Source organism: Wohlfahrtiimonas chitiniclastica (assembly GCF_002252325.1).
Classification (GTDB): domain Bacteria; phylum Pseudomonadota; class Gammaproteobacteria; order Cardiobacteriales; family Wohlfahrtiimonadaceae; genus Wohlfahrtiimonas; species Wohlfahrtiimonas chitiniclastica.
This window is the reverse complement of the sequence record NZ_NEFL01000001.1, coordinates 634,385-749,727: the sequence shown is the minus strand read 5'-3', so window position 1 is coordinate 749,727 and position 115,343 is coordinate 634,385. Positions and strand designations below refer to the sequence as shown.

Annotated in this window: 102 protein-coding genes, 2 tRNA genes, 1 other RNA gene and 2 riboswitches (1 of these 107 cut by a window edge); of the genes, 58 read left to right on the top strand and 47 right to left on the bottom strand. The window is 43.9% G+C overall.

Going from position 1 to position 115,343, the window contains the following annotated elements:
* Positions 1–129 precede the first annotated feature (129 nt).
* The 8 genes from B9T10_RS03475 to B9T10_RS03440 all read left to right on the top strand — a co-directional run bounded on the left by B9T10_RS03475 (position 130) and on the right by B9T10_RS03440 (position 10,607).
* Entirely contained in the window at positions 130–3,213 is a 3,084-nt protein-coding gene (locus B9T10_RS03475) for a type I restriction endonuclease subunit R (protein WP_425528738.1), read from the top strand.
* Position 3,214: 1 nt separating this feature from the next.
* Positions 3,215–5,266: a nuclease-related domain-containing DEAD/DEAH box helicase gene (locus B9T10_RS03470; protein ID WP_094537805.1), complete on the top strand. Its 2,052-nt coding sequence runs from the start codon at positions 3,215–3,217 to the stop codon at positions 5,264–5,266.
* 156 nt (positions 5,267–5,422) lie between these two features.
* Positions 5,423–6,796: a cryptochrome/photolyase family protein gene (locus B9T10_RS03465; RefSeq protein WP_094537803.1), complete on the top strand. Its 1,374-nt coding sequence runs from the start codon at positions 5,423–5,425 to the stop codon at positions 6,794–6,796.
* A 79-nt stretch (positions 6,797–6,875) separates the two neighbouring features.
* Positions 6,876–7,586: a hypothetical protein gene (locus B9T10_RS03460; protein WP_094488420.1), complete on the top strand. Its 711-nt coding sequence runs from the start codon at positions 6,876–6,878 to the stop codon at positions 7,584–7,586.
* A gap of 48 nt (positions 7,587–7,634) precedes the next feature.
* Entirely contained in the window at positions 7,635–8,318 is a 684-nt protein-coding gene (locus B9T10_RS03455; protein ID WP_094537801.1) for a ribonuclease H1 domain-containing protein, read from the top strand.
* Positions 8,319–8,355: 37 nt separating this feature from the next.
* A complete protein-coding gene (locus tag B9T10_RS03450; protein WP_094488421.1) occupies positions 8,356–9,204 on the top strand; it encodes a DUF3553 domain-containing protein in 849 nt (282 codons plus the stop codon).
* Between the two features lie 178 nt (positions 9,205–9,382).
* The gene (locus B9T10_RS03445) at positions 9,383–9,742 is read left to right on the top strand and encodes a hypothetical protein (RefSeq protein WP_008315114.1); all 360 of its coding nucleotides are present in this window, start codon (positions 9,383–9,385) and stop codon (positions 9,740–9,742) included.
* A gap of 106 nt (positions 9,743–9,848) precedes the next feature.
* Positions 9,849–10,607, top strand: coding sequence for a HEAT repeat domain-containing protein (locus tag B9T10_RS03440; protein ID WP_063455067.1), 759 nt, complete (start codon positions 9,849–9,851; stop codon positions 10,605–10,607).
* Between the two features lie 36 nt (positions 10,608–10,643).
* Here B9T10_RS03440 and B9T10_RS03435 read toward each other — a convergent pair whose 3' ends face one another.
* Genes B9T10_RS03435 through B9T10_RS03425 form a run of 3 tightly spaced genes read right to left on the bottom strand, consistent with a single transcriptional unit; the run spans position 10,644 to position 13,180 of the window.
* Positions 10,644–11,135 carry a flavin reductase gene (locus B9T10_RS03435; protein WP_008315110.1) on the bottom strand — a complete coding sequence of 164 codons (492 nt, stop codon included), beginning with the start codon at positions 11,133–11,135 and terminating at the stop codon, positions 10,644–10,646.
* A gap of 10 nt (positions 11,136–11,145) precedes the next feature.
* Positions 11,146–12,177: a methionine synthase gene (locus B9T10_RS03430; RefSeq protein WP_008315108.1), complete on the bottom strand. Its 1,032-nt coding sequence runs from the start codon at positions 12,175–12,177 to the stop codon at positions 11,146–11,148.
* A 25-nt stretch (positions 12,178–12,202) separates the two neighbouring features.
* Positions 12,203–13,180, bottom strand: a complete 978-nt coding sequence (locus tag B9T10_RS03425; protein WP_063455066.1) for a DUF1852 domain-containing protein — start codon at positions 13,178–13,180, stop codon at positions 12,203–12,205.
* Between the two features lie 251 nt (positions 13,181–13,431).
* On the opposite strand from B9T10_RS03425, the gene B9T10_RS03420 reads away from it, so the two are divergent.
* The 4 genes from B9T10_RS03420 to B9T10_RS03410 all read left to right on the top strand — a co-directional run bounded on the left by B9T10_RS03420 (position 13,432) and on the right by B9T10_RS03410 (position 17,812).
* On the top strand, positions 13,432–14,256 hold the full coding sequence (locus tag B9T10_RS03420) for a hypothetical protein (protein ID WP_246782144.1): 825 nt from the start codon (positions 13,432–13,434) through the stop codon (positions 14,254–14,256).
* 9 nt (positions 14,257–14,265) lie between these two features.
* The gene (locus tag B9T10_RS10280; RefSeq protein ID WP_246782143.1) at positions 14,266–14,574 is read left to right on the top strand and encodes a hypothetical protein; all 309 of its coding nucleotides are present in this window, start codon (positions 14,266–14,268) and stop codon (positions 14,572–14,574) included.
* 439 nt (positions 14,575–15,013) lie between these two features.
* Complete coding sequence (locus B9T10_RS03415) at positions 15,014–16,363, top strand: diaminobutyrate--2-oxoglutarate transaminase family protein (RefSeq protein ID WP_008315102.1); 1,350 nt, start codon at positions 15,014–15,016, stop codon at positions 16,361–16,363.
* 9 nt (positions 16,364–16,372) lie between these two features.
* A complete protein-coding gene (locus tag B9T10_RS03410) occupies positions 16,373–17,812 on the top strand; it encodes a pyridoxal phosphate-dependent decarboxylase family protein (RefSeq protein WP_094537799.1) in 1,440 nt (479 codons plus the stop codon).
* Positions 17,813–17,847: 35 nt separating this feature from the next.
* On the opposite strand, the gene B9T10_RS03405 is transcribed toward B9T10_RS03410, so the two are convergent.
* A complete protein-coding gene (locus tag B9T10_RS03405; protein ID WP_094537797.1) occupies positions 17,848–18,207 on the bottom strand; it encodes a hypothetical protein in 360 nt (119 codons plus the stop codon).
* A 228-nt stretch (positions 18,208–18,435) separates the two neighbouring features.
* On the opposite strand from B9T10_RS03405, the gene B9T10_RS03400 reads away from it, so the two are divergent.
* From B9T10_RS03400 to B9T10_RS10160, 5 genes are all read left to right on the top strand, one after another.
* Positions 18,436–18,684 carry a hypothetical protein gene (locus tag B9T10_RS03400; protein WP_039949929.1) on the top strand — a complete coding sequence of 83 codons (249 nt, stop codon included), beginning with the start codon at positions 18,436–18,438 and terminating at the stop codon, positions 18,682–18,684.
* Positions 18,685–19,221: 537 nt separating this feature from the next.
* Positions 19,222–19,866 carry a carbonic anhydrase family protein gene (locus tag B9T10_RS03390; RefSeq protein ID WP_008315094.1) on the top strand — a complete coding sequence of 215 codons (645 nt, stop codon included), beginning with the start codon at positions 19,222–19,224 and terminating at the stop codon, positions 19,864–19,866.
* A gap of 103 nt (positions 19,867–19,969) precedes the next feature.
* Positions 19,970–21,760: a DEAD/DEAH box helicase gene (locus tag B9T10_RS03385; RefSeq protein ID WP_008315093.1), complete on the top strand. Its 1,791-nt coding sequence runs from the start codon at positions 19,970–19,972 to the stop codon at positions 21,758–21,760.
* Between the two features lie 289 nt (positions 21,761–22,049).
* The gene (locus B9T10_RS03380; RefSeq protein ID WP_094537795.1) at positions 22,050–22,625 is read left to right on the top strand and encodes a 2OG-Fe(II) oxygenase; all 576 of its coding nucleotides are present in this window, start codon (positions 22,050–22,052) and stop codon (positions 22,623–22,625) included.
* Positions 22,626–22,677: 52 nt separating this feature from the next.
* A complete protein-coding gene (locus B9T10_RS10160; protein ID WP_179220622.1) occupies positions 22,678–22,842 on the top strand; it encodes a hypothetical protein in 165 nt (54 codons plus the stop codon).
* On the opposite strand, the gene B9T10_RS03375 is transcribed toward B9T10_RS10160, so the two are convergent.
* Both B9T10_RS03375 and B9T10_RS03370 read right to left on the bottom strand, forming a co-directional pair.
* Positions 22,839–24,377, bottom strand: a complete 1,539-nt coding sequence (locus tag B9T10_RS03375) for a solute symporter family protein (RefSeq protein WP_008315087.1) — start codon at positions 24,375–24,377, stop codon at positions 22,839–22,841. The genes B9T10_RS10160 and B9T10_RS03375 overlap by 4 nt on opposite strands.
* Positions 24,374–24,721, bottom strand: coding sequence for a DUF485 domain-containing protein (locus tag B9T10_RS03370; RefSeq protein WP_063455058.1), 348 nt, complete (start codon positions 24,719–24,721; stop codon positions 24,374–24,376). The genes B9T10_RS03375 and B9T10_RS03370 overlap by 4 nt, the downstream gene beginning before the upstream one ends.
* A gap of 539 nt (positions 24,722–25,260) precedes the next feature.
* On the opposite strand from B9T10_RS03370, the gene B9T10_RS03365 reads away from it, so the two are divergent.
* From B9T10_RS03365 to B9T10_RS03350, 4 genes are all read left to right on the top strand, one after another.
* Complete coding sequence (locus B9T10_RS03365) at positions 25,261–25,923, top strand: restriction endonuclease (RefSeq protein ID WP_082818386.1); 663 nt, start codon at positions 25,261–25,263, stop codon at positions 25,921–25,923.
* A 23-nt stretch (positions 25,924–25,946) separates the two neighbouring features.
* Entirely contained in the window at positions 25,947–26,282 is a 336-nt protein-coding gene (locus B9T10_RS03360; RefSeq protein ID WP_094537794.1) for a DsrE family protein, read from the top strand.
* A gap of 198 nt (positions 26,283–26,480) precedes the next feature.
* A complete protein-coding gene (locus B9T10_RS03355) occupies positions 26,481–27,521 on the top strand; it encodes a YeeE/YedE family protein (protein WP_094488433.1) in 1,041 nt (346 codons plus the stop codon).
* A 39-nt stretch (positions 27,522–27,560) separates the two neighbouring features.
* Positions 27,561–27,791 carry a sulfurtransferase TusA family protein gene (locus tag B9T10_RS03350; protein ID WP_018121886.1) on the top strand — a complete coding sequence of 77 codons (231 nt, stop codon included), beginning with the start codon at positions 27,561–27,563 and terminating at the stop codon, positions 27,789–27,791.
* A 66-nt stretch (positions 27,792–27,857) separates the two neighbouring features.
* On the opposite strand, the gene B9T10_RS03345 is transcribed toward B9T10_RS03350, so the two are convergent.
* Positions 27,858–29,165, bottom strand: coding sequence for an MFS transporter (locus B9T10_RS03345; RefSeq protein WP_094537792.1), 1,308 nt, complete (start codon positions 29,163–29,165; stop codon positions 27,858–27,860).
* A 150-nt stretch (positions 29,166–29,315) separates the two neighbouring features.
* Between B9T10_RS03345 and B9T10_RS03340 the strand changes: the two genes are divergently transcribed.
* From B9T10_RS03340 to efpL, 12 genes are all read left to right on the top strand, one after another.
* A complete protein-coding gene (locus tag B9T10_RS03340) occupies positions 29,316–29,855 on the top strand; it encodes a lipocalin family protein (RefSeq protein WP_094537790.1) in 540 nt (179 codons plus the stop codon).
* 102 nt (positions 29,856–29,957) lie between these two features.
* Positions 29,958–31,367, top strand: a complete 1,410-nt coding sequence (locus tag B9T10_RS03335; RefSeq protein WP_094537788.1) for an MBOAT family O-acyltransferase — start codon at positions 29,958–29,960, stop codon at positions 31,365–31,367.
* Positions 31,368–31,376: 9 nt separating this feature from the next.
* A complete protein-coding gene (locus tag B9T10_RS03330; RefSeq protein ID WP_094537787.1) occupies positions 31,377–32,441 on the top strand; it encodes an SGNH/GDSL hydrolase family protein in 1,065 nt (354 codons plus the stop codon).
* Positions 32,438–33,652 carry an SGNH/GDSL hydrolase family protein gene (locus tag B9T10_RS03325; RefSeq protein WP_094488437.1) on the top strand — a complete coding sequence of 405 codons (1,215 nt, stop codon included), beginning with the start codon at positions 32,438–32,440 and terminating at the stop codon, positions 33,650–33,652. Before B9T10_RS03330 ends, B9T10_RS03325 begins: the two co-directional genes overlap by 4 nt.
* Positions 33,653–33,754: 102 nt before the next feature.
* On the top strand, positions 33,755–35,647 hold the full coding sequence (gene mnmG, locus B9T10_RS03320; RefSeq protein WP_018121892.1) for a tRNA uridine-5-carboxymethylaminomethyl(34) synthesis enzyme MnmG: 1,893 nt from the start codon (positions 33,755–33,757) through the stop codon (positions 35,645–35,647).
* Position 35,648: 1 nt separating this feature from the next.
* Entirely contained in the window at positions 35,649–38,162 is a 2,514-nt protein-coding gene (locus tag B9T10_RS03315) for a peptidoglycan-binding domain-containing protein (RefSeq protein WP_094537786.1), read from the top strand.
* A gap of 140 nt (positions 38,163–38,302) precedes the next feature.
* Complete coding sequence (locus B9T10_RS03310) at positions 38,303–38,542, top strand: FAD assembly factor SdhE (RefSeq protein WP_008315067.1); 240 nt, start codon at positions 38,303–38,305, stop codon at positions 38,540–38,542.
* A 160-nt stretch (positions 38,543–38,702) separates the two neighbouring features.
* The gene (prmA, locus tag B9T10_RS03305) at positions 38,703–39,596 is read left to right on the top strand and encodes a 50S ribosomal protein L11 methyltransferase (RefSeq protein ID WP_063503628.1); all 894 of its coding nucleotides are present in this window, start codon (positions 38,703–38,705) and stop codon (positions 39,594–39,596) included.
* On the top strand, positions 39,593–40,558 hold the full coding sequence (gene dusB, locus B9T10_RS03300; protein WP_008315065.1) for a tRNA dihydrouridine synthase DusB: 966 nt from the start codon (positions 39,593–39,595) through the stop codon (positions 40,556–40,558). Before prmA ends, dusB begins: the two co-directional genes overlap by 4 nt.
* Positions 40,559–40,577: 19 nt before the next feature.
* Entirely contained in the window at positions 40,578–40,847 is a 270-nt protein-coding gene (locus B9T10_RS03295; protein ID WP_008315064.1) for a helix-turn-helix domain-containing protein, read from the top strand.
* A 23-nt stretch (positions 40,848–40,870) separates the two neighbouring features.
* Positions 40,871–41,518, top strand: a complete 648-nt coding sequence (can, locus tag B9T10_RS03290; RefSeq protein WP_008315061.1) for a carbonate dehydratase — start codon at positions 40,871–40,873, stop codon at positions 41,516–41,518.
* An 18-nt stretch (positions 41,519–41,536) separates the two neighbouring features.
* Positions 41,537–42,100 (top strand): elongation factor P-like protein EfpL, encoded by a 564-nt coding sequence (gene efpL, locus B9T10_RS03285; protein ID WP_008315060.1) that lies wholly within the window; start codon positions 41,537–41,539, stop codon positions 42,098–42,100.
* Between the two features lie 98 nt (positions 42,101–42,198).
* Here efpL and B9T10_RS10125 read toward each other — a convergent pair whose 3' ends face one another.
* The 5 genes from B9T10_RS10125 to B9T10_RS03265 form a co-directional block, all read right to left on the bottom strand.
* Positions 42,199–42,360 carry an alanine:cation symporter family protein gene (locus B9T10_RS10125; protein WP_143695665.1) on the bottom strand — a complete coding sequence of 54 codons (162 nt, stop codon included), beginning with the start codon at positions 42,358–42,360 and terminating at the stop codon, positions 42,199–42,201.
* A complete protein-coding gene (locus B9T10_RS03280) occupies positions 42,341–43,777 on the bottom strand; it encodes an alanine/glycine:cation symporter family protein (RefSeq protein WP_094537785.1) in 1,437 nt (478 codons plus the stop codon). Before B9T10_RS03280 ends, B9T10_RS10125 begins: the two co-directional genes overlap by 20 nt.
* 33 nt (positions 43,778–43,810) lie before the next feature.
* Positions 43,811–44,689, bottom strand: a complete 879-nt coding sequence (gene pflA / locus B9T10_RS03275; RefSeq protein WP_094537784.1) for a pyruvate formate-lyase-activating protein — start codon at positions 44,687–44,689, stop codon at positions 43,811–43,813.
* A gap of 60 nt (positions 44,690–44,749) precedes the next feature.
* The gene (pflB, locus tag B9T10_RS03270) at positions 44,750–46,990 is read right to left on the bottom strand and encodes a formate C-acetyltransferase (RefSeq protein WP_094491296.1); all 2,241 of its coding nucleotides are present in this window, start codon (positions 46,988–46,990) and stop codon (positions 44,750–44,752) included.
* 168 nt (positions 46,991–47,158) lie between these two features.
* A complete protein-coding gene (locus B9T10_RS03265) occupies positions 47,159–47,641 on the bottom strand; it encodes a hypothetical protein (protein WP_063455043.1) in 483 nt (160 codons plus the stop codon).
* A gap of 151 nt (positions 47,642–47,792) precedes the next feature.
* On the opposite strand from B9T10_RS03265, the gene B9T10_RS03260 reads away from it, so the two are divergent.
* Positions 47,793–49,145 (top strand): MATE family efflux transporter, encoded by a 1,353-nt coding sequence (locus tag B9T10_RS03260; protein ID WP_094537783.1) that lies wholly within the window; start codon positions 47,793–47,795, stop codon positions 49,143–49,145.
* On the opposite strand, the gene B9T10_RS03255 is transcribed toward B9T10_RS03260, so the two are convergent.
* From B9T10_RS03255 to mutS, 3 genes are all read right to left on the bottom strand, one after another.
* Positions 49,146–49,391 carry a glutaredoxin family protein gene (locus B9T10_RS03255; RefSeq protein ID WP_081600415.1) on the bottom strand — a complete coding sequence of 82 codons (246 nt, stop codon included), beginning with the start codon at positions 49,389–49,391 and terminating at the stop codon, positions 49,146–49,148. It lies immediately after the preceding gene.
* A 75-nt stretch (positions 49,392–49,466) separates the two neighbouring features.
* The gene (locus B9T10_RS03250) at positions 49,467–50,660 is read right to left on the bottom strand and encodes a M20 aminoacylase family protein (RefSeq protein WP_094537782.1); all 1,194 of its coding nucleotides are present in this window, start codon (positions 50,658–50,660) and stop codon (positions 49,467–49,469) included.
* An 86-nt stretch (positions 50,661–50,746) separates the two neighbouring features.
* Entirely contained in the window at positions 50,747–53,338 is a 2,592-nt protein-coding gene (gene mutS / locus B9T10_RS03245) for a DNA mismatch repair protein MutS (RefSeq protein ID WP_094537781.1), read from the bottom strand.
* A gap of 115 nt (positions 53,339–53,453) precedes the next feature.
* Between mutS and B9T10_RS03240 the strand changes: the two genes are divergently transcribed.
* The 7 genes from B9T10_RS03240 to tsaA all read left to right on the top strand — a co-directional run bounded on the left by B9T10_RS03240 (position 53,454) and on the right by tsaA (position 61,282).
* Positions 53,454–55,013, top strand: a complete 1,560-nt coding sequence (locus B9T10_RS03240) for a TerC family protein (RefSeq protein ID WP_008315045.1) — start codon at positions 53,454–53,456, stop codon at positions 55,011–55,013.
* 45 nt (positions 55,014–55,058) lie between these two features.
* A complete protein-coding gene (hslO, locus tag B9T10_RS03235; RefSeq protein WP_063455041.1) occupies positions 55,059–55,895 on the top strand; it encodes an Hsp33 family molecular chaperone HslO in 837 nt (278 codons plus the stop codon).
* 2 nt (positions 55,896–55,897) lie between these two features.
* Positions 55,898–56,536 carry a UbiX family flavin prenyltransferase gene (locus B9T10_RS03230; protein WP_008315042.1) on the top strand — a complete coding sequence of 213 codons (639 nt, stop codon included), beginning with the start codon at positions 55,898–55,900 and terminating at the stop codon, positions 56,534–56,536.
* Positions 56,537–56,545: 9 nt separating this feature from the next.
* A complete protein-coding gene (locus tag B9T10_RS03225) occupies positions 56,546–57,478 on the top strand; it encodes an RDD family protein (protein ID WP_094537780.1) in 933 nt (310 codons plus the stop codon).
* Positions 57,479–57,558: 80 nt separating this feature from the next.
* On the top strand, positions 57,559–58,482 hold the full coding sequence (locus tag B9T10_RS03220) for a cell division protein ZipA C-terminal FtsZ-binding domain-containing protein (RefSeq protein WP_094537779.1): 924 nt from the start codon (positions 57,559–57,561) through the stop codon (positions 58,480–58,482).
* 95 nt (positions 58,483–58,577) lie between these two features.
* Entirely contained in the window at positions 58,578–60,602 is a 2,025-nt protein-coding gene (gene ligA / locus B9T10_RS03215) for an NAD-dependent DNA ligase LigA (RefSeq protein WP_094537778.1), read from the top strand.
* Positions 60,602–61,282, top strand: coding sequence for a tRNA (N6-threonylcarbamoyladenosine(37)-N6)-methyltransferase TrmO (gene tsaA, locus B9T10_RS03210; RefSeq protein WP_094537777.1), 681 nt, complete (start codon positions 60,602–60,604; stop codon positions 61,280–61,282). The genes ligA and tsaA overlap by 1 nt, the downstream gene beginning before the upstream one ends.
* A 52-nt stretch (positions 61,283–61,334) precedes the next feature.
* On the opposite strand, the gene hutX is transcribed toward tsaA, so the two are convergent.
* Both hutX and B9T10_RS03200 read right to left on the bottom strand, forming a co-directional pair.
* Positions 61,335–61,835, bottom strand: a complete 501-nt coding sequence (hutX, locus tag B9T10_RS03205; RefSeq protein WP_008315035.1) for a heme utilization cystosolic carrier protein HutX — start codon at positions 61,833–61,835, stop codon at positions 61,335–61,337.
* Between the two features lie 159 nt (positions 61,836–61,994).
* Positions 61,995–62,603 (bottom strand): HugZ family pyridoxamine 5'-phosphate oxidase, encoded by a 609-nt coding sequence (locus tag B9T10_RS03200; protein WP_008315033.1) that lies wholly within the window; start codon positions 62,601–62,603, stop codon positions 61,995–61,997.
* A 277-nt stretch (positions 62,604–62,880) separates the two neighbouring features.
* Between B9T10_RS03200 and leuS the strand changes: the two genes are divergently transcribed.
* Positions 62,881–65,463, top strand: coding sequence for a leucine--tRNA ligase (gene leuS, locus B9T10_RS03195; protein WP_094537776.1), 2,583 nt, complete (start codon positions 62,881–62,883; stop codon positions 65,461–65,463).
* Between the two features lie 54 nt (positions 65,464–65,517).
* Here the strand turns inward: leuS and B9T10_RS03190 are convergent, their stop codons facing one another.
* The 7 genes from B9T10_RS03190 to ttcA form a co-directional block, all read right to left on the bottom strand.
* Positions 65,518–66,798, bottom strand: coding sequence for an AmpG family muropeptide MFS transporter (locus tag B9T10_RS03190; RefSeq protein WP_094537775.1), 1,281 nt, complete (start codon positions 66,796–66,798; stop codon positions 65,518–65,520).
* A 3-nt stretch (positions 66,799–66,801) separates the two neighbouring features.
* The gene (speG, locus tag B9T10_RS03185) at positions 66,802–67,326 is read right to left on the bottom strand and encodes a spermidine N1-acetyltransferase (RefSeq protein WP_008315028.1); all 525 of its coding nucleotides are present in this window, start codon (positions 67,324–67,326) and stop codon (positions 66,802–66,804) included.
* 19 nt (positions 67,327–67,345) lie between these two features.
* Positions 67,346–68,032, bottom strand: coding sequence for a TIGR04211 family SH3 domain-containing protein (locus B9T10_RS03180; RefSeq protein ID WP_008315026.1), 687 nt, complete (start codon positions 68,030–68,032; stop codon positions 67,346–67,348).
* 89 nt (positions 68,033–68,121) lie between these two features.
* Positions 68,122–68,198, bottom strand: a tRNA-Ile gene (locus tag B9T10_RS03175).
* Positions 68,199–68,206: 8 nt separating this feature from the next.
* Positions 68,207–68,283, bottom strand: a tRNA-Val gene (locus B9T10_RS03170).
* An 86-nt stretch (positions 68,284–68,369) separates the two neighbouring features.
* Complete coding sequence (locus tag B9T10_RS03165; protein ID WP_008315025.1) at positions 68,370–69,335, bottom strand: NAD(P)H-quinone oxidoreductase; 966 nt, start codon at positions 69,333–69,335, stop codon at positions 68,370–68,372.
* A gap of 28 nt (positions 69,336–69,363) precedes the next feature.
* The gene (gene ttcA, locus B9T10_RS03160; protein ID WP_008315023.1) at positions 69,364–70,197 is read right to left on the bottom strand and encodes a tRNA 2-thiocytidine(32) synthetase TtcA; all 834 of its coding nucleotides are present in this window, start codon (positions 70,195–70,197) and stop codon (positions 69,364–69,366) included.
* A 107-nt stretch (positions 70,198–70,304) separates the two neighbouring features.
* On the opposite strand from ttcA, the gene B9T10_RS03155 reads away from it, so the two are divergent.
* Both B9T10_RS03155 and B9T10_RS03150 read left to right on the top strand, forming a co-directional pair.
* Positions 70,305–71,066: a HesA/MoeB/ThiF family protein gene (locus B9T10_RS03155; RefSeq protein ID WP_094537774.1), complete on the top strand. Its 762-nt coding sequence runs from the start codon at positions 70,305–70,307 to the stop codon at positions 71,064–71,066.
* Entirely contained in the window at positions 71,059–72,567 is a 1,509-nt protein-coding gene (locus B9T10_RS03150; protein ID WP_094537773.1) for a cysteine desulfurase family protein, read from the top strand. The genes B9T10_RS03155 and B9T10_RS03150 overlap by 8 nt, the downstream gene beginning before the upstream one ends.
* Here B9T10_RS03150 and pgsA read toward each other — a convergent pair.
* The 13 genes from pgsA to tkt all read right to left on the bottom strand — a co-directional run bounded on the left by pgsA (position 72,564) and on the right by tkt (position 94,580).
* The gene (gene pgsA, locus B9T10_RS03145) at positions 72,564–73,157 is read right to left on the bottom strand and encodes a CDP-diacylglycerol--glycerol-3-phosphate 3-phosphatidyltransferase (RefSeq protein ID WP_008315018.1); all 594 of its coding nucleotides are present in this window, start codon (positions 73,155–73,157) and stop codon (positions 72,564–72,566) included. The genes B9T10_RS03150 and pgsA overlap by 4 nt on opposite strands.
* 42 nt (positions 73,158–73,199) lie before the next feature.
* Entirely contained in the window at positions 73,200–73,898 is a 699-nt protein-coding gene (locus tag B9T10_RS03140; protein ID WP_008315016.1) for an ABC transporter permease, read from the bottom strand.
* Positions 73,891–74,619: an ABC transporter permease gene (locus tag B9T10_RS03135; protein WP_008315014.1), complete on the bottom strand. Its 729-nt coding sequence runs from the start codon at positions 74,617–74,619 to the stop codon at positions 73,891–73,893. Before B9T10_RS03135 ends, B9T10_RS03140 begins: the two co-directional genes overlap by 8 nt.
* 3 nt (positions 74,620–74,622) lie before the next feature.
* Positions 74,623–76,272, bottom strand: coding sequence for a glutamine--tRNA ligase/YqeY domain fusion protein (locus B9T10_RS03130; RefSeq protein WP_094491282.1), 1,650 nt, complete (start codon positions 76,270–76,272; stop codon positions 74,623–74,625).
* Positions 76,273–76,447: 175 nt separating this feature from the next.
* Positions 76,448–78,496, bottom strand: coding sequence for a dihydrolipoyl dehydrogenase (lpdA, locus tag B9T10_RS03125; protein ID WP_094537772.1), 2,049 nt, complete (start codon positions 78,494–78,496; stop codon positions 76,448–76,450).
* Positions 78,497–78,505: 9 nt separating this feature from the next.
* The gene (gene aceF, locus B9T10_RS03120) at positions 78,506–79,813 is read right to left on the bottom strand and encodes a dihydrolipoyllysine-residue acetyltransferase (protein ID WP_094537771.1); all 1,308 of its coding nucleotides are present in this window, start codon (positions 79,811–79,813) and stop codon (positions 78,506–78,508) included.
* Positions 79,814–79,844: 31 nt separating this feature from the next.
* On the bottom strand, positions 79,845–82,520 hold the full coding sequence (gene aceE / locus B9T10_RS03115; protein ID WP_063503609.1) for a pyruvate dehydrogenase (acetyl-transferring), homodimeric type: 2,676 nt from the start codon (positions 82,518–82,520) through the stop codon (positions 79,845–79,847).
* Between the two features lie 303 nt (positions 82,521–82,823).
* Positions 82,824–84,056, bottom strand: a complete 1,233-nt coding sequence (locus B9T10_RS03110; protein ID WP_246782142.1) for a D-alanyl-D-alanine carboxypeptidase — start codon at positions 84,054–84,056, stop codon at positions 82,824–82,826.
* Entirely contained in the window at positions 84,053–85,429 is a 1,377-nt protein-coding gene (locus B9T10_RS03105) for a leucyl aminopeptidase family protein (RefSeq protein WP_094537770.1), read from the bottom strand. Before B9T10_RS03105 ends, B9T10_RS03110 begins: the two co-directional genes overlap by 4 nt.
* Before the next feature lie 23 nt (positions 85,430–85,452).
* Positions 85,453–89,067 (bottom strand): DNA translocase FtsK, encoded by a 3,615-nt coding sequence (locus B9T10_RS10320; protein ID WP_094537769.1) that lies wholly within the window; start codon positions 89,065–89,067, stop codon positions 85,453–85,455.
* 114 nt (positions 89,068–89,181) lie between these two features.
* A complete protein-coding gene (gene secD / locus B9T10_RS03095) occupies positions 89,182–92,025 on the bottom strand; it encodes a protein translocase subunit SecD (RefSeq protein WP_094537768.1) in 2,844 nt (947 codons plus the stop codon).
* A gap of 81 nt (positions 92,026–92,106) precedes the next feature.
* A complete protein-coding gene (yajC, locus tag B9T10_RS03090; protein WP_063503605.1) occupies positions 92,107–92,523 on the bottom strand; it encodes a preprotein translocase subunit YajC in 417 nt (138 codons plus the stop codon).
* 83 nt (positions 92,524–92,606) lie between these two features.
* Positions 92,607–94,580, bottom strand: a complete 1,974-nt coding sequence (tkt, locus tag B9T10_RS03085) for a transketolase (protein WP_094537767.1) — start codon at positions 94,578–94,580, stop codon at positions 92,607–92,609.
* Between the two features lie 220 nt (positions 94,581–94,800).
* On the opposite strand from tkt, the gene B9T10_RS03080 reads away from it, so the two are divergent.
* The 3 genes from B9T10_RS03080 to rnpB all read left to right on the top strand — a co-directional run bounded on the left by B9T10_RS03080 (position 94,801) and on the right by rnpB (position 97,377).
* Positions 94,801–95,400 carry a nitroreductase family protein gene (locus B9T10_RS03080; protein WP_094537766.1) on the top strand — a complete coding sequence of 200 codons (600 nt, stop codon included), beginning with the start codon at positions 94,801–94,803 and terminating at the stop codon, positions 95,398–95,400.
* A gap of 174 nt (positions 95,401–95,574) precedes the next feature.
* Complete coding sequence (locus tag B9T10_RS03075; protein WP_094537765.1) at positions 95,575–96,975, top strand: sodium:proton antiporter; 1,401 nt, start codon at positions 95,575–95,577, stop codon at positions 96,973–96,975.
* Positions 96,976–97,028: 53 nt separating this feature from the next.
* Positions 97,029–97,377, top strand: an RNA gene (rnpB, locus tag B9T10_RS03070) — RNase P RNA component class A.
* A 62-nt stretch (positions 97,378–97,439) separates the two neighbouring features.
* On the opposite strand, the gene B9T10_RS03065 is transcribed toward rnpB, so the two are convergent.
* On the bottom strand, positions 97,440–97,778 hold the full coding sequence (locus tag B9T10_RS03065) for a carboxymuconolactone decarboxylase family protein (RefSeq protein WP_008314988.1): 339 nt from the start codon (positions 97,776–97,778) through the stop codon (positions 97,440–97,442).
* A gap of 274 nt (positions 97,779–98,052) precedes the next feature.
* On the opposite strand from B9T10_RS03065, the gene B9T10_RS03060 reads away from it, so the two are divergent.
* From B9T10_RS03060 to B9T10_RS03045, 4 genes are all read left to right on the top strand, one after another.
* Entirely contained in the window at positions 98,053–98,580 is a 528-nt protein-coding gene (locus B9T10_RS03060; RefSeq protein WP_008314987.1) for a Dps family protein, read from the top strand.
* A 259-nt stretch (positions 98,581–98,839) separates the two neighbouring features.
* Positions 98,840–99,565, top strand: a complete 726-nt coding sequence (locus B9T10_RS03055) for an energy transducer TonB (protein WP_246534749.1) — start codon at positions 98,840–98,842, stop codon at positions 99,563–99,565.
* Between the two features lie 25 nt (positions 99,566–99,590).
* Positions 99,591–100,322 carry a MotA/TolQ/ExbB proton channel family protein gene (locus B9T10_RS03050; RefSeq protein WP_008314984.1) on the top strand — a complete coding sequence of 244 codons (732 nt, stop codon included), beginning with the start codon at positions 99,591–99,593 and terminating at the stop codon, positions 100,320–100,322.
* Between the two features lie 2 nt (positions 100,323–100,324).
* Positions 100,325–100,804 (top strand): ExbD/TolR family protein, encoded by a 480-nt coding sequence (locus B9T10_RS03045; RefSeq protein ID WP_008314982.1) that lies wholly within the window; start codon positions 100,325–100,327, stop codon positions 100,802–100,804.
* A 32-nt stretch (positions 100,805–100,836) separates the two neighbouring features.
* Here the strand turns inward: B9T10_RS03045 and B9T10_RS03040 are convergent, their stop codons facing one another.
* The gene (locus B9T10_RS03040) at positions 100,837–101,289 is read right to left on the bottom strand and encodes a hypothetical protein (RefSeq protein ID WP_094537764.1); all 453 of its coding nucleotides are present in this window, start codon (positions 101,287–101,289) and stop codon (positions 100,837–100,839) included.
* Positions 101,290–101,310: 21 nt separating this feature from the next.
* Positions 101,311–101,940 carry a trimeric intracellular cation channel family protein gene (locus B9T10_RS03035; RefSeq protein ID WP_018121932.1) on the bottom strand — a complete coding sequence of 210 codons (630 nt, stop codon included), beginning with the start codon at positions 101,938–101,940 and terminating at the stop codon, positions 101,311–101,313.
* Between the two features lie 25 nt (positions 101,941–101,965).
* Positions 101,966–102,061, bottom strand: a riboswitch (glycine riboswitch).
* Positions 102,062–102,064: 3 nt separating this feature from the next.
* Positions 102,065–102,149, bottom strand: a riboswitch (glycine riboswitch).
* A 303-nt stretch (positions 102,150–102,452) separates the two neighbouring features.
* Between B9T10_RS03035 and mgtE the strand changes: the two genes are divergently transcribed.
* Positions 102,453–103,859: a magnesium transporter gene (gene mgtE / locus B9T10_RS03030; RefSeq protein ID WP_008314975.1), complete on the top strand. Its 1,407-nt coding sequence runs from the start codon at positions 102,453–102,455 to the stop codon at positions 103,857–103,859.
* 43 nt (positions 103,860–103,902) lie between these two features.
* On the opposite strand, the gene B9T10_RS03025 is transcribed toward mgtE, so the two are convergent.
* The 4 genes from B9T10_RS03025 to B9T10_RS03010 are packed head-to-tail and all read right to left on the bottom strand — an operon-like array spanning position 103,903 to position 107,393.
* Positions 103,903–104,754, bottom strand: coding sequence for a metal ABC transporter permease (locus tag B9T10_RS03025; RefSeq protein WP_082818383.1), 852 nt, complete (start codon positions 104,752–104,754; stop codon positions 103,903–103,905).
* Positions 104,754–105,605 (bottom strand): metal ABC transporter permease, encoded by an 852-nt coding sequence (locus B9T10_RS03020; RefSeq protein ID WP_008314972.1) that lies wholly within the window; start codon positions 105,603–105,605, stop codon positions 104,754–104,756. The genes B9T10_RS03025 and B9T10_RS03020 overlap by 1 nt, the downstream gene beginning before the upstream one ends.
* Position 105,606: 1 nt before the next feature.
* The gene (locus B9T10_RS03015; RefSeq protein ID WP_018121936.1) at positions 105,607–106,494 is read right to left on the bottom strand and encodes a manganese/iron ABC transporter ATP-binding protein; all 888 of its coding nucleotides are present in this window, start codon (positions 106,492–106,494) and stop codon (positions 105,607–105,609) included.
* Positions 106,491–107,393: a metal ABC transporter substrate-binding protein gene (locus B9T10_RS03010; RefSeq protein ID WP_063503598.1), complete on the bottom strand. Its 903-nt coding sequence runs from the start codon at positions 107,391–107,393 to the stop codon at positions 106,491–106,493. The genes B9T10_RS03015 and B9T10_RS03010 overlap by 4 nt, the downstream gene beginning before the upstream one ends.
* 170 nt (positions 107,394–107,563) lie before the next feature.
* Here B9T10_RS03010 and B9T10_RS03005 point away from each other — a divergent pair, with 170 nt between their 5' ends.
* The 5 genes from B9T10_RS03005 (at position 107,564) to B9T10_RS02985 (ending at position 111,841) form a co-directional block, all read left to right on the top strand.
* The gene (locus B9T10_RS03005) at positions 107,564–108,109 is read left to right on the top strand and encodes a hypothetical protein (protein WP_008314966.1); all 546 of its coding nucleotides are present in this window, start codon (positions 107,564–107,566) and stop codon (positions 108,107–108,109) included.
* A gap of 88 nt (positions 108,110–108,197) precedes the next feature.
* Positions 108,198–109,391 (top strand): acetate kinase, encoded by a 1,194-nt coding sequence (locus B9T10_RS03000; RefSeq protein WP_094491269.1) that lies wholly within the window; start codon positions 108,198–108,200, stop codon positions 109,389–109,391.
* Positions 109,392–109,431: 40 nt separating this feature from the next.
* Positions 109,432–111,108 carry a phosphate acetyltransferase gene (pta, locus tag B9T10_RS02995; RefSeq protein ID WP_094537763.1) on the top strand — a complete coding sequence of 559 codons (1,677 nt, stop codon included), beginning with the start codon at positions 109,432–109,434 and terminating at the stop codon, positions 111,106–111,108.
* A 12-nt stretch (positions 111,109–111,120) separates the two neighbouring features.
* Positions 111,121–111,558, top strand: coding sequence for a type II toxin-antitoxin system RatA family toxin (locus B9T10_RS02990; RefSeq protein WP_008314961.1), 438 nt, complete (start codon positions 111,121–111,123; stop codon positions 111,556–111,558).
* Entirely contained in the window at positions 111,545–111,841 is a 297-nt protein-coding gene (locus B9T10_RS02985; protein WP_008314960.1) for an RnfH family protein, read from the top strand. The genes B9T10_RS02990 and B9T10_RS02985 overlap by 14 nt, the downstream gene beginning before the upstream one ends.
* Here B9T10_RS02985 and trmL read toward each other — a convergent pair.
* Genes trmL through pyrG form a run of 3 tightly spaced genes read right to left on the bottom strand, consistent with a single transcriptional unit; the run spans position 111,825 to position 114,340 of the window.
* A complete protein-coding gene (trmL, locus tag B9T10_RS02980) occupies positions 111,825–112,295 on the bottom strand; it encodes a tRNA (uridine(34)/cytosine(34)/5-carboxymethylaminomethyluridine(34)-2'-O)-methyltransferase TrmL (protein WP_008314959.1) in 471 nt (156 codons plus the stop codon). The genes B9T10_RS02985 and trmL overlap by 17 nt on opposite strands.
* Positions 112,295–112,675 (bottom strand): hypothetical protein, encoded by a 381-nt coding sequence (locus tag B9T10_RS02975; protein ID WP_094537762.1) that lies wholly within the window; start codon positions 112,673–112,675, stop codon positions 112,295–112,297. Before B9T10_RS02975 ends, trmL begins: the two co-directional genes overlap by 1 nt.
* A 15-nt stretch (positions 112,676–112,690) precedes the next feature.
* The gene (pyrG, locus tag B9T10_RS02970) at positions 112,691–114,340 is read right to left on the bottom strand and encodes a CTP synthase (RefSeq protein ID WP_008314957.1); all 1,650 of its coding nucleotides are present in this window, start codon (positions 114,338–114,340) and stop codon (positions 112,691–112,693) included.
* Positions 114,341–114,536: 196 nt separating this feature from the next.
* Between pyrG and B9T10_RS02965 the strand changes: the two genes are divergently transcribed.
* Positions 114,537–115,343, top strand: partial view of an NAD(P)H-binding protein gene (locus B9T10_RS02965; protein WP_094537761.1) — the 5' portion only. Its footprint extends 15 nt past the window's final position; only the first 807 of its 822 coding nucleotides appear in the window; the start codon lies at positions 114,537–114,539; its stop codon lies beyond the right edge, outside the window.

Here is a 115,343-nt window from a genome sequence, read left to right as displayed (position 1 = left end):
AATCATGCAAATTCTAACAATCAAATTTGTATCATCCTGCGGGATTTGGTGTGTGTACGAATGCATATTTAGAGCATGCCATTAAAGATTGGTTAAAGTAACGTATAAAAATTAAATAGGTGAGTTGTGATTAAGTACACGAAAGAAGCAAAGCTTGAAGCGGATTTAATTAATCAATTAATTTCTGGCAAATCCCAGTGGTTATATCGTGAAGATTTACGAACAGAACATGATCTTTGGCAGAATGTAAAAAAGATTTTGGAGCAGAATAATAAAGCTGTTTTAAAAGAAAAAATGCTGACAGAGCAAGAGTTTAACCAGATTAAAGCACAACTCACTTTTCCTAACTTTTATGAAGCGGCTAAATGGCTTTCAGGCGAAAATGGCATTGCTAAAGTGCAAGTACAAAGGGAAGATGCATCTCTTGGTACGATTCGCTTAAATGTGATTAATAGAGCAGACATTGCAGGTGGCACAACGGTTTATGAGGTGATTAATCAGTTCACAAGCCGTCAAGAACAGAGCCGAGAAAGACGTTTTGATGTCACGATGCTGATCAATGGTTTGCCAATGATTCATGTTGAATTGAAGAATCGACAGCATCCTTATATGGATGGTTTTAGGCAAATTAAAAAGTATCTGAAAGAAGATAAATTCAAAGGCATTTTCTCATCCACACAGATGTTCGTAGTGAGCAATGGCACAGATACTCGTTACATTGCCTCAAGCAGCCATAAAAAACTCAATGAGAAATTTCTAAGTAAGTGGGTGGATAAAGATAATAAGCCCGTTACAGATTATTTAGCGTTTGCTAAAGATGTGTTATCCATTCCCCAAGCCCACAGAATGGTGACGCAATATTCGATTACAGATCGAGATAAAGAAGCGTTGATTCTGCTGCGTCCTTATCAAATCCATGCGATTGAGGCGGTGAAAGAAGCCTCTAAATTGCAAGAATCAGGTTATGTTTGGCACACAACAGGCTCAGGTAAAACCTTAACATCGTATAAAGTTGCATGTAATTTATTGCAGATTCCAGCGATTGATAAAACAATCTTCATTGTCGATCGTGTGGATCTCGATCAGCAAACCACAAGTTCATTTGCATCGTATGCGGAGTTTGATCCCATTTCTATTGATGAAACAGACAATGTGAATGATTTGGTCAAGCGCTTAGCGAGCGATGATCGCACAGTGATCGTAACAACCATTCAAAAGCTCAATCATTTAATGAAACGCATGGAAGAGGATTCAGCTCAAGCGCGTGCATCTAAACACTATGCCAAAATTAAGGACTTAAAAGTCGCGTTCATTGTGGATGAGTGTCATCGAGCGGTGACGCCACAAAAGAAAAAAGAACTCGATCAGATTTTTCATTATGCAATGTGGTACGGCTTCACAGGCACGCCAATCTTTGGTGAGCTCAAGAAAACCACAACGACAGCAATGTTATACAGCAGCGTGCAAAACAAGCCAACAGAGGATGATTCTGAACGTTCATGCTTGCATCAATATACGGTGAAAGAAGCCATTAATGATGCAGCTGTTTTGGGTTTTCAAATTGAATATAAAAATCCACTGCAAGAAGATATGGTGGATGAGATCATTCGCCATTATCATCCCACAAAGAACCTCGAAGGTTTGTCATTGATTGATAAAGAAAAGCTGATTCCAAGGGATGTTTATAACAGCAAAGAGCACCGTTTAAAGGTGATTGATTCCATCATTAACCAATCACGCAATAAATTAGGCTTCACAACAGAAAATGGTGTCGGTAAAGCTTATGGTGCCATGCTAACGGTGCCAAGTATTGCGATTGCTCAAGAGTATTATGACTTGTTCAAAAGTGTGATTGCAGGCAATGAGTCGGTTACGATCAGTGAACGAACGAAAGCCATATTGCCTGATTTCCCTAAGGTTGCGATTACTTATTCTATTTCAGAGAATGAAGGATCATCCATAGATAATCAAACCAAAATGGCAGAGTCATTGCAGGATTACAATGCGATGTATGGCACGAGTTATTCATTAGAAAACATGCGTGCTTATAATCAGAATGTGAATGCACGTTTAGCAAGAAAGCATGAGAAGTATCAGGAAAGGGCAGAGCAGATCGACATCATCATTGTGGTGGATCGTTTACTCACAGGCTTTGATGCGCCTTGTATTTCCACATTATTCATTGATCGACCACCGATGAGTGCCCCAAATATTATTCAAGCGTTTTCTCGCACCAATCGATTGTTTGATCAAGGCAAAAAGTTTGGGCAGATTGTGACATTCCAAACGCCATTATTGTTCACCGAAGCGGTGAATGATGCGCTGTTTTTATATTCTAATGGCGGTGAAAATTACGTCTTAGCACCAAGCTATGAGGAAGCTGCAGAGAATGTCGCAGAGGCATTCTCAGCATTGAAAAACATCGCTGCAACGCCAGAGGCTATAGATGAGTTATTAGTGGAAGAGAAACGCAAGTTTGCCAAAGCGTTCCAAGAGCTCGATAAAGCCATGAGCGCGATCAAGGCTTATTATGAATTTCAGCCTGAAAGGCTGGCAGAAACATTTGGCATCCAAAATGATGAACTAGAGGAGTATCACGGTAAATATCAGAATGTATTGGAGGAATTACGTGAAAATAGCAATGATGATCCCGAAATTGAGCCATTAGATATTGAATATGATCTACAAACGCATCACAGTGATGAAATTAATTATCATTATATTTTGTCGCTGATTCAACGATTTGTGCCACAAGAAAGTCAATCATCAGAATTGCAGTTTGAAAACAGCGTGAAATCACAAGAAGTGGATGATTATATTGATCGTTTACGCATTGAGAATGCGAAGCTTGCAGGTTTAATGGAACAGTTATGGAAGAATATTCAGCAAGATCCTAATACTTATCGTGGTAAAAACATCAATGAATTATTGAATGACATGATTACCAATACGATTGATCTTTTAGTGAACGATTTTGCTAAAAAATGGGCAGTGAAAGAAGAAGAATTACGCTTTGTGGTGGAAAATTATAATCCAAGCAAAATGGATGAAGCGCAGATTGGCGAAGATGATTTAAGAAGAAACAGTGATTTTGACCATTATAAGGTGATCGCAGACAATCCTGTGAGCAAATTGAAATATAACAAAGCAGTGAAAGAAGCTTATACTAAAATGGTGATCGAGGATGTATTGCCGTTGAGGGTGAAGGGTTGATATGGGCATAGTGCATCCAACATTTGAACAAATAGATAAGTTAACAGTATCTGCAACGGATGGTGAGTTGCATTTATTAAAATATCTAAGTGAAAACTTAGATGATACGTATTATATTTTTTATGAGCCATTTTTAAATGGGAGTCGGCCAGATATTATCATTTTAAAAGAAGATGCGGGTGCGATTATCATAGAAGTTAAAGATTGGGATTTTCATCATTATGAAATTAATGAAAAAAATCAATGGTTGGTTCATGCAAAAAATGGTCAATCATCAATAAAGAAAAGTCCTATTGCACAGGCCTTCACATATAAAGAGCAGTTATTTAATCTACATTTACCCATTTTAGGTTTATCGGATATTGCACAGCCCAATAAACACTTTTTTGGTGTAATTAATTGTTTTTGTTATTTTCATTGTGCTACGAAAGAGGATATTAAGAAATTATATGAGCTTCCTGAGCAAAAAATTAAGCAGATAAGTGGTAATTTAAATAATGATTTTAAGAATAAAAGCATTTTATACGAAAAATATAATAAAACATTAGAGTTTTATAAAAGGAAAAAAGAGCAGTTATCTAGGGATAAAAATCTAAGTTTTGGACGTGATGATCTTAAATTATTAATTAAAAAAATTGAAGAAAAATTGAAAGAAAATGATTTATTTTCCAAACAGATTTTTGATGATTTCTATAGACGACTGTCACCACCAGACTTTATTGTGAAGCAAAATATTCCAAAATATTTTGATAAAAAACAACAAAGTATATTGCAAAGCAGCGCTGGCTTTAGCAAAGTAAAAGGCGTTGCTGGGTGTGGTAAAACAACTTTAATAGCACATAGAATTATAGGTGCTTATCTTCGTGTGCAAAAAGAAGGAAATCATCCTAATATATTAGTCCTTACATATAATATTACATTGTGTAACTATATTAGTGATAAGTTAACCGAAGCTCAGCAAGGCCTAAAAGACCAATGTACAATCATTAATTATCATCAATTTTTCCTTCAGCAGGCCAATGAATATGGATTGGATATTGATGCGAAAATATCTGCTATTTTGAATGATTATTCTTTAAGTATAAAACAGCAGCAAGATCTATTAGATAACATATTTAAAACAGATATATTCAAAACTATAGATATAAGTAATAAATATACTTCAATATTTGTCGATGAAATTCAAGATTTTGAGTCAGAATGGGTAAAAATTATTAGAGATAATTTTTTAATCGATAATGGTGAGATGGTTTTGTTTGGCGATCAATCACAAAATATTTATGATAGAGAAGGTATGAAGGGAAGAGCTTCTTCAATTGTCCAAGGTTTTGGTCGATGGATTGAGCTCAAAAAATCTTACAGGTTTCACGTTGATTCTCCTTTGATACTGCTTTTTCAAAAGTTTCAACGTGCATTTTTATTAAATAGTAATGACGAAAATTTATTATTGAATGCTGATGACCCTGCAAATACCAGCTTAAGTTTTGATATTATTAAACATAATAAGTATCCCATTGAAAATATAGATATTTCTGTGCAAAAAATTTATGAAAACATACGATTTCAAGTGAGAAGTTATAAATATCATCCTAATGATATTGTTATTCTAGCGAGCAAAACAGATATTTTGAAAGCTCTTGAAAAGGTTATCTCTAAAGAAGAAAATACAGCAGTAATGTTTGAGACAGAATTAGAAGATAGAGGATTATTAACGAAATATTTAGGCGCATTGTATTTAGATCATGATTCTTTAAAAGAATCTAGAGAAAAGTTAAATAATCCGATTAAAAAAACAGCCTATCAAAGAGATATTGAGATGATCAGGCGGAGAAAGAAAAATTTCTTTTATCAAAATAGTGGAAAAGTTAAATTAGCCACTATTCATAGTTATAAGGGTTTTGAAAGCAAGGTTGTTTTTTTTATTGTATTGCCAGAAGATAATGCAGAGTTACTTTACACATCTATGACTCGATGTCGAGAAGATTTATATATTTATGATCTAGCACATAATCAATATTCACAGTTTTTTGAAGATAATATTGAACAGATTTAGGGGTTGTTGTGTAATCATACCCTTTTTTAGGACTCCAAAACTTAAATAAATCCTTACACGTGTATGTGTCGAAAAACGCCTTTTTTGAATAGCCATCTTATTTATTTATAGTCTATATTATAATGATCTAATTTTTGAGTAGAGCTCAGGGGTATTATGCGATCTTTAATGTGGTTTCGATCTGATTTACGAATTCATGATAATGAAGCTTTATATAAAGCGACTCAAAATCAGCAGGCGATTGCACTTTTTATCATTGCCCATGAAGACTGGCAAAAGCATCATGATGCTAAATTGAAACTGGCGTTTATGTGGAGAAATCTGCAAGCACTTCAAAAGGCGCTTGACCATAAAAATATTCCTTTAAAGATCATTGAAGTAGATTCATGGGCACAAATCCCAGAGCGCATCAATCAATTGATGCTCGATCATCAAATCTCATCGCTGTATTTTAATCATGAGGTGGGCATCAATGAAGTCGAAAGAGATCGTGCGGTTTATCGACAATTAAAAAAGAGTGGTTTTAAGATTAATCATTGCCACGATAAAACATTGGTTAAACTCGGCTCGATACTCAATGGAGACAATAACCCTTATAAGGTTTTTACGGCTTTTAAAAAGCGATTGATAGAAGTGTTGGAACATCAACCGTTTGAGAATGATTGTGAGATTCCTGTGCAAGCGCCCACAGGGCTCACAAGTGATGACATTCAGGTGAATCCTTACCAAGCGTTTGATGATTTAGCGTATCAAGCAGGCGAAGATGCGGCGTTTGGCGTGCTGCAAGATTTCTTAAAAGAGGATATTTTTCATTACCATAACCATCGAGACATGCCAGCGATCGATGGCACCAGCCGTTTATCACCCTATCTTACGCAAGGCGTTGTTTCTGTCAAAGCGTTATTGAGGGAAGCGTTAATTCTCAATGAAGGTCATTTTAAAACGGGCGATGAAGGCATTCTGACTTGGATGAATGAGCTGTATTGGCGGGAATTTTATTACCACATTATGTGGAATTTCCCAAATGTTTCTAAGAATCGAGCCTTTCAGGAGAAAACAGAAAAGATTCAATGGCGAGACAACGAGGCAGATTTTGACGCTTGGAAAAATGGCAAAACAGGCGTGCCCATTGTCGATGCATTTATGAGACAACTCAAAGCAACAGGCTGGATGCATAATCGAGGCCGAATGATTACCGCGATGTTTTTAACAAAAAATCTCTTAATCGATTGGCGCAAAGGGGAAGCATGGTTTATGCAAAATCTCATTGATGGCGATTTTGCTGCCAATAATGGCGGATGGCAATGGTCGGCGTCTACAGGCACCGATGCAGTGCCGTATTTTAGGATCTTTAATCCTGTGACGCAGTCTGAGCGATTTGATCCAAAGGGTGATTTCATTCGTCAATGGTGCCCGGAATTATCGCATTTAGATCATCAGCAGATTCATAAAGTGCAGAAAAATGTCATTGTTGATCTGAAAAGTAGTCGGATCAGGGCAATAGAGGCGTTTAAACGTTTGTCGGAGTAGTATTGATAGTAAAATGGCTTCAAAATAGTTTTATAACGCTTAGCCATGTGAAGCGCTGATCATCATCGAAGGAGAGAGAATGAAGCACACTACATATGAAATTTTATCTACATTGGTTTGCTTAGATAATAGAAACGTTCATACGGCAAATTTAATGAATACGAATGAAGGGTTTACACTGTTTAGTGATGCCATGAGGCAATTACATCGCTTCAGCATTGTTGTTGATATGTGTAAACCACCCGAACAAAACTCAGCATTTTCAGTGAATGTTCTGATCACAATGCCTGATTTAACAAGATTTAGAGGCTTTGAAGGGATTAATGAAGAGTATAAAACCTCTCGTATATTGCGCGACCAGTTCATGCTGACTGATTTTTATCAGGATTATTTATGTGATCTATTGAATGGAGAGGATTCAGTATCCTTAACTTTTACGGATGAAGATGAACTTGTCGCATTTGCAAGAAGCACCATTGATGCATGTGGTGAAACGTTTTATAACAGTGAATATTCTGAATTATTTGATACGATCAAAGATCGATTATCTGAAATTAATGTATTAAAAGCATTATTAATCAATCAAGCAGATATCTCTAAAATTCCGTCATTTGATTATGTATCCGATCGTAAATTTACATTATCTTTTGGGTCGAGTGAGATTTATTGCAATACATGTTTATCAGTCATTCCACCGATTGTGACTGAAGTAGAAGATGAGTTGAAATCTTTAACCTGTGAATGTTGTGGTATGAGCGGCATGGTTGATGATTGGCTAGAGATCTCATAACACCATCGAAGCAGGTCACCTTTTATTGTCATACATTTGGATGGATTGATGAGTAAACAAAAATATTATGCTGTTCGTGTTGGTCGTCAGCCTGGGATTTATCAAACCTGGGCAGAATGTCAGGCGCAAACGAATGGATTTAAAGGTGCTGTCTTCAAAAGTTTCCCAAGCTTAGCTGATGCAGAGGCATTTTTATTAAGCCCAGAAAGCCTACAAAAAGACAAAAGTGAGAATAAAAGCGTAAAAAGTAAAATAGCGCCCATCATTGAGGATTATGATCAGCGCGTGATTACGGACTTAAAAAATGCTAGGGTTGTGGCATTTGTTGATGGTAGCTTTAGTGATTCAACGGGTGTGCCTCTCGCAGGATTTGGTTGCTATATCCTGCATCAGGATGAAATCAAACCTGTAGAGATTGGCAAGAAGATGGCGACTGATCAGTATGCTTCAAGCCGAAATATTGCACCCGAAGTTTTTGGGGCTTTAGAAGCTTTAAACTGGGCATCTAGCCATGGATATAAGGCGATTACGATTTATCATGATTTGCAAAATACGGGTAAATGGGCAAGGGGCGAATATCAAGCGCATGCTGATATTTCGAAACTCTTTATGGCGGAATTGGCAAAATATAAAGAGATCTTGGACATTGAATTTGTATGGGTCAAAGGCCATGCTGGCATAGAATATAACGAGAAAGCGGATCAATTGGCATATCAGGCGATGCTTTCATAGAGATAATTAAAGAACTATAATAGAAAGGATATTACGCATGCACTTAATTAAAGATCAATTGGTTAAACATCCAACTCAACCACAATGGGGAGTGGGCGTCGTGATTGAAGATAGTCGTCATGACATTGTTGAAATTTTTTTTACAGAATTAAATGAAACCAAAAGATTGTCTTTGAGTCGAGTCCAATTAGAACCCATTGAAGATGCTAGCTTTCGACACCGCAATTTAATTGTTAGGAACCGTAATAAAAATATTAAAAGCTTAATCGACTATTTTTTAGAAGTTTTTCCAGCGGGATTCGATGATATTAAATATATTGAAAACGAGCGGTTAGATAAAGAATTAATCACTAGATTGGCAGCAGAATGGTTATCTCAAGACGTTATGCATGATGCTTTGCAGAATAAAAATTTTGAGTATATTGCTAAAAGTGCACAGAAATTAATCAGTCGCGATAAAATGCATTTAATTTCTACATTTGAAGTGATTAAGTTCAATGATGCATTGAAACATCAATTGCATCAGCAAAATTTTGCTTATGGATTATATGATTTGCTTTATGGGAATGAGAGTGATTTTCAAGATAATTTTATGAAATTCTCAGAAGTTTTATCAGAGATGGATGCTCAAAAGTGGCCGATTATGACGTTTTTTCTTTTTGTTTTTTATCCACACAAACATATGTTTGTGAAGCCAAGCATTACACAAGATATAGCAAAAGTGTGTGATTTTAATATTCAATATAAGCCTGAAGTGAACTATTTAACATATAAGAAAATACTGATGTTAGCTGAGTCTATTAAAACGCATTTGATCAATGCATTTTTACCACCTAAAGATATGATAGATGTACAGTCTTTTATGTGGAGCGTTGAAAAATATTAGTTTACGCATTGTTATTTGGTTGCTGACCATAACTTTAGAGCCATGATGCTTGTGAATTAAAACTTTTTATGACTCATAAAACTAAAAAGTTAGGAAATATAAATTTATTTTTATAAAAATGTTCATAAAGTATAAATGTAAGCTATATTTATTTAAATGTAAATATAGTGGAAGAATCATGAGTCAATATAATTTAGCAGAGTTAAAAAAGATTGCGGGTTTTAAAGTGGTGTCACTGGTGGATGTCAATAGCGGAGTCGCCGTTGCCTCGGAAAGCGCGACGGATTTTGACATTGTGCTCGCCTCATCAGGCAACGCTAAAATTGTCAAAACAAAGCGCGACGTTGCCAATAGCCTCAACTTAGATGATGAGATCGAAGACATTTTGATCACGCTTGGTAAAGAGTATCATTTAATTCGTTTATTAAAGAAAAATACCAACTATTTTCTTTACTTGGTGTTAGATCGTGCTGAAGCCCATTTAGGTTTGGCAAGACTCGATTTAAAAGCTTTTGAAGCACAGTTGGATTTTTCATAAAATACACAGTTCAATGGCGATCACCCTTTAGATTAGGTGCTTTACATACGATTTAAGAATATAATCCTTCTTTAGTTAGAAATTTTGCAGGTCAATAGAGGGCAGTATGGGAAAGAAGCGTTTAACAAAGGGTGTCATCATCGAGGATAAGGACAAAAAAGTGGCAGAAGTCTTATTAGACTTAGACCGCAATGCCTCGGATGATGAATTTATACTGGGATTTAAAAAGAAATTCCCGCAAGATTGGCAAAGGGTCGAAGCCCGTTATGCTGAGTATGAAAGCCTTGTGAAAAAGCGCAACATCCCACCGATGGCGCGCCCCTTTCAATATGTGCTCAATGCCGCTAGAATCATTCGTTCGCGCTATCAGCATGGTGAGGATTTGCAAGAGATCCTTAAAAAACTCAATGCGCCAAAGCCTGCCTTCATTGAGGCAGAACCTGCGGATCAAGAGGCACTTTTTAAAAAGCTCAACGATGCCCACAGTTATGAAAAACGCATTGATGCCATAAAAAAACTCGGTAAATATAAATGCCCAGCAGTGGAAGCGGCGTTTTTAGAGATCATGAAAACCGATCCCGTCAATGATGTGCGAGAAGCTGCTCATGCACGCTTAAAAATTTTTGGTTATGACATCAGCAGCCCACGCAAAGCGCCTGCGTATGTGGATAAGGATCTGCATGAAAAACTATTGGAAGTGGCCAATTCATTGCATGAGGATTTCTCCTATGAGCGCTTTGAATCGAAGTTTCGCACCATTTTTCCTTTAGAGTTTGACATGCACAAGTATCAGAAGAAGGGGGAGTTTAAAAACTGGCTCACCGTTCAGATCAGACAACTGCCAAGACATCACGAGTACGAATAAAAAAAGCCCCATTTGGGGCTTTTTTTATGCAACCGTTTAGGCAATTTCAGGATTGCCCACCGGGTGATATGCACGGTTGAAGTACACCAAACCTTGATTGTGTTCACTTTGACCAATGGCCACAATTTGGCAAATGAAGATGGCATGGGTGCCCACTTCTTGAATGTGCTCAATCTTGCAATCAAAGCTCACCAGTGCATCTTCTAGCACCGGTGCACCAGTTGCTAAGGTTGTCCAATTGCCAAACTCAAAGCGCTCTTCAGGGCTCATTTTTGAGGAAAAAACAGTGGAGATGTGTTGATGATGAGCGCTTAACACATTGACCGTCAAAACTTTATTGGCAATGAAGTGTGCATGCGAGCTTGCCGATTTATTCATACAGACCAACAGGGTTGGCGGTGCATCTGTCACGCTACACACAGCCGATGCTGTAAAACCATAACGACCGGATTCACCCACTGTGGTCACCACATTGACCGCACCTGTTAACAAAGACATTGCATTTCTAAAGTCTGTCGCTTCAACCATGACTATTTTCCTAAATTGAGTGGAGCTCTTTGCGGATGATCTCAGCGCCAGCACTCAATGCATGGAGCTTGCCGCGCGCTACATGGCGAGCAAGCGGAGCCATGCCACAGTTTGTGGAAGGATAGAGTTTATCTGCATCTACAAACTGAAGGGCTTTGCGTAAAGTGTCCGCAACTTCTTCTGGGGTTTCAATGACATTTGTGGCCACATCGATGGCGCCCACCATCACTTTTTTGCCGCGAATGAGCTCAAGCAGATCCATCGGCACGCGTGAATTATGGCATTCTAACGAGATGATGTCGATGTTAGATTGCTGCAATTTTGGAAAGGCCTCTTCATATTGGCGCCATTCTGAGCCCAATGTTTTTTTCCAATCGGTATTCGCTTTGATGCCATAGCCGTAGCAAATGTGTACCGCTGTTTCGCATTTTAAGCCTTCAAGGGCGCGTTCTAAAGTGGCGATGCCCCAATCATTAACCTCATCAAAGAAGACATTAAACGCAGGTTCATCAAATTGAATGATGTCAACGCCGGCTGCCTCAAGCTCTTTGGCCTCTTGGTTGAGGATTTTGGCAAATTCCCAAGCCAATTTCTCGCGGCTCTTGTAATGACCATCATACAAGGTATCGATCATGGTCATGGGGCCTGGCAATGCCCATTTGATCGGGCGGTCGGTGTGTTGGCGTAAGAATTTGGCATCGTCCACAAACACAGGTTTTTGGCGGGACACTTCGCCAACGACGCTCGGCACACTCGCCTCATAGCGATCACGAATTTTAACGGTTTCGCGTTTTTCAAAGTCCACGCCGTTTAAATGTTCAATGAAGGTGGTCACAAAGTGTTGGCGAGTTTGTTCGCCATCGCTGACGATGTCAATGCCCGCATGGATTTGATCTTGCAAAGCGATCAATAGGGCATCTTCTTTTGCCTCTTTGAGCTGTTCGCCCTCTAATTTCCAAGGAGACCAAAGTTTTTCAGGTTCGGCAAGCCAAGAAGGTTTCGGTAAGCTGCCTGCGGTAGAGGTGGGTAATAATCTTTTCATAATCGTTGTCTATCCATGAGGTGAATTAAAGGTCGTACGTTGCCGCCCATTGTTCAAGAATCTCTTTGTGAGGCAAAATGAAGTGTTCTTCGGTAAATTTGCCCTGTTTAACGGCCAATTCGCTGCGTTCTTTGCGATCATACACGATTTGCGTGAGGGAGAAATCTTGGTTGTTTAAGCTTGGCTGATAGACCGCGCTCGCTGCTGAGTTTGCATTGTAGATCTCAGGACGATAGATTTTTTGGAAACTTTCCATCGTGGCAATGGTGCTGATCAACTCAAGATTGCTGTAATCGCTCAATAAATCCCCACTGAAATAGAAGGCAAGTGGCGCTTTACAGTTGTGCGGCATAAAATAACGCACCTGTAAGCCCATCTTCGCAAAATATTGATCCGTTGAGGAAAACTCATTTTGCACATATTCAACGCCGAGCACAGGGTGCGTATTTGCGGTGCGATGATAAGTTTTACTGCTCGCAACGCTTAAGCAAATCACAGGCGGTTTTTTAAAGTTGTCTTGATATGCCTTTGAATTGACAAAGTATTTAAAGAGTTTGCCATGTAGATCCCCAAAGTTTTCAGGCAAGCTGAATTCAGCTTTGTCTTTATTGTGATCAAGCAGCAACACACTAAAGTCATAATCACGCACATAAGATGAGAAGCTATTGCCCACCATGCCGTCAATGCGTTGATTGGTTACGTGATCTATGATGTTGGTTTTTAAAATCTCGATGATGGGGAAGGTTTCGCCGTTGTTTTCCACATCAATGTCCACGGAGATGATTTCAAGCTCAATGGTGTAGCGGTCACCTTTTGGATTGTCTGAATGGGCTAAGTCATTGAAGCGACTGTTCATCATCTGCAATGTTTTGCGCAAGTTCTCTTGGCGGCTCTCGCCTCTTGCTAAGTTCGCAAAGTTTGTGGTCAAACGTGTGCTGTTTGCAGGATGATAATTTTCGTCGAAATCAATGCTTTTGACGGAACATTTAAAATTTGTACTCATAGTGTTCTAGCCCCTAATGCCTAAAGATGAAACTTAAAATTTACTGTTGTATTGATTTATATCTAAATCAATGCATGAAAAAAAATGATTTAATTTCATAGAACGATGAGGAAAATTCATCAATCAAAAGATGGACCTTGATAAAAGGCGCTTTTTGGGCAAAAGGTGTGGTGAGTGTTCGCAATTTTTTATTTTAAATTTATAATCAAAGGGCAGCACTCATTCACAACTAAACAATAAAAGAGTCGAATATGAAAAAATCATTAAAAATGGCGGCAGTGATGTTGGCAATCTATGGTACAGCCTCTGTACCTGCAATGGCGGACGGCAATAAAATCTCAGAGGTATTCTCTTATGACATGATCGGTGTGGACATTGCATATTTAGAAAATTTAATCGGTCCTGCTCGTAAAACCGAGCAACACACTCAGACAAAAACGTATCTTGTGGATCATTGTCCATTAGACGTTCAGACGCGCGACGGTGCGGTCGATACCTTAAGGGTCACCATTGGCGGAAAATGCCAATTTGTATTGAATAATATTTTACCCTCATATGAGAACATTTCGACGCGTGATGTGGTCTTTGGATTATCAGGACCGGTGACGTATTATGCCGATTGCTTTGGGATCAATTGCGGCAATGCTTATGATCCTTCTGTGTATGAGCTGTATGAAGGTTCACATGCGGAAAATTGGCGGGAGTTATTGTTAAGTTCCGTCAATGCCTCCTATGAAGCTGTGTCACGTTGGTCAAATATTATGGAGGCCAATGAAGGTGTAGATTGGATGATGGACAATCGTTTTAACTGTACACCAAACAAATACAGTGATGTTGCCGAGCAAAGCCTGAAGGGGCAGCCGGTGGATCGCATCATGATTGGTTATAACCTCGAGCAAAAAGCAGACTTAAAATGGGGATGTGAAGAGGTCAATCCTATGAGTAATGCTTCTCCCGTCACTCATTCATCTACACAAACTGAAGCGCCAAATATTCCATTTCAATTGGTGGCAAATGTGAGCGATGATTATCAATATATAGGTTCAAAAGTGTTAAGTGGGCAATTATTATATTAGCCGAATGAAATGGATGGTTATCGCTTTGAATTTCGAGTTGATCCATATGACCAAGGTGTATTGCCTGAGAAGGCCACCATGACAACCTATGTACTAGATGGTGTGACGGTTGAAAATGCAGGGCATTATTTTGGCATTAAAACAGATCTGACAGATCCAAAATTTGAATCAAAATTGTGTGCGCTAACAGGGCCAGTCACTTTACAAATCGTGGGCATTACGCTTTCCATTCCACCTGAAGCCCATTGGTATGCCAATATGAATTTCACGAGAGTTTTATCTTCAGGACCATTTAGAATGGGTTGTGAAGAGCAATAAATAACTTTGAATCAAGCCCTGAAAAGGGCTTTTTTTATGGGGAATATCTAGAAAATCCCAAGTCGCATCTTCTTAAAGTTTGTCATGATTTTTTTACCAATATCCACATGATTTTTATGTAAATTTACATGAAAAACGGGTGCATAAAAACGTTGCCAATTTAAAATTTATAGTGCAGAATTAGCGCCCGCTAGTTTCTAGCGGTATTTAAATTATTTTTTTCACGGAGGGCCATTAGATATTACAGCATGAGGTTGTACTATCTGGGCATTGATAACTTAACAATTACTGTTAGATTAAAAGAACAAAGAAAATTGAATCAATTAGATTTATGACCTAGATAAATCTAAGCATAATGTATCATTAGGTGGATAGTTAGAAAATTCAATCCAATGCGTGCTTTTATTACCACAGTAGAACTTTTTTCAGAGGGTTTGACATGGGAACAACACCATTATCAACATTTGATAATCAATATTACATCGACAGACAATCACACTTCGAGTCTAATGCACGAAGTTATCCTAGAAAATTTCCGATCTCCATCAAAAAAGCACAAGGTGCTTGGCTTGAGGACGTAGAAGGAAAGCGTTATCTAGATTGTTTGGCAGGCGCGGGCACTTTAGCCTTAGGTCACAATCATCCAAGCATTATCCAAGCCATTAAAGACGTTTTAGAGAGCGAGTTGCCATTGCACACGCTTGACTTGACGACGCCTTTAAAAGATCAGTTTTCTGAGACGGTTTTAAGCTTATTGCCAGGCAACAGTGACGATTGGCGTTTACAATTTTGTGGCCCAACGGGTGCAGATGCCAATGAAGCGGCCTTTAAATTGGCAAAAACAGCCACGGGCCGCGCCAGCATCATCAGCTTTACAGGCGGTTATCACGGCATGACCAATGGCACATTGAGCGCCACGGGCAATCTTGATGCCAAAACCCCCATTTCAGGTTTAATGCCTTATGTGCAGTTCATGCCATATCCTTATGCGTATCGTTGTCCACTTGGCATCGGTGGCGAGCAAGGGGAAGTGGCATTGGCAAACCTGTTTGAACGCATGCTCACAGACATCGAAAGCGGGATCACCAAACCTGCTGCGGTGATTTTAGAGGCGATTCAAGGGGAAGGCGGTGTTGTGCCAGCGCCAGCACATTGGTTAAAGCGTGTGCGTGAGGTGACCGAGCGTTTGGGCATCGTATTGATTTTAGATGAAGTACAAGCAGGCATTGGTCGCAGCGGCGATTTCTTTGCATTCGGTGAATCTGGCATTGTGCCGGACATGATCGTCATGTCTAAAGCCATTGGTGGCGGTTTACCGATGGCGGTGGTTGCTTATCGCGCAGAATTGGACGTTTGGAATCCAGGGGCGCACACGGGCACATTCCGTGGCAATCAATTGGCGATGGCAACAGGTTTGGTGACCTTAGAGATGATCACCAAACAAGGCGTACAAGAGAATGTACAAATTGCTGGCAAAGCCTTAAAAGAGGGCTTATTGGCATTGCAAAAAAGCCATCCTTGCATTGGTCAAGTGCGCGGGCGTGGTTTGATGCTCGGGCTTGAAATTGTGGATGCAAATGGTCAAAAAGATCCGTTAGGCAGCTTACCTTATGCGCCTGAATTGGCGGTGGCGTTACAGCGTGCATGCTTTAATGCTGGCTTAATTGCAGAGCGTGGTGGCCGTCATGGTTGCGTATTGCGCTTTTTACCGCCATTGACGTTATCTTTAGATGAAGTGGCGTTGATTTTAGAACGTTTAGACATCGCGTTGACGCAAATCTCTCAATAGGATCGGGACATGAACAAAGACATTACCTTAGGCATCACCGAAACCGGTGAGGCAGGGGCAAACACTTATCGCCAATTAATGACAGAAGCGGTGTCCATTGCCGCCGATTGGTTAGAAGATGGCAAAATGTACGATGGCATGCCGATCGAAACGCTGCGCAGTGCGCTCAAAGAGATTGAGCTATTGCCAAACGATGGCATCGGTGATCAGGCCGCGCTGAAAGAGGCGAATCAATACTTCTTGCAGCATGCCTTACAAGTGCACCATCCATTGTGTTCTGCCCATTTGCATTGCCCAACGACGTTGGCATCACAATTGGCAGAGGTGTTGATCAATGTATCGAATCAATCCATGGATTCGTGGGATCAAAGCCCATCTGCAACACTCTTTGAAGAACGCATCATCACAGAATTGCGTCGCATCATTGGTTATCCTTCTGGCGATGCAGGTATTTTCACCAGTGGTGGCACGCAAAGCAACTTTATGGGCTTATTGTTAGCCCGTGAATATTGCCTGAAAACCTTTCCACAATATGGCAAAGGCTTGTTGGTGGTGATCTGTTCGGCACAGGCGCATTTTTCTGTGCAGCAATCCGTGTTGCTCCTTGGCTTTGAAGAGAGCTGTGTGGTGTCTGTGCCGTGTGATGATGGCGGGCGCATCATTGTGGAAGCGCTCGCGGACACCTTAGATGATTTAGCCGCACAAGGGCGTAAAGCCTTTGCCATTGTGGCCACTGCAGGCACCACCGACACCGGGGCGATTGATGATCTGACGGGTATTGCAACGCTCGCACAGCAGCACCAAACATGGTTGCATGTTGATGCGGCATGGGGTGGCATTTTGCTCTTTTCTCATCAGTATCGTGACCGTTTAGCCGGCATTGAGCACGCAGATTCGATTGCGCTTGATTTTCATAAGCAATTTTTACAAACCATCAGCTGTGGTGCATTTGTCTTAAAAGAGGGTGCAAATTATGAACTCATTCGCCGCCATGATGATTATCTCAATCCCGTGGAAGATGAGTTAGAGGGTGTGCCAAATTTGGTGAGCAAATCCATTCAAACCACGCGCCGTTTTGATGCCCTCAAACTCTGGATGAGTTTGAGAAGCATCGGGGCTCAGCAATATGGTGACATGGTGGATTATTCTGTGGATTTAGCGCAACAAGTGGCAAAATATGTGGATGAGTCTGAGCATTTTGAGCTCGTCAATTCCACACAGATTGCCAGTGTGCTCTTTAGAATTAAGCCTGAATCATTAGACGGTAAAGACAGCACAAAAACCCATCGCTACATTGCTCAGCTTCTGTTTGATGAAGGGCATGCCAATCTAGGCATTACGCGCCGCGATGGCATTGTGACGCTAAAAATGACACTCTTAAATCCGCACACGCGCTTTGAGCATGTTAAAGGCTTATTGTCCACGATTGAAAAATTGGTGGGCTGTTAAGTGAAGAAAAACCGCTGATGTCAGCGGTTTTTTATTTAATACCATGCATCAAAAATTTTCTTGCTCAAATAGGCGCTTAATAATAAAGATGCAATGAGGCAAGCGAACAAAATATAAATGGGTGCACTGTTAAAATCAGGATTAATGAGTAAATAAGCGTATTGGATTAAACGTGGCGTGGTGAGTGGGTGGGGATTGGCAAGGGGTGGAAGGATTGAATAATAGAGCGCGATTGATAGCCCAAAAAATATTGATACGAGCCCTGAACCAATATCTTTGATGACTTTTCGCTGATTATTTAAACATGCATTACATAATGGGCGCCCAGGTTTGATGTGTACCTCTTCACATTTAGGGCAAAGCGGACGATTGTGCTGCAAATGTTGTTCAGACATGATGATTTCCTAATTTATTATTGTTGTCATTTGTGTTTTATTTATGCGAGCAATTATTCATGAAAATCACAGTTTAAGCAAGTCAGTGTACATGACTATTTAGAGAATATGTTATGTTGAATATCATTTGCAATAATATATTTTATGTGTATAAAGTATTCTTAGTAGTATATGGGTTAAAGTACGTTACTGAATGAATATTTTAAATAAAAACATTTAAGAGAATTAATGATTAGATACAAATTGCAATGTGGAAAAGTATTAGAACAAGAATACTTAGTTGCTTATGATGAGCAGACTTTTGGTGGCTTATCTCCTATTGTGGTTGCAATTTTACGACATAATTACTCAAAATTATTTAATAAGCTTTGTCAATTAATCTTATTGTTGATAACAATCGATATTTATATTGCACCATTTAGGCAAGCATATCGTTGTAGTAATTTCTGTCATGATGGTGAGGACCCTCAAAATTAAAAATATTTTCTGAATTGATTCAGAGCATTATGTTGTGTCACTAGGATGCAACTTAACATTATTTTTAATACATTTTAAAAAGGGTACCTATGAAAGGGATTATCTATTTTGTTATAAAGGCAGCGATTGTGTTGTGTTTATTTTCTGCTGCATTTTTTGTATTCAATATTTTTTCTATGAAAAAATATTTCTTTTTTATATGGTTCAGAGATAAGAAATTTGCCAAGAAGATTAAAAAAATTCTAAGGAAAATAGATAAAACACTTTTGTGAATTTATTTTTGATATAAATCATTTTAGGTTATGAGGTCTATATAGCTTCATGACCTATTTTAATTTAGTTAATTGTTTTGCAAAAAATAATCTATATCTTTTATAGGGTAATCCTTATTTTTGTATAAAAAGTAATCAAAATTTGTAGGAATTTTTTCCATTCATGCGCCAAATAGAAAAATCAGAGTAGACTGTTTGATCATTGATTGCAGTTGAGATGTTTTCTAATTTGTACTGAATTACCCCAACTAGGAAGAAGTTAAACATGAGATTACACAACGTAGAAGATCAGAAGTCTTTAACGCCAGAATTGGCTTTGTCGTTTTTAAAAGAGGGCAACAAGCGCTTCATCGCGAACCTTAAAGCCCACAGCAACTTGTTAGAGCAAGTGAACGAAACGAAAGCTGGGCAATTTCCATTTGCCATCATTTTAAGTTGTATTGATAGCCGCACCTCTGCGGAGTTGATCTTTGACCAAGGGCTTGGCGACATCTTCAGCGCACGCATCGCGGGCAATGTGCTCAATGATGACATCATCGGCTCGATGGAGTTTGCCTGTAAATTGGCGGGTTCAAAATTGATCGTGGTGCTAGGGCATTCCCATTGTGGGGCGATTACGGGCGCTTGTAAGGGGGCTAAATTGGGACATTTGACCGATCTTTTGGCAAAAGTACAGCCTTCGATTGAGCACGTGAAAGTGCATCATGCAGACCTTGACATCACATCAAAAGAAGCCGTGGATAAAGTGGCATTTCACAATGTGGAATACACAATTGATCATATTTTAGAGAAAAGCACCGTGTTAAAAGAGATGTATGACCATGGCGACATTGGCATTGTCGGCGCGTTTTATAAAGTGGAAACGGGCGAAGTGGATTTTGTCAAAGAGATGTTCAATGAGAAAAAATAAGCCCTAATGTGCATCAAAGACCATTTCAAATGTTTGAAATGGTTTTTTTATGTTTATAATACGGAACAACAGCATTCATCTAACAACAACAAAAAGAGACATTATGGCCTTTATCATACCCACCATTAAAAGCTCAGAAGGGTCGATGACCGCGGGGGAAAATCGTTTCGCAAGACGCTTACAAGATAAACTCGATGACGACACAGTGTGTTGGTTCAACATTCCGATTCATGGTTATTATCCTGATTTTGTGCTTTTTCATCCTCAGCGCGGTTTATTGGTGCTGGAAGTCAAAGATTGGAAAATTGATAACATCGAGATTTTTTCACGTTTACATGTAGCGCTGCGCAATGTGCCGGAGGTTTTGAAGGAAAATCCTTTAGAACAAGCAAAACGCAGCAGGCGCGAGATCGTTAAGCAATTAGGGTCAGGTTTTCTAGCACAGCATCGCATTGCCTATGGTGAGGGTGTGGTTCTGACAAACATTACGCGCAAAATGTACTGTGAGGCACGCTTTGATGAAGTGTTGCCAGGGCATTTAGTGATTTGTAGTGATGAGATGTACGAAAGCGTCCCGCCCGAGCAATTGTCAGCACAGCTTTGGGGCATGTTGCCTTTTCAAATGCAGACAACCCTCAATGATGCTTTGATTCAGCGCATCCGTGGGACATTGTACCCTGAGATCTGCATTCCCTTAAAACAAGCGGAACTCTTTAGTCATGAGATTGTCGAGGCTCAAGCGCCCGAATCGATGGGCATTTTAAAGGTGATGGATCTTCAGCAAGAGCAACTCGCCCGCAGTCTTGGCGTTGGGCACCGCATCATTCATGGTGTGGCGGGCTCTGGTAAAACGGTGATCTTAAAGTATCGCGCTGAGTATTTGGCCAAAAGCGCCACGCAACCCATTTTAGTGGTGTGTTACAACAAATCATTGGCGCAAGATTTAACGCTGTATTTTGAGCATAAAAACCTCAGCGATAAAGTGCATGTCTATAGCTTTCATGCTTGGTGCAGCGCGCAGTTAAAGGCGCATGGTTGTCAAAAGCCCCCAAAGGAAAATAATATCGATCTGTATTGCCAATCATTGGTGACGACGGTGCTGAACCATTTAGAGAATAAAAGCTTGCCAAGGCAGCAATATGCTGCAGTGTTGATTGATGAGGGGCATGACTTTGAAGCCGATTGGTATAAAATCATGGTGCAGATGCTCGATCACACTGAAACATTGCTCATTTTGTATGATGATGCCCAATCCATCTATGGGGTGGATAAGAAGAAGATTAAAACTTTCTCGAGTGTGGGCATCAATGCTAGAGGGCGCACCACGATCTTACGCACAAATTACCGCAATCCTTGTACCGTGCTGGATTTTGCCAAGCGCTTTTCAGACAATTACATTGCCCATGAAGGCGATGAGGATGCCGTACCATTGTTAGAGCCTAAAAGTGCAGGACGCATTGGTGTCAAACCATTGGTGATGCGCATTCAAAACAATGATTATCAAAAAGAGGCGCATTACATTGTCGAAGCGATGGTCAATGAACATAAAAATGGTCGTCCGTGGCAGGACATGGCTGTGATCCACCGTTATACTTTTTTCAGTGATGCCATCAGAAAGGTCTGCTATTTTAAAAGTGTGCCCATTGCCACAGAGGAAAACAGGATGCAGGGCGTGCGTTTTATCACCATGCATGCGTCAAAAGGGTTAGAGTTCCCATTTGTGTGCATTCCTTCGGTGGGGCGTCCTTATCGACATAATGGTGAATTATCCGATGAGGCAAAATTATTGTACGTGGCCATCACCCGTTCGACGGATAAATTGTTGGTAACGTATCATGATGATTCGATCTTTTGCCCAAAATTGTTAGAGGCGGCTGTCAGCAGTGAATCATAAACCGCTGGCTGCGTAAAATTTATTCGCTTAAGTTGCTGATTATTTATGCGATTTTTCCCGTTTCATAAAGAAAAAAAATAATATACAGAAGCTTCCTGATGATTCATCCCGGAAGCTTTTTTAAAAGTGGTCATTTTTTCTATTCTCAAAGGCTGATGGTTGCGCATTTTAGGTGTGATAACTCAATGAAATAATCGATAACTGTTTGCCATTCATTTAAGTTTTAAATTGTAATTTTGTCATTTTTATCAGTATAAGAAGAATCCATTCATCGACGGATATTAATGCCATGACAATTGACAAACTTTTAGATGCTTTAACAACGTGTGGTTGGTATGTCTGGGATGATTTTTTATCCTCATCTAGCATTTCTGAGATTAAAGCTGCCATTCCGGAAGATGCTTTGCAAGCAGCGCGCATCGGCCATCAAAGCTCATTACACAACAATAAAAATGTGCGCGGCGATTTAACCGTGTGGTTAGATCCTGACATGGGGGAAGCCATCGAACACTATCTGATGAAAATGGATGCGGTGCGTTTAGCCATGAATGCGGCGCTCTATATGGGATTAAAAGAGTTTGAAACCCATTTTTGTCGCTATCCGAAAGGGGCTTTTTACCAAAAGCACAATGACAATCCTCGTTCTCAAAGCCGCCGCAAAATCACCACAGTGTTGTATCTCAATGAAGATTGGCAAGCGGGCGATGGTGGCGAATTGGTGGTGTATGATCAGCAAGACAATCCGCTGATTACGCTTGAGCCGGTGGCTGGTCGCATGGTGTTTTTCCTATCGGAAGCCTTTCCCCATGAAGTTTTACCCACACAAACCACGCGTGAAAGCATCGCCGGTTGGTTTTTGAATTGATGTATACTAAAGCCTTTCATTCCTGACAATCATTCGGTAAAGAAGGCTCGCAATGACGACAGACGATCATACCCGCACCCCCGACACCGCTAAACCCCGTTCTAAAAAGAGCCAATGGCTCTGGTTGATTGGTTTATGGGTGGGGGGTGCTGTATTTATGTATGGCTTAGCTAAACTCACCAAATTATTAATGCAGGCCGCAGGGCTCGCCACTTAACACATACGCGCGCCTGTATTGGCTTTGACGCGAATGGTGCGGTAAAGGGAATCAGCCTCTGCCGTATTGTGTCGCTTTGCGCCCAATTTAGCGCCAATAAAGCCCGCTAAAAAGCCAAGGGGAATGGTGATAATGGCGGGTACCGCTAAATCCACCAATGGCGCACCTGTGAAAATGGCGTGCCCAGACTCTGACCAGATGTTTGGCCCCATCGCCCCTAAGATCAAACAGGACAAGACGCCTGTTGCGATCGCAGCGACCGTGCCTGTTGAGTTAAAGTCCTTCCAATAGATGGTGTATAAAATCACCGGTAAGTTTGCCGATGCGCCAATGCAGAAGGCAAAGGACACCAAGAAAGAGACGTTTAAATTCTGCGCAAAGAGGGCAAGGAAGATGGAAAGAATGGCAATCGCGATGGAGCCTAAACGGCCGGCGGCCACTTCTTGCCCTGCGCTGAGTTTGCCATCTTTGATGATCTCGGCATAGATGTCATGGGAAATGGCAGAGGCACCCGTCAACACAAGCCCTGAAACCACCGCTAAAATCGTTGCAAAGGCCACCGCACTGATGAAAGACATCAACACTTCACCGCCCAAATATTTAGCAAGGAGCGGTGCGGCGGTATTGCCCGCTTTGCTTTCGGCTAAAATGCTCTCAATGCCCACAAAGTGTAATGCCCCAAAGCCCAAAAAGATGGTCAAAGAGAAGAAAATGGTGGTGATCCACGTTGCCCATGAGATGGAGGCGCGCGCCGTTTTGGCATCTTTCACCGTGAAAAATCGCATCAAAATGTGTGGCAAGCCCGATGTCCCGAGCACCAGTGCCATCATCATGGAAATCGAATCAATGGAGCTTGAATACTTCATGCCGGGGATGAGGAAGGATTCGCCATTGTCTTTCGCAATGGTGTCGAACATATGCGTGATGGAGTAGCCAAATTTATGGAACACCAAGCCCGCCAATAAGCCTGTACCAAAGAGCAATAAGACCGCTTTGATGATTTGTACCCATGAGGTTGCCGTCATGCCGCCAAAGAGTACATAGGTTGTCATCATCACGCCCACGATCAATACCGCAATCCAATAATCAATGCCAAATAAAAGCTTGATCAATGCGCCCGCACCCACCAATTGGGCGATCATGTATAAAATCACGATGATGATGGTGCCGCCGGCTGCCACGCCGCGCACGCGTTTTTCATTAAAGCGCGCCGTGAGCATGTCTGCCAATGTGTATTTGCCAAGGTTACGCATCGGTTCGGCGATCACATAGAGCAATACAAGGTTCGCGACAACATAACCGATGGAGAAGAAAAAGCCATCAAAGCCCGTTAAAGCGATCGCGCCAGAGACGCCTAAAAATGCAGCCGCAGAGAGATAATCTCCCGCGATCGCAAAGCCATTTTGCCAGCCGGTTAAGCCGCCGCCTGCGGTGTAGAAGTCTTTTGCTGAACTCATGCGCTGCGCGGCGATGTACGTCACCACCAAAGTGAGCCCCACAATGGCTAAAAAGAAGCTGATGGAGATCCAATTCATGGCTGACCTCCTTGCATCTCTTCAAATTTTTGTAAAACAGCTGCAGATTCACGGTCAAATTGACTCGCTTTACGCACATAGAGCGTACACAACACGATCGTCATTAAAAATAGACCGGCAGAATAGAACCAAACCCCTGTAATTGCGCCCACAACTGGGGTTTGCAAAAAGGGTTGAAACGCCAAAATGGGCAACAAAATATAGATGAATAAAAAACTGCCTGTGACAGAGAATAAAAAGATGTTCTTGCGGCGAACAAAGTGATTAAACTCAGGCATCTCCTCGATGGCGATGAACTGCTGGTACGTCAAACCGTCATGCTGTTGATCTGTGCTATCAGACATAGCATCCTCCTCATTGTTATCAATCATTCATTATGTAGTTATCCTGTTATTCAGGTGGTTAGCGCCAGTAATCTTTGGATTTATAGTGATTATTTAAAGGCGGCATTTGTGACGCTGTCTTTAAAATGGAGCTATTTTGTAGTATCTGAGAATATAAAAAATTGTCAAACAATATTTAATGTTCAAGTTTAAATTTATTGTGAATAATGATGTGTTTTATTGGCTTTAATGGCTATTTATGTTGTGTTTTAGGTGGTCTTGTTGTTTTTTATATTTATAAAATAATGGGTGTTTAAGTGAAATTTATGGTGAAAATAAATCCATTTAAAATGATTTTTGGAAAAATAAAAGGGTATTGATGGTCTAAAAAGGTTATTTTTCGACAAAAAACTACAAAATGACAACATAAAAGGCCGATAATGTTGCCAACAAGGATCTACGCGACTGCCATGAAATTTGTTACAATCTGCGTAGAAAATACTTTCTGGAGGAGAAAGTGGCATTTCATATTATGATTAAATAGGAATTAAGGACGATCTATGTTATCAATTTTTAAAAAAAAGGCAGATAAAGCACCTACAGAAACTGTGCCATCTGTCAATTTATTTGATGTATTGGCATTATCGAATCAAGCGACAGATAAAAAATTACAAGAGATTATATTAAAACTTGATGAATGCAGCTCTAATGAACTCAATTATGTGGCATGCGCGTTGTTAAAAGCACTTGAGTATGACTCACAAATCATAGATGGTGTGCATGATAAAGGCATTGATGTGATTGGTTTTAAAGACAATCATCGCGAAGTGGCGGTACAATGCAAGGCATGGAATCCTAAAAAGGCAACTGAACGGATTAATGTAAAAGATGTTCAAGCATTTAAGGGGTGTGTGCTATCTAGCAATTACCAATATGGTCTATTCATCACCACCCATTATTTTTCTGATCCTGCGCTTAAAGAAGAAGATGATCGTTTAATGTTGATTGATCGCAAGGCATTATACAGTTTACTCAATCGATATTTTCCAAGCATTATGGCAGATTGTTACTATCGAGAAACTTTGAAAACCTTATCAACGTGTCCAAAATGCAATAGCGGAAATCTATTGAAACTCTACGCAAAATCAAAACGTGTTTATTATCACTGGTGTGAAAACTGTGATGAACGCATTTTTAATTTTAAAAATAAAGCAGCAGAATAATGCTTCTATTGTAAGGAGTCATCATGACCCCATTCAACGTGGTTTTTCACATTGACGAGTTGGAAAAATGGCCACGAGTGATGGCCAATGTCAATAATCTCATCAAAGGGCTAGATGAGCCGTATGACATTCGCATCGTTGCCAATGGTGCGGCTGTTAAAGGGTATTTAGCGGCTGAGTATGCCTCAGCATTTGTAGATCTGACTGATTTAGGTGTGACACTGAACATCTGCCAAAATTCTATGAATGGCTTTGAGATGAGTCCATCAATGCTGCCAAGCTGCATCACCATTGTGCCTGCTGCGGTAATTACATTAGCACGCTTACAGCATCAAGGATTTGCCTACATTAAGCCATAATTCATTATGGTTACATCTTTGAAATAGAAAATCCCTGAGCATGGCTTGGGGATTTTTTTATGTGCGTTCAAATTATAAATACATACTATACATATATGTTAATAAAAATATTTCTTGCCATCTGTCACAGGGGGTGCTATAAATTTTGAACGATGTGAATCGATTCAATAAAAATGATGATCAATGAAGGAGGAAAGGATGTTCAGTGGATTGTTGGTGGGCGCGTTGTTTGGCTTTATTTTGCAGCGTTCCCGATTTTGTATGACAGGTGGCTTTCGCGACATCTATTTAACGCGCAATCACACATTGCTGTATGCGTTTTTGATCGCGATTTCAGTGCAAGCGGTGGGTGTTTATGCATTGGTGGAAAGTGGTCATTTATCGATTGCGATTAAAGATGTGTCACTCATCAGCGTCATCGGTGGCAGCTTGGTTTTTGGCATTGGCATTGTGTTGGCAGGTGGCTGTGCAACGGGCACATGGTATCGCGCGGCAGAAGGCTTAATTGGCAGCTGGATTGCCTTGATTTTTTATATGTTATCTGCGGCGGTTGTGAAATACGGCGCACTCAAAGAATTTTATGGTGAAGCAAAAGGCATTACATTGATCAATAACTCGGTGGCAGAAACCTTGCATGTACCACAGTGGGCATTGATTGCAGCATTGGTTGTGGTGACGACAATTTTGGTGGTGCGTCATTTGCGCCGCCCGAAAGTGATTGTGCCAAGTTTACCAGCTCAACGCACTGGCATTGCGCATCTGTTATTTGAAAAACGCTGGCATCCCTTTGTGGCGGGTGCTGTCATTGGTGTGATTGCTTTGATTGCCTGGCCATTGAGCACCGCCTCCGGTAGAAGCGGCGGACTTGGCATTACCACGCCGTCTGCAAACATTGTTCGCTTTTTAGTGACGGGGGATGCGAGTGTGATTGATTGGGGTGTCTTTTTGGTGCTCGGTATTTTCATCGGCTCATGGATGGCAGCAAAAGGGAGTCGCGAATTTAAATGGCGTGTGCCCAGTGCCAATATTCTCATCACCAGCTGTTTAGGCGGAATTTTGATGGGCTTTGGTGCAGGATTTGCCGGGGGCTGTACGATTGGCAATGGATTGACCAACACCTCAATTATGACGTGGCAAGGTTGGTTAGGATTGTTGTTTACTATTTTTGGGGTGTGGATTGCCGCTTACTTTGTGTATGTACGCCCACGCCAAGTGGCGCTTAAAACCGCTGCGGCATGATCAATTGAATGACCATTTAGAAACATTAAGGAGAAATATATGGCAGTGTATGAATTAAAATCCCTCGGTATGGTGTGCCCATTTCCGTTGTTGGAAGCGAAAGATAAAATCAAAACATTATCCGTGGGGGATGAGCTTAAAATTGAGTTTGATTGTACGCAAGGCACAGAAGCCATTCCACGCTGGGCAGCTGAGTCAAATTATACCGTCAAAGATTATGCACAAATTGGTGATGCGGCCTGGACAATCACGGTGGTCAAAACCCATTAAATGAATCTGGCATTAAAAAACTCACGCATCATGATCGGTGCGTGAGTTTTTTTGTATCATCGCTGATTATGCATCAGTGGATTTGGCGTATTTAGCCATTAAAAACATTGAAAGGAGGGAGGCGAAAATGCTTAAACCACCTAAGAAGTACAAACCTGCGGCATAACTGCCGGTGGCATCGCGCACCAATCCGATGACAGATGGTCCAATGAAGCCGCCTAAGTTACCAATGGAGTTGATCATCGCAATACCAGTGGCTGCTGCTGCGCCCGTTAAAAACATGGAGGGCAATGACCAAAATGGCGCTTTAAAGCCATAAATCCCGATGCCCGCGACAGAAACCGCAATGATCGCCATAGCAACGGCCGTTTGTGCATAGAGGTAACCTGCGGTGACTAAGCCCACACCGGTTAATAAAATCGCCACCAATAATAGTAAAAATGGCGCTTTAAATTTATCTGTTAAAAAGCCAAAGGCTAAGCTGCCAAGGACGCCCACAAAATAGGGAATGGAGGTGATCCAGCCAATTTGCATGTTTGTAAAGGTGCCTTGCTCTTTAATGATGCGTGGTAAAAAGCTTGATAAACCAATGTTTGCCGTCACGTTTGAGATGTAAATGATGGCCAAAATCCACACAATCGGATGTTTTAAGGCAAGCGAGAAGTGCGTGCCTGCTTTTTTCGCGATGCTTGCGCTCTCCGCATCTAAAACACCTTGTAGATATGTTTTTTCTTCAGAGGATAACCATTTGGCATCTTTTGGGCAATCGGGCATGGCAAATAAGAAGAGCAAACCCACAAGCACAGTGGGAATCCCTTCGATGATGAATAACCACTGCCAGCCATGTAAACCACCGATGCCATTTAATCCCAATAATGCTGTGGAGAGCGGTGCGCCCACGGCAAGAGAAAGGGGGATGGAGAGCATGAACACAGAGATGATGCGCGCACGGTATTCCTGTGGAAACCAGAAGGTTAAATATAAAATGATGCCAGGGAAAAAGCCTGCTTCAGCCGCGCCTAATAAAAAGCGCATGATTAAAAAGCTCACATCGCCTGCAGCAAATGCCATACAAGCAGACACTAAGCCCCATGTGATCATGATGCGTGAAATCCAGCGGCGTGCCCCAAATTTTGTGAGTAAAAGGTTGCTTGGCACTTCAAACAAAAAGTAACCGATGAAGAAGATGCCTGTGCCATAACCGAATAATTTAGCGGATAAGCCTAAATCTTCCATCATGGTCAGCCCCGCAAAGCTGATATTGACGCGGTCTAAGTAGGCCAAAACATAGGCAAACAATAACACCGGCATTAAGCGGATGAAGGCCTTTTTAATGACCTGTTGTTTAAGTCGATCGTCGTGATGTGATTCCATATTAACTCCTTTTTTAGTTGTGTATGGCCAGCGACTTTTTTCTGGCCAACGCGGCAGAATATCAGATTGATTTGATCTCGCGCAATATCAGTGTTATGAATGGTCAGATGAATTTAAAAAATGAATCACACAATGACTATTGGAGGAATCATGCGAGCTTTATTAAAAATATTTGGGGTGATGGGGTTATTGATGATCCATCATTCAACGGCATGGGCAGACAATGCTGCACCTGTTCAATCGGTGAAGCAGTTTGATGTTGATCGCTATCTTGGCACATGGTATGAAATCGCGCGTTTGCCCAATCGCTTTCAAAAAGCGTGCGTGAAAGGCAATCAAGCCCATTATGAGAAGGTTGCGCACAATATCGGTGTGACCAACCGCTGTCAAATGGATAATGGTGAATGGAAAACTGCAGAAGCGATGGCCTATCCACAAAATGCCATCGGCAGTGAACTAAAGGTGAGCTTTTTACCAAAATACCTGCGCTGGATCCCTTTCACTAAAGGCGATTATTGGGTGATGCGCATTGATGAGGATTATCAAGTGGCGCTTGTGGGCGAACCATCACGGGAATTTTTATGGATTTTAGCGCGCACGCCCACCATTGATCCTGTGGTGATTGAGGATTACTTAAAAACCGCCACAGAGCAGGGTTATGATGTGCGCACAATGATCATCCACGAATAGGGCGAATTAACCGTGCAATCTGTCACATAAATGCTAGAATTGCCAAGCGCCATACTCATGGCGCTATAGCGTTGCCATTACAAAAATAGATTAAGGTTCCAAGTGAGTTATTTATCCATTGAATTTGCGGCGGCTTTTGTGCCGTTTTTTGTGCTGTACTGGTGTTTGCGCCTTGTGCCTGCACTTCAAAATGCCCTGTTATTGATCGTCAGTTATGTATTAATCGCACTCTTTAATGTCGATTTTGCCCTCATTCTTGGGGCATATACAGTGGTGATTTATCTCTTATCAACAGGCATTGCTTACAGCCCACATCGCAAATTATGGCTCACGGTTGCCATCATTGCGGCCATTGGTAACCTTGCGGTATTTAAATATTATAATTTCTTCATTGCCGAATTCATGCGCCAGCTCGCAGCATGGAACATTGATCTCTCCATGCCGATTGCCGAGATTTTATTGCCCATTGGCATCTCATTTTACACCTTTCATTCCATCAGTTATTTGGTGTCTGTGTATCATCAAGAAGAGAAAATGCCCGTCAGCTTTTTTGACTTTGCGCTCTTTTTATCCTTTTTCCCAAGTGTGATCGCAGGGCCGATTAATCGCGCGAAACTGTTTTTACCCCAAATTCAGCAACAAACGCCGCGCACCGTGCTTGAGCCAACGCGTGCGATGATTTTGATTGTGAGCGCTGTCATTAAAGTCTATTGGCTGAGCGCATTTTTATCCTATGAATATGTCAAACCCATTTTTGATAACCCAAGTGCTTATCACACCTTTGATTTGATTTTGGGCTTATGGGCGTATGCGTTTGAGATCTATTTTAACTTCTCGGGTTACACAGATTTAGTGACGGGCATTGCGCTCCTGTTAGGCTTTCGCTTGCCACAAAACTTCAATGTGCCGTACATGGCAAATAATTTAAAAGAGTTTTGGCAGCGCTGGCACATCAGTTTATCGACATGGATTCGCGATTACATTTACATTCCATTAGGCGGCAGCCGCGGCGGCTTTACACGCACACAGATCAATGTATTGATCGCGATGGTGCTCTCTGGCATTTGGCATGGGGAGACGCTCACCTTTTTAGTCTGGGGTGTGATTCATGGTGTGGGGACAATTGCCTTAAACATTGGCGATCGCTTTTGGAAAAAAGATGGCATCAGCAGTTTTTCACCCTTTTTGGCGCGCTTTTTGATGTTCAATTACATCTGTTTAGGCTGGCTGTTTTTCAGAAGCGCCACATTGAGCGATGCAGGTGATTATGCATTGGCAATGGTGAGCAATTATGGGGATGTGATGAATCATCTTAAGACCTTGGCCATTTTAGTGGCGGGCGTTGCGGTTTATTACGCGTATCCGTGGCTCTTAAAAGGCATTGCATGGATTGAGAAAATCATTCATATGATCCATTGGACGGTGTTGCCTTTTGTGTTGATTGTGGTGCTCGTACTTGTGATTGACTGGGCGCCTTCTGGCATTCCACAATTCATTTATGCCAGCTTTTAGGAGGATGCCATGATCATATTGAGAACATTATATGTATTATTGGTGACGCTTGCCGGTGTGGTTTACTGTTATTATGCATCCATCAACACTTATTGGACACAAACCCATCACACTGATTCTCCAATGGTGCAATTAGAGCAATGGTGGCGTGGACAACCTGCGATTGTGGCAGAGGTGAGTGAAGAGACGATCGACCCCATCGTCGAGCAAGAGACACAAGCAGAAATTGTTGAAAGCGCAGAACAACGTGAGTCATTAGAAACGGTGGAAACAATCGAAACCGTTGAAGAAACCCCAGTGATGGACACGCCTGCCATTGTGTTAGAGTCCCTGCATGATCGCGAGGAACTGATCCGTGATAATGAAACGGATCATGAATCTGATCTGTCAATCGAAAATCCACCGAAAACGTCAGAAAACATTGTATTAAGCGCAGGGGATCAACTCTTTTTTGTGGGCGACTCATTAATGCAAGGCGTTGCACCAAAGGTGAAGCAGACGCTGTACAAAGCGCATAAAATCGGCGGCATTGATTTAAGTAAACAGAGCACCGGTTTATCGTACCCAAAATTCTTTAACTGGCCGCAAGTGGTGGAAGAAACCCTACAAAAAAATGCCAATATTAAGGCGATGTTTGTCTTTTTAGGGCCGAATGATCCATGGGATTTTCCGGTCAAGGGACAAAAATATTACTTGCGTTTTAAAAGTGAAGCATGGGAAGCGGCGTATCGTGAGCGCATTCAGCGCATTTTAAAGGCCGCGCAGAGTAAACACATTCCTGTGGTGTGGCTTGGCGTGCCGTGTATGCGTAAAACGAAGCTCCATAAAGATGTGATTTATTTAAATGGCTTGTATGCCGATGAGGTCAAACGTTTTAATGGGCATTTCATCCCGACGTATGATTTACTAGGGTGCAGTGAAGAAAAATACAGTGCCTATGCAAAAACCGCGCAAGGAAATGCTAAAGTAAGAACGGATGATGGCATCCATTTTACAGTGAGGGGTCAAAAGATGCTCGCAGATCGCATCATTGAAGAACTCACCATAGAATCAACTGCAGAGGAAACGAAATGATGAATTTAACCAAAGCATTTTTGGTGACAACATTAGTGGGATGTTTATTGGGCTGTCAAAGCACCGATGCATCGAATGATAACTTTTTGCGTGAACAAGGCCCTGGCATTGAGGACTTTGGCGATCGCAATGGCAGCGCATTGAAGGCAAAAATGCGTGATTTATTGCAGTATCAAAACTCTGTGGTGACAATGACGCAATTTGGTGATTCCCATACAGCAGCTGATTTTTTCACAGGGCCGCTGCGTGAATTGATGCAAAATAAATTTGGCAATGCTGGCATTGGCTGGGTGACACCGATGCAGGTCAAAGGACAACGCCATGCGCTTATGTCTTGGCAGCCCTCGAATTGGGAAGTGATGAGCAGTCGCAATGTCAATCATCTTGATTTCCCGATGGGGGGGTATGTGGCAAAGCCGCTTCGTAAGGGCAGCAGCTTATTGGCCACCCTCAATCAAGAAGAATTAACGCGTGGCATGTGGAATGTGCGTTTGATGGTGAAAAGCACCAAGCCTGAAGCGATTGCGGTGGAAGATATGAAAAACCGCATCCGCGTTTCAGATGGTCTATTGTCTCGCCCATCAAATGGCTGGCAGATGATCGATTTATTGACATATCTGCCCTTTAAAATCGATGCCATAGATGAGTCTGCCGAAATTGGCGGCATGTGGCTACAGCGCTATCAAAAGCCAGGCGTGATTCTTTCAGGGATTGGCACGAATGGCGCACAGCAATCGATTTGGAATAAATGGTCACCGCAGTGGTTAGATGAACTTGCAGCCACCACAAGTGACTTGGTGATTTTAGAATACGGCACCAATGAAGCGTTTAATGATACGCTTGATGAAAAAGAGTACCGCAAAAATCTCCACAATAGCATTCAAACGGTGCGCAAAACCTTACCGAATGCCGCCATTTTATTGGTGGGTGCATCAGATTCCATTAAAAATGGCAATGGCACACGAGAATGTACGGATAAACAGCCACCCTCTTATGCACAGGTGAAGAAAATTCAGCGCGCGGTTGCACAGTCCGAAGGTGTTTTGTATTGGGATTGGCAAAAAGCAATGGGCGGAAAATGCAGCATGGAGCGTTGGGTCAGTCATGATTTAGGGCGCCCAGATTTGGTGCATTTATCGCCAAAAGGCTATGAGCTCAGTGCAAAAATGTTGTATAAAGATTTGATGAAGTATTTTGGCCTTGCGCCATAATCACCGGTGCATTTGATTGTGTAAATGTATGATCAGCTTATTGGGATTTACGCATAAAACTGCTAAGATAGCGACTTTGCTTAACGTTAGATGTAATTAAATATGGACTTTCCTAAACATTTTGGTGTAATTGTAGTCGGTGGCGGACACGCTGGGACAGAAGCTGCGATGGCTTCTGCAAGATTGGGCGTGCCAACCTTATTGTTAACACATAATATTGAGACCATTGGGCAGATGAGCTGTAACCCTGCCATTGGCGGTATTGGGAAAGGGCAGATCGTTAAAGAGATCGATGCGCTTGGCGGTGTGATGGCAAAAGCCACGGATCTTGGCGGCATTCAGTTCCGTATTTTAAATGCATCTAAAGGGCCTGCGGTGCGTTCATCACGTGCGCAAGCTGACCGTGCCTTGTATCGCGCGGCGATTCGCAGCTTTGTAGAAAATCAAGAAAATCTCTACATTTTCCAACAAGCGGCAGATGACTTCCTCATTGATGGGGATAAAATCGTAGGTGTTGTCACACAATCGGGCATCCGTTTTCATGGTCATTGTGTGGTATTAACAGCCGGTACCTTCTTGTCTGGTCTCATTCATGTGGGCATGAATAATTATGAAGGTGGCCGCATGGGCGATCCACCCTCAAACACATTGGCGCAAAAACTGCGTGAATTGCCCTTAAACATTCATCGCTTAAAAACAGGGACGCCACCACGCATTGATGGTCGCACCATTGATTTTTCTGGCATGGAAGAACAAAAGGGCGATGATCCTGTGCCATATTTTTCTTATTTGCGTGAAGAGTTGCCGCATCCGCGCCAAATCTCTTGCTGGACAACCTATACCAATGAACGCACCCACGACATCATTCGTGGCGGTTTAGATCGCTCGCCAATGTATGCCGGTGTGATTGAAGGGATTGGCCCGCGTTATTGTCCATCGGTGGAAGATAAGATCATGCGCTTTGCGGATAAAGATCGCCACCATGTGTTTTTAGAGCCTGAAGGCTTATCCACTTATGAATATTATCCAAATGGCATTTCCACGAGTTTACCCTTTGATGTGCAAATTAATTTAGTGCACAGCATTCCTGGGCTTGAAAATGCCCACATCACGCGACCGGGTTATGCCATTGAGTATGATTTCTTTGATCCGCGTGATTTGAAATTCACCCTAGAAACCAAAGCCATTAAAAACTTATACTTTGCAGGGCAAATCAACGGGACAACGGGTTATGAAGAGGCTGCAGCACAAGGGCTCATTGCAGGTTTAAATGCTGGTCGCAATTACTTAGGGAAAGATGAATGGTATCCGATGCGCCATGAATCCTACATTGGCGTGATGCTGGATGATTTGATCACGCAAGGCGTGCAAGAACCGTATCGCATGTTCACATCGCGCTCAGAATATCGTTTGATTTTGCGTGAAGACAATGCTGATGAACGCTTAACGCCGATTGGTTACGAGTTAGGTTTAGTGGGCGAAGATCAATGGCAGCGCTTTGTGCGTAAAAATGAAGATCGCGCGGTGGCAGAAAATCGCTTAAATGATTGGATGGTGGTGCAAGATTCAGAGCAAGGCCAAGCATTGCAGGCGCAAACTTCTGTGGTGATGCCGCACAACATGCGTGCGATTACCTTATTAAAACGCCCGGAAGTGACGTTTGAAGCCTTAGAAGCTTTACCAAATGCCCCAGAGTTTAGCGACATTTCTCGCATTGCCATTGAAGATGTGGTGATTCAAACAAAATATGAAGGCTACATTAAGCGCGGCATCGAAGAGATTGCCCGCAATAAGAAATTTGAGGAAGCAAAACTACCAGACAATGTTGATTATGCAGCCATCAAAGGTTTATCGCGTGAGCAGTGCGAAAAATTGACGCGTCAGCAGCCTGAAACCATCGGGCAAGCCTCGCGCATTCAAGGCGTGACACCGGCTGCGATTTCTCTGTTATTGGTACTATTGCGTAAAGGGCTCATTCCGACAATTAAGGAATAATATGAATAAATATTTGAAATATGGTTGGGTGGCAGTGCTGTTGGTGATTCCTGTCTTTTTGAACTTTTCAAAGACAGAGCGAGATGTGTTCACCACGGTGTCATCCTCATCATTAAATGGCGTAAAATCAGAGATGAAGCAAGATCCTGAGTTGTTAAAAACGATGGATAACAATGGCTTTACCCTCTACGATTATGCGGTGCTCAATGATGATCCGAAGGTGCAAAAGTGGTTATTGTCCCAAAAAGTGGGCTCTGGCGTCTCTAAAGAGATGATTGAGCGCATTCGTTTGTGGTTTTTACTGCTTGGCATTCCTGTCAATTCAACCAATTTCAATTTAAAAGGCACTTATGATAAAGGGCTAGAAGAGGCGATTTTAAGTTATCAAACCACCCGTGGGCTTGAGAAAAATCCTAAAATTACGCCCGATTGGTATGCCCATTTAGAAGAAGAGGGCATTCGTCTGTTGCAAGAATTGTTGTTTGAGCCAAACTCAGAAAACATTACGGGCACATGGAACAGTGCATCGAGTCGAGCTTTGAAGGCCTTTCAAACAGAATCTAAATTACCGGTGACGGGTCATTTATCCATTGCGGACATTGTGGCGATTAAGCGGGCATTTGCAGGCAACATTGCTGAAGGTGATGCGTTGAAAAAAGCGCAAATTGATGACACCGCCTCTGTGCAGCTTGTGGAATATCGTGATGATGTCAAAGCATCTTCAAAAAATGCGCCCGATGTGAAAGTGGTGCTGCCAAACCCGGAAGTGGCGATTGAAGCACCGATTGAGGAAAAAGAAATTGTAGAGACGGTGGTGGAGAAAGCAGCAAAATCTGAGCCCACCATTGAAGAGCCTTTAACGGCGGGCTTTTTGATCGATAGCCATGCCAAAGAAGGTAAGCTCTTAAACTTACAAGTGTGGCTAACGCTTGCAGGTTTTCCGGCAGGAACGCTTGATGGGCAAATGGGGCCATCTACGCGTCAAGCCATTAAAGAGTATCAAACCTCCATTGGGCAAAAGCCCACAGGCAGCTTAGATGCGAAATGGGAATCTCCATTAGAGAAAAACATTTGGAAAAAGGTACAAGAGAAGTTAAAACAGCTTAAATTGTATGATCAAGACATCGATGGCATTCCGGGTGCAAGTACGGTCAATGCATTGAAATCTTATGAAGAGAGCGTCAATTTGTCTCCGAAAGGTCAGTTGTTACCAGAAACATTGAGTACCCTCTTTAACGAAGGGCAAATGTTCAATGATGGCTCAATGGATGATGTGCCCATCGAGGCGGACAACACCGAAGAAGATGGCATCATTGAAGAAGAGGGCGATGACGAAGGCCCAGTCGATGAAGCAGAACCGGTGGTGGAAGAAGAAACCGCAACGATCGTGGAAGAGACACCTGTGGGCGTCGGTTTGCCAGGTTTCAATCCAAAAGGCACTGAAGAGTCATTAAAATTACAGTTGATGCTTGCCATGCTTGGCCTTTATAAAGAAGAAGTAGATGGTGAGTACAACAATGCATTGATCGAAGGGATCAAAGCATTCCAGAAAGAGAAAAAATTGGGTGTGGATGGCAAAATTGGCCGCAATACCAGTGCAGCGCTTAATGCTGCAGTGATCACGCGCCTACAAACCTATTTCATAGATAAGGGCTTGATGACGGATGCGCCTACGGGCACCCTTGGACCGAAAACCCGCAACATCGTCAAAACATTGCGTGAGCAACACAAATTGCCAGTCAATAAAGAGCCGCAAGAATTAGACATTGGTATTTTATTGATTGTGCTTGGGGATTTGAACAATGCCAATTATGTGAAAACATATGTGAAAGTGCTCAAAGAGCAAGAGGCATTGATTGAACAAACCAAGAAAGTGCAAGAGTACTTGATTGCGCTGGGACATTTTAATGGTAAAGTCGATGGTTTGCAGGGTAAAGCCACCAATACTGCCATTGAAAAGTTTAAAAAAGAGCAGAAGTTACCTGTCAATGACAAACTGACGCCAGAGTTAATGAAAGCGCTTGAAAAAGAGACGTTAAAAACCATTCAGTCGCAGTTGGTCAAATTAGGTTATAAACTCAAGCCAGATGGCATGATGGGGCCGGCCACGAAAAAAACCATTGAAACCTTCCAAAAGCGTTACAGCTACAAAGTGACAGGGGAAGGGAGTCTTGAGACCCTCAATCAAGTCAATACGCGTGTTGCTGCCAATAATCGACGTGCACCCCCTGCCGCTGCACCGGCACAGAAAGCTGCGCCAGATACGGCTGTGGTGCGTGGTGTGATGCCTAAAATGGGGGCAAAAGGGGCGCAGACGGAGCGCATATTGACAGCACCACCACAAGCCATTGTTGGGCGCATGACCATGATTTATAACAGTAAAGGTGCACTCTCGGGTTGTAAGGTTAATAACATCAGTATTTCTGCTGCAATGTGTGGCGGGGCGCGCAATAATCAGCAATGCCGCATTGTGTATCGTAAAGGGCGTGTATTGTCCGTATCGTGTCGCGGTTAGTGAAAGACTGCATGAAAAAGCCCTCTTTTTGAGGGCTTTTTTGACATACATTGAATCTACAATGTAGTGCGTCGAATCCTGGGAAGAATGGTTTGATTCGTGTTAGAATGTCGCCCTTAAGTTTTGATGAGGAGTTTATTATGGATCAGTTGCCAAAATTGAGATGGCGTGCTCGTCGTGGTATGCGTGAAATGGATCGTTTATTTGATCATTACCTTGATCATCATTATGCAGATGCACCTGCTGAAGAAAAAGCGATGTTCAGTGCATTACTTGAAATGCAGGACCCTGAATTATTTGATCTCCTCCTCCTTAAAGCACCACCTCAATCGCCTGAGCAAGAAGCATTAATCAGAAAAATAAATCCACACCTCAGTTAGGATAAGTTTTTGCTCTATCGATAAAATAATTCTTTTCATCGGGAATTATTGTATAATTTGTATTCAATTTTCGGATGCTGGCAGAAGATGTTTTCTTGACATCTTCTGAAAATCCGCTAGTATTCATTGCCTTTTTATTAGACACTTCAGGAGTGACATCGTGAATGAATGGTTCGAGCTCACGCTAAAATCTGGTCAATACTCACCAGATCAATTAGATGAGGCGCTTATAACTGCCGGTGCGATCGCTGTAACGTACAGTGATGCAGAAGATCATCCAGTATTAGAACCATTACCAGGTGAAACCCCGTTATGGCCAGAGACCTTGGTGACAGGCTTGTTTGAAAAGCCTTGTGATGAAAAAGAGATTTTTGCTTGTGTTGCATCTGTGTTAGCCACAGAGATCAACGCATTGCCAGTGGCTCGTGAAAATCACCTAGAAAATACCGATTGGGAACGCTCATGGATGGATCATTATCATCCCATGAAGTTTGGCGAAAACTTATGGATTTGCCCAACCCATTTAGATCCCCCTGAGCCAGAATGTGCAACCGTGATGCTTGACCCAGGTTTAGCTTTTGGCACGGGCACGCATCCATCAACAGCCCTTTGCTTAACGTGGCTTTCTAACCATAAAGATCAAGTCAATGGCCACACGGCTGTGGATTATGGCTGCGGCTCTGGTGTGTTAGGAATTGCAGCGCGTATGCTTGGCGCCGTGCGTTGTGATGCCACAGACATCGACCCACAAGCCATTAAAGCCACCCATGACAATGCTGCACGTAACGACATCGACATTCACTGCGTGTTGTCAAAAGATTTCTCAGCAGAGCCAGTTGATTTAGTGATGGCAAACATTTTGGCTTTGCCCTTAACGGCATTGGCAGAAAAATTAGCATCTTTAACAAAACCTCAAGGCAACATCATTTTAGCGGGCATTTTATTGTCTGACGTACAAATGATCAAAGATGCCTATGCACCGTGGTTTGATTTTGTTGAGCCCTTTAACACCATTGATGGTTGGGCGTTGGTACACGGAATCAAACGCGCATGAAAATTGGCGAGCTGACGTTAACTCAGCCCTACATTATGGCGCCGATGGCCGGCATTACAGACCTTCCTTTTCGTAAATTGTGCCGCGCACAAGGGGCAGGTTTGGCCGTGTCTGAAATGGTCAATGCGCAAGAAAACCTTTGGGACACCGACAAAAGTAAAAATCGTGTGGTGACCGAAGGAGAATCCTTGCCCATTTCCATTCAGATTTTAGGGGTTGAGCCCGAAGATATGGCCAATGCGGCGCGTTATAATGTTGGTTTAGGTGCGAACATCATCGACATCAATATGGGGTGTCCTGCGAAAAAAGTGTGTAAGAAAGCCGCAGGTTCTGCCTTGATGCGTGATGAAACTTTGGTGACAGAGATTTTAACTGCGGTGGTCAATGCGGTGGATGTCCCGGTCACTTTAAAGATTCGCACCGGCTGGGATCGTGAGAATAAAAATGCCCTCAACATCGCACGCATTGCCGAGCGCGTGGGCATTCAAGCGCTGACGATTCATGGCCGCACCCGCCAAGATGGTTTTTCAGGGGATGCTGAATATGAAACCATTGCCCACATTAAATCCCAAATTTCCATTCCGGTGATCGCCAATGGCGACATCACCAGTGTTGAAAAAGCCCGTTATGTGCTCAAAGCAACCGGTGCCGATGCTTTAATGATTGGTCGCGGTGCTTTTGGTAATCCGTGGATTTTTCGCTCCCTAGTGGAGGATCAAGAATATCGACCCTCTCATGATGAGATATTTGAGGTGATCAATACGCACCTCAATGGTCTATATGAACTTTATGGCGACGAGAAAGGTGTTCGAGTCGCACGTAAACATCTTCTATGGTATTCATCTTGGTTTGACAATGCGAAAGATTGGCGAACCACTTTAATGTCTGCGCGTAGCAGGGATGAACAACACCATATTTTGACATCGTTAATCAACAATCAACCGATTGCAAGCGTAATTTAGTTTTTAGGAGTAACAAAGAATGATCGCACAACGCAGAATCAAAAGTCATATCCCTTTGCGTGAATCTGTGAAAACCGCATTGAATGAAATTTCTCTGCAGTTAGATGGCAAATATCCACCTAACTTATATCGTTTAGTTTTATCAGAAGTTGAGCGTCCATTGTTTGAAAAAGTTTTAGAGTACACCAACGGTAATCAGTCTAAGGCTTCAGAGATTTTAGGCATCACACGCTCGACATTGAAAAAGAAATTGGATTATTATGACATCGACGCCAAGTCAATTGGCTAGTTCATCAATCCAAGGAATTTAACATGTCATTTGATAAAATCATCGAGAAGAACAGAGCTTGGGCGGCACGTATCAAAGAAGAATCCCCCGGATTTTTTGAGTCGCTTGTGGATCAGCAAGCCCCAGAATATTTGTGGATTGGCTGTTCTGATTCGCGCGTGCCTGCAAACCAAATTGCAGGGATTGGCCCAGGTGAAGTATTTGTCCATCGCAACATTGCCAATGTTGTGGTGCACAGCGACTTTAACTGTTTATCGGTGTTGCAATTTGCCATTGATGTTTTAAAAGTCAAACATGTGATGGTGGTGGGTCATTATGGTTGCTCGGGCGTGAAAGCTGCGCTCATGGGCAATCGTATTGGCTTGGCCGATAACTGGTTGCTGCATGTGCGCAATGTGTATGAAGATCACTCTTTGTACTTGTGTGATGATTTTCCATCCCGTGCGGATCGTTTATGTGAGCTCAATGCCATTGAGCAAGCGTATAATGTGACGCAAACCACAATTGTACAAGATGCTTGGGCACGCGGTCAGCGTTGCACTGTGCATGCGTGCATTTATGGTTTAGCCGATGGCTTCTTGCATGATTTGAATTTCCATGTCAGCCGTCCTGATCAAGTCAAAGAGGCTTATCAGCATGCGGCAACATTGATTCATGCGAAATGTTTATAACTTTAGAAAGGGTATGTAATGAAGGCAAATGAGATTAAAAGACACACAGTGATCGCTCATAACGGTCTTTACTATGTGGTCAGAGAAGTGGAGAAGTCAGCGCCAACTGCGCGCGGTGGCAATACCACTTACCGTATTCAGATGTTCTCCATCCCAGATGGACATAAAGTCGATTTGTCTTTGCGAGCAGATGATGATTTAGAGAGCGTTGATTTAAGCAAACGTGAAGCCACTTTCTCCTATATGGATGGGGAAGATTATGTCTTCATGGATGTGGAAAATTACACGCAATATGTATTAAGTAGCAAAATTGTGGCTGACATGAAAGGTTACATCATCGAAGGTGTTGAAGGTTATTATGTCTCTTTGATTGATGATCAACCAATTGCATTGTCACCGCCTCAAAGCATTGTGCTTGAAATTGTGGACACCGCGCCTGAGTTAAAAGGCGGCAGTGCCACAAAACGCACCAAGCCTGCGCGTTTATCCACGGGTATTGATGTACAAGTGCCGGATTATATTGAAAACGGTACCAAAATCCGTGTCAATACAGAAACAGGTGAGTTCATGGGGCGCGAATAAGCATTCCCATCTCAATAAAAAAACCTCAATCATTGATTGAGGTTTTTTTTATATCGATCGCTAAAGATTCATTATTTTTGATCTTCGCCCTCTTTGAGCTAACGATAATAGTCATTGTCCGCCGCAATGGCAAAGGCGATGCCCAATTTTCTAAAGCCCAAAGTTTTTTCCATATAGTCAGCAGATCTGCCACGGAAAGTGTCAACTTCTTTGACTTTATTGACGAGGGTGAGTGTATCTTTAATCAAGGCGGCGGCCATACCAAGGATCCATAACTTTTTTCTCTGGGCCCCAGCATTCAGTATTTTTTAGCCCTTTGATGGAGGAAGCTTTGAATACAGGATCTTTGCCCTCTTTGAGCTGACGATAATAGTCATTACCCACCGCAATGGCAATTCTACTGAGCATCATGATGATGATTAAGTTTAAAATGGTCATCAAGCCCATGAAGACATCGGCTAGGTTCCATGCCAATTCCATTTGCATGAGCGCGCCACACATCACCATCGCAAGCACCACTAAGCGATAGATCAATAAGGCTGTTTTGTTACCATTGATGAACTCAATATTCGTTTCACCATAGTAATAGTTACCGATGATGGAGCTAAAAGCAAAGAACATCACAGCGATGGCCACAAAATATTGTGCCCATGAGCCCATTTGTAACGCCAATGAGTTTTGGGTTAAGACAACGCCGCCCATGCCAGGTTCTACATTGGTGTATAAGCCAGACAATAAAATGATGAAGGCGGTGGCTGAACACACCATGATAGTGTCAAAAAATACACCTAAACTTTGCACCAAGCCTTGCTTAGCTGGGTGAGAAACGTTGGCTGCTGCCGCAGCATTTGGCACAGAGCCCATGCCCGCTTCATTAGAGAATAAACCACGGCGCACGCCTTGCATGATGGCCACACCAATGCCGCCGCCCACAACTTCTTTTAAACCAAAGGCATTGCTGATGATGAGCATGAACATCTCAGGCACTTTTGTGATGTTGGTGAAAAGCACATACATCGCCAAACCAATGTAAAATACTGCCATAATGGGCACAATCACCTGTGTGAAGTTCACAATGCGTTTGACGCCACCAAAGATGATGATGGCGGTTAAAATCACCAACACCACACCAATTTGTACATTCGTAAAGCCAAAAGCAGAGGCAAAGGAGTGCGCAATGGTGTTTGATTGTACAGAGTTAAAGATAAAGCCGAAAGTGACGGCTAATAAGATGGCAAAGGCGATGCCCAATTTTCTAAAGCCCAACGCTTTTTCCATATAGTAAGCAGGGCCGCCACGGAAAGTGTCACCATCTTTGACTTTATAGACTTGGGCGAGTGTACTTTCAATGAAGGCGGTTGCCATACCAATGATGGCGATGATCCACATCCAAAACACAGCACCTGGGCCGCCAATGGCAATCGCTAACGCCACGCCTGCAATGTTGCCTGTACCAACGCGGCTTGCCGCACTGATGGTGAAGGCTTGGAAGGCAGAAACGCCGTCAGATCCTGGGTTTTTCTCCACAGTGACTTTTAACATTTGCTTAAATAAGCGGATTTGCACAAAACGTGTGCGGATCGAAAAGTAAACCCCTAAACCCAATAAACCGATGATTAAAATATAAGACCAAATAAAATTATTAAAAGGTCCCGTTATCCAATTGATGATTTCCATAGATGATCCTAATTTTGTTATAACGCGGGATAACTATACAACAGGTAAGCGATATTTTTTATAGATTTCTTTAATTGTGTGTAACGATTCAGCACTCGGGGCTGAAGTCTCATTTAAGGTGTAGGTTAAATTAAGGGCTTGCCATTTATGCGCGCCTAAATTATGAAAGGGCAGAATTTCCACCCGCTCAATGAGATTGTGTCCATGCAATGCGATGCTTTGCGCTTTTAATTCATGTAAAAAACGGGCATGATTCTCAACGTCTGTTAAATCATCCGTCAGCCCTGGCACAATTACATAACGAATCCACATCGGTTTATGCATGCGCACTAAACGATGGGCAAAATCTAAGGTGGGTTGTAAGGGTTGGGAGGTGAGGGCGAGATATTTATCGGGATCAATGTGCTTAATGTCCAGCATCACAAGATCAATGTGGTCAAACCATGCATCATCTAAGTGACTGGCTAAAAATCCTTGTGTATCTAAAGCGATGTGTAGTCCATATTGTTCTTTGACACGATAAGCAATCTCCCCAATGAAATGAGCTTGCATCATCGGCTCGCCCCCTGAGAAGGTGACGCCGCCTGCAAATTTTAAAAAGCGTGCATATTTACCAATCTCTTTGACCATTTCATCCACAGTGCGAAGTTTGCCATTGTGAAGCTTCCAAGTGTCCGGATTGTGGCAATATAGGCAGCGAAATTGACAGCCCGATGTAAAGAGCACAAAACGGACGCCAGGACCATCGACGGCGGCACCTGTTTCCACAGAGTGCACAAAGCCAGAGAGCTGATTGTCATGGTTGATGATGGCAGGTGCGATGACGCCAAGCGGTTTACGAATGGGGTCAAAGTCTAATTCATCAATCGATTCAATGGGAATGGTGGGAATGTGTTTGTGCGCGTGGCTCATAATGACCTCATAACGCAAATAGGGCATACCGAAATATGCCCCACAATTGCGCAATAATCGTTAGGCTTTTACATGGAAAGTACGGTTAATGACATCCATTTGTTGCTCTTTGGTGAGCTTAATGAAGTTCACGGCATAGCCTGAAACACGCACCGTTAATTGCGGATATTTTTCAGGATGGTTCATGGCATCAATCAAAGTGTCACGGTTAAAGACATTCACATTGATGTGAAAACCATTCGCACCGCAATAACCATCTAAACAATTAGAAAGATTATTGACGCGATCGGCCAACGTATTGCCAAGGGCGCCTGGCGTTGCGGATGCAGTCCAGCTGATGCCATCTAATGCGGCATCATAGGGCAATTTTGCCACAGAAGCACCTGCCGCCACAAAGCCTGACACATCACGACCATTCATGGGATTTGCACCTGGTGCAAAGGGTTCGCCATCACGGCGGCCATCGGGTGTATTGCCGGTTTTTTTACCGTACACAACATTCGATGTGATGGTTAAAATGGATTGAGTCGGCGTTGCATTGCGGTAAGTGGGCTGTGCCTTGACTTTATTCATGAAGGATTCTGTCAATGCCACAGCAATGTCATCAACGCGCTCATCATTGTTACCAAAGGCAGGATAATCGCCTTCAATGGTAAAGTCGATGGCAATGCCCGCTTCATTACGAATCGGTGTCACTTTGGCAAATTTAATGGCGGATAATGAGTCTGCGGCCACAGATAAACCGGCGATGCCGCATGCCATCGTCCGGATCACATCACGATCATGAAGTGCCATTTCAATGCGCTCATAAGCGTATTTATCATGGGAATAATGGATGGCATTGAGGGCTTTGACATAGGTTTGTGCGAGCCAATCGAGCATTTTGTCATACAGCGGCATCACTTCATCATACGTGAGCACATCGCTGGTGATTTTCTCAAAGTTTGGCACCACCAATTGACCGGTTTTTTCATCCACGCCGCCATTGATGGCATAGAGCAGGGCTTTAGCTAAGTTCGCACGTGCACCAAAAAATTGCATCTGTTTGCCGATCGCCATCGCAGAAACGCAGCAGGCAATGCCATAATCATCGCCCCAATGTGGACGCATCAAATCATCAGACTCATATTGAATGGCGCTCGTTTCAATGGACACTTTAGAACAGAAATCTTTAAAGCCTTTAGGCAATTGCGTGGACCATAGCACTGTTAAGTTTGGCTCAGGCGCTGGCCCTAAGTTGTATAACGTATGTAGGAATCTAAAACTATTTTTAGTGACTAAAGTTCTGCCATCTAGCCCCATACCACCAATGGATTCCGTCACCCATGTTGGATCGCCAGAGAAGAGTTGATTGTAATCTTCTGTGCGTAAAAAACGGATGATGCGTAATTTGATCACCAAGTCATCAATGAGCTCTTGGGCTTCCACTTCTGTCAATGTGCCTTCTTTAAAGTCGCGCTCAATGTAGATGTCTAAGAAGGTGGAGACGCGTCCAAAGGACATGGCAGCACCATTTTGCTCTTTTGTGGCGGCAAGGTAACCAAAATAGGTCCACTGAATGGCTTCAATGGCATTGTCCGCAGGGCGGCTGATGTCAAAACCGTAGGAAAGCGCCATCATTTTTAATTCATTGAGGGCACGCAGTTGCTCAGACATCTCTTCACGTAAGCGAAGGGTATCTTCGGTAAAATCCCAATCATCGGTTTCGGCTTTTTCTGCCTCTTTTGCACGAATCAAATAATCCACGCCATACAATGCCACGCGGCGATAATCACCAATGATGCGTCCGCGACCATAGGCATCGGGTAAACCTGTAATGACGCCTGAAGAGCGACACGCGCGAATCATTGGGTTATAAATATCAAATGTCGCTTGGTTATGATCTTTGCGATAATGAGTGTAGATGTCCTGAATTTCAGGATTAATGGTGCGATTGATCTCTTCTAACGAGTTCACCACTAAGCGAAAGCCACTGTTTGGGAAGATCGCGCGTTTTAAGGGCGCATCGGTTTGTACGCCCACAATTTTTTCTAAATCACGGTTGATGTAACCAGGATTAAAGGCATCAATGCGCGAGCCGACATCATCGGCCACATCTAAAACGCCACCTACGGCATCACGCTCTTTAGAAAGTAGGACAGAGAGCTCTTTCCAAAGTTGTTCGGTGCGTGGTGTTGGGCCTTGCAAGAAGGCGTCATCGCCTTCAAACGGCGTGTAGTTGTGTTGAATGAAGTCACGCACATTGACAGCATCTTGCCAATCAGTGCCTTTAAAGTCACGCCAAGCGTGTTGAAAATTCATCGTATTCATAACAAACTCCCGGATCGAATGATTAAAAGAGTAATGCTGCTTGATGGTTCTATTATATATCGACTGTGTTAATTTATGTTTATTTTATGGGCTAAATCTGGTGTGAAAAGCCTTGATGTTTGATGTCAATCAAGGCTTTGTGTGTAAAGTAATGAAAATTTAAGGCGCACCAAGGAATGTTGGGATCGCCCAGCGAAGCGCATAAAATGCGGCCATAAAAATCACAAAGTTAAAGAGGAACAGTAACATCGCAGATGAGTGTTTGTGCAACACTTTCACTAAAATGAAGGCTGTGGTGACAAAATGACTGATCACAATGAATAGCCAGGTGGTGAGTACAATCATAAAGCCGTAGTTGAATTTTAAATCCAATAAATTGCCTGGCAATTGTTCTAAACGGATGGAGGCAATCATGGTGAATAGACAGAACAATAGCGCGCTGATACCTTGAGCGATGGCAATGCGTCTAAAGGAAGGGTGCTCTGTGTATAAGTTATAACTCAGTAAAACAAGGATCACCGGCACAAATGAAATGGGGAAGAGCAGCGAGGGCGAAGAGACTGAAAAGGCAAAAATCACCAACGCAAGCCAACCAATGATGCAAAGGAAAATGTTTGGGCGGTTAGGTAGGGTATCACTCATGTCTATTCCTTATAGAATGTGTAGAAAATGATGGTATCTTCTTTGATTATAGCATTAATCAGGCAATAAAGATTACTTTTGAAATGCGTCATAACTGTATATAATGCGGACATTTTTCGCATCATCTTCCCCATTCTATAAGTAGAGTTCTATGTCCTCATCAACCCATGCCGTCAGTGAACGGTCACTGTTTTCCATCAGCTGGCCGATCTTTATCGATATCTTTTTGCACTTAGTCACTTTATTGATCAACACGTGGATGATCAGTCATGTCTCCATTCAAATGGTGGCAGCGACTGCTGCGAGCAATCAATTTTTTGAAACCAGCGTTGCCATTTTAAATTTTATTGGCGTTGGGTGCAGCATCGTGGTGGCGCAATATTTAGGGGCAGGGGATCGTGAAACCACGCGTAAAGCCATCCATTTGTCCATCACCTTAAATTTAATGCTGGGCTTTGTCACCTTTTTGGCCATTTGGTTCTTTGGGCGTGATTTATTGGTTGTGATGAACACGCCAGAGAACATTTTAGGCATGGCGTATGACTATTTTCACATCATCGGCATCTGTTTGATTTTTGAAGCGGTGGCGATCATTTTAGCCTCTTGCTTACGTGTGTATGGTTACTCAAAAGCGCCGATGTATGTGTCTCTCATCATGAACATTGTGACGGTGGTGGGGAATATCTTTGTGCTTTATGGCGTGTTTGGTTTTCCGCCGCTTGGGCTCTCTGGCGTGGCAGGTTCAACATTGCTCGGGCGCATTGTGGGCGTTGCGCTGCTCTTTTATCTCTTATTTTTTGGCATCAAAGTGCGTTTAGAATGGCGCATGTTCTTTCAGTTCCACAAAAAGATTTTACAACAGATTTTAAAAATCGGCTTGCCATCGGCAGGGGAAAATCTTTCATGGACGGCACAAATGCTCGTGATGCTCGCCTTTGTGGGCAAAATGGGGGAAGATGCATTGGCGGCACACAACATCTATTTGCAGCTCTCTTATATGTTGATGCTTTTTGCCTTAGCCATTGGGATTGGCAATGAAATTTTAGTGGGGCATTTGGTGGGGGCGTCTAACTTTAACGCAGCCTCTGCCCGCACATGGAAAAGTTTACGCACAGGCATGCTCGTGACCTTTGCGGTGGTTGTGGTGTTTTACTTTGCCCGTTATTTAGTGGTGGACAGCTTTACGGAGGATCCGATCATCAAAGAGCTGTTATTGCCGCTCTTCTTACTCTCGATTTTGTTAGAGCCAGGGCGCACACAAAACATTGTGATGGTCAATGCACTGCGCGCAACGGGGGATGCACGATTCCCATTTTATGCCGCGTTGGTTTTTATGTGGGGCATTGCCATTCCCGTGGGGTATTATTTTGGCTTTGTGTTAGAAATGGGGCTCATCGGCATTTGGATCGGCTTTTTGTGCGATGAATGGATTCGCGGGCTTGTCAATGCATGGCGCTGGAAATCCCGTAAATGGGAAACAAAGCGCCTGAACATCGAGCATTAATTAAAGGCTGGCCTTTAATTTTGGCAAGAGCTCATCCCAATTCAATGGGCTCTTGACCATTTCATCATCAACTTTAATGACCGGGATGAACCAGCCTAATTGTTCCACTAAATTGTTGTCATGGGCAATGTCGATGAACTCATAAGGAATGTGATGTTCATCCAAAATTTCCATCGCCGTTTCGCATAAATGACAATCGCTGGTGCCGTACAGCAAAATGGGTGAATTTGTTATATTTTCTAGCATTTGTGATTGATCTCGTATGAATGAATCTGTTTTTCTTACAATAACACAAAAAAATCACAAAATGCTGCAATAATTTTATTCACCGATGCTCGGCGATTGTGGGCAAAAAGTTGAGACCAATTTGACCCAATAAGCGGCCACGATCGGTAAAATGTCATCATTAAAATCATAATGGGGATTGTGGAGTGAGCAACTGTGCGCCCCTGTTGTGCCATTGCCCACAAATAAATAGCAGCCCGGGCGTGCTTCTAACATAAAGGCAAAATCCTCACTGGCAAGCATAGGCGGGCAGTGATCAATCACAGCGTGATCCCCAAAGAGATCACGCGCCACATCTTCTGCCAAGCGCGTTTCCGCTTCAGTGTTGATTAAAACAGGCACATCCTTTTGATAATCCACTGTCGCAGTTGCGCCATAGCTTTGTGCTTGTAAGGTGGCAATCGTTTTGATGCGCTCGGCCACTTGTGTTTGCACCGCTTGATTCAAAGTGCGCACCGTCAGTTTAATCACCGCATTATTCGGAATGATGTTTGTCGCTGTGCCTGCATGAATCGATCCCACAGAGATGACAGCAGTGTCTAAGGGATTGAGATTGCGGGCAACAATGGTTTGCAGCGCCATGACAATCGAGGATGCCACCACAATCGGATCAATGCTTAAATGAGGGAGTGCACCGTGCCCACCTTTGCCTGTGATGGTAATGGTGACGGCATCGGCAGAGGACATCGCCGGTCCATGACAAAAACCAAAGTGCCCAGCAGGATAATTTGGGATGTTGTGAAATCCAAAGATGGCATCACAGGGAAAGGCCTTAAATAAACCTTCTTGCATCATTCGTGGCGCGCCACCTAAACCCTCTTCTGCCGGTTGAAACACAAGGTTCACTGTCCCTTGAAAAGGACGATGCTCTGCCAAATAACGGGCTGCGGTAAGCATACTCGCTGTGTGTCCATCATGCCCACAGGCATGCATTTTACCTGTGTGTTTGCTTTGATAAGGGAGATCATTGTGCTCTTGAAGGGGTAAGGCATCCATGTCTGCGCGTAAAGCAATGGTCGGCCCTTCGCCATTTTTCAGTTGCCCAACCACACCGGTTTTAGCAAGCCCGCGGTGGACAGTATAGCCCCATTGTGTCAATCGTTCGGCCACAAGATCACTGGTTAAATGCTCCTCATAACCGATTTCAGGATATTGATGAAGATGGTGACGAATGGCGATCATCTCATCTTTGAGGGCATCGATGCCGGCGAATAATTCAGCGTTGTCCATGGGCGCTCCGAAATAAAAGGTGATGTGTCTTCGAACATAGCACGCTTTGATTTGAAAAAAAACCTTCCGTGAAGGAAGGTTTATCATTAGAGTTGATCGGAGAGTTCATAAAGCAGCAGCAGTGCTTCTCTTGGCGTCAGTCGATCAACATTTGTGGCTTTAAGCTTAGCTACAACAGGATGTTCTTCTGCCATAAATAGGGGTAATTGCTCTGTGGGCGCGGGTGCAATGTTAGGCGTTTTAAGTGTTTCGATCGGTTGGCTTTGTGTGGCATGGGCAAAGGAGTGCTCAAGCTCTTGCAATTTCTCTTTTGCCATGGCGATCACATCTTGAGGGATGCCCGCAAGTGCAGCGACTTGTAAACCATAACTTTTAGAAGCAGCGCCTTTTTTCACGGCATGCATGAAGATGATCTCATCTTTATATTCCACTGCATCTAAATGCAGATTCACAATTTGTGGATAGAGGTTTTCAAGCTCCGTCATTTCAAAATAGTGGGTGGCGAAAATCGTGAGGGCATTTAAACGGGTGGCCAAATACACCGCGGCGCTCCATGCTAAGGATAAACCATCAAGGGTTGACGTGCCGCGCCCAACCTCATCCATCAACACTAAGCTTTTTTCTGTGGCGTAATGCAAAATGGTGGCGGTTTCGAGCATCTCCACCATAAAAGTCGATTGCCCAGAGGAGAGATCATCTTGCGCACCAATGCGGGTAAATATGCGATCCACAGGTCCAAGGGTGGCAGCTTTTGCCGGGACGAAAGAGCCAATATAAGCCAAAAGTGTGATCAATGCTGTTTGGCGCATATAAGTGGATTTACCGCCCATGTTCGGCCCTGTGACGATTTGCATGCGCAGCTCAGGTGAGAGCGTCGTATCATTGGCAATAAAAGGGTGCGTGATGGTGGATTCCACAATCGGATGACGCCCTTCGGTAATATGGATGCCAACGGCCGGTGTAAATTGTGGACGACTCCAATTGAGGCTGTTTTTAAGGTTGGCAAAGTTTGCAAAAATGTCCACATGGGCGAGGGCATCGCTCAGTAAACGAAGGCGCGTCACTTCAGGAATGATTTGTTCAAGGAGCTGATCCCACAGTTGCTTTTCTAGGGCAAGGGCATTTTCTTTAGCATGCAGGATTTTATTTTCAAACTGTTTTAATTCTGGTGTGATGTAGCGCTCAACGCCTTTTAAAGTTTGGCGACGCACGTATTGAGGTGGCATTTTGTCAGCATATTGGCTTGGCACTTCAATGTAATAACCATGCACGCGGTTATAACCGACTTTTAAATGGGTGATGCCAGTGGTTCGTTTTTGTGCCTCTTCAAGCTCGAGTAGATAATTTTTGCCTTCATGATTGAGGTTTAAGAGCTCATCAAGCGCGGCATCATAGCCCATGCGAATGACGCCACCATCGCGAATCAATACGGGCGGTTCATCGACAATCGCGCGGCTGATGAGATCAAGGAGTTCAGGCATGGGCACTAAATCCGCTTGCCACAATGGGGCAATGGTTGCGATGGCATCATTGTGGGCAATGTGATCACATAACGTGGGCAATGCCGTTAAACTCTGCTTTAACTGAATCAAATCACGCGGGCGCGCAGTTTTGAGGGCAATGCGTGTGGCGAGGCGCTCGATGTCTGCCATCTGTTTTAACAGTGGGCTTAACACTTCACACAAAGGCTCGATGGCTTCGATGAGATCAAGGCGCTCGTTCAATGTATTGTGATCACGCAATGGGCGATTGAGCCAGCGAGATAATAAACGTGAGCCCATCGGCGTTTGGCAATGGTCAATGAGGGCGCGCAATGTGTGTTCGGTGCCACCGCTTAATGTGCGTTCAATTTCTAGGTTTTTACGGGTTGTTGTATCTAAAATCAACGCATCATGGATGTGTTCGATGTGCAGTGTTGTGATGTGATTAAGCTCGCTATTTTGAGTCTCTTTTGCATACGTTAAGAGCGCACCGGCTGCCATGATGGGCAATGCATCATCCGTGAGCCCCACACCTTGCAAAGATGCCAATTTAAAGTGTTGACGCAGTTTTTCACTGTTGCGTGATAAATCAAAGTGCCAAGCAGGATAGGGCTGCGTGATGGCAATTTTAGCAATTGCATCGGGTAGGGTTAAATCTTCAGGCACAATGATTTCAGAGGGTTGAATGCGAATGAGCTCAGAGAGTAATTCAGACTCTGTTAAAGGATCGGTGAGCTTAAAGCGTGCACTTGAAAGATCTAGCCATGATAGTAGCCATTGCCCTTGATGGCAGGTGAGGGCAGCCACTTGATTGTCACGCTTGGTGTCTAAAAGATATTCATCGGTGAGTGTTCCGGGCGTAATGACGCGCACCACTTCACGTTTCACAGGGCCTTTAGCCTGCACTTCGCCCACTTGCTCACAAATGGCGATCGATTCCCCAAGACGCACAAGTTTGGCTAAATAACTTTCTGCCGCATGGTAGGGAATGCCTGCCATGGGAATGGGCTCACCAGCAGATTGCCCACGTGCAGTTAAGGTGATGTCTAGCAACTTTGCTGCCCGTTTTGCATCCTCATAAAACAGCTCATAAAAATCCCCCATGCGGTAAAACACCAACATATGAGGATAATCAGACTTAATGCCAAAATATTGTTGCATCATTGGCGTGTGGGCAGAGGCTGAAGCGGTAACCATGTGACTATGAAATCTCCGATTTTGGGTTAAAATGTGAATTATTGTAAAATAGTTTGCGTTCAATAGAAAAGTGATGCAAATTATACGCTTTATTTACTGCATATAGAGGAAATATATGGAAGTCCTGCTGGACCCATCGATATGGGTTTCGCTCATCATTCTAATTGTTTTAGAAATTGTTTTAGGTATTGATAACTTAATCTTCATTGCAATACTGTCTAATAAACTTCCGCCTCGTCAAAGAAATCGTGCAAGAATCACCGGCTTAAGCTTAGCGCTCATCATGCGTATTGGTTTATTGTCCGTCATGACGTGGATGATCACCCTCACGCAACCGCTTTTTACCGATCCATTTTTTCAGCATCCTTTTTCCGTTCGGGACATTATTTTAGTCTTTGGCGGTTTCTTCCTATTGCAAAAAGCCACCCGCGAGCTTCATGAGCGCATAGAAGGCGGCATGATTGTGGAAGGTAAATCAAAAGGCTATGCGAAATTCTGGCCAATTGTTTTACAAATCATTGTTTTAGATGCCGTGTTCTCCTTTGATGCCGTCATTACAGCGACGAGCATTGCAAAACACCTTTGGGTGATGGTGGCAGCTGTGAGCATCTCGATGGGCTTGATGCTCTTTGCTGCTAAAGCATTGACGGACTTTGTCAATCGTCATCCCACCATTGTGGTGTTGTGTTTAAGCTTCCTATTGATGATTGGTTTAAGCCTTATTATGGAAGGCTTTGGCATTGAAGTGCCTAAAGGCTATATCTATGCTGCTATTGGTTTTTCTGTCTTTATTGAGCTCATCAATCAATTGATCAATCGCAATCTCTTAAAGCAAGAGAGCAAATATTCAAGGCGTGAACGCGCAGCGAATTTGGTGCTTAAAATGCTTGGCACAAATGATAAGCATGAAGAGAGCGAAGCTGAAGAAGAGGATGACAATCACTTAGATGAGCCTGAAATCTTCGGGCAAGATGAACGCAACATGGTGAGTGGCGTTTTAACTTTAGGTGATCGTATGATTCGCTCGATCATGACGCCGCGCAACAACATCTCTTGGATCAATATTCAAGATTCAAAAGAAGAAATCTTACGCCAAGTCAAAGAGATTCCCCACAACTATTTCCCGGTGTGTGATGGCCATTTAGATGAAGTCATTGGCGTTGTGCGCGCAAAAGACGTGATTGCTGATTTAATGACAACCGGTGAAATTGACCGTGAAAATACCATTAAACCTGCGATTTTCTCCCATCGTTCCACAACTGTATTGAAAATGATGGACATTTTCCGTCATACAAATGCGCACATGGTGATTGTGACGGATGATTTTGGCTCAGTGCATGGTGTGATTACGTTGTTAGACATCATCGAAGCGATTGCAGGAGAATTTCCCGATGAAGATGAAAAAGCATCGATTGAAGTGATCGGCGAAGATGAGTGGATCATGGCAGGTTCTTGTGATCTTCATTTAGTGGAGCAAACATTGAGTGTACGCGGCCTTGTGGATGAACAGGATGATTACAGCTCCCTTGGCGGTATGCTTGTGGACATTTTTGACAATGTGCCTGCCGTGGGCGATTCCCTTGAATTGCAAGGCTATCTCTTTACGGTCAAAGAAGTGGATGATCGCAGAATCCTCAATGTGCACGTGGTTAAACCGAAATTGGGGATCTTGTAGTATACTTAACCATTGATCTTTTATTTTTCCGTACAAGGTGAACACATGCAATCAAATGTGAATATGTTTCAACGCTTTTTATTCGAAAATTTGCCGATCCGTGGTGAGCGCGTCAAATTGACCAGCGCATGGCAAGAAATTTTAAAGCGCCGTGAATATCCTGCCATTGTGCAGCAATATTTGGGTGAATTGGTGGCAACCACAGCATTATTGAGCGCCACAATTAAGATTGAAGGCCGTTTGACGGTGCAAATTGAAGCCACCGGCGCATTGCAAATGTTGGTGGTGCAAATCACTCATGATGGCGGCTTTAGAGCAACGGCAACTTACCGTGATGATTTGCCTGAACATGCCACATTCAAAGAACTCACAGAAGGTGGCCGCGTTGTGATTACGGTGGAAAATGCCAACTCAAACAACAGCTATCAAGGTGTGATTCCATTGATTGATGAGAGCATTGCTGCAGCGATTGAACGCTACTTTGAAACCTCTGAGCAACTTCGCACCGCGCTATTTTTACGCAATACTGACAATGAATTAGGTGGTTTATTGCTGCAACGCATTCCGGGTGAAATGGAAGATGAAGATGCCTTTAACCGCATTTGTCATTTAGCCGGAACGGTGACGGCTGAAGAGCTCAATGAGTTAGATACACAAACATTGTTGTATCGCTTATATTCTGAAGATGATGTGCGCTTATTTGATGCAGAGCCATTGCATTTTTATTGCCAATGTTCGCGTGAGCGTTCAGAGAGCATGCTCAAGCAGTTGTCGAAAGAAGAAGTGGATGAAATTTTGGCAGAAGATGGTCATTTAAGTGTGACATGTGAATTTTGTGGTAAAACATACGATTTTACTGCAGACGATATGCAAGCGATCTAAACATGCCAAATTTGCCAAAAGAACATCAACGCATCTCCATTGCCATCACAGGCGCCTCAGGCGTGCAATACAGCCTTCGTTTAATTGAAGTGCTGCTTAAAGCCGATTATCCGTTAAATGTGGTGATCAGTAAGGCAGCTTTGCTCGTGTTTGCCATGGAGATGGATGTACAACTTGGCAATCAACCCCAAGTGCAAAAGGAACGTCTGCTTGCACTTGTGGGGGTGGATAAACCCGATTTATTGCGCATTTATGGTGTGGAAGATTGGAGTGCACCCATGGCATCGGGCTCAAATACCTCACGCGCAATGGTGATTGTACCAGCAACGACAGGCGCATTGAGTGCTGTGGCAACGGGGCAATCGAATAATCTCATTGAGCGTGCTGCCGATGTGATGCTCAAAGAGCGTAAGCCTTTAGTGATTGTGCTTCGAGAAACACCACTTAATGCCATTCACATTAAAAACATGCTCACATTGACAGAGGCGGGCGCGATTGTGATGCCAGCAAATCCGGGTTTTTATCATAGGCCAAAGAGTGTCGATGACATCATTGATTTCATGGTGGCCAGAATTTTAGATCAACTCAACATTGAACATGACCTCATGAATAAATGGGGCGATGATTCTTCAGTCAAATAAGGGTATACAGTGGGACAAGAGAAATATCAGGTACTGTTTTATGGTGAATTAAAAGCGGGGCACAGCCAAGAGATGGCCATGCGCGCATTAGCAGGGGCGTATCATAAGGAAGATGATTTCTTTGCCTCATGGTTTAACACTGATAAAACCATCATCAAACATGAAGCAACGCGTGAAGAGGCTGAATACATTCGGGATTATTTAGCAGGGCTTGGCTTAGTGGTGGTGATTGAGCCTGTAGCTGTGCTTGAGTCTGCTGAGCCGTTATCTGTCGCTGATCAACAAGCAAAAGAGACAGAAAAGCTGTTAGAAGAGGCATTTGAAGAGCTGCAAAAAACCATTAAAAATGTACAGCGTGAAAATGTCACCGTGGTTAAAGTTGCCCCTGCGTCAATGTTAAAACGTGCGGGCGCCTTCATTGTGGACATGATGATCTGCGTCATTTTATCAAACATCCTCCTTGAATTGGTGCTTGCGCCACTTGGCATCATCAACACATCGTTGTTATACGAATTATCAAATGCATTAAATGGTGCTGTGACACAAGAAGATGTACGCAATGTGGTCAATGGCTACATGGCCAATGAAAATTTTGCAGATTTAGTGATGAGCGTGATGTTTTTTGCCTTTGCCATTCAGGTATTGTACTTTGGGCTCATGGACAGTAAGTACCGAGCCACTTTTGGTAAACGTTTATTTAAAATCCGCGTCTATTCATTGATTGGCCCTGAAGTATTGTTGCGCCAAGCGATTTTGCGTCAAACATGCATCATCACCGCATTTTTCCTTTTGGTCTCTTTTTTGAGCACCATCGGTTTGTTGATTTTATTGGGCACATTCATCATGGGCTTTTATGACAAACGAGGCTTACATCAAACCATCTATGACCGCATCACAGCAACAATGGTGGGCATGGATCAAGGAAAAAACATCAATCCATAGTGCAATGGCCTTTTTTTTAGTATCATAAAGGCTTTGAACTCTCCCTTGATCAAGAATAAAACGCGTATAAGGAAGCAACCATGAGTGGATCAATCGGATCTTTATTGTTAATAATCATTGCTGTGGCAAGTGGTATCTATTGGTTTATCTTAAAAAGACAAAACGATGAAGAAGACAATGACCGCATTGAGCCACACATTGATCATCGTTTTTCTGAATTCAGTCAGCAAGCATTGCCAAAAGATGAAGGCGATGATGACACTGTGACAGAATCTGTACAAACAGCCGTGGTTGAAGCGACAGAAGTTGTGGCAGAGCCTGCACCAAAAGCGGCTGTACGCAGCGCACCAGTTGAACCAAAAGTTGAGCATGCTGAAAAGCGCGCCGCGGAACAATTGCCAGAAGATTCTGAAGATCTCGAAGATGAGCTTGAGGAAGATGATGAGCACGCAGAAGATCACGCCCCTAAAGTCAGCTTCTTTACCCGCATCAAAGAGATGTTTGCAGGCAGCAGCAATACAGAAGATGACCATAATGATGAGGCTCAACTGGCGCGCCCTGAAGCGGTGCGAACCGTTGCGCTCATTTTGCGTGCACCAGATGATCAGCCTTATTCCGGTTATGAAGTGTTAGAAACTGCCAAACAGCTTAAATTGATGGTGGGCACGGATGGCTTTTTACAGCAAATTGTCACCACGTATTTAGGCGATGAGCCCATGTACAGCATTGCGAACATGATTCATCCAGGCAGCTTTAACACGCCAGATATTTTAGAGGCTGAAATTCCAGGATTGCTCTTTTTTGCAAGCATTCCGGGGCCTGATCCACAAATGGATACGGTGGAAAACTTGATTCGTGCTGCTGCCTTCTTTGGGCAAAGCATTGGCGGCACGTTGCTTGATGAGCATCAGCGTCCGGTGGATGCTGAATATGTTCAAAATTTAGTGGCACAAGCGCGCGCAGAAGAGAAGAAAATCTGGGCCAAACACCGTTCACATCGTTAATGCTAGATGCATTGCGTGATCAAATGTTCTTAAAACTCGCTTTTTAAGGACATTTTTTTATCGAAAAAATTTAGGCAAAATTGCAAAGGAATCCCATGAGTGAGTCCATTGAAGCGCGCATGCGTGCACTCGTTGATGAAATTAATCGTCAAAATTACAATTACCATGTGCTTGATCAAATTGAATTGACTGATTCAGAGTTTGATGCATTGTTTCAGGAACTAAAGACTCTTGAAGGGCAATATCCTCAATACATTTTGCCCAACTCTCCCACTCAAAAAGTGGGCGGCACCATTTTAAAGGGCTTCACAGAAGTGATCCATGAGATGCCGATGCTCTCATTAGACAATGCTTTTAAAGAAGAAGATGTGGTGAAATTTGATGAGCGCATCCGCGAAAAACTCACGCGTGATGAAATGGCGCGTTTAAATTACTGGGCAGAGCCAAAGTTAGATGGTTTGGCCATCAGTATTTTGTATGAAAATGGCGTTTTGGTGCGCGCTGCAACCCGTGGCGATGGGGTGCGCGGTGAAGATGTCACGGAGAATGTGAAAACCATTCGTTGCATTCCCCTTGTTTTAAAGGGTGATTTTCCAAGCCGTTTAGAAGTGCGCGGTGAGGCATTTATGCGCCGTTCAGTCTTTGATTCATTGAATGCTGCCCGTTTAAAAAAGCATGAAAAACCCTTTGCCAATCCAAGAAATGCCGCAGCAGGCAGCATTCGCCAGTTAGATTCTAAAATTGCTGCGGAGCGCCAATTGAGTTTTTATGCTTACAGCATTGGCATCATTGAAAATAACCCGAAGCCTTTTTCAGCGCATTCTGAAGCCCTAGCAGGTTTAGCCTCGTATGGTTTACCGATTTGTCCATTGAATGAGCACGCTGCATCGGTTGCGGATTTATTGGCCTATCAAGCGAAAATTTTGGCATCGCGTGATCAATTGCCCTATGAAATTGATGGCGTGGTGTACAAAGTGGATCAATATGATTTACAAGAGAAATTAGGCTTTGTTTCCCGTGCGCCACGTTTTGCCATTGCTCACAAATTTGTGGCGATGGAAGCACGTACCACGGTGCTTGATGTGGATTTTCAAGTGGGTAGAACGGGTGTGATTACACCGGTGGCACGTTTAGAGCCTGTCAATGTCGCAGGCGTGATGGTGTCAAATGCCACGCTGCACAATGAAGATGAGATCAATCGTCTACAAGTGATGATTGGTGATGAAGTGATGATTCGCCGCGCGGGGGATGTGATTCCGCAGGTGATTCGCGTGGCGCTCGAGCACCGTGATGAGGAGAAAGTACGCGCCATTATATTTCCTAAAACGTGTCCTGTGTGTGATTCACCCGTGGAGCGCGTCGAAGGGGAAGCCGCCTTGCGTTGTACAGGCAGCTTTAGCTGTAAAGCACAGCGCATTGAGCGTTTAAAGCATTTTGTTTCCCGTAAAGCGATGGACATTGATGGCCTTGGGGAAAAGTGGCTAGAAATCTTTGTCAATGAAGGTTTGGTGGAAGATCCGGCGGATTTATACACCTTAACGAAAGCGCAATTGTTAGAACTGCCACGCATGGGGGAGAAATCGGCCGATAACGTGTTGGCAAGCATCGAAAAGAGCCGCACGCCACGCTTTGCACCTTTCATTTATGCTCTAGGCATTCGTGAAACAGGGGAAGCCACCGCGCGCGTATTGGCGAGCGAATATTCCTCCTTAGCAGCATTGCGCGCAGAAACGGCAGAGAATTTCCAAAAGATTGATGACATTGGCCCAGTCATGGCAAATCATTTGGTGGAGTTTTTCAAGCAACCCCAAAGCTGTGAATTGCTTGAGCGATTATTGACGCACATCACCATTGAATATCCCGTGATGGCACCTAAAGATGTCACGGAGTTGCCATTATTGGATCAAACATGGGTGGTGACGGGCACATTGCACCATTTTACCCGTGAGAGCATTAAAGAGCGTTTGTTGAGTTTAGGGGCAAAAGTGTCAGGTGCCATCTCAAAAAATACCACCGCATTATTGGCCGGTGAAAAAGCAGGCTCAAAGCTTGCCAAGGCTCAAGAGCTCGGCGTGATGGTGATGAGTGAAGATGAGTTTTTAGCACAGTATCCTGAGTGATGGAGATTTCGCCCATTGCCATCATTGATGGCTGTTATCCTGAGAAATTTGGCGTGCCTCGTCAGCCGCGTTTAGTCACCAGTGCCACCGCATGGGTGCGCTTGGTGCCGCCTTATCGTTCGATGGATTTTATCGACGGGTTATTGCAATTTAGCCACATTTGGTTGGTGTTTGGTTTTCATCAAAATGAATGGCAGGGGGATGCAAAGGTGCGTCCGCAACGATTGGGTGGCAATCAAAAAATGGGTGTATTGGCAACGCGCAGCCCTTATCGTCCAAATGGTTTGGGGCTATCGGCCGTTGAAATTGTGAAAATTGACGCAGATGAAGTTGCCATTGAGATCGCCGGGCACGATTTGATCAATGGCACACCCATTTATGACATCAAGCCCTACATACCCTTTACCGATGCCATTTTAACGGCGAGTACCACATTTGCACCGGCACCGCCTATGGTGTATGAAGTGAAAATTCATGATGACATTGCTGAAAAATTTGTGTCGTTACCTGTGGCAACACAAGATTTTATTAAAGATGTCATCAGCCAGAATCCGCGCCCTGTGTACCATAAAAATGAAGATCGTGTGTATGGCGTCAGTTTAGGGCAGTGGAATGTGCGCTTTCGATGGGTGGAAGATCATCCAGAGATTTGTGGCATTGAACCTTTATCTACACCATAAAAAAAGGCCCCATAAAGAGGCCAAACGCTTAGGACTTGAGTGAAATAAACTTTTAGTTGAAGGCTTTGGCCAATGCGTGGAATTTCTCGATTTGATCCGGGAAAATCACGCGGTTTTCATCACGGCCTAAAAAGATTTTAAACATGATGCGGCCTTTTAAGTCCGTCAATAACATGCTGTATGTGGCTGAGCCTCTAAATGGACGTTCGATAAAATAAATGGCGCCACAGTTATCAAACTTTAAATGGCCACTTAAACCTGATTCATGGCTGAGATTATAGTAACCGTGTGCCACTGAGCCTTCAGGAAATGGGCCTGAGAATTCAAAAATGGAGCCCGATGAATGGATAATGGTGGTGACTTTGCCCCATGTGGCCACTTCTTTCAGTAAGGTTTGAAAGTGTGCGCCGTCAATTTTTGTCCAAAAGTCTTCGGGTAAGCATTCGATCATTTGAGCTTCTGAGGCATTGTGTTCTTCAGCTAAGGATTCAAATAATACGCCAGGATTTTCGGCCAATTGTGCTTTAAGGGCGGTGATTTGTTCAGGGGTCATGAATCTTCCTTTGTGTTAAGAATATATGCAAGCGACCGAAAGGGGGTAGTGTGATAAAGAGGTTGTCATCAAACTATGTATCCATCAGCGAGGGGGAGCTTTAGGACAATCAACCATCAGGGAGCGGTGATGATTGAGATCGCTTGCATATATGTTCAGTTAAGCAGAGTGAGCTTGGCCGTGGCCGCGATTTTGCATTCTTTCATAGTCTGCTTCGCGCACGTGACCTTTGCCACCATTGCCTGTTAAGTGTTGGATGTTTTCAGGGTTTTGTGGATCTAAGCGGAACGCTTTACCAAAACCTGTCACCAATGTGCCTTTTGTGGGCGTTAAACGAAAGAGACGAAAATCGCCCATCTCTTTTAAAACATTGACGGTTTTGCCTGCACGCAAAGTCAATGCTTCAATGCCTTTGTCAAACTCAGGATGGTCGCGCTCGATTTCTGTGGCATTCACTTGATAGCTGACGCGCTTACGACCGTAGATGTTACGAGTTTTACTCTCATCATCAACAATCATAATGTTAAATGTAGGGTGATTTTTAACGTGTTGTGTATGGGCAGCGATGTCCGCAATGAAGATGTAATACGCACCATCGACATGTGCAAAAGGTGTGTAACTGGCATGCGGAATGTTGTCGCTGTCCATTGTCGCCATTAATAAGGTGAGGTTCTCATCATGTAAGCGATTGAGTTCAGGTGCGATTTGGGCAAACAATTCAGCGCCTTTGTTATCAATCACTTCTACGTTAAATTCATTGGATTGCATGTGTCAAGTTCCATGTTCATGTGGGTGGGAAAATTGATAAAATTGATTGTAGCAATAAAAATCTTATATGTGAATAGCAATCATTAATAAATAGTAATTATTCTCATATAAGATCATTTTTTACCCTTGTTTATTCAGTATAATTATTTGTTTTTTAAAGAGAAAAAATATTGTTAAAATGCTAAGAATTATCCAGGATAAAAACTAGAACTATTGACAAAATAGGGTAGAATGAATGTTTTTCTTTGTTTAATTAAATCAATTGGAAGAATGCCGTATGAAACCTGCGTATCATCATAGCGATGTTGAAAAGAGTGCCCAATCCTATTGGGACAATCACCAAACATTTAAAGTTGCCGACCATGTGGAAGGAAAAGAGAACTATTATTGTCTGTCCATGTTCCCATATCCATCTGGCAGACTGCACATGGGGCATGTTCGCAACTATACAATTGGCGATGTGATGAGCCGTTACATGAGCATGAAGGGTTATAATGTGCTTCAGCCTATGGGTTGGGATGCGTTTGGTATGCCTGCTGAAAATGCGGCGATTGACAATAAAGTCTCGCCATATGAATGGACGAAAAAGAACATTGACTACATGAAAAACCAATTGAAATTATTGGGTTTTGGTTTTGACTGGAGTCGTGAAATTACCACTTGTGAGCCTTCTTATTATGGTTGGGAACAATGGTTGTTCACTAAATTGTATGAAAAAGGCATCATTTATCGTAAAAACGGCATTGTGAACTGGGATCCGATTGATCAAACCGTATTGGCAAATGAGCAAGTGATCGATGGTAAAGGTTGGCGTTCAGGGGCAGACATTGAGCGCCGCGAAATTCCGATGTATTACTTTAGAATCACCGATTATGCTGAAGAGTTATTGGATGATTTAGAAACTCTGACTGATTGGCCGTTGCAAGTCAAAATCATGCAAAAAAACTGGATCGGTAAATCTCAAGGGATGGAAATTGGCTTCCCGTATGAAGATGGCGTGATGAAAGTCTTCACAACGCGCCCCGATACATTGATGGGCGTGAGCTATGTTGCCGTTGCGCCAGAGCATCCGATTGCCCAAAAAGCGGCACAAAACAATCCACAATTACAAGCCTTCATTGAAGAGTGTAAAAAAGGTGGCACCAACGAAGCGGACATTGCCACACAAGAGAAAAAAGGCATGGCCACGGGCGCATTTGTTCAGCATCCTATTACAGGCGAAGATTTACCGGTTTGGGTGGCGAACTATGTGATCATCACATACGGTGAAGGTGCGGTGATGGCGGTGCCTGCGCACGATGAACGTGACTTTGAATTTGCCACAAAATATGGTTTACCCATCAAACCTGTGATTGCAAACAATGCAGATGATCAAAGCTACAGCACATGGCATGCAGAATATGCAGAGCACGGCGCACTCATCAATTCAGGTGAGTTTGATGGTTTAACGTTTGATGATGCGATTGCGGCGATTGCCAAATGTTTAGAAGCAAAACAATTGGGTGAGATCAAAACGCAATATCGTTTACGTGACTGGGGGATTTCTCGGCAGCGTTATTGGGGTTGCCCAATTCCAATCATTCATTGTGAATGTTGTGGCGATGTGCCAGTGCCTGAGCAAGATTTACCGGTGGTGTTGCCCAATGATTTGATTCCGGATGGTTCTGGTAACCCATTGAATAAATTGGACAGTTTTGTCAATACAACGTGTCCAAAATGTGGTGCACCTGCCCGCCGTGAAACAGATACCATGGACACCTTTATGGATTCTTCTTGGTATTATGCGCGCTTTGCATCTTACGATTGCCAAACCGCGATGTTAGATGAACGTGCGGAAAAATGGTTGCCAGTGGATCAATACATCGGCGGTATTGAGCATGCAATTTTACATTTGTTGTATTCACGTTTCTTCCATAAATTGATGCGCGATGAAGGTTTGCTTGGCGATCCTGCAAAAGCACCAAAAGAGCCATTCAAAGCTTTATTGACGCAAGGCATGGTAATTTCACCTTCATTCTATCGTCATACGGCTTCTGGTTACACTTGGTACAACTTAGATGATGTGACGCCTGTGGTGGAAGATGGTCAAACCACTTACATCTTAAAAGCCGATGGCCAACCTGTGACGTTTGGCGGCGTACAAAAAATGAGTAAGTCGAAAAACAATGGTGTGGATCCTGAATCCATCATCAATGAATTTGGTGCAGATACTGCGCGCTTATTCATGATGTTCAGTGCACCGCCAGAGCAATCTTTAGAATGGTCAGTCTCTGGTGTAGAAGGGGCGCAGCGCTTCTTAAAACGCTTATGGACATTTGGCTACGAATGGCAAGATTCATTGGCTAAAGTGGTTGAATTTGCACCTTCGCACAAAGCATCTAAAGACATTCGTCGCGTGGTGCATGCTGAATTGAAAAAAGCATTGTTTGACTATGATCGTCATCAGTACAACACTGTGATTTCTGCATGTATGAAGATGTTAAATGCCCTTGGCGAGTTAGATGATTCAGAAGAAGCGATGTATGTGCGCAATGAAGGCTTCTCCATCATGCTTCGTTTGTTGTACCCGATTGTGCCGCACATTGTGCATGAGTTGTGGACGAACATTTATCACAGCAAAATTGAAGATCAAGCATTACCAACTGTGGATGAATCAGTATTGGTGTTAGATGAAATCAATTATGTTGTGCAAGTCAATGGTAAATTGCGCGGTGAGTTTGTGATTGCAGCCTCTGCACCGAAAGAAGAAGTGGAAGCAATGGCTTTAGCGAATGAAGCTGCTCAGCGCCATTTAGAAGGCTTAAACGTTCTAAAAGTGATCGTGGTGCCTAAAAAATTGGTGAACATTGTGGCAAAATAATGCCTTGATGTCACTCAATGGAGCGATCCACCTCAAAGTTTGAGGTGGATTTTTTTATGGCGCTGTATTTGTTAAATCCCGCACACTGCTGCGAATGCCGATTAACACAAATAATGCTGGCACAAATAAAAATGCGGTGAAAATAAAGAAGTTTTGCCAGCCATAATCTTCCACTGCAAAGCCTGAAAACGAGCCAAAGATGCGTAAAGCAAAGGCCGCTAGGGCACTTAACATGGCGTATTGTGTGGCAGAGTAGGATTGATTGCACAATAAACTCAAATACGTGATGAATACAGCACTTGCAAAGCCGCCAATGAAGTTTTCGAGTGAAATGGCCAATGTTAAAGACAATGAAGTGGGATGATGGAGAATCAATAAATACCCCAAATTGGTGAGCCCCATTAAAATCGCAGAGGCAACCAACGCTTGATATAAGCTGATGCGGCTGATGATTTGCGCGGATAATAGTGCACCAATCAATGTGGCAATGAGCCCGTATACCTTACTGATCAAGCCAATTTGTGCACCTGTGTATCCCATTTCATTATAAAAGGCTGAGATGAGAACGCCAGCAATGGCATCAGGCATTTTAAATAAAATGATGAACAGTAAAATCCATGCCGCTTGTGGGCGGCTGAGAAAATTCTGTAAAGGCACAATGATGTATTGTAAAACGGTTTCTAAGGCTGTACGCTGCGTTTGAATGGCATTGACGACGGTGGCTTGACTGGTCTCTTTAACAAAGAATAGCGTGATGAGCGTAATGATGCCAAAGAGGGTTGCAATCAGCATAAAAATCGTGTGCCAAGGAACGAAATCTGCGGCATATAAAACCGCCGCACCCATCAGCAGCATGGCAATGCGGTATGTCACTTGCGATAAGCCAGAGCCGTAAGATTGCTCTTGTGCTGTTAAATAATCAATGCGGTAAGCATCAATCACAATGTCTTGACTGGCTGAAGCACTGGCCAATAAAAAGATTAAGAGGGAGATGATGCCGATGTGTTCTTTAGGATTCACAAAGGCAAGGGCGATGAAAATGAGGGTCAATAGGGCTTGAAAAAGGACAATCCAGCTCTTTCTGCGGCCTAAATGTTTAAGTAGCCAAGGGCGTTTTTGATCCAGCCACGGCGCCCAGATGAATTTAAACACATAAGGCAAGCCCGTGAGGCTCATCAGCCCAATGCTTTTTTTGTCGATGCCATAGACGGAGAGCCAATAGGTCAAAGTCGACAGCGTCATCAAGATCGGCAAGCCTGATGCAAAGCTTAAAAATCCCACCGTTAAAATTTTAGAGGATAGATAGGGTTTGAGTCCTTGCATCAGTGCATTCATGCGTTATAGCCCCAATTTACGGTATTCATCTTGGAAAATACACATGCGAATGGCATTGCGATAGGCGCCGGCTGAGAAAAACTCATGGCGCAATGTACCCTCGATACTAAAACCCAATTTTGAGTAGATGTGAATGGCTTTTTCGTTCGCCTCATCCACTACTAAATAGAGCTTGTATAAATTGAGGGTGAAAAATGCGTAATCCATGGCCAATTTTGTGGCATGGCGCGCATAACCTTTGCCTTGATGTCCTGGGGCAATGATGATTTGAAATTCTGCGCGGCGATGGGTGTAGTCAATTTCCACCAATTCAACCAAGCCAATGCGTGACTCTTCATCGGCCAATTGTAAAATAAAGCGGCGCTCACTTTTGTCATGAATGTGCTTATCATACAGGTCAGAGAGCTCTAAAAATGATTCATAGGGCTCTTCAAACCAATAACGCATGATGGAGGCGTTATTGTCTAAATGATGGATGAAACGAAGGTCCTCTTTTTCTAAAGGACGAATGCGAAGATTGTTGCTCATACGGCTTCCTTAAAGTGAATTAGTAACGGCTCCATTTGCGTTTTTGGTTACGATAGCGCAATAGGCGCGGCAAAATGGAGGTGCCAAGGACAATGCCCGCAAATAAGATGCTCGCGCCTTTTAACCATTCATCGCTGCGTTTGTTTTCTTTGAGGGTAAAGTTTTCGCTTTTGAGTTGTTTTAATTCAAGGGCTTGTTGCATGTTGCGTTCGGTGAGCACTTGATTGTCATTGTCGATGTCCACGGCATTTTTATTGATCTGCTCTAAATAAGTGACGCGATTGGTTTGCACATCTAAGGCTTGCTCCAGTTTCTTTTGATTCTCTTTGAGGGCATTGATCAGATGATCTTTCTCTTCGGTCTCTTTTTGTAGGGCATTGATCTTTTTTTGTAGGGGTTCAAACTCTTCTTTGGCCATCTCCACAAATTCACGCGCGGCCGGTTCATCCATCACAAAGCTTTTATGAATCCATCCGCGGGATTTGTTGTCACCATAAATGACATCATAGTGCTGACGATTTTCCCCCACAATGGTGAGTTTTTCGCCGGCAGTGAGCATTTTAACAATGCGGCTGGTTTCATTAGCCGCAGAGCGAATAGGTGCTTGTAATTGATCCGTCACATATTTGACATTGTTTTGCGCATGGGCAGATGTCAACAGAAGGGTGAGGGATAATAAGGGGATGAGAGATTGACGTAGCTGCATTCTATTCCTTAATGTTCGTGACCTAAAGGAAAGGCATTATAAACATAAATGAGGGAGATTGCAGCATGTATTGTCAGGGCGACTCAAGATGGTGGGCCTTGTTGGACTTGAACCAACGACCACTCGATTATGAGTCGAGCGCTCTAACCAACTGAGCTAAAGGCCCAAGAGATATGGTAGGCATAAATGGATTCGAACCATCGACCCCCACCATGTCAAGGTGGTGCTCTAACCAACTGAGCTATATGCCTATGAGTAAATAGGGGTGTGATTATATCGGTTACTTTTCAAAGTAGCAAGCTTTTAAATCGCACATTAATTAGCCATATCTGTTAGTTCATTGAATCTCTAGCATAATTTTGCCAATATGCTCGCTCGATTCCATTAAATCATGGGCTTTTCCGGCTTCTTCTAATGGGAAAACGGCATGAATGACGGGTTTAAATTCACCGTTTGCCACCAGTGGCATCACTTTTTCTTTTAATGCCTCGGTGATCGCTGATTTAAAAGGAATGTCGCGGGCACGCAATTGACTGCCCGTTAAAGTTAAACGTTTACCCATGATTTTGAGTAAATTACATTCAACCTTAAAGCCCTTCATGGCATTGATGTAGACCAAACGTCCTTCAACATTGAGCACATTGAGGTTTTTATTAAAGTAATCACCGCCAATGATGTCAAGCATCACATCCACATGATTGAAGACAGCTTCAAAATCTTCCGTTTTATAATTCACAGCTTTTGCACCTAAAGATTCACAAAAGGCTTTTTTAGCATCACTGCCCACAGTTGTGAAGACATCTTTGGCACCAAATAAACGCGCCAATTGAATGGCGGTGATGCCAATGCCGCTGGTGCCGCCGTGTACCATAAAGGTTTCACCGGCTTTAAGTTGTCCGCGGTCAAACACATTGCTCCACACGGTGTATAACGTTTCTGGTAAAGAGGCCGCCTCAATGAAAGAGAGATTATCTGGTTTACGGATGCACATCACGCTTGGCGCTGTGACATATTCAGCATAGCCGCCACCTGTCAATAAGGTAAACACAGCATCGCCCACTTGCCAATCGGTGACATTGCTGCCCACCGCTTCAATGATGCCAGAGACTTCTAAGCCCAAAATGTCTGCAATGATGCCTTCAGGAACAGGATAATTGCCCTTGCGCTGACTGACATCTAAACGGTTAATGCCGGCAGCTTTCACTTTAATCAACACTTCATCGGCTTTGACATCGGGGATGGGGCGCGATTCGATTTTAAGGACTGAAGAGTCACCAAATTCTGTAATCACCATTGCTTTCATGGGCTGTCTCCTTAGGGTTATTGTGTCATTATGATGCCAACCAATTCGGGGTGGCGTTTTCGGTCTTTTGATCCTCTTTGACGGTGAAGTTCACAAAGTCAAAGAGCTCTGTGTCAGCAAGTTGAGAAGGGCGCACATTTTTAATGGCGCGGAAAATGTTCTCAATGCGTCCGGGATATTTCTCCTCCCACTCTTGTAGCATCATTTTGGTGGTTTGTCTTTGTAAACCATCTTGTGAGCCACATAAATTGCACGGAATGATAGGGAATTCTTTGATGTCTGCATATTTCTGTAAATCACTTTCCGCACAATACGCCAATGGACGAATGAGGATGTTGTCCCCATCATCGCTTTGTAATTTTGGTGGCATCGCTTTAAGTGTCGAGCCAAAGAACATGTTCATGAACAAAGTTTCCACAATGTCATCACGGTGATGGCCAAGGGCAATTTTATTAAAGCCATTTTCTTTGGCATAACGGTATAAAATCCCACGACGAAGGCGTGAGCAGAGGCTACATGTGGTTTTGCCTTCTGGCACCAACTCTTTAACCACTGAATAAGTATCTTGCGTGATGATGTCAAAGGGCACGCCAAGGGCACTTAAATACTCTGGCAATACATGATCAGGAAAGCCCGGCTGCTTTTGATCTAAATTCACCGCAAAGACTTCAAAATTCACAGGTGCTTTCTCTTTAAGTTTTAAGAGGAGATCAAGCATCGCATACGAGTCCTTGCCCCCAGATAAGCACACCATGATGCGATCGCCATCTTCGATCATCTGATAATCCATAATGGCGGTGCCCACTAAGCGGCGTAAACGTTTTTCTAATTTTTTCTGTGAAACCGGAACTGATTGAGTCATGATCTACCTAAAACAACAAAGGATTAAAAGCCAATAAATGAAGCATTCTACCATTTTTTGGGTCATAAGATTATAATGGATCTTTCTTTTGCTGAATATTCCTATCGATGCTAACTGATCATGAATTGCTGCGCTATTCGCGCCACATCCTGTTGTCTGAAATTGATTTAGAGGGGCAACTTGCCATCAAGTCTGCAAAAATATTAGTGATCGGTTGTGGTGGCTTAGGCAATGCGGTGATTCCGTTATTAGTGGCGGCGGGCGTTGGGCATTTGACCATTGTGGATCACGATGTGGTGGACCTTTCAAATTTGCAGCGCCAAATTCATTTCACAACAGCAGATTTAAACCATTCAAAAGCTCATGCATTAAAAGCGCACATGCAGGCACTGAACCCTGAAGTGCGGATAGATGCCATCGCACAAAAGGCGGATGATGCACTGTTAATGACGCTCGCTAAAGATGTGGACATGATCATCGATTGCACGGACAATTTCACCATTCGCCAAGCGAACAATCGCATTGCGCATCATTATCGCATTCCACTCATCTCAGGTTCTGCAGTGCGCATGGAAGGGCAATTGGCGGTGTATGATTTTAGATCGCCCGAAAGTGGTTGTTATCACTGCCTATTTGACGGTGCCCACAGCGATGATGGCAATTGTGCACTCCTTGGGGTATTTGCCCCCATTTTACAGATCATTGGCGCGATGCAAGCGCAAGAGGCTTTAAAGATTCTTGTGGGGATGCCTGTGATGATCAATCGTTTGCGTGTTTACAATGGGGCAACGTGTGAATGGCAAACCTTCAAATTCAGCAAAAATCCCACCTGTCCCATCTGTTCATCGAACGAGGAAAAGTATGAATAAAAAAATTATCTATTTAGATTATGCGGCAACAACACCGCCCGCACCTGAGGTGGTTGAACAGATGACCTTAGGATTGTCTCAAATCTGGGGCAATGCAAGCAGTGAGCACATTTTAGGTCATGCTGCCCATCGTCATATTGATGAGGCTTTGTCTGTGGTGGCAAAATTTCTCAATGTTGAACAAAGCACCTTAACCTTAACCAGTGGCGCCACAGAGTCCATTAACCTGGCATTAAAAGGTGTGATGCGTGCGCAGCGTAAAAAGCACATCATTGCCATCACAACGGAGCACAAAGCCACGTTAAACACGGTGCAAGCGTTGGTGAAAGAGGGCTATCAAGCGACATTTCTCGCCCCAAATGAAGCTGGACAAATCACCAAAGAGATGGTGGAAGCGGCCATTCATGAGGAAACTGCCATCATCACATCTTTATGGGTGAACAATGAAACGGGCGAGATTTATGACATTGAGGGCTTTAGCGAAGTGGCGCGCCGTCATAAAGTGTTATTGCATGTAGATGCCACGCAAGCGATGCCGCACTTTAAACCGGATTTTTCTTGGGTGGATTTGGCAAGCTTTACAGCCCATAAGATTTATGGGCCAAAAGGTATTGGCGTATTGTATCAGCGGGATTTTCCTAAAATTCCGATGGTGGCGGTGATCGATGGCGCAAAAACAGAGCTTGGGCATCATGTGGGTACGTTGGCGAATCATCAAATCATGGGATTAGCGCGCGCGGTGCAGTTATTGCCGGGTCATTATGCCACAGAACATCAACACAGTGAGCAGCGCTTAGCGGCATTGCTTGATCATCTTGCGCCGTATGGCGTGACGCGTAATGGCAAGGAAGCGAAATTAACGCCAGCCATCATCAATTTACATGTGCCGAATATTTATGGGGAAACGTTGATGGCGGCAGTGTCTCAGCTCTGTTTTTCGAGGGGGTCGGCATGCAATAGCGATGAAACCTTGCCATCACATGTCCTCACAGAGCTAGGTTATGACACAAAGCATGCCCGAGAAAGTGTGCGCATCAGTTTAGGTCGTTATCTTTTGGCCTTTGATTTTCAGCGTGCGCTCAATGATCTTGGTACAGCCATTGCCCAGCTTCAGCACATTGCTAGGGGCGAGCGCTGTGCGACTGTGTTGCCTGTGGTGCATCAAAAGGGCAGTGACATTCATCTAAAACTTCTGCACCCGCAGGATTTTACCCCTACGCATTCTTTTGATTTAGATCGCAATGATGTGGTGATCGGGTTAGACTTAAAGCATGATGGTTCAAAGGTGACGCATCTATCCATTAAATTACAAGCCACGCCATTTATTTTATGGTTCATGAATGAAGCGGCGGCCCATTTGCGTGGCAATGATGTGAGTGCATGGGAAAACTTTAGAATGACAGATGTGATGGAAACAAAAAACGCCCCTCAAAATGAGTTGCGTTTGGTGATGGTCATTGAAACATTCATCCGCGAGAGCGGACAAAGTTTAAGCGCTTAACGGTTTTCGTTTTGGTGCTTTTTCTCACTGTGATAGGCGAGCAATAGGTAATCGATCATCGAGTAGAGCGTTAATGCCGATGCGATGATCAAACCAATCTCGCCAATGAGAAAGATCGGTAAGCCAATGAAGTCAGATTCAAACAATAAGCAGCCGATCGCACCCATTTGAAAGGTGGTTTTCCATTTGCCAATCCATGAGACTGCCACAGAATTGCGGCGCCCTAAAGATGCCATCCATTCACGCAGTGCGCTGATGGTAATTTCACGGCAAATGATGACGATCGTACATAAGGTGATGATGGCAGAGTGTGGCTGACTCACAGCGATGATCACTAAAGCCACAGCCACCACCAATTTATCTGCCACAGGATCTAAAAACGCACCAAAAGGGGAGGAAACTTTGAGTTTTCTCGCCAAGTAGCCATCAAAATAATCGGTAATGCCCGCAAGCGCAAAGAGCGAGCAGAGCAAAATATTCTTCAATGGCACATGGTAAACCATGGTGTCAATCTTCAAAAAGTAGACCAACACCAACACCGGAATGACAAAAATTCTAAAAAGTGTCAATAAATTTGGAAGATTCATCATGTCAGTGTCCTTTGGTGGTTTATCAATGACTGTATTATCGCGCTAATGGGCAGTTTGTAAATAGGAGAGCCATCTTTTCTCGCATTTTTTGAAAATGAAGACGAGTAAGAAGGTGATCAATAAGTACAAACAGGCGGCGATTAAATACGGTGTAAAGTCATAAAAGGTGGCGCGCTGCATTTTGCGGGCAACCCCTAAAATGTCTAAGTTCACAAGTGCGATCACAAAGACTTGAGCGGTACCATGGAGCATGAAGATCACTTCATTACTATAAGCAGGCAGCGCACGGCGAAAGCCCGATGGGAAAATGATGCGGTAAAAGATTTGCCATTGGCTCATGCCCATGGCAATGGCCGCTTCAATCTCACCTTTGGCGGTGTTTCTAAATGAACCTTTAAAAATCTCTATGGTGTAAGCACATGTGTTTAAGCTAAAGGCGATGATCGCACACCAATACGGCTGCTTCACAATGTTCCAAAGCCAAGGGATTTGGCGCAATTCAGCGGAAAATTGCCCTAAACCATAATAGAGTAGGTAAATTTGCACCAAGAGCGGCGTGCCACGAAAGAAGTAGCTAAACGCCGAAACGGGCGCAGAAAAGAGCGGGTTTCTTGATAAAGCTGCAAAGGCTAACGGCAAGGCAAAGGCTAAACCAATAAAGGAAGAAATGAAGGTGAGCTGCAATGTCACCCATACGCCATTGGCAAAGAGTGGCGTGTATTCGGCCCATAAATTATTCATAAAATGCTCCTCGTACGACGCCTTTTGAGAAGCGTTTTTCTAACCATTTCACCACAATGATGGACACTGTCGTTAACAGTAAATAACCAATGGCAACAGTGATCAAAAAGGTGAAGGGCGCGCGAGTCGATTGTCCACTTTTGACCGCAATCGCCAAAAAGTCTTGCAAGTTGATTAAAGAGACCAATGCGGTGGCTTTTAATAAAACGAGCCAGTTGTTATTCAAGCCAGGAAGTGCAAAGCGCATCGCCTGGGGAATCACAATTTTAAAATATACACGGGCAGGGGACATGCCAAGGGCAAGGGCAGACTCTTTTTGACCCTTAGGCACGGCTAATAAAGCCCCGCGGAAACTTTCCGCCATAAAGGCGCCAAACATAAAGCCAATGGTGATGACACCTGCCACAAATGGATTGATGTGATAGATCTCAAGCCCCATGGCCTCCATGGTTTTGTTCAGCAGGGTTTGCATCCCGTAGTAGAACAAAAAGATGAGCACAATGTCTGGAATGCCGCGAATGATGGTGGTGTACGCGGTCACCGTGCCGCGCACAAATCTAGATTCACTAAAAGAGCCTAACGCCGCGAAGGTGCCCAAAACAATGGCCACCATCAACGAGCATAACCCCAGTTCAATTGTGAGCATAAAGCCATCCCACAATATGTTTTTATAGAGCAGCACTAAATCGAACTGCTCTGCAACTGCATTAAAAAATGACATGGGTTACTTTCCGAAGCTGTCTTTTAAAGTTACAACACGATTGAAGACTAAGCCATCTTCTTTGCGATCACGGGCGAAGTAACCTTCACGCTCAAATTGATACGCCACTTCAGCAGGGGCATCTAGCAAAGCAGGTTCCACTTTCGCCTGTTTGATGATGAGGGAATCAGGATTGACGTAGTCAAAAATTTCACCCTCTTCACGATCAGGATGAGGCACAGTGAATAAACGCTCATAGCAATTGACTTGTGCATCCACGGCATCTTTTGCCGCAACCCAGTGAATCACGCCTTTTGCTTTGATGCCTTCTGCATTTTTGCCTAAAGTATCAGGCACGATTTCTGCAATCACTTCTGTGATGTTGCCATCATTGTCCGCTTTATAATCCGTTGCTTTGATGATGTAAGCACCGCGTAAACGCACGTAATTGCCTAAGATTAAGCGCTTGAATTTTTTATCTTCTGTGCTTAATACAAAGTCATTGCGATCAATGTAGAGTGCTTTTGCAAAGGGTACAATGCGTTTGCCAGCATCTTCATTTTTTGGATGATTTGGCAATTCTAATTCAACGCGCTCATCAAAGTTTGTGAGGGTCACTAAAATTGGATCAAGCACTGCCATGCGGCGAGACGCTTTATCATCTAACACATCGCGCATGCATTGATCAAATTGCTCCATTTCGATGGAGTTTTCTGATTTTGTCACGCCAATGCGTTCACAGAATAAATGCAACGCTTCAGGTGGGCAACCACGGCGGCGCAAGCCTGAAATGGTGGGCATGCGTGGATCATCCCAACCTGTGACTGTGCCAGAGGTCACCAATTGCGTTAATTTACGCTTAGAGGTGATGGCGTATTGTAAGCTTAAGCGAGAGAATTCATATTGATGCGGTTTTTGTTCAATGCCGCAATGCTCAACGCACCAATCATACAATGGGCGGTGATCTTCAAATTCTAAGGTACAAATGGAATGTGTGATGCCTTCAAATGCATCACCTAAGGCATGCGCAAAGTCATACATTGGGTAAATGCACCATTCATTCCCCGTTTGATGGTGTTCAACGTGACGAATGCGATAAAGGGCAGGATCACGTAAGTTCATGTTTGGGGATGCCATGTCGATTTTTGCACGCAGGATTTTTTCACCATCGCCAAATTCGCCATTTTTCATGCGTTCAAACAGTGCTAAGTTCTCTTCAATTGAGCGCGCACGATATGGGGAGTTTTGACCGGCTTCTGTTAAAGAGCCACGCATCGCACGGATCTCTTCTGCGGTGGAATCATCAACATACGCTAAGCCTTTTTTGATCAACAACACAGCGCATTCATAAAAACGTTGGAAATAGTCAGAGGCATAGCACTCTTCATTCCACTCAAAACCTAACCACTCAACGTCAGCTTTGATGGCAGAAACGAATTCTTGTTCTTCTTTGCATGGATTCGTATCGTCAAAGCGTAAGTTACATTTGCCCTGATAATCTCTTGCGATACCAAAGTTTAAGCAGATGGACTTAGCGTGCCCAATGTGCAGATAACCATTCGGTTCGGGTGGGAAGCGAGTGTGGACATCTGATGGGCTTTTGTACTTACCTGTACTTAAGTCATTGTCAATAATTTGACGAATAAAGTTGGTACGAATCACTTCTTCTGACATGGTATCCCTTTGTAGATAAAACTTATCGATAAACTACGGAATTCTAGCATGATCAAAGCCTTTTGACGAGTGCCGAATCATATCTTCAATGGGATCTGATACTTAACATCGATTGCCTAAATGACCCGCATAAAAAAGCAGCCCGAAGGCTGCTCATTGAATCAAGATGAATGATCTATTTTTTCTTAGCAGGGGGAAGATCGGTACAGGCACCTTCCGCCACTTCTGCCGCCATGCCCACAGACTCAATTAAAGTCGGATGTGGGTGAATGGTGTGGGCGATGTCTGTCACATCTGCACACATTTCAACCGCTAAGGCAATTTCACCAATTAAGTCACCGGCATTGATCCCCACAACAGCACCCCCTAAAATGGTTTTGCTTTCAGGATCAAAGATGAGCTTCGTCATGCCTTCTTCGCGTGAGCTGGCCAACGCTTTACCGCTTGCACTCCATGGGAAGACAGCTTTTTCATACGCAATGCCTTGTGCTTTTGCTTCCGTTTCCGTCAAGCCCGCCCATGAAATTTCAGGGTCTGTGTATGCCACAGATGGGATTTGTTTGATGTCAAAGAAGCGCTTGTGACCGGCGCACACTTCAGCAGCCACATGGGCTTCATGCACCGCTTTATGGGCAAGCATTGGCTGACCGACAATGTCACCGATGGCAAAAATATTGCCAACATTGGTGCGCATTTGCTTATCAACATTAATAAAGCCGCGGTCTGTCACATTCACGCCAGCATTTTCAGCATTGAGCGTCAAACCATTCGGTGCACGGCCAATGGCGACGAGCACATAGTCATACACTTGTGGTTCGCTTGGGGCATTGTCACCTTCAAAGCTCACTTTAATGCCTTCTGGTAATGCTTCTGCGCCCACCACTTTGGTTTTGAACATGGTTTTCGTGAAACGATCTTTGTTATATTTTTCAAAGATCTTCGTTAAATCACGATCCGCCCCTGGAATGAAGCCTTCAGTAAATTCAACGATTTCCACATTCGCGCCAAGGTTAGAGTAAACCGTTGCCATCTCTAAACCAATGATGCCGCCGCCAATCACCAACATGCGTTTAGGGATTTCGCGAAGCTCTAAAGCACCGGTTGAATCAATGATGCGTGGATCTTCTGGCATAAATGGTAAATGAATGGCGCGTGAACCTGCGGCAATGATCGCTTTATCAAAAGATAAAGTGCGCTCGCCGCCTTCACTCAATTGAATGGTTAAATGGTGATCATCTTTAAACGTTGCCACGCCTTGAATCACGTCCACTTTACGCATTTTTGCCATCGCTGCTAAGCCGCCCGTTAATTTACTCACCACAGAGGATTTGTAATTGCGAATTTCATCCAATTCAATGCGCGGTGCATCAAAGTAGATGCCGGCATGTTTTAAATGCTTTTCTGCCTCTTCTTTTGCTTTAACCACATGTAAGAGCGCTTTTGATGGGATACAACCCACGTTCAAACACACGCCGCCAAGGGTGGAATAACGTTCGATCAATGCCACTTTCAAGCCAAGATCTGCCGCTCTAAAGGCTGCAGAATAACCGCCAGGACCTGCACCAATGACCACCACATCGCAATCTACATTGCTTGGGGCTGCCGTTGCTGCGGCAGGTTCAACGATGGTTTCGGCCTTAGGTTCAGCTTTCGGTGCCGCTTGTGCTGTTGTTGGCGCAGCGCCCACTTGAGCTCTGGCAATCACCACGCCTTCTTTAACTTGATCACCGACTTTGATCAACACTTCTGTGATGGTGCCATCAATTTCAGAAGGCACATCCATCGAGGCTTTATCAGACTCTAACGTCACTAAGTTTTGATCTTTGTGAATGGCATCCCCTACGTTAATGGCCACATCAATCACATCGACAGCTTCAAAGTTACCGATGTTAGGAATGATGATGTCAATCACATTTGTTGAAGTGCTTGGTGCAGCTTCAGGTGCGGCAGATGCTGCAGTGTCTTGAGCTTTTGGTGCATCTTCAGAAGAGGCCGGCTCAATCATTGCAATGGTGTCACCTTCTTTGACTTGATCGCCCACTTTCACGAGGATTTCAGTGATTTTACCGGCTTGATCCGAAGGCACATCCATCGAGGCTTTATCAGACTCTAAGGTCAAAAGGTTTTGATCAACGCTGACAACGTCACCGACGTTCACAAGAACGTCAATGACATCAACGGCGTCAAAATTACCAATGTTGGGAATTTTTATTTCAATCGCCATGAATTCTCCTTACACTAAAATGCGACGCATATCAGTTAAACACTGATTCAAATGCACAATGAAGCGTGCACCGGCTGCGCCATCAATCACACGGTGATCGTAGGACAATGACAGTGGCAACATTAAGCGCGGCTCAAAGCTTGAACCATTCCACACAGGTTTCATGTCTGTGCGAGACACGCCTAAAATCGCAACTTCAGGGGCATTGATGATCGGCGTAAAGGCTGTGCCGCCAATGCCACCTAATGAGGAGATGGTAAAGCAGCCGCCTTGCATTTGATCGGGCTTTAATTTGCCTTCACGCGCTAATTTGGCAAGCTCGCCCATTTCTGCAGCAATTTCCAATACACTTTTTTGATCACAATCACGAATCACAGGCACCACAAGACCATTGGGCGTATCTGCCGCAAAGCCGATGTGGTAGTAATTTTTGAGGATCAAATCATCGCCATCTAATGAGCTGTTGAACTCTGGGAATTTTTTCAGTGCATGTACACACGCTTTAACTAAAAACGCGAGCATGGTCACTTTTTTACCAGATTTCTCATTCTCTTTATTGAGCTGCTTACGGAATGCTTCAAGCTCAGTGACATCACTTTCATCAAATTGAGTCACATGAGGAATCATCGCCCAGTTGCGCGCTAAGTTTGCCCCAGAGATTTTCTTAATGCGGGACATTGGCTCACGAGTGATCTCACCAAATTTGGCAAAATCCACTTTTGGCCAAGGCAATAAGCTTAAGCCGCCACCATTGGTGGTGCCCACTGCGCCGACGCTGCCAGCGCCTGTCATCATGCCTTTGACATAAGCCACAACGTCTTCACGCATGATGCGTAATTTAGGGCCAGAACCTTTCACTTGATTGAGGTCAGCGCCTAATTCACGGGCAAATGCGCGTACAGATGGGGAAGCGTGTGCCCCTGAAAAATCCAATGCCGCTTGATTGGCTATATTGGCAGCTGGCACAGGCTGAGCAGGTGCTGGTGTAGGTGCTGCTTTTGGCGCTTCAACTTTAGGGGCATCTGCAGGCTTTTCAGCTGCTTTAGGTGCTTCTTTAGGTGCAGCCGGTGCTGCAGCTTCAGAGGCTTCGATGCGAAAGACCAAATCGCCTTCTTTTACTTTATCGCCGACTTTAACCAAAATTTCTTTGATCACACCTGCCATTTCGGCAGGCACATCCATGGAGGCTTTGTCTGACTCAAGGGTCATCAAAGAGTCATCCTTAGCGACGGTATCACCGACCGCTACAGCAATGTCAATCACATCCACTTCATCAAAGTTTCCGATGTCAGGCAGTTTAATATCTGTCAATGCCATAATCTTTTATCCTTTCTTTATTCAGTCAAAATTAAAGTGTGATGGGGTTTTTCTTGTGTACATCGATGCCATATTTGTTGATGGCGTCCACAACAACACTTGGTTCAATCACGCCTTGATCAGCAAGCTCTTTTAAAGCTGCCACAGTGACGTAATAACGGTTCACTTCAAAGAATTCACGCAATTTACCGCGGGTATCTGAACGACCAAAACCATCGGTTCCCAATACTTTGTAAGGGGCTTTAATGGCGGCACGGATTTGATCACCAAATAAACGGATATAGTCACTTGCAGCAACCACAGGCGCTTCAGAATCATTGAGCAATTCTGCCACATGAGACACACGTGGTTTTTCAAGTGGATGAAGCATGTTGTGGCGTTCAGTGTCCTGAACATCGCGCGCTAAGATGTTAAAGCTTGGGCAACCGTAGATGTCTGCATCCACGCCCCAATCTTCTTTCAATAGATCAGCCGCTGCAATCACTTCACGGAAAATGGTGCCTGAACCCAATAAACGCACACGTTTTTTAGATTCTGCATTTTCACCTTTTTGGAACAAGTACATACCTTTAAGGATGTCTTGTTCTGCACCCACAGGCATTTGAGGATGGCTGTAGTTTTCGTTCATGATGGTGATGTAGTAGAACACATCTTCTTGATCTTGATACATGCGTTTTAAACCATCTTGCATGATCACGGCCAATTCATATTGGAACGTTGGGTCATACGAGACACAGTTTGGAATCACTTGCGCTAAGATGTGGCTGTGGCCATCTTCATGTTGTAAGCCTTCACCGTTCAATGTTGTGCGACCCGCGGTCCCACCCATTAAGAAACCACGTGCGCGTTGATCGCCTGCTGCCCACACTAAGTCAAGACAACGTTGCAATTGGAACATGGAGTAGCACACGAAAAATGGAATCATCGGCACGTTGCTCACAGAGTAAGAAGTTGCCGCAGCAATCCATGAACTCACAGCACCGGCTTCATTGATGCCTTCTTGTAACACTTGGCCATCTTTCGCTTCTTTGTAGTACATCAATTGATCAGCATCTTGTGGGATGTAGTTTTGTCCCGCTTGTGACCAAATGCCCAATTGTCTGAATAAACCTTCCATACCAAATGTACGGGATTCATCCACCACGATTGGCACCACATTTTTACCAATGGCTTTGTCTTTTAAGATCGTATTGAGCATGCGCACAAATGCCATGGTTGTGGAGATTTCACGGCCTTCTTGCGTGGCAGACAATTGTGCTTTAAAGGCATCTAATTGCGGTGCTGGCAATGGATTGTCCGTTTTAAGGCGGCGTTTTGGTAAATAGCCATGCAATGCTTCGCGGCGTTCACGGAGATATTTCATCTCAGGTGAATCTTCCGCTGGGCGAATGAATTTTAATTCTTCAATCTCTTCATCTGTGACAGGCACTTCAAAGCGATCGCGGAATTGACGAAGGGCATCAATACTGATTTTCTTCTGTTGGTGAGAGGTGTTTTGTGCTTCACCTTCTTGACCCATGCCGTAACCTTTGATGGTTTTAACCAAGAGCACAGAAGGCTGACCTTCATGCTTAACGGCAGCATCATACGCAGCGTAGATTTTGTTTTCATCATGGCCACCGCGGTTGAGGCGCCAAATATCATTGTCAGATAAATGAGCCACCATTTGACGCAATTCAGGCGTGTTAAAGAAGTGTTCACGCACATACGCGCCATTTTTCGATTTATAGGTTTGATAATCACCATCAATCGCTTCCATCATGCGCTTACGTAAAATGCCGTTGTGATCTTGTGCTAAGAGTGCATCCCAACCATTGCCCCAGATCAATTTGATCACATTCCAGTGGTTACCACGGAAGTTAGATTCTAATTCTTGGATGATTTTGCCGTTACCACGTACCGGACCATCTAAGCGCTGTAAGTTACAGTTGACGATGAAGATCAAGTTGTCGAGTTTTTCACGACCGGCTAAAGAGATGGCACCTAAAGATTCTGGTTCATCCATCTCGCCATCCCCACAGAAGCACCAAACTTTACGTTTAGAGGTGTCTGCTAAACCACGCGCATGTAAATATTTTAAGAAACGCGCTTGGTAGATGGCTTGCATTGGACCTAAGCCCATGGAAACCGTTGGGAATTGCCAGAAGTCATTTTGTAACCAAGGATGTGGATACGATGGTAAACCTTTGCCATCAACTTCACGACGGAAGTTGAGCATTTGTTCTTCTGTGATGCGGCCTTCTAAAAATGCACGCGCGTAGATGCCAGGGCTTGAGTGGCCTTGGAAGAAAATTAAGTCGCCGCCATGGTCATCACCATCAGGACCATGCCAAAAATGGTTAAAGCCCACTTCCCACATCGTGGCAAGGGAGGCATAACTTGCGATATGGCCGCCGAGGGATGAGTCTGCTAGATTGGTTTTCACAATCATTGCCATGGCATTCCAGCGGTTATATGCACGGATTCTATGTTCGATATCGGAGTTGCCAGGGTATGGCGGTTGCTCGTGAACAGGAATGGTATTGATGTATTCCGTTGTACCAGAGAAAGGCACTTCAATGCCATCGCGATGAGTACGCTCAATGACACGTTCAAGCAAATAACGCGCACGTTCCTTGCCTTCAGTTTTGATGACACTTTCAATGGAGGCAATCCAATCTTGGGTTTCGATTGGATCGATATCTTGAATAGTATTTAAATCGCTCATATTTTCACCTATTTGAAATAATGTGATCGTAATAATTGTTGATTTTGATTATTACAAAATTGATCTGCTGAGCAGAAAAATTGCTTCAATGATAACACGATTATTTGGAATGTTTGACGCATCAAACATGTGCTTAACGCAAAAGGGTTAATCACTCCAAACAGTTACCGTAAAAATGGTGTGTAAAAAACGTCATTTTTTAAATTAGTAATAACCCCCATAATCTCCTTAAATTAAGCGCGCAAGCCACTGCATCACGTGGCTTTGCGCGGTTTAATCGGTTTGTTTTAGAAAACACGCGTCTTATTTAGCAATCACAATACAGTCATTGCCGCTTTGTTTTAACTGATGACAGGCTAAGGTTGCTTTTTCGTAGCTAAAGCCTGATAAACGCGCGCGGTATAAGTTGTCGATTAAGACGACATCAATTTTGCCTTGTTGTAATTTACGATGTGCCATGCGCGCTCTGTCTTGTGCAGATTTGCGACTTTTATAGGCGCCCACTTGTATTGCCGCGGCTTTTTTAGAATTCGTTGTGCTGGCAATGGTTTTATGATTAGAAATGAGTTTAATGGTTGGAATGGTTTGAGGCGCGTCATTAGAGACAATGTTGACTTTGTTTTTGTGGTTAGTGGCAACAATTTGCTTGGGTTTAGGGTTTTTCTGAGGGTCATAACCCACCAGCAAATCTTCTGTGATGATGGGCGAAATTGAAGGATTGCGATGATTGCGCTGCAATGCTTCAAAAGATTGCTCCATGATGTCCACCATAATATTATCGCGAGATTGGGTGTTGCGACCGCCAATCACGACGCCAAACAAACGGGTGTTCCCGCGCTGAGCGCTGGTCACTAAGTTCGAACCTGATTTACGGATATAACCGGTTTTGATGCCATCAGCACCTGCAAGCATACTGTTGACGCGGTTATGACCTTTGATCAGTCTGCCATCGAAGTAAAAACTCTCCGTTTGAAAGAGCGGATAATATTTGGGGAAATGATTGTAAATAGCGACGCCAAGGGTTGCCATGTCACGTGCAGTTGTGTATTGATTGTCATTTGGCAAACCATTGGGATTCACAAAATGAGTGTTGGTCATGCCTAAACGTTTAGCAGTTTTATTCATGCGTTCCACAAATTTTGCTTCCGTGCCGCCAATGAATTCAGCCACCGCGATGGAAACGTCATTCGCTGATTGTACAATCAATGCCTTAACAGCCGTTTCCACGGTAATGGATGTGCCAGCCTTTGGGCGTAGGCAAGAGCATTCAGCTTTAACCGCACGCTGAGAAATCGGCATGCGCTGATTCATCTTGATTTTCCCTTTAGAGAGATCTTCAAAGAGAATGTACAGCGTCATAATTTTTGTCAATGAAGCCGGGTAGCGACGCTCTGTGGCATTGTGCTCATAGATCACTTTTCCCGTTTTTGGTTCAATGACCAATGCGGAAAAGCCCGTGTATGCAAAGGCAGTGCTACCGATGCTTGTGAGGATCGAGAGCATTACCAACATCATAATTTTTTGTATCATAGTCATACATTCATTCCAAAGTGATGCGCTAACCCATAGTAGGTTGCGCGCAGTCCCATAGCTTCACCACCCATCGGGCGACCTTTGCGATTACGAACATTCCATGCCATTACATCAATGTGAGCAAACGGCACATTATCACTTAAAAAGTGCGTTAAGAAAAGAGCCGCAGTAATTGATCCACCGTAGGGTTGTGTTGATGAGTTTAAGATATCAGCATATTTCGATTCAATCCACTCATTGTATGGCGTGTGCAAAGGCATGCGCCAAAGGGCATCATCATGCGTTTGTCCATCTTCTAAAATGGCATTTGCTAACGAATCATCTGTGGCAAATAAGGCAGGCACTTCAGGGCCAAGGGCAACGCGTGCAGCACCCGTTAAGGTGGCAAAGTTGACAATTGCATCTGTGGGTACTTCGCTTGCGTAGCTGATGGCATCGGCTAAAATTAGGCGGCCTTCTGCATCTGTGTTGTCAATTTCTACAGTCAAGCCATTGCGCGCTTTGATGACATCACCCGGGCGCATTGCAGTGCTTGAAACAGAGTTTTCCACAATCGGCAACAACACACGTAAATGGATGTGCCATTTTGATTTAATGATCCATTGGGCCAGTGCAATGGCATGTGCGGCGCCGCCCATGTCTTTTTTCATCAAACGCATGCCATTGGCGGGTTTTAAATCAAGGCCACCACTGTCGAACGTCACACCTTTACCGATGAGCGTTAAGCTTTTATGCATCGGATCGCCATAGGTGATCTCCACTAAACGTGGTGCAGCGTCACTGCCATTGCCAACATGATGAATCAATGGGAAATTTTCTGTCAATAAATCATCACCCTCGATCACTTTAACAGTGACTGGTTGATTGTCAAACAGCGTTTGAATGTATTGCGTCAAACCCACAGGATTCAAATGATTCGGTGGGCGATTGATCAAGGTGCGCGTGATGTAATGGGCTTCAATCTCATTGAGCAGCTTTTGACGATCGAGTGTTTTAGGGAAGAGCAGTTGTACATTTGGCGTCGTGGATGCTTTGAACTCATTGTATTGATAAGCCCCTAAAGCAAAACCTAGCAATAATTGATAGATCGCTTCATCGGATAGATCATCATTGGCGATGTAATAAATGCCTTGCGGGGCTGTGGTGTAAAAACTGCCAAGGGAGAACATCTCTTCATGTGCATCAAAGCGCACCAAAACTTTACTGAGGGCGCCTGTTTCATCAGGAATGGGCAAGACATCGGGTTGGCGACTGGCGGCTTGATGCACCCAATTGTGTTCAAAGGGTGTCAAATCCACGTCAGACAACTGATGATACAAATAGATCGGCACAGTTTTCACAGAGGCCGGGGCGTTGATCAGTAATTCATGAATCATATGTTGTTCTCCTTTGTGAATCATCAATAATCGTCTTTGTCAGCCGCAAGGATCACCTCTCGGTTGCCATTCGCTTGAGGCGGCGTGACGATGCGTAACTCTTCCATCTCTTCCATTAAGCGCGCTGCCCTTTGATAGCCAACACGCAATTTGCGTTGAATGTAGGAGATGCTTGCTCGTCTAGATTCTACGACAATTTTCACCGCTTCATCAAATAATGGGTCTTGTTCTTCAGCAGGTGTTGCGGCTACGCCAGCGGCTTCTGGCGTTAAGCCTGGGATGGCTTCGGTGGGTTCATGCAAAATGTCTTCCACATAATCAGGTTCACCTGTGAGTTTTAAAAATTCCACCACTTTATTGACTTCTGCATCTTCCACAAATGCGCCGTGCACACGGATTGGTAAACCATTGCCAGGTGGCATATAAAGCATGTCGCCATGACCTAAGAGGGTTTCCGCCCCTTGTTGATCAATGATGGTGCGTGAGTCAATTTTACTCGATACCTGAAAAGCAATGCGCGTTGGGATGTTGGCTTTGATGAGGCCAGTGATCACATCAACCGATGGGCGCTGTGTGGCTAAAATTAAGTGAATGCCGGAAGCTCGCGCTTTTTGTGCAAGGCGTGCAATGAGCTCTTCACATTTTTTACCCACGAGCATCATCATGTCGGCAAATTCATCAATCACCACCACAATGAAGGGTAATTTTTCTAACAAAGGTGGGCGCTCTGTATCCGAAACATGCGCACTTCTTCGCCATAAAGGATCAATGATGGGTTCACCGGCAGCAATCGCTTCTTCAATCTTTTGGTTAAAGCCTGCAATGTTGCGCACTTTTAATTGACTCATGAGCTGATAGCGGCGTTCCATTTCCGCAACGCACCAGCGCAGGGCATTTGCGGACTCTTTCATGTCCGTCACCACAGGGGTCAATAGATGCGGGATGTCATTATAAACCGAAAGTTCGAGCATTTTCGGATCAATTAAGATGAGGCGTAAATCTTCAGGCAGCGCTTTAAAGAGCATACTCAAAAGCATGGTATTGACGCCCACAGATTTACCAGAACCTGTCGTCCCTGCCACCAATACATGAGGCATTTTACCAAGATTAGCGGTGACTGTATTGCCGGAGATGTCTTTCCCGAGGATCAGCGTCAATGGATGCGCTTCGTCTTGATACTCTTGAGACTCTAAGCCAGATTTAAAGTAAACGATTTCACGCTTACGGTTCGGAATTTCAAGCCCCACATAGCTGGTGCCGGGAATGATCTCCACCACACGCACGCTGGTGACGGATAATCCACGGGCAATGTCTTTCTCTAAGTTATTGATTTGAGAGACTTTAACGCCGGGCGCCAACTCTAATGAGAAGCGCGTAATGACGGGGCCCGGTTCAATGTTTGCCACGGCAACTTTAATGGAGAAATGGCTGAGTTGCTCTTCAATCAATAGGGCAAGGTAATCGAGCTCTTCATCATTGTATTGATCCACCACGGTGGGGGGATCGGCTAGGAGGTCTAAGCTTGGCAATTGTCCGGCCATCGGAAAATGTTTTAAGAGTTCTGCGCGGCGATTCGGATCTTCTTCTGGCACGGCCACTTTTGGCATGATGATGTTGGGCGTTGGCACAATGAGATCATCCGGCGGGAGAATCTCAGGGGCATTGTCCTCAAAATCATCATATGTTAGGGTAGGCTCGATCGGAACAGCGGGTTCAGTTGGCATGCTGGGCATGACTGGCGCAATTGCTTCAACCGGTGCCGGCTCAATATGAACCTCGGGCGTCTTTGGAATGATGACAGGTTCAGGTGTCGGGTCTGGCACCCATTGCCAAGTGGGTGTTTCAATGCTGGGCGCTTCAATGATGGGCGCTTCGATGGCAGGCGTTGCCACAACAGGTGCAGCCATCACAGGTTCTGGCACAATGCTTTCAATCTCAGGGAGCATGGGCTCGCTGAGGATTTCAACTTTTGGCAGGTTCACAAAAGGGTCTTCGATGGGCTCAATGACCTCTCTGACCGCTTCTTTGACACTCTCTATGGCTTCACTTGCAGATTCTGTGGCTGTTGTGACGGCCTCTGAAAGGGCGGTGGGCAATGCATCAATGGAATATTTCGGTGCATTGTATTTTTCTAATGTTTCGATCAATGCATCATAATCTTCTGTTGCCTCTGCTTTTAGGGCAGCCTCACTGCCTGCGGTGACAGGTTCACTGTGAAAGAGGGAGCTGACAGCTGCCTTCGCATCTTCTTTTGCTGCTGCCATCGGTGCTTTGATGGCATTGATAACAGGATTGACGATGTTGGCCGCTTGTGGCGTTAAGGCAGCATCTTCATTGACCCAGGCTTTGAGTTTTTCAATGCTGTCATCAATGACATTGTCCTCATCATCGGTGGGCAACATTTTTGTGGAGGGTTTTCTGAAGATGGTGGGGATTTTCAGCTGCCCATTTTTATCAAATTTTGGTTCAAATTTTGGCGTCAGCATTTCGCCATTTTGTCCACGAATGGGCGCATGAGGATTGATGGCTTCTTCAAACGCAGGCTCAATGCGCGTTTCAGAAGATGCAGCTTTAGGTGCAACCGCTTTTGGCGGAATGTCAATCGGGGCTGCTTTCGGTGTGGTGAATGGCGCAATGTCCGAAATGGGTGGGAGCGTCAAGGAAGGCTCAATTTTCTCATCACTTTTGGCGATTTTTTTAGGCTTAGGCTCAAAAGTGGGTTCGATGTGTGCATCGGTGTCGAGCGCTTCAATGAGATCAGGTTGCTCGTTGAAGTAGTATTCATCAGCGGTGGCATCAATGTTAGGTTCGCTTTTTTTCGCGAATACTTCGCTGCGTAAGGTTGTCAATTTATCCTTAATCATGGATAAAAGATTCGGACGAGGATCTTTGTCACGCGGATCGGGCTCCATCAAATGTGCCACAGAAGCAAGCTCAGATTCTACGGCTTGTGGGGCAATTTGGTCCTCATCGCGATTGAAGAAAAAACCGCGAGCACGTCCAATGACTGAAAGAATCATGGCGCCTAAGCCATCAATCCATGAAAGGGGGCTTGTGCCTGTGGCTAAGCTGCCAGTGATCACCAGTAATGTGAGCAAAATGCCTTTGCTGAGTGTGGCACAAAGGGCAGAACCTGCTTCAATGCCTGGCAAATAGGTTAAGGTGGCATTGAGAAGTGAGGCCAATGTTTGCCCAATCACACCGCCACGTTTTAGGATGCTGGCATCGGGGTGATAAAAGTTTAACAAGGTCGCTGCGGCCATTAAAAAAATGATGACGCCCAACGCTTTAAAGACAAAGTTTTCGATGTCAATGGAGGTGCAATCGTTTTTGATCAAGGTGACATATGCATAAGCAACCATCGCTGGCGGTAATAACCACGCCGCGCGACCAATGGCATTGAATAAAATGTCAGAAAAATATGCACCCTTTGCACCAAGCCAGTTATTGACGTGCAAATCTCCCATGGTTTTACTCCATGCTGCATCATCCGGATGATGAGAGACTAAGCTTAAGAGCATCAACAATGCAATAAAAACGACAACACCCACGATCACTAAGTGAATCATAGAGGTGACTTTATGCGGCGCATCTTGCGTAATGTTTTCGATAGGCTGCCTGCGAATGGCTTGTTTCAAAATGTTATACCTAAAATCTGATCAACGAGGGAGATGATATTATCACATAAACCGCAAAATCTAAAAAGCCCCACGGGAAGTGGGGCTTGTAGAGAGTTGATTACCTTTGACTATTTAGAAATAAGTCATGGACTCTTGTTCTGGTTGATCTTCTTTCTCTTTTTTAGGAGGTAAGAGGTCTTCGCGCTTGAGGCCAAGCAACAATGCGCATGAGGAGGCAATGAAAATCGAAGAGTATGTACCCACTAAAATACCGATCAACATGATGAAGGAGAAGGTGTGAATGGCTTCACCGCCAAATAAGTACAAGGATAAACAGGCCAACAATGTGGTCACTGATGTCATGATGGTGCGCGACAATGTCTGATTGATCGCTTGATCAATGATCTCTTTTGGCGTACCTGTGCGAGATGCGCGGAAGTTCTCACGGATGCGATCGAGCACAACCACCGTATCATTCACCGAGTAACCGATGACGGCTAAAATCGCGGCCAGTGAGGTCAGATCAAATTGCAGGTGTCCGTACATGCCTAAAATGGCAAAGACCGCTAGGATAAATGCCGCATCATGTAAGGTGGACAAAATGGTGCTGACGGCCAATTTCCACTCAAAGCGCATCCAGATGTAGGCAAGAATCATCAAAATGGCAATGGCAGAGGCAAGAACACCGCCGGTGACCAATTCATCGCCCACTTTTGAGCCAATGAAGTCCACGCGTTTGATTTCCACATTGGGATCTAAAGTTTCTAACGCATTGAGAACATTGGTGGAAATTGAAGCCTCATTCATGCCTTCAATGATTGGCAAAGTGATGAGCACATTACGGCTTGAGCCAAAGTGTTGCACTTCTGCATCTTTAAGGTCCGCGTGTTCAATGGCGCTACGCACATCATCTGTTTCGATGCTGTTTTGATACACCGCTTCCACTTCTGTACCGCCTGTGAAGTCTAGGCCATATTTAAAGCCAAACACACCCACAGAACCAATGGCAGCCACAATCACAAACACACAGAAGATGACCCATGCTTTGGCATACTTCATAAAGTCATAGGTGGTGTCACCACTGAAAATATGGAGCAATTCTTTACCACCAATCGGAATCGATTTAAGGCGACGGCCGCCCCAAATGGCGTTCACAATTGCACGGTTCATAAAGACCGCAGTAAAGACAGAAGTGATGATCCCGATGGTCAATGTCACCGCAAAGCCTTTGATGGCACCTGAACCGATGAGGAAGAGCACAACGGCTGCAAACAAGCTCGTTAAGTTCGCATCCATAATGGTGGCAAATGCGCGGTTAAAACCATCGTTGATGGCATTTTGCGGGCTCACGCCTTTACGTAAGAGCTCACGAATGCGCTCATTGATCAAGACGTTCGCATCCACACTCATCCCAAGAGAGAGCACGATCCCTGCGATCCCTGGCAATGTTAAAGTGGCTTGCAATAAAGATAAACAGGCAATGATGAGCACTAAGTTCGCAAACAATGCAATGTTGGCAATCAAACCAAAGGCGCTGTAGCGAATGAGCATGAATGCCATCACAGCGATTAAGCCATAAAGGGCAGCATTCATCCCTTTTTGGATGTTGTCTTTACCCGCGCTTGGGCCAATGGTGCGCTCTTCAATGATTTGGATCGGAGCGGCTAGGGCGCCTGAACGCAATGTGATGGCCAATTTATTGGCTTCATCTAATGAATCTAAACCGGTGATGACGAAGTTCTTAAAGAGCTGCTGCTGAATGGTGGCTGCATTGGCCACTTCTTCGGTCACAATGTTGCGCTTCACTTCTTTGCCATTTTCCATCACGGTTTCAGTTTTATGCTCAATGAACACTGTTGCCATCGGTTTGCCAACGTTGGCTTTTGTGGCCACAGAGAACTTATCCGCGCCTTGTGAATCTAACGTGATGGCCACTAAAGGACGGCGATTTTCTGGGTCAATTTGCGCCACAGCATTGACAATCGATTCACCCGTTAGCATCACTTGACGCTTTAAGAGAATCGGTTGATCAGAGTCACGCCAATGATAGAGCTTTGTGCCAAGGGGGGCTTTTTTCAAGCCTTGTGCCACTTGTGGTGCTTCCATCGCGCTGTTTTCATAAACGATGTGGAACTCTAATGTGGCGGTTGTGCCTAAAATTTCTTTGGCTTGGGCAGTGTCTTGCACGCCTGGCAATTGCACCACGATGCGTTCAGCACCTTGGCGTTGGATCACAGGCTCAGCGACGCCTAGCTCATTGACACGGTTACGCAATGTGACGATGTTTTGTGCCACCACATTGTTTTTACGCTCAGTGATTTCAGAAGATGACAGTTTTGCAATCAATTGATTGCCGTTGATGCTCCAATTGAGCTGCATCAAATTCGGCTTATTGATGGTGATGGAGTTGCGGGCATTGGCCGCTTCTGCATCGGTTTTAAAGCGCACTTCAATGGTTTCGCCATTGACAGTGACAGATTGATACGGTGTTTTGTGTTCGCTCAAAGCCGCTTTGATTTCATCGGCATAACTTTCTGTGAGCTGCGTGATGAGCGATTGCATGTCAATTTCTAATAAGAAATGCACGCCGCCACGTAAATCAAGCCCTAAATACATGGGGCGAATGCCAAGGTCTTCTAACCATTGTGGCATATCTGGCGCTAAGTTTAAGGCGGTCATGTAGCCATTGCCAAGATCGCGCGCGATGAGATCTTTTGCCTTCAATTGTGTTTCGGTATCGTTGAAACGCACCAACACTTGATCATCTAGGCGCTCGATGCGCTTATAGGGCACGTTCTGTTCTTTGAGCAAACCTTCAAGATTATTGATGAGTTGATCATCCACTTGCGTTGTGCGTGTCGGGGAGATTTGAACAGAAGGATCCTCACCATATAAATTGGGCAGCGCTAATAATGTACAGATCGCCAACACCAAAATGATCAGTAAGTTTTTCCAGAGTGGATAACGATTTAGCATAATTATTTCTTCGTTGTTGATGAAAAGCGAAAAGGCAAGTGAATCACTTGCCATCGATTTCGTTACATAAAGTGTGCGGGATTAACCTTCAGTTTTGACAACGTCGTCTTTTTTGTCGTCTTTCTTACCCTTTTTGTCGCTGCCGTCTTGGATGGTGCCTTTAGGTACCATGTTCACGATGGCTGCGCGTTGGAATTTGATCACAACATTTGGGGCAATTTCAACGTGTACAAAGTTGTCTTCTAATTTAGTCACTTTACCCACGATGCCTGCAGTTGAGATCACTTCTGTGCCAACTTTTAATGAAGCCATCAATTGTTGATGCTCTTTTTGACGTTTCTTTTGTGGACGAATGATCATGAAATACATCATTGCACCCATAATGGCAATCAAGATGAATGTACTTGTCATGTCGCCGCCTGCTGCAGGTTGAGCCTGTGCATTTGCCACAGATAAAGAAGTGATTGCTGCCAAGGATAAAAGTAAAGTTCTTAACATTTGTAACTCCAAAATAAAAAGATGTTATCTCATAATGCGACTGAATGTTCAAAATTCAATCGCACTGAAGCACTAATTTTGCATTATTTTTGAATTAATTGCTCAATGTGTTGATTCACATTGTCCACAGTGAAGCCAAATTCAACAAATAATTGTTCGGCAGGCGCAGAAGCACCAAAGGTGTTAATGCCCACAACGTCATCTGCAAATTCATACCAACCGCGTGTTGTGCCTGCCTCAATGGCCAATACAGGTGCATCACCTAATACGCCATTTTTATAAGCTTTGTCATTTTCACGGAAGATTTCAACGCAAGGCATGGAGACAACACGCACATCATCACGTGTTGCGGCCACTTTCATCGCCAATTCAACTTCTGAACCAGTGGCGATCAATGTCACTTTTGCATTGTCATTTTCTTTCAATACATAACCACCTTTATTGATGTCAGCAACCGTTGCTTCATCACGGGTTAAAAATGGGAGTTTTTGACGAGACAATGCCAACAATGTTGGGTTTTTGCTAGAGGTTAAACCGGCTGCCCATGCTGCCATGGTTTCCACCGTATCGGCAGGGCGCCATACGCGTAAGTTAGGAATCAAACGTAATGATTCAACGTGTTCAACAGGTTGATGGGTTGGGCCATCTTCGCCTAAGCCGATGGAGTCATGCGTCATCACGTAGATCACTTTTTGTTCCATCAATGCGCTCATGCGGATTGCGTTGCGTGCATAATCACTGAACACTAAGAAGGTTGCACCATAAGGGATGAAACCGCCATGCAATGCTAAACCATTCATGATGGCGCTCATACCAAATTCACGCACGCCATAATGCACATAGTTGCCTTCGCCGGTGGTGATGTTTAAATCAACACTTGCTTTAAAGAATGTGTTGTTTGATGGCGTTAAGTCCGCAGAACCGCCCACGATTTCAGGCAAATGAGATGCCAATGCATCCAATGCATTTTTACTGGCAACGCGTGTTGCAATGCTTTCACCTTTGGCCACAACGTCTGTCATGGCAGTTTTGATGATTTCATCAAAGTTTTGTGGTAAATCACCATGCATGCGGCGTAAGAATTCTTTAGCCAATTGAGGATATTTGCTTTCATATTGTGCAAAAAGGGCAGCCCAGTTTTGTTCTGTGGTCAAACCTTTTGCTTTGGCATCCCAATGGCTTGCCACATCTTCAGGCACTTCAAATGCACCTGCAGTCCAACCCATTTTTTCACGGATGGCTGCAATTTCGTCATGGCCAAGTGGTGAGCCATGTGTGGCTTCTGAGCCTTCTTTAGACACAGAACCTTTACCAATTTTAGTTTTACAGATGATCAATGTTGGTTTTTCAGTTTGCGCTTTTGCATCTGCAATCGCTTGAGAGACTGCATCAATGTCATGACCATCAATTGGGCCAATCACATGCCATTGATACGCTTCAAAGCGTTGTTTAGTGTTGTCAGTGAACCAACCGGTGACATTGCCATCGATGGAGATTTCATTGTCATCATACAATGCGATCAATTTATTGAGTTTTAACGTACCTGCCAATGAACACGCTTCATGAGAAACGCCTTCCATCATGCAGCCATCGCCTAAAAATGCATACGTGTGGTGATCCACAATCGCTAAATCATCTTTGTTAAATTGCGCGGCTAACATTTTTTCTGCCAATGCAAAACCCACCGCATTGCTGATGCCTTGACCTAAAGGACCTGTGGTGGTTTCAATGCCGGCAATGTAGCCATGTTCAGGGTGACCCGCTGTTTTTGAGTGCAATTGACGGAAGTTTTTCAAATCATCAATCGATACATCATAACCGGTTAAATGAAGCAATGAATACAACAACATAGACGCATGGCCGTTCGATAAGATGAAACGGTCACGGTTAAAGAAGTTAGGATTGCTTGGGTTATGAGATAAATGGTTGTGCCAGAGCGCATAAGCCATCTCGGCCATACCCATTGGTGCACCCGGGTGACCTGAGTTCGCTTTTTGTACCGCGTCCATGCTTAAAAAACGAATGGCATTGGCGCTTTTTTGCTCAATTGATGACATTTTAATTCCTTAAATGAATGTTGGAGAAATGGTCCGCACATTATACTGAAAATGGTGGGAGAAATCACACGGAGTTACAATTGTTCTAAATTTTTTATTTCAATGCTTTTATTGTTCTATTTTTAGAATAGTTTGTTAAAGGAAAATCATTCGCATTTGGCCAATAAGTCCTTATAATTCTTCATACACCATCCATTTTATCGAATGAGTCGAGGATTTTATGAGTCAAATTCAAGCATTATTGGCAAAGCGTCGCACCATTTATCAATTAGGTGATCGCGTTGAGATCGCAACAGAAGCATTAACAAACATGATTCAGCATGCCGTGAGAGAAGCGCCTTCTGCCTTCCATTCACAAAGTTCGCGCGTTGTGGTGCTTTATGGTCAAGCCCATCAGCGCGTGTGGTCGATTGCCGAAGACGCCTTGCGTCAAATCGTGCCCTCGGAACAATTTACTGCCACACAACAGCGTTTAGATGGTTTTCGGGCGGCATTTGGCACCATTTTATTCTTTGAAGATCAAAATGTGGTCAAAGAACTGCAAGAACGCTTTCCGTTGTATGCGGATAATTTTCCGAAATGGGCACAAGAATCCACGGCAATTGCACAATATGCTGTGTGGCTCATGTTGACAGAACATAACCTTGGCGCAAGCATTCAGCATTACAATCCCCTCATCAATGAAGCCGTGCAACAAGCGTGGCAATTGCCTGAGTCATGGCAATTGCTTGGACAAATGCCTTTTGGTTCCATTGAAGGGATGCCAGCAGAAAAAGCGCATATGTTAGACAGTGAGCGTTTTAGAGTCTTTGGTGCTTAAATACGATCGTAGTACAGTACTTTAGTGGAACATCCAGCCAAATTTTTCAGGAAATTTGGCTTTTTTATGGGCATAAACTCAAGGAAAAATGGGCAAAGAGGTAGATTTTTTGTAGCTTTGGCCATTTGATTATTGTAGTATCTATCCTTGTTTGAATAAACTTAAAGAGTAGATATGAAGAAGTTAACATCTTTATTGCTAGTGGCGCTGAGTCTATCGACAGCAGCTTTTTCCGCTGGTTTTGATGGCGCTAATGCAAGTTTACTGTGGATCATTCCTTTTGCAGGGATTTTATTGTCCATCGCCATTTTTCCACTGGTGGCCGTGAACATCTGGCACCATCATTTTGGTAAGATCACCGCGCTGTGGTGTTTAGGATTCATGATCCCATTCGTCATCGTCTTTGGCATCGGTGAGATGACAGAAGTGATCGCCCATGCGATGCTGTTAGAATACATTCCGTTCATTGTGTTGATTTTCTCCCTGTTCACTGTTTCAGGCGGGATTTATCTAGAAGGCAGCTTAAAAGGTACGCCGTTACTCAACACGACCATTTTATTGATCGGGACGTTTTTAGCCTCTTTTATGGGCACAACGGGGGCGGCAATGCTCCTCATTCGTCCATTATTGCGTGCGAATGAAAATCGTAAATCTCGCGTGCACATTGTGATTTTCTTTATCTTCTTAGTGGCCAACGTTGGCGGCAGTTTAACGCCATTGGGTGATCCACCCTTATTCTTGGGCTTCTTAAAAGGTGTAGATTTCTTCTGGACCATGAAACACATGTTATTGCCTTTGCTCATCACAACCGTGATCGTGCTTGGTATTTTCTTTGTGTTAGACAGCTATTGCTATAAAAAAGAGGGCATTACAATGGATGCCAGCGAAGAGAAAGTACCGTTTAGAATTGATGGCAAGGTGAACTTTATCTTCTTAGCCGGCATCATTGTGGGCGTATTGATTTCAGGTTTCTGGAAGCCTGGCATCTCCTTTACCGTTTTAGGCACGCCAGTTGAGTTACAAAACATTGTGCGTGATGTGATTTTATTGGTGATGGCATTTTTATCTTTAAAAGTGACGGCTAAAGAGATTCATCAGAAAAATGAATTCGGTTGGGATCCAGTATTAGAAGTGGCCAAACTCTTTGCGGGTATTTTCATCACAATTGCGCCTGTGCTAGAGATTTTAAAAGCCGGCTCAATGGGTTCAATGTCTGGCGTTGTGACAATGGTGCATGACACACAAGGCGCACCGATTAATGCCATGTACTTTTGGATGACCGGTGCACTTTCTGCCTTCTTAGACAATGCGCCGACTTATTTAGTCTTCTTTAACTTAGCCTCAGGCGATGCGCACCATTTAATGGGTGATTTAAGCCCGACGTTATTGGCAATCTCCATGGGTTCTGTGTTCATGGGCGCGATGACGTACATTGGGAATGCACCAAACTTTATGGTTAAAAGCATTGCAACGCAAGCCGGTGTGAATATGCCAAGCTTCTTTGGTTATATGAAGTGGTCTATGCTGATTTTAGTGCCGGTGTATATTTTGCTCACGTTGATCTTCTTCTTATAAAGAAATTCACGAAAAAGCTTGTTATTTTTCTTAAAATCGGGATAATCCATGCATCAGTTGATTGGATTATCGCGAGTGAGCAATCATTCGAGGAAAGTCCGGGCTCCACGGATCAAAGTGCTAGATAACGTCTAGACGGCGCGAGCCGATGGAAAGTGCTGAAGAAATTAAACCGCCTAAAGACGCAAGTCTCGGTAAGGGTGAGAAGGTGCGGTAAGAGCGCACCGTACACAAGGTGACTTCGTGTAGCTGAGGTAAACCCCACTTGGAGCAAGACCAAATAGGAACACTGATAGCGTGATCCGCGCTGTGTTCGGGTAGGTTGCTTGAGGGTGGAAGTGATTCCACTCCTAGATGAATGATAATTCTCGACAGAACCCGGCTTATAGATCGACTGATACAAACAGTAAAAACCCTCTCAAATGAGAGGGTTTTTTATTGGCATAAATTCGGGGGAGGGTGAATTATGCGCTTAGAGCTTTATACATCGCGATGGCTTTACCGCCATACGTCACTGCCGGACCGCCGCCCATTAAAATGGCCACGTCCACAGTTTCTGAGATCTCTTCTAAGGTTGCACCCATAGAGATCAAACCTTCAATGTGTGCAAGCATGCAGCCTTCGCACTGAGTGCTGATGGCAATGCCAAGGGCAATCAATTCTTTATTTTTAGCAGAGATCACGCCGTCTTTAATGGCCGTTGTGTGCAATGCATACATTGATTGGCCAATGGCTTTATTCTCTTTCATTAAAAATGCGCGTTCTTCTTTGAGTTGCTTTGCGGCTAATTTGTAATCAGTCATTTTGAGTTCCTCAATTAATAAAATTCAACAAATGTGAAACAACAGTAGTAGGAGACATTCATTATAACGCCTTTTTGCAATAAATGTTACTTTTGGTAATTTAATGTGCATTAAAATTGCGCAATTAAAAGATGGATGCCATAAAAATTCACAATGATCCACATAACTAGGATTCAATGGATTTTAAAAATAGAGTTGCTATAATGAATGTGTTGTTTGGAAATATTCTATGAAATCAACACACTAAATGCATAAATATGCAAAGGAGTTCATTATGCCAGCTAAAATTAAAGAAATCCGTAAAAGCGCTTTATTAACCCCTACAGACATTGATGCGAAAGGTGCAGCCGAGATTGCCGGTGGTATGAATGCCTTATTGGCAGACATTTTTACCCTATATATGAAAACGAAAAACTTCCATTGGCATGTCAGTGGCCCACATTTTCGTGATTATCACTTATTATTAGATGAACAAGCCACAGAGCTGTTGACCATGGTGGATGATTGCGCGGAGCGTGTGCGTAAGCTTGGTCACACGACCTTGCGCTCAATTGGTGAGATTGCCGCAAAATCCCGTTTGGCCGAAAACACCGCAGATTATGTGGAAGCCGCAGACATGCTCGCGGAATTGGTGGAAGACAATAAACAATTGGTGCGAGAATTGCGCGCGGTGCACACCGTGTGTGATGAGTACGATGATTTTGCCACCACCAGTTTACTCGATGAGTGGATTGATCAAGCCGAACGTCGCACTTGGTTCTTGTATGAATCGAGTCGTGGGGCAGGAACGGCAGGCCATTAATCATCATTGATCATACATCAAAAAGAGAGCTTCGGCTCTCTTTTTTTGTGGATAAAGATCAGCTTAACCCGAGTCACAAGCATTTGCTTTGATTTATCAAATGAGAATAAATAGCATTTGTATTGACATTTCAACCGGAAATAGGAATAATTCCAAGGAAGAAGGCCGCTGTTGACGGTTACTGCTCCGTACATCTTTTATTTACACATCAATCAATTGGGAAAGCGCTGTGCCACTATTGCATGACAAAACAAATTTTATGATCTTTGTGACTGCATTGATCGGGGTGTTTTTACTTCATGGTGGCCTGATTTACGCCATTACCCATGGCGGGCGCGGCCAGGAGATGCACATTGAGTTTGTTGAGCCCACCATGACCATGAGTCAGATCACCTTAGCCGGGGTCGATACGGCAAAAGAGGTGACGAATCAACACGATGATGAGGATCAGCCCTCTGAAGCGGTTGAAGCTGTGGTGGAGCAATCTGAGCCGATTGAGGAGACGCCAGAAAAAATCGAAGAACCAGTGGTTGAGCCTGAGCCTGTCATTGAGCCGCCTAAAGAAGAGATTGTTGCGGTGAAAAAGCCAACGCCTGATGCGCCAAAAATTCAGCAGCCGAAAAAAGAGGTGAAAAAGCCACAGCCTAAACCTAAGAAGCAAGAGGCGAAACCTGAAAATAAACGTCAATCTAAGCGCGTTGATCATCGTGTGCTCAATATGCAGGAAGTGTCTGTGCTCGCAAAACCCTCACCACAATATCCGCGTTCTGTCATCATGCGCCGCGTCGGTGGCACAACCGTATTGCTCATCAAAATTAACGAAAAAGGGCATGCGGTGTCTGTTAAGATTGAAAAATCCTCGGGCAATGAACAGATCGACAAAGCCGCTGAAAAAGCTGGCTATAAAGTTCGCCTCAAGCCGTATGTGGTCAATGGACAAGCACAAAGCTTTTCCGTTCGCATTCCATATCAATTAAAATTTTAAGCCTCAATTAAGAAAAGGAAAGACAATGCAACCAGAAGTTTCGAGTATGGGATTTGAACATTTTATTGGGCAAGCCGACATGGTGAGTAAGGTGCTCTTTTGCATCTTGATTTTAATGTCGGTGGTGTCTTGGCTCATCATCATTTTAAAGGCGCTGCAAGGTTTATCAGAGCGCGTGCGCACGAAAAAATTCTTAAAAATGTTTTGGAGTGCTAAATCCGTTGAAGACATTGATGGCTATTTAGCTGAACATACACCAAACAATTATCATGAAATTTTAACAGATGCAGGCGTACACGCCGTGCAGCGTTATCAAAAAACACATGGCAATTCATTGCGTGACAGTGGCTCACTCAGTGAAGTGATCACGCGTGCTTTGAGCACGAAATTGGATGAAATCCATTTGCGTTGTGAAAATGGCGTCACTGCATTGGCCGCAGTGTCAGCAACTGCGCCATTTGTGGGTTTATTTGGAACCGTTTGGGGCATTTATCATGCATTGATTGAAATTGGCTCAACAGGCGCTGGCACCATTGATAAAGTGGCCGGTCCTGTGGGTGAGGCTTTGATCATGACGGGCGTGGGTTTAGCGGTGGCGATTCCTGCAGTTTTAGCGCACAGCTGGGTGACGCGTCGCAATCAAGTGACCATGGGTGCGCTTGACTCTTTTGCCTTTGAATTATTGAACTTATTGGGCGGCGATTGCTCAGGCTGCAACAACGATTGCCACGATAAAGCGAAAAAACAGGGAGCATAAGCATGGCCTTTGGACGTTTACGTGGGACAAATTCTCGGGCTCGGGCAGAGATCAACATGGTGCCACTCATCGATGTGATGTTGGTGCTGCTGGTGATTTTCATCCTCACGGCGCCTTTAGTCACGCAATCGGTGAAGTTGAAATTGCCCGAAGCAGTGGACATTAAAGAGCAGCCGAAGCAAGATCAGGCAGAAAATCAGCCCATCATCATTGCCATCAATGAGCAATCAGAGGTGCACATCAATGAAGCCTTGATGCCAAATGATGAAGAGGTGCTCGCAACCCTTGAAAAATTAAAGGCAGATGCCACCGCAAATAATCCTGAACACAATCCGCTGGTGCAATTGCATGTGGATGTGAAGGTGCCTTATGAAGTGGTGGCCAAAACCATCACTGCATTGAGTAAAGTAGGGCTTGGCAACATTGGCTTTGTGACGCTGCCCGATGAAGGCGGCGCGAAAGCAGCAGAAGTTACGCCGTAATTAAGATGAAAAAGCGCCCTAGGGCGCTTTTTTTATTCCTCATCCGTTTCTTTAGAAGCTTGAATGATGAGTTTTAATAGTCCTGTCCCCGCTTTTAAAAATTGATCCTCAGCTTCTGGGGAATCTTGCGTAATCATGCTGACGTAACTTTGCAATGTGTTGCCAATTTCGCTTGGCACATCGTTTGCTGTGAGCAGTTGATTGACAAGCGTCACCACATCGATTTCAGAGGGATCTTTTTTAGACAATAAATTTAAGCCTGCTTGTAACGAAGGCTCATAATCCGCGGGTAGTGCCAATAATTGCGTTAAGGCTTCTGCCACCGCTTTTGGGTTAGGTTTAGCATTTGTGGATTGTTTGGGGGATTTTAAACACAACTCTGCGCCATCTTCAAGCAGGACGCAGCGGTCAGAAGATTGTGCATCCACAGCAAACGCAGCGCTTGGCAACAGTAAGAGGGTTGAGAGTATCAACGAACGGATCATAATAACTCCTTATTCATGGGATCATTTCCATTTATTGGGTGAATAGGAGAAAACAGGCAAAGACAAATTCCAATGAATGGCGGCTAAGCGAATGCTCAAACCCACCACAAAGGAGAGGCTCATATTAATGTTTTCATCCACATGAAAGTATTTTAACCCCAAATAGAGCAGGGCGACCAATAAAGAGACACTCGCGTATAACTCATGGCGCAAAACTTGTGGCGTGCGATTGCAGAGCACATCGCGTAAAATGCCGCCGCCCACGCCCGTAATCATCCCTGCCATGATCACCACAATGGTGCTGTAATGAAATTGCGGCTCTAAACGCAGCGCCACATTGCAACCAATGATGGTAAATGCAATGAGCCCCATTGCATCTAAAATCAAGAAAATGCGATTTAAGCGGTGCATGAAGCGCGCCACCAACATGGTCAATAAACCTGCGGAAATGGTGAGATAGATGTATGTTGGGTGCTGTGTCCAAGAAATGGGATAGTTACCCAAAATGATGTCGCGGATGGTACCGCCGCCAAGGGCCGTTAAAAAGGCAATGAGCGCCACGCCAAACATGTCCATGTTACGGCGTCCCGCAGCAAGTGCGCCCGACATGGCTTCAGCCGTAATGGCCACAATATAGATGTAAAAAAGCACAAAAACTCCTAATTGATTGAGTTTTGCCACTCCCTCTGTCCTTTTTACCTGAGAGTTTACGCAACCTAAATTGCTTGCCCCTTCGGTGGAGATTCACATCTCTCTCTCCAGTTGGCGATTGATATCGTTGTTCGCAGTCCATGAGCCTGAGCGTTTATGGGAGTTTGCGCCTTCGGCAGAGATTAAACTCACTCTCCTGCGATTTGGCATTATATGATCAAATGCACAAATAAAAAAGTGCTTAATAATTAAAAAGTTAGCAATTTTTTAAAGGACAGAGGTTATCATTTAGATAATTTAACATTCAACTGTTTACTGAACATGTATAATGGCGACAATTTTAACAGAGGGAAACTTTCCATGGATGATGACTCGATCGTGCCGATATGGCGATCTTACACCACAATACAATAAGCTGAGTCCTGAAATCCACAATCTTCAGGGCAGCTGAAGATTGCAATGGTCTGAAACCATGGTTCTCCTAATTCATCATTAAAAAAGGGAGCAACTTAATGAGTGTTTATCATAAATCTAATCTTTATTTTCATTTAGAACCCATCATTCAAGCGCGTGATGTTGAGCGTTTTATTGAACTGATTCAAAATACCAAAGCCATTGACTTAGCGGACGCTGTCGAAGCGTTTGCCACAGAAGATGTCGTCGCCCTCCTTGAACAATTAGATGCCGAGAATTTAGCCTATCTTTTTGAGGAGTTTGAAGAGGAGGAGAAGGTGCGCTTTGTACCACATCTATCCATCGCAGCATTAAAGCGTTTGTTTGAGGCATTGCCATCAGATGAGCAGGTGAGCCTGTTTGTGATGCTGAGCCAAGTGCAGCGTAACTCCATCATTCCATCGTTAGATAAAGGTGAGCGCGATGCCATTTTAGAACTTTCATCATATCCTGAAGGCACGGTGGGCGCGATGACCAGTGCGGACTATGTGAATGTTTCTGCCAATGCCACCGTTAGCGATGTTTGGCAACAAATCCGCCGTGAAGCGCGCAATAAAGATTCACTCTCCATGATCTATGTAACCGATGAGTTTCGCCATTTAGTGGGTGTGCTCTCCTTTCAGGATCTATTGCTGCGCGATGATGATGTGTGCATGAAGGACATCATGGTGAGTGACATCATTCAAGCGCGCGCTTCAGATAAAGATACGGTGGCGGTTGAACTGATTGAGCGCTATGACTTTGATGCGTTACCTGTGACGGATAACTATGGGCATTTGATCGGGATTGTCACAGTTGATGATGCGATGGAGCGTTTACGTGAATCCGCCGCGGACTCCTTTGCCAAGCTTGGGGGTAACGTACCGATGAGTGGGCCAGAGCTGGATTATCAATATTCAGGTTTTTGGCGCATGCTCACCGTGCGTGGTTTCTGGTTGATCATTTTGACGATTTTTGGCGTCTTCACCAGTAGCTTTGTGGCCAAACAAGAGGAAATTTTATCTGAAGTGATCATTTTAGCAGCTTTCTTAGCACCGATTGTGGACATGGGCGGGAATACGGGCAGTCAATCAGCAACGCTTGTGATTCGTTCAATGGCGCTCGGTGACATTAAGCTGAAATGGGAAGATGTGTGGTTCATCTTCAAAAAAGAGATTCCGGTCGCCTTGATGCTCGGTGTGACGGTGGCAACGGTGGAAGTGATTTTGGCATACTTCTTTAAAGATGGCATCAGTATTCAAGTGTTGATGATTTTGGCATTGTCCATGATTACTGTGACATTTGTGGGCGGTTTGATCGGTATTTTGCTGCCCTTCATTGCCAAACGCTTTAACATTGACCCAGCCACATTGAGTTCACCGATGCTCACATCCATCATGGACTTTTTAGGCGTGGTGATTTACTTCTCATTTGCGTATTGGTTCTTGAGTGATCTTTTAGTACAGGCGGCTGAACAAGTGGGTTAGTATTAGTTTAACGGTTGAATCTAGATTCAACGGCAGCGCCGCATCAAGCTTGATGCGGCGTTTTTGTTGCTGAAGGGCGAAGGAGTAAACTCACGCCATAAGCTAAAGCAAAGAGAATGGCTTGCACAATCACAATCGATGGTCCTGTATCCGCATCTAAATGATAACTGATGATGGTGCCAATCACTGAAGCACTGACAGAGGCGAGCACCGCGATCAATAACATATACTCAAAACGTTTGGTGAGTAAAAATGCAGTGATGCCAGGGGCAATTAACATTGCAATCACAAGCACGATGCCTGCCGCTTGTAGCGCGGTGACAATCGTTAAAGAGAGCATGGATAATAGGAGATAATGCATCAATGTTACGGGTAAACCCACAACTTTTGCTTGAATCGGATCAAAACAAAAGAGAATGAGGTCTTTGACCTTCATTAACAAAATGATGCCAATGATGCCGCTCATCACTAATGTAAAAATAAATTCAGCGTGTGTGATGCCCAAAATGTTCCCAAACAAAATGTGGGAAAGGTGAATGTTGCTCTCCACTTTTGTGATCATCACTAAACCAATGGCAAACATCCCCGAGAAAAGAATGCCCATGACGGTATCTTCCTTAATGCGGGAATTATTTTTAATGAAGCCTGTGGCAAAGGCACAAAAAATGCCTGAGAAAAAGGCGCCAACGATGAAGGGAATGCCGATGATGAATGAGATGACCACGCCCGGCAATACGGCGTGTGAGATGGCATCGCCAATCAAAGACCAACCTTTTAACACCAAAAAGCAGGAAAAGAGCGCACAGATGATGGCAATCACAATGGCCGCATACAGCGCGCGGCGCATCAATTCTAATTGAAAGGGCTCAGTGAAGAAGGTGATGAAGCTGTCCATCATTGACCTCCTTTGCGGATTTTAAGGCGCGTTGCGATGAAGCCATATTTTGGCGCAAACACAAAGGCAAGTAAAAAAAGCGCCGTTTGTAAGGAAACAATCACGCCGCCCGTTGCACCATTTAAATAGTAACTGAGCCAAGCACCGACAACGCTGCTCACGGTGCCAATGATCATGGAAATGATGATGATGTGGGAAAACTTATCACTCAATAAATAGGCCGTTGCACCGGGCGTGATCACCATTGCGATCACTAAAATGGCACCCACCGTTTGTAGGGCGGCAATTGTGCATGCACTTAAGAGCGTAAAAAAGATGATTTTAAGTTTTAACGGTGATAGCCCTACAGAACGAGCATGGGTTTCATCAAAAAAGACGGCCAATAAGTCTTTCCAGATCACGAGTAACACCAAAAGTGAGACGGCAATGATGATGTTCACTTGTAAAATATCGCTGTCGGCAATGGCCAAAATGTTCCCAAAAATGATGGATTGCACATCCACAGAAGTGGGATTGAGTGACACAATGAATAAGCCAATGGCAAAGAACGTGGAGAAGATAAAGCCAATGATGGCATCCTCTTTTAAGCGCGTAAAATGGCGAATGATGGTGATGGAAAATGCCGCCAATAAACCTGAGAAAAATGCGCCAATCGAATAAGGTAAGCCCAGCGCATATGCGCCAGCGACGCCCGGCACCACTGAATGGGAAAGGGCATCGCCCATTAAGGACCAGCCTTTGAGCATTAAATACGCTGATAAAAATGCGCAGGTTGCCCCCACCAATCCGCTGACCCAAATGGCTTTACGCATGTATTCATAGGTGAAGGGTTCAGTTAAGAGTTCCCACATACTAATAACGCTCCTTTTGGCACGGCAAACTTTTACTTTTACGCGCAGGCTCATTTTTATGCGTGCCGTAGAAGACGGCAGGGCGCTCATCATCGGTGAGCACAGTCACGCGGCGCGGATCTTCATCATCATGGAGTTCATCGCCATCAATGTGAATGTGGCGCAATACGCCGCCAAAGGTTTTCTCTAAGTTATGATGGTTAAAGGTGGTTTCTGTCGGGCCCGCGGCAATGATGGTGCGATTGATGAATAGGGTTTGATCACAAAATTCAGGCACGCTGCCAAGGTTATGTGTGGATACTAAAATCAAATGCCCCTCTTCTCGCAAGGTGCGAAGCAGTGCCACAATGGCGTTTTCTGTTTTCACATCCACACCTGTAAAGGGTTCATCGAGCAAAATGATTTTGCCCTCTTGAGCCAATGCACGGGCTAGAAAGACGCGTTTTTTTTGCCCACCGGAAAGCTCGCCGATTTGACGATGGGCTAAACTCTCCATGCTGACGCGGGTTAAGGCTTCGATCACTTTTTGTTTATCATGGGTTGATGGGATGCGCAAAAAGTTCATTTTGCCATAGCGACCCATCATCACCACATCGGACACCAAAACCGGAAAGCTCCAATCCACCTCTTCAGTTTGTGGTACATAAGCCACAATGTTCTGTTTTAATGCAGCTTTGACGCTCTCACCATTGATGGTGACAGAACCTTTTGTGGGTTTAACCATGCCCATGATGCTTTTAAAAAGCGTGGATTTACCGCCGCCATTGACGCCCACAAGGGCGCAAATGGTGCCACCTTTTAAGGTGAAATTGACATCGCGAATGGCAGTGTGACCATTGTTGTAGGTCACCGTTAGATTCTCAACGCATAAAGAGAAGGGCTCACTCATTGTTTGAACCCTTTAGCGATGGTTTCCACCGTCACATTCAATAGATCAATGTACGTAGGTACAGGACCATTGGGCTCAGAGAGGGAGTCCACATACAAAACGCCACCATAATCAGCGTTGGTTTCTTTGCTGATTTGTTTAGCAGGTTTATCAGACACCGTACTTTCACTGAACACTACAGGAATGTTGTTTGCGCGCACTGTATCGATCACTTTACGCACTTGTTGCGGCGTGCCTTGTTGTTCTGCATTGATGGCCCATAAATAGAGCTCTTTAAAGTCATAATCTTTGGCAAGATAACTAAATGCGCCTTCACTGGTAACGAGCCAGCGTTGATCCTCAGGGATGTTCGCTAAGCGATCACGTAAAGGTTGATCAAGGGCTTTGATTTTTGCTTTATAATCTTCCGCATTTTTTGTGTAGGTGTCTGCATTGTCAGGATCATATTTGACAAAAGCATCACGGATATTGTCCACATAAATGAGGGCATTGGTTGGGCTCATCCATGCATGTGGATTGGGCATGCCATTGTATTCACCTTCTGTGATGGATAAAGGCTCAATGCCATCGCTCACCACAACGGAGGGCACATCTTTCATGTTTTCAAAAAAGCGCTCGAACCAATTTTCTAAATATAAGCCATTCCATAAAATGAGGTCGGCCGATTGTGTGCGAATGATGTCTTTTGGCGTGGGTTGATAGTTATGGATCTCTGCGCCATGCTTTGTGATGGATTCGACAATTGCGGCATCGCCTGCCACATTTTGCGCCATATCTTGAATGATGGTGAAGGTGGTGGCCACTTTAAATGGTTCTTTAGCAAACGCTGTGCTAAAGAGCGTAGAGAAAGCGACCAATGCTGTGAGACCGATTGTTTTTATATGAGAATGATTCTTCATTGAGATTGGCTCCTAAAAAGTCTGAAAAGCAAGTATAACCGATATATTTTCGAAAACCAAACGCTTTATTTAAAATAAATATTGTTCATAAATGCATCAAACTCGAAGGGCGGCGTTTTTGTTGTTAAGATGGTGACTTTGAGGATTCATGGCACAGTTTAGGTTCGGTTATGCAGATAAAAAGCGCAAGTCAAATGAGTGTGATTGGGGTGATGTGGTTATCAATGACCGCTCATGGGTTGACATTAAAAGAGATCAGCGACTACTTATTAGATGAACAGTTAGTGGCAACATCACCACAACAAATCATGGCAAATGAAAATATTTTGGCAGAAAAATTTGTCATCATGATGGAAAATGATGAGGAGCTTTTGTTGCAAGCAAATCGTCAGCCAAACACGTTAGATGCAAGCTTTTTAAAGCTGTCTGATCAATGGATGTTCAATGATGCAAGCTTTAATTATTATTCAGGCAAGGTAGAAAACTGTCAAAAACAACAAAATGCTTACAAAAAATATTTGACTAAAAAGTTAAATCATCCGACTCTAGAGGATTCTGAAGAGGAAATTTTTTGGCAATTGCCAGACAGAGATTGGGGGATTTGGCTGACAGTGACTGTTGCGGACAACCCTTTTTCCCAAAATAATGGATGTGTGTCAAAAATGACTCTGATTTATAGCCCATTCGCTGCACAAAATGACGGGGAAGATATTTAGGTTTGATATACTGACGCAGGTAATCAGCTAAGTATCATGTTAATAACGAATGATTCAATAAATATGATGACAATTTAAAGGAGTTTTTATGTCCTACATTCTGATTTTCAACTGCGGCAGTTCATCACTCAAATTCTCATTGATGGATGCAGACAGTGAAAAAGTAGAGCTCTCAGGTTTAGCCGAACGCTTAGGCGGCAATGGCGCGGAAATCACCACAAAATATCATGGTGATAAAATCGTGGCGTCTCTTGGCAATGGGAGTGGACATCAAGAAGCCGTTGAATACATTTTAGCCTTCTTAAAAGAGAAAGGTTATTTAGAACAAATCCAAGCCATTGGGCATCGCGTGGTGCATGGTGGCAATAAATTTAAATCGTCCGCCTTGATTGATCAAGAAGTGTTAGATCAAATCGAAGCATGTGTGCCTTTAGCGCCACTGCATAACCCTGCAAACTTAATCGGCATTAAGACTGCACAAGTGGCATTTCCACATTTACCGCAAGTGGCGGTGTTTGACACGGCATTCCATCAAACGATGCCAGAGACGGCTTATTTATATGCCATTCCGATGGAGTTATACCGTGATCACAATGTGCGCCGTTATGGTTTTCATGGTACAAGCCATCGTTTCATTGCAGAAAAAACCATCGATACATTGGGTTTAGATCCAAATGATCACTGCATCATCAGTGCGCATTTAGGCAATGGTTCATCTTTGGCTTCCATTAAAAATGGTCAGTCGATGGACACCACCATGGGATTTACACCTTTAGAAGGTTTGGTGATGGGCACGCGCTCAGGTGATGTGGATCCGGGGATTGTCAAATATCTCTCCACCATTTTAAACATCGACAGTTATGAGATTGATCACATTTTAAACACCAAAAGTGGGTTGCTTGGCGTCTCTGAGTTGTCGAATGATTGCCGCACATTGTGGGCAGCGGCTAAAGAAGGGCATCATGGTGCGCAAGTGGCATTAGAGATGATGAATTACCGTTTAGCGAAGAAAATTGTTTCCTACATCGTGCCCCTTGGCCGTTTAGATGCATTGGTCTTTACAGGTGGCATTGGGCAAAATGACTTTATGAGCCGTAAAAAAGTGATCGAACATTTAGGCTTTTTAGGTTATCACCTAGATGAAGCAGCGAACGAAGCCACCGTCGGCGGTGCTGAAGGCGTGATCGCCACCAGTGAGACATTCGGTCAAGCACTTGTATTATGCACCGATGAAGAATTAATGATTGTGCGCGACACATTAGATGTGATTGCGTGCCTATAAGTCGTTTGATCCATGATTCATAAGATTTGAGGATAGATTGATGAAAACTTTATTTGTAAGCCCAATTGGACAAATTACCCATTTGTATCCCATCACTTTTGCTTTGGTCAAAGCTTTGCGGGCTGAAGGTTTAAAAGTGGGGTACATCAAGCCCATCAGTCAAACCCATCATGACACAGCTGTGTTGTATAAATATGTTTTTGATGAAACCGCGCCCATCTCATTGAATATGAGTGAAGTGGAAGCCCTCATTTTAAAAGATGATTATGACACCATTTTAGAAAAATCCATTGAACTTGTGGTGGATGCTCAGAAAAATCATGATGTTGTGGTGATCGAAGGGGTGGAATTCAATGCACGCAATCCATTTACAGAGAAGCTCAACCTAGATTTAGCCTCAACCTTTCAATCGGGTGTGATTTTTGCAGGCAATGCAGGGCACAATTCTTTATGTGAAATCGGTGAGTATTTGAATCTCTACATTAAGCGCTTTGCGCCACTGAAAAATTGGATTGCCGGTTACATCGCCAACAAAATGGCGGATCAAGTGTTGACCACAGAAGAGATGGCGTGCCAAATCCTGACAGATCAAAGCATTGCTTGCCTTGGTTTGATTGAGGATAATCCTGCGCTCACTGATGTCAAAGATGTGGTGCGTTTCATTGAAGGGCATTTACAATTGCATTCAGTGATTGCCCATTTAAATGCGATGGTAGAGCATCCGATCACAACGCCGGCATTTTTCAAATATCGCCTCATGGAAAAAGCCCGTGAAGCCAATCAACGCATTGTATTGCCAGAAGGCGATGAGCCGCGCACATTAAAAGCGGCCTTGATTTGTCATGAACGTCAATTGGCTCAATGTGTGTTATTGGGCGAGCGTGCAAAAATTGAAGCTGTGGCTGCAAGTGAAGGTTTAACCTTGCCTGAAAGTTTAGAGATTGTTGAACCACTCAATGTGTGTGATCACTATGTGGATACACTGGTGAAACTCCGTCAGCACAAAGGCATGACCGAAGAGAAGGCAAAAGCGCAGGTTAAAGACAGCGTGGTGCTTGGCACACTAATGTTGGCAAATGATGATGTCGATGGTTTGGTCTCTGGCGCTGTGCACACAACGGCGGATACCATTCGCCCGGCATTGCAATTGTTGGGCACAGATCAAAACTCCTCCATCGTCTCGAGCATCTTTTTTATGCTGATGCCAGAAGGTGCGCATGTGTACGGCGATTGTGCTGTGAACCCGAATCCAACGCCTGAACAGTTGGCCAATATTGCCATTCAATCGGCAAACTCTGCAAAAGCCTTTGACATTGAGCCACGGGTTGCTATGATTTCGTACTCGACGGGAAGCTCAGGCTCAGGTGTGGATGTAGAAGCGGTGGCAGAAGCCACAAAAATCGCTCAAACACAAGCGCCCGATTTGATGATTGACGGACCGATCCAATTTGATGCAGCATATGTGCCATCTGTGGGTAAACAAAAATTACCGAACAGTCCAGTTGCAGGGCGCGCCACGGTGTTTATTTTCCCCGATTTAAATACGGGCAATACCACCTATAAAGCGGTGCAGCGCAGTGCAAATCTCATCAGTATTGGTCCTGTTTTACAAGGATTGGCAAAACCTGTGAATGATCTTTCTCGTGGTGCATTAGTGGAAGATATTGTCTACACAATTGCGATCACCGCAGTGCAGGCAGCACAACAGAAGAAGTAACAGGAGTTTTCTTTGCCAATTATTCGTAAAAGTAAAGTCGTGCCATATTCAGCAGCACAGATGTTTGATCTGGTCAATGATGTGGAAAAATACCCAGAATATCTGCCATGGTGCAAAACCGTGCGGATTTTACGCAATGCAACCACAGAGATGGATGTCTCTGTGGGGGTATTGATGGGACCCGTGAATAAAACCTTCACCACGCGCAATCGCATGGTGAATCATGAAAGCATCGAGATGTCATTGCTCAATGGGCCGTTTAAAAAGCTCAATGGTGAGTGGCGCTTTGTTGCGATCAATGAGAACGAGTGCCGCATTGAATTTGAGCTCGACTTTACCTTAGCCATCGGCTTATTGTCCGGAATGCTGAGTCCCATTTTTGAAAACATGTATGGCTCGATGATTAAAGCCTTTTCAGATCGTGCGAAGGTGATTTATGGCGAGCATTAAAATTGAGTATGTGCTTGCTTTGCCAGAGATGCAGTCGCAAGAGTATCAAATCTTGAGTGAAGGGACGACATTAGGGGCCGCCTTGCCATATTTTGCATTAGATCAGAAGGCAAAAGCATTGATTGAAGCGCCAGTGTATGGGATTTTTAATCAGATTGTGGATTTAGATTATGTTCTGCAAGCAGGCGATCGCATTGAAGTGTATCGCCCATTGCAGATTGATCCGAAAACAGCCCGTAAAATTAGGGCAGAGCGCAAAAAGCGTCTTAACTCAGCGAAGTAAAATCGAGCTGACGCCAAGCTTCATAAATGGAGATGGCAACGCTATTAGATAAATTGAGACTTCTGCCATTGCCGCTCATCGGTAATCGGCAGAGGGTTTCATGTGGGCGACTTTCTAAAAAACTCATGGGCAAGCCACGGGTTTCAGGGCCAAAGATTAAGGCATCATTGTCTGAAAATTTCACATCAAAAAATGAACGCGTACCTTTTGTGGTCATTGCATAAGCATTGTTAGGCTGAATGAAGGCTAAGCACTCATCTAAGCTGTCCCATGTTTTAAGATCTGCCCATTCATGGTAATCAAGACCCGCGCGGCGCAGTGCTTTATCTTCAAGCTCAAAGCCTAAAGGTTTAATTAAATGAAGTTTTGCTCCAGTATTGGCGCACAAACGGATGATGTTGCCTGTATTCGGTGGAATTTCAGGCTCAAATAAAATGATGGATAAACGACTCATTATAATGACTTATGTTTTGCGCAACCCCGATAGGTTTGCTGATTGATTTTTGCGGTGGCTGTGTGAGTAAACTCTTTACCTGCAACCGTACATGCTTCTTCTTTAAGGACAATGTTTGCTTGTTTATTGTCAGATACTAAAGTGGTTTTGTTACCTTTTTCAGTGACTGACCAACCCATTATACGGCCTTCATAACGCCCGGGAAAAGAGCCATGGAAACGCTCACCATTGATGCTGATGTGCCATTCAGGTCCACGGCCTTCCATCTCCCAAAGGGTTTTTAAGGCCTCGGAATCCACTGTAGAAGGCGGTGCTTTGCTCTGTGTGGCACAGCCCGCTAAACAAATGATCGCCAGTGTGATTCCGAAGGGTTTAAACATAAAAAGTCCTATGAATTAGTGTGATGCCTTATTGTGATGCTTAACAGCTGCTTCAATGAAGCTGTTGAACAATGGATGGCCATCACGTGGGCTTGAGTTGAACTCAGGATGTGCTTGACATGCGATGAACCAAGGATGCTCAGGGATCTCGATGAATTCAGCCAATTCTTTATCTTTAGACCAACCGGCAAAGCGAAGGCCCGCTTGTTTTAACACATTGAGATAATCATTGTTGAACTCATAACGGTGTCTATGGCGCTCAGAGATCTCATCTTTTTGATAGATGCTGTACACTTTTGAATCTTGCTCTAACACACACGTTTGTGCACCTAAACGCATGGTGCCACCGATGTCAGATTTAGCGGTTCTGTGTTCAGTTTGGCCAGCAGCATTGGTGAATTCAGTGATTAAACCAATCACAGGATGCGGCGTATCTGAACGGATTTCTGTGCTGTTTGCATCTGTTAAACCGGCCACATTACGTGCATATTCAATCACCGCCATTTGCATGCCTAAACAGATGCCTAAATAAGGCACTTTGTTTTCACGGGCATAACGCACAGCTTTGATCTTACCTTCTGTACCGCGTGAACCAAAACCGCCGGGCACTAAGATGGCATCAATGTTTTCAAAGTATTGTGCCAATTGCTCATCATTTTCAGCCGTCTCTAATGTTTCAGAGTCTAAATACTGAATGTTGACTTTGACTGAGTTTTGAATGCCTGCATGGAACAATGCTTCATTGACAGATTTATAAGCATCCGCCAATTCAATGTATTTACCCACCATGAGCACATTGATTTGTGCCGTTGGGGCCAAGATTTTTTCAACCACATGATCCCATTCAGATAAATCTGCCGCTGGTGCAGACAGTTTTAAATAATCTAAAACGATGCGATCTAAGCCTTCTTCATGCAAAATGCGTGGCAATTCATAAATGGTGCGTGCATCTAAACATTGGATCACGGCATCTTTAGAAACGTTCGTAAAGAGGGCAATCTTGCTTCTTTCATCTTCAGGAATGGGGGCTTCAGAGCGACAGATCAAAATATCTGGTTGAATGCCAATGGAGCGTAGCTCTTTAACAGAATGTTGTGTGGGCTTAGTTTTAAGCTCGCCAGAGGCACGCAAATAAGGCACCAATGTTAAGTGCATGAATAAGGATTGATCACGACCCAATTCAGAGCGCAATTGACGAATCGCTTCTAAGAAAGGTAAAGATTCGATGTCACCTACAGTGCCGCCAATTTCGATCAAGGCAACATCAGCATCGCCCGCCGCTTGACGAATACAGGTTTTGATTTCGTTGGTGATGTGTGGAATCACTTGCACAGTGCCACCTAAGTAGTCACCACGGCGTTCGCGTTGGATCACATTTAAATACACACGACCTGCACTGACACTGTTTTTGCGCGTCGCAGTCATGCGAATGAAGCGCTCATAGTGACCGAGGTCTAAGTCAGTTTCTGCGCCATCTTCTGTCACATAAACTTCACCATGTTGAAATGGGCTCATTGTTCCAGGATCCACGTTGATGTATGGATCCAATTTCATCATGGTTACTTTAAGTTTGCGCGATTCTAAAATAGCGCCAAGAGAGGCAGCAGCAATGCCTTTACCGAGTGATGAAACAACACCACCAGTCACAAAGATAAAACGAGTCATGAAATAGTTCCTGATTTGGATGAAAATGTATATATATCAGGGATTGCATTGTACTATACCCCCGCCGATTTTGCGATAGACAATTGAGAGAAATTTATACGAATTGCTGATTGACTGTGCAATTGATCCGCAATACACCGGGCGGCATGCGTTGAAGTTGTGTATAATTCGCCCTTTGAATTGATGAGTACATGGCATGAAAAAAATTTCTGTGGTGGGTTTAGGTTGGTTAGGATTGCCCTTAGCGCAATCATTATTGGCAAATGGGCATCAGGTGCAAGGTTCAAAGAGCTCAAGTGAAGGGGTAGAGCAAGCCCAAAGTGAAGGTGTTGAGTGTCAATTGTTCAACACAACCCTTGATTTTTCATTGCGCAATCCTAAGGTTAAATCTCTCTTCAGTGTTGATACACTCGTGCTCACGTTGCCACCCACGGGGCATCATGGGCATGCAAAATATCCAATGATTATGGCAGCTTTGGCAAAAACAGCTGAATATTGCGGTGCAAAACAGATCATCTTTACCAGTTCAACATCTGTGTATGGTCAATATATGGATGTGGTCAATGAATTTTCCATGACATTACCCATCACAGAGTCCGCCAAAGCAGTGTTAAAGGCAGAGCAAGCCATTTTGGCGGCCGTCAAAATTCCCGTCACCATTGTGCGTTTAGGGGGATTATTAGGCGGTGAACGCACGCCAATGGCATGGATGGCACGTAAAGATACGTTTGATCGTCCGCATCAATGTGTCAATTTAGTGGATCGCAAAGATGCCGTTGCCGCCATTTGTGCCATCATTGAGGCTGAGCCGAATCGTACCATTTATAATGTGGTCTCTCCGATTCATCCGACACGTTATGAGTATTATACGCGCATTGCCGTGGATCATCGCTTACCGTTGCCAACGTTTACGGAAGAGGCACATCATGGCTTGATGAGCAAAGCGCCTTATGTGGATGGGCAGCGCATTTGTCAGGCGCTGCCATTTAATTATCAGTACTCG

Bases quoted from the DNA above. Each gene is read 5' to 3' on its own strand.
- B9T10_RS03470 (WP_094537805.1), top strand. From the start codon at position 3,215: ATGGGCATAGTGCATCCAACATTTGAACAAATAGATAAGTTAACAGTA.
- B9T10_RS03465 (WP_094537803.1), top strand. From the start codon at position 5,423: ATGCGATCTTTAATGTGGTTTCGATCTGATTTACGAATTCATGATAAT.
- B9T10_RS03460 (WP_094488420.1), top strand. From the start codon at position 6,876: ATGAAGCACACTACATATGAAATTTTATCTACATTGGTTTGCTTAGAT.
- B9T10_RS03455 (WP_094537801.1), top strand. From the start codon at position 7,635: ATGAGTAAACAAAAATATTATGCTGTTCGTGTTGGTCGTCAGCCTGGG.
- B9T10_RS03450 (WP_094488421.1), top strand. From the start codon at position 8,356: ATGCACTTAATTAAAGATCAATTGGTTAAACATCCAACTCAACCACAA.
- B9T10_RS03445 (WP_008315114.1), top strand. From the start codon at position 9,383: ATGAGTCAATATAATTTAGCAGAGTTAAAAAAGATTGCGGGTTTTAAA.
- B9T10_RS03440 (WP_063455067.1), top strand. From the start codon at position 9,849: ATGGGAAAGAAGCGTTTAACAAAGGGTGTCATCATCGAGGATAAGGAC.
- B9T10_RS03435 (WP_008315110.1), bottom strand. From the start codon at position 11,135: ATGGTTGAAGCGACAGACTTTAGAAATGCAATGTCTTTGTTAACAGGT.
- B9T10_RS03430 (WP_008315108.1), bottom strand. From the start codon at position 12,177: ATGAAAAGATTATTACCCACCTCTACCGCAGGCAGCTTACCGAAACCT.
- B9T10_RS03425 (WP_063455066.1), bottom strand. From the start codon at position 13,180: ATGAGTACAAATTTTAAATGTTCCGTCAAAAGCATTGATTTCGACGAA.
- B9T10_RS03420 (WP_246782144.1), top strand. From the start codon at position 13,432: ATGAAAAAATCATTAAAAATGGCGGCAGTGATGTTGGCAATCTATGGT.
- B9T10_RS10280 (WP_246782143.1), top strand. From the start codon at position 14,266: ATGGATGGTTATCGCTTTGAATTTCGAGTTGATCCATATGACCAAGGT.
- B9T10_RS03415 (WP_008315102.1), top strand. From the start codon at position 15,014: ATGGGAACAACACCATTATCAACATTTGATAATCAATATTACATCGAC.
- B9T10_RS03410 (WP_094537799.1), top strand. From the start codon at position 16,373: ATGAACAAAGACATTACCTTAGGCATCACCGAAACCGGTGAGGCAGGG.
- B9T10_RS03405 (WP_094537797.1), bottom strand. From the start codon at position 18,207: ATGTCTGAACAACATTTGCAGCACAATCGTCCGCTTTGCCCTAAATGT.
- B9T10_RS03400 (WP_039949929.1), top strand. From the start codon at position 18,436: ATGATTAGATACAAATTGCAATGTGGAAAAGTATTAGAACAAGAATAC.
- B9T10_RS03390 (WP_008315094.1), top strand. From the start codon at position 19,222: ATGAGATTACACAACGTAGAAGATCAGAAGTCTTTAACGCCAGAATTG.
- B9T10_RS03385 (WP_008315093.1), top strand. From the start codon at position 19,970: ATGGCCTTTATCATACCCACCATTAAAAGCTCAGAAGGGTCGATGACC.
- B9T10_RS03380 (WP_094537795.1), top strand. From the start codon at position 22,050: ATGACAATTGACAAACTTTTAGATGCTTTAACAACGTGTGGTTGGTAT.
- B9T10_RS10160 (WP_179220622.1), top strand. From the start codon at position 22,678: ATGACGACAGACGATCATACCCGCACCCCCGACACCGCTAAACCCCGT.
- B9T10_RS03375 (WP_008315087.1), bottom strand. From the start codon at position 24,377: ATGAATTGGATCTCCATCAGCTTCTTTTTAGCCATTGTGGGGCTCACT.
- B9T10_RS03370 (WP_063455058.1), bottom strand. From the start codon at position 24,721: ATGTCTGATAGCACAGATCAACAGCATGACGGTTTGACGTACCAGCAG.
- B9T10_RS03365 (WP_082818386.1), top strand. From the start codon at position 25,261: ATGTTATCAATTTTTAAAAAAAAGGCAGATAAAGCACCTACAGAAACT.
- B9T10_RS03360 (WP_094537794.1), top strand. From the start codon at position 25,947: ATGACCCCATTCAACGTGGTTTTTCACATTGACGAGTTGGAAAAATGG.
- B9T10_RS03355 (WP_094488433.1), top strand. From the start codon at position 26,481: ATGTTCAGTGGATTGTTGGTGGGCGCGTTGTTTGGCTTTATTTTGCAG.
- B9T10_RS03350 (WP_018121886.1), top strand. From the start codon at position 27,561: ATGGCAGTGTATGAATTAAAATCCCTCGGTATGGTGTGCCCATTTCCG.
- B9T10_RS03345 (WP_094537792.1), bottom strand. From the start codon at position 29,165: ATGGAATCACATCACGACGATCGACTTAAACAACAGGTCATTAAAAAG.
- B9T10_RS03340 (WP_094537790.1), top strand. From the start codon at position 29,316: ATGCGAGCTTTATTAAAAATATTTGGGGTGATGGGGTTATTGATGATC.
- B9T10_RS03330 (WP_094537787.1), top strand. From the start codon at position 31,377: ATGATCATATTGAGAACATTATATGTATTATTGGTGACGCTTGCCGGT.
- B9T10_RS03325 (WP_094488437.1), top strand. From the start codon at position 32,438: ATGATGAATTTAACCAAAGCATTTTTGGTGACAACATTAGTGGGATGT.
- mnmG (WP_018121892.1), top strand. From the start codon at position 33,755: ATGGACTTTCCTAAACATTTTGGTGTAATTGTAGTCGGTGGCGGACAC.
- B9T10_RS03315 (WP_094537786.1), top strand. From the start codon at position 35,649: ATGAATAAATATTTGAAATATGGTTGGGTGGCAGTGCTGTTGGTGATT.
- B9T10_RS03310 (WP_008315067.1), top strand. From the start codon at position 38,303: ATGGATCAGTTGCCAAAATTGAGATGGCGTGCTCGTCGTGGTATGCGT.
- dusB (WP_008315065.1), top strand. From the start codon at position 39,593: ATGAAAATTGGCGAGCTGACGTTAACTCAGCCCTACATTATGGCGCCG.
- B9T10_RS03295 (WP_008315064.1), top strand. From the start codon at position 40,578: ATGATCGCACAACGCAGAATCAAAAGTCATATCCCTTTGCGTGAATCT.
- can (WP_008315061.1), top strand. From the start codon at position 40,871: ATGTCATTTGATAAAATCATCGAGAAGAACAGAGCTTGGGCGGCACGT.
- efpL (WP_008315060.1), top strand. From the start codon at position 41,537: ATGAAGGCAAATGAGATTAAAAGACACACAGTGATCGCTCATAACGGT.
- B9T10_RS10125 (WP_143695665.1), bottom strand. From the start codon at position 42,360: ATGGCCGCCGCCTTGATTAAAGATACACTCACCCTCGTCAATAAAGTC.
- B9T10_RS03280 (WP_094537785.1), bottom strand. From the start codon at position 43,777: ATGGAAATCATCAATTGGATAACGGGACCTTTTAATAATTTTATTTGG.
- pflA (WP_094537784.1), bottom strand. From the start codon at position 44,689: ATGAGCCACGCGCACAAACACATTCCCACCATTCCCATTGAATCGATT.
- pflB (WP_094491296.1), bottom strand. From the start codon at position 46,990: ATGAATTTTCAACACGCTTGGCGTGACTTTAAAGGCACTGATTGGCAA.
- B9T10_RS03265 (WP_063455043.1), bottom strand. From the start codon at position 47,641: ATGAGTGATACCCTACCTAACCGCCCAAACATTTTCCTTTGCATCATT.
- B9T10_RS03260 (WP_094537783.1), top strand. From the start codon at position 47,793: ATGTCCTCATCAACCCATGCCGTCAGTGAACGGTCACTGTTTTCCATC.
- B9T10_RS03255 (WP_081600415.1), bottom strand. From the start codon at position 49,391: ATGCTAGAAAATATAACAAATTCACCCATTTTGCTGTACGGCACCAGC.
- B9T10_RS03250 (WP_094537782.1), bottom strand. From the start codon at position 50,660: ATGGACAACGCTGAATTATTCGCCGGCATCGATGCCCTCAAAGATGAG.
- mutS (WP_094537781.1), bottom strand. From the start codon at position 53,338: ATGGTTACCGCTTCAGCCTCTGCCCACACGCCAATGATGCAACAATAT.
- B9T10_RS03240 (WP_008315045.1), top strand. From the start codon at position 53,454: ATGGAAGTCCTGCTGGACCCATCGATATGGGTTTCGCTCATCATTCTA.
- hslO (WP_063455041.1), top strand. From the start codon at position 55,059: ATGCAATCAAATGTGAATATGTTTCAACGCTTTTTATTCGAAAATTTG.
- B9T10_RS03230 (WP_008315042.1), top strand. From the start codon at position 55,898: ATGCCAAATTTGCCAAAAGAACATCAACGCATCTCCATTGCCATCACA.
- B9T10_RS03220 (WP_094537779.1), top strand. From the start codon at position 57,559: ATGAGTGGATCAATCGGATCTTTATTGTTAATAATCATTGCTGTGGCA.
- ligA (WP_094537778.1), top strand. From the start codon at position 58,578: ATGAGTGAGTCCATTGAAGCGCGCATGCGTGCACTCGTTGATGAAATT.
- tsaA (WP_094537777.1), top strand. From the start codon at position 60,602: ATGGAGATTTCGCCCATTGCCATCATTGATGGCTGTTATCCTGAGAAA.
- hutX (WP_008315035.1), bottom strand. From the start codon at position 61,835: ATGACCCCTGAACAAATCACCGCCCTTAAAGCACAATTGGCCGAAAAT.
- B9T10_RS03200 (WP_008315033.1), bottom strand. From the start codon at position 62,603: ATGCAATCCAATGAATTTAACGTAGAAGTGATTGATAACAAAGGCGCT.
- leuS (WP_094537776.1), top strand. From the start codon at position 62,881: ATGAAACCTGCGTATCATCATAGCGATGTTGAAAAGAGTGCCCAATCC.
- B9T10_RS03190 (WP_094537775.1), bottom strand. From the start codon at position 66,798: ATGAATGCACTGATGCAAGGACTCAAACCCTATCTATCCTCTAAAATT.
- speG (WP_008315028.1), bottom strand. From the start codon at position 67,326: ATGAGCAACAATCTTCGCATTCGTCCTTTAGAAAAAGAGGACCTTCGT.
- B9T10_RS03180 (WP_008315026.1), bottom strand. From the start codon at position 68,032: ATGCAGCTACGTCAATCTCTCATCCCCTTATTATCCCTCACCCTTCTG.
- B9T10_RS03165 (WP_008315025.1), bottom strand. From the start codon at position 69,335: ATGAAAGCAATGGTGATTACAGAATTTGGTGACTCTTCAGTCCTTAAA.
- ttcA (WP_008315023.1), bottom strand. From the start codon at position 70,197: ATGACTCAATCAGTTCCGGTTTCACAGAAAAAATTAGAAAAACGTTTA.
- B9T10_RS03155 (WP_094537774.1), top strand. From the start codon at position 70,305: ATGCTAACTGATCATGAATTGCTGCGCTATTCGCGCCACATCCTGTTG.
- B9T10_RS03150 (WP_094537773.1), top strand. From the start codon at position 71,059: ATGAATAAAAAAATTATCTATTTAGATTATGCGGCAACAACACCGCCC.
- pgsA (WP_008315018.1), bottom strand. From the start codon at position 73,157: ATGATGAATCTTCCAAATTTATTGACACTTTTTAGAATTTTTGTCATT.
- B9T10_RS03140 (WP_008315016.1), bottom strand. From the start codon at position 73,898: ATGAATAATTTATGGGCCGAATACACGCCACTCTTTGCCAATGGCGTA.
- B9T10_RS03135 (WP_008315014.1), bottom strand. From the start codon at position 74,619: ATGTCATTTTTTAATGCAGTTGCAGAGCAGTTCGATTTAGTGCTGCTC.
- B9T10_RS03130 (WP_094491282.1), bottom strand. From the start codon at position 76,272: ATGTCAGAAGAAGTGATTCGTACCAACTTTATTCGTCAAATTATTGAC.
- lpdA (WP_094537772.1), bottom strand. From the start codon at position 78,496: ATGGCGATTGAAATAAAAATTCCCAACATTGGTAATTTTGACGCCGTT.
- aceF (WP_094537771.1), bottom strand. From the start codon at position 79,813: ATGGCATTGACAGATATTAAACTGCCTGACATCGGAAACTTTGATGAA.
- aceE (WP_063503609.1), bottom strand. From the start codon at position 82,520: ATGAGCGATTTAAATACTATTCAAGATATCGATCCAATCGAAACCCAA.
- B9T10_RS03110 (WP_246782142.1), bottom strand. From the start codon at position 84,056: ATGACTATGATACAAAAAATTATGATGTTGGTAATGCTCTCGATCCTC.
- B9T10_RS03105 (WP_094537770.1), bottom strand. From the start codon at position 85,429: ATGATTCATGAATTACTGATCAACGCCCCGGCCTCTGTGAAAACTGTG.
- secD (WP_094537768.1), bottom strand. From the start codon at position 92,025: ATGCTAAATCGTTATCCACTCTGGAAAAACTTACTGATCATTTTGGTG.
- yajC (WP_063503605.1), bottom strand. From the start codon at position 92,523: ATGTTAAGAACTTTACTTTTATCCTTGGCAGCAATCACTTCTTTATCT.
- tkt (WP_094537767.1), bottom strand. From the start codon at position 94,580: ATGTCATCAATTGAGCAAAAAAGCGCCAATGCCATTCGTTTTTTAAGC.
- B9T10_RS03080 (WP_094537766.1), top strand. From the start codon at position 94,801: ATGAGTCAAATTCAAGCATTATTGGCAAAGCGTCGCACCATTTATCAA.
- B9T10_RS03075 (WP_094537765.1), top strand. From the start codon at position 95,575: ATGAAGAAGTTAACATCTTTATTGCTAGTGGCGCTGAGTCTATCGACA.
- B9T10_RS03065 (WP_008314988.1), bottom strand. From the start codon at position 97,778: ATGACTGATTACAAATTAGCCGCAAAGCAACTCAAAGAAGAACGCGCA.
- B9T10_RS03060 (WP_008314987.1), top strand. From the start codon at position 98,053: ATGCCAGCTAAAATTAAAGAAATCCGTAAAAGCGCTTTATTAACCCCT.
- B9T10_RS03055 (WP_246534749.1), top strand. From the start codon at position 98,840: ATGATCTTTGTGACTGCATTGATCGGGGTGTTTTTACTTCATGGTGGC.
- B9T10_RS03050 (WP_008314984.1), top strand. From the start codon at position 99,591: ATGCAACCAGAAGTTTCGAGTATGGGATTTGAACATTTTATTGGGCAA.
- B9T10_RS03045 (WP_008314982.1), top strand. From the start codon at position 100,325: ATGGCCTTTGGACGTTTACGTGGGACAAATTCTCGGGCTCGGGCAGAG.
- B9T10_RS03040 (WP_094537764.1), bottom strand. From the start codon at position 101,289: ATGATCCGTTCGTTGATACTCTCAACCCTCTTACTGTTGCCAAGCGCT.
- mgtE (WP_008314975.1), top strand. From the start codon at position 102,453: ATGAGTGTTTATCATAAATCTAATCTTTATTTTCATTTAGAACCCATC.
- B9T10_RS03025 (WP_082818383.1), bottom strand. From the start codon at position 104,754: ATGGACAGCTTCATCACCTTCTTCACTGAGCCCTTTCAATTAGAATTG.
- B9T10_RS03020 (WP_008314972.1), bottom strand. From the start codon at position 105,605: ATGTGGGAACTCTTAACTGAACCCTTCACCTATGAATACATGCGTAAA.
- B9T10_RS03015 (WP_018121936.1), bottom strand. From the start codon at position 106,494: ATGAGTGAGCCCTTCTCTTTATGCGTTGAGAATCTAACGGTGACCTAC.
- B9T10_RS03010 (WP_063503598.1), bottom strand. From the start codon at position 107,393: ATGAAGAATCATTCTCATATAAAAACAATCGGTCTCACAGCATTGGTC.
- B9T10_RS03005 (WP_008314966.1), top strand. From the start codon at position 107,564: ATGCAGATAAAAAGCGCAAGTCAAATGAGTGTGATTGGGGTGATGTGG.
- B9T10_RS03000 (WP_094491269.1), top strand. From the start codon at position 108,198: ATGTCCTACATTCTGATTTTCAACTGCGGCAGTTCATCACTCAAATTC.
- pta (WP_094537763.1), top strand. From the start codon at position 109,432: ATGAAAACTTTATTTGTAAGCCCAATTGGACAAATTACCCATTTGTAT.
- B9T10_RS02985 (WP_008314960.1), top strand. From the start codon at position 111,545: ATGGCGAGCATTAAAATTGAGTATGTGCTTGCTTTGCCAGAGATGCAG.
- trmL (WP_008314959.1), bottom strand. From the start codon at position 112,295: ATGAGTCGTTTATCCATCATTTTATTTGAGCCTGAAATTCCACCGAAT.
- B9T10_RS02975 (WP_094537762.1), bottom strand. From the start codon at position 112,675: ATGTTTAAACCCTTCGGAATCACACTGGCGATCATTTGTTTAGCGGGC.
- pyrG (WP_008314957.1), bottom strand. From the start codon at position 114,340: ATGACTCGTTTTATCTTTGTGACTGGTGGTGTTGTTTCATCACTCGGT.